At 70.9% G+C, this 113,951-nt stretch carries 103 protein-coding genes (2 of these 103 running past the window's edge); 56 read left to right on the top strand and 47 right to left on the bottom strand.

The features are described from left to right. The 19 genes from thrB to ACQEU8_RS11320 form a co-directional block, all read left to right on the top strand. Positions 1-880: the 3' portion of a homoserine kinase gene (thrB, locus tag ACQEU8_RS11410; protein ID WP_433099501.1), read on the top strand. The gene continues 116 nt to the left of window position 1, outside the view; 880 of the gene's 996 nt are visible here — the last part of the coding sequence; the start codon falls outside the window, past its left edge; it ends in the stop codon at positions 878-880. 403 nt (positions 881-1,283) lie between these two features. After that, positions 1,284-3,356, top strand: a complete 2,073-nt coding sequence (gene rho, locus ACQEU8_RS11405; protein WP_433099499.1) for a transcription termination factor Rho — start codon at positions 1,284-1,286, stop codon at positions 3,354-3,356. A 405-nt stretch (positions 3,357-3,761) separates the two neighbouring features. Continuing rightward, on the top strand, positions 3,762-4,943 hold the full coding sequence (locus ACQEU8_RS11400) for an LCP family protein (RefSeq protein ID WP_433099497.1): 1,182 nt from the start codon (positions 3,762-3,764) through the stop codon (positions 4,941-4,943). 192 nt (positions 4,944-5,135) lie between these two features. Then, the gene (gene rpmE, locus ACQEU8_RS11395) at positions 5,136-5,360 is read left to right on the top strand and encodes a 50S ribosomal protein L31 (protein ID WP_433099495.1); all 225 of its coding nucleotides are present in this window, start codon (positions 5,136-5,138) and stop codon (positions 5,358-5,360) included. A 136-nt stretch (positions 5,361-5,496) separates the two neighbouring features. Continuing rightward, the gene (gene prfA / locus ACQEU8_RS11390) at positions 5,497-6,567 is read left to right on the top strand and encodes a peptide chain release factor 1 (RefSeq protein ID WP_433102314.1); all 1,071 of its coding nucleotides are present in this window, start codon (positions 5,497-5,499) and stop codon (positions 6,565-6,567) included. 19 nt (positions 6,568-6,586) lie between these two features. Further along, positions 6,587-7,432, top strand: a complete 846-nt coding sequence (gene prmC / locus ACQEU8_RS11385) for a peptide chain release factor N(5)-glutamine methyltransferase (protein WP_433099493.1) — start codon at positions 6,587-6,589, stop codon at positions 7,430-7,432. Next, complete coding sequence (locus tag ACQEU8_RS11380; RefSeq protein ID WP_433099491.1) at positions 7,432-8,079, top strand: L-threonylcarbamoyladenylate synthase; 648 nt, start codon at positions 7,432-7,434, stop codon at positions 8,077-8,079. The genes prmC and ACQEU8_RS11380 overlap by 1 nt, the downstream gene beginning before the upstream one ends. Continuing rightward, complete coding sequence (locus ACQEU8_RS11375; protein ID WP_433099489.1) at positions 8,079-8,741, top strand: protein-tyrosine-phosphatase; 663 nt, start codon at positions 8,079-8,081, stop codon at positions 8,739-8,741. Before ACQEU8_RS11380 ends, ACQEU8_RS11375 begins: the two co-directional genes overlap by 1 nt. A gap of 113 nt (positions 8,742-8,854) precedes the next feature. Further along, positions 8,855-10,207, top strand: a complete 1,353-nt coding sequence (locus ACQEU8_RS11370; protein WP_433099487.1) for an MraY family glycosyltransferase — start codon at positions 8,855-8,857, stop codon at positions 10,205-10,207. 265 nt (positions 10,208-10,472) lie between these two features. Beyond that, positions 10,473-10,898 (top strand): hypothetical protein, encoded by a 426-nt coding sequence (locus ACQEU8_RS11365; protein ID WP_433099485.1) that lies wholly within the window; start codon positions 10,473-10,475, stop codon positions 10,896-10,898. 221 nt (positions 10,899-11,119) lie between these two features. Continuing rightward, on the top strand, positions 11,120-11,950 hold the full coding sequence (atpB, locus tag ACQEU8_RS11360) for a F0F1 ATP synthase subunit A (RefSeq protein WP_433099483.1): 831 nt from the start codon (positions 11,120-11,122) through the stop codon (positions 11,948-11,950). A 77-nt stretch (positions 11,951-12,027) separates the two neighbouring features. After that, on the top strand, positions 12,028-12,285 hold the full coding sequence (atpE, locus tag ACQEU8_RS11355; protein WP_016469811.1) for an ATP synthase F0 subunit C: 258 nt from the start codon (positions 12,028-12,030) through the stop codon (positions 12,283-12,285). Between the two features lie 42 nt (positions 12,286-12,327). Beyond that, complete coding sequence (locus ACQEU8_RS11350; protein ID WP_433099481.1) at positions 12,328-12,891, top strand: F0F1 ATP synthase subunit B; 564 nt, start codon at positions 12,328-12,330, stop codon at positions 12,889-12,891. Further along, the gene (locus tag ACQEU8_RS11345; protein ID WP_433099479.1) at positions 12,888-13,703 is read left to right on the top strand and encodes a F0F1 ATP synthase subunit delta; all 816 of its coding nucleotides are present in this window, start codon (positions 12,888-12,890) and stop codon (positions 13,701-13,703) included. The genes ACQEU8_RS11350 and ACQEU8_RS11345 overlap by 4 nt, the downstream gene beginning before the upstream one ends. Before the next feature lie 145 nt (positions 13,704-13,848). Beyond that, positions 13,849-15,420, top strand: a complete 1,572-nt coding sequence (gene atpA, locus ACQEU8_RS11340; protein WP_433099477.1) for a F0F1 ATP synthase subunit alpha — start codon at positions 13,849-13,851, stop codon at positions 15,418-15,420. A 2-nt stretch (positions 15,421-15,422) separates the two neighbouring features. After that, complete coding sequence (locus tag ACQEU8_RS11335) at positions 15,423-16,343, top strand: F0F1 ATP synthase subunit gamma (RefSeq protein WP_433099475.1); 921 nt, start codon at positions 15,423-15,425, stop codon at positions 16,341-16,343. A 2-nt stretch (positions 16,344-16,345) separates the two neighbouring features. Continuing rightward, a complete protein-coding gene (gene atpD / locus ACQEU8_RS11330) occupies positions 16,346-17,788 on the top strand; it encodes a F0F1 ATP synthase subunit beta (RefSeq protein ID WP_433099473.1) in 1,443 nt (480 codons plus the stop codon). Between the two features lie 88 nt (positions 17,789-17,876). Next, on the top strand, positions 17,877-18,260 hold the full coding sequence (locus ACQEU8_RS11325) for a F0F1 ATP synthase subunit epsilon (protein WP_433099471.1): 384 nt from the start codon (positions 17,877-17,879) through the stop codon (positions 18,258-18,260). Positions 18,261-18,409: 149 nt separating this feature from the next. Continuing rightward, positions 18,410-18,868: a DUF2550 domain-containing protein gene (locus tag ACQEU8_RS11320; RefSeq protein ID WP_433099469.1), complete on the top strand. Its 459-nt coding sequence runs from the start codon at positions 18,410-18,412 to the stop codon at positions 18,866-18,868. Between the two features lie 43 nt (positions 18,869-18,911). On the opposite strand, the gene ACQEU8_RS11315 is transcribed toward ACQEU8_RS11320, so the two are convergent. Continuing rightward, on the bottom strand, positions 18,912-19,601 hold the full coding sequence (locus ACQEU8_RS11315) for a response regulator (protein ID WP_433099467.1): 690 nt from the start codon (positions 19,599-19,601) through the stop codon (positions 18,912-18,914). Then, positions 19,598-20,908, bottom strand: coding sequence for a sensor histidine kinase (locus ACQEU8_RS11310; RefSeq protein WP_433099465.1), 1,311 nt, complete (start codon positions 20,906-20,908; stop codon positions 19,598-19,600). Before ACQEU8_RS11310 ends, ACQEU8_RS11315 begins: the two co-directional genes overlap by 4 nt. 296 nt (positions 20,909-21,204) lie before the next feature. Here ACQEU8_RS11310 and ACQEU8_RS11305 point away from each other — a divergent pair, with 296 nt between their 5' ends. Together ACQEU8_RS11305 and aac(3) are read left to right on the top strand one after the other, a co-directional pair. Continuing rightward, the gene (locus ACQEU8_RS11305) at positions 21,205-21,816 is read left to right on the top strand and encodes a hypothetical protein (protein WP_433099463.1); all 612 of its coding nucleotides are present in this window, start codon (positions 21,205-21,207) and stop codon (positions 21,814-21,816) included. Between the two features lie 40 nt (positions 21,817-21,856). Then, positions 21,857-22,705: an aminoglycoside 3-N-acetyltransferase gene (aac(3), locus tag ACQEU8_RS11300; protein WP_433099461.1), complete on the top strand. Its 849-nt coding sequence runs from the start codon at positions 21,857-21,859 to the stop codon at positions 22,703-22,705. A gap of 54 nt (positions 22,706-22,759) precedes the next feature. Here aac(3) and ACQEU8_RS11295 read toward each other — a convergent pair whose 3' ends face one another. The 5 genes from ACQEU8_RS11295 to ACQEU8_RS11275 all read right to left on the bottom strand — a co-directional run bounded on the left by ACQEU8_RS11295 (position 22,760) and on the right by ACQEU8_RS11275 (position 26,560). Beyond that, positions 22,760-23,602, bottom strand: coding sequence for a hypothetical protein (locus tag ACQEU8_RS11295; RefSeq protein WP_433099459.1), 843 nt, complete (start codon positions 23,600-23,602; stop codon positions 22,760-22,762). Positions 23,603-23,629: 27 nt separating this feature from the next. Beyond that, positions 23,630-24,268 carry an HAD family hydrolase gene (locus ACQEU8_RS11290; RefSeq protein ID WP_433099457.1) on the bottom strand — a complete coding sequence of 213 codons (639 nt, stop codon included), beginning with the start codon at positions 24,266-24,268 and terminating at the stop codon, positions 23,630-23,632. After that, positions 24,265-24,837 carry a cob(I)yrinic acid a,c-diamide adenosyltransferase gene (locus tag ACQEU8_RS11285; protein WP_433099455.1) on the bottom strand — a complete coding sequence of 191 codons (573 nt, stop codon included), beginning with the start codon at positions 24,835-24,837 and terminating at the stop codon, positions 24,265-24,267. The genes ACQEU8_RS11290 and ACQEU8_RS11285 overlap by 4 nt, the downstream gene beginning before the upstream one ends. Positions 24,838-24,962: 125 nt before the next feature. Continuing rightward, entirely contained in the window at positions 24,963-25,718 is a 756-nt protein-coding gene (locus ACQEU8_RS11280) for an ABC transporter permease (RefSeq protein ID WP_433099453.1), read from the bottom strand. A 53-nt stretch (positions 25,719-25,771) separates the two neighbouring features. After that, positions 25,772-26,560 carry an ABC transporter ATP-binding protein gene (locus ACQEU8_RS11275; RefSeq protein ID WP_433099452.1) on the bottom strand — a complete coding sequence of 263 codons (789 nt, stop codon included), beginning with the start codon at positions 26,558-26,560 and terminating at the stop codon, positions 25,772-25,774. Between the two features lie 80 nt (positions 26,561-26,640). Here ACQEU8_RS11275 and ACQEU8_RS11270 point away from each other — a divergent pair, with 80 nt between their 5' ends. The 4 genes from ACQEU8_RS11270 to ACQEU8_RS11255 all read left to right on the top strand — a co-directional run bounded on the left by ACQEU8_RS11270 (position 26,641) and on the right by ACQEU8_RS11255 (position 31,751). Beyond that, complete coding sequence (locus ACQEU8_RS11270; protein WP_433099450.1) at positions 26,641-27,294, top strand: TetR/AcrR family transcriptional regulator; 654 nt, start codon at positions 26,641-26,643, stop codon at positions 27,292-27,294. A gap of 190 nt (positions 27,295-27,484) precedes the next feature. Beyond that, positions 27,485-28,333: a 3-hydroxyacyl-CoA dehydrogenase family protein gene (locus tag ACQEU8_RS11265; RefSeq protein ID WP_433099448.1), complete on the top strand. Its 849-nt coding sequence runs from the start codon at positions 27,485-27,487 to the stop codon at positions 28,331-28,333. A gap of 481 nt (positions 28,334-28,814) precedes the next feature. Next, positions 28,815-29,174 carry an STAS domain-containing protein gene (locus ACQEU8_RS11260; RefSeq protein ID WP_433099446.1) on the top strand — a complete coding sequence of 120 codons (360 nt, stop codon included), beginning with the start codon at positions 28,815-28,817 and terminating at the stop codon, positions 29,172-29,174. Between the two features lie 108 nt (positions 29,175-29,282). Then, positions 29,283-31,751, top strand: a complete 2,469-nt coding sequence (locus ACQEU8_RS11255; protein ID WP_433099444.1) for an ATP-binding protein — start codon at positions 29,283-29,285, stop codon at positions 31,749-31,751. A gap of 88 nt (positions 31,752-31,839) precedes the next feature. Here ACQEU8_RS11255 and nucS read toward each other — a convergent pair whose 3' ends face one another. Further along, a complete protein-coding gene (gene nucS, locus ACQEU8_RS11250; RefSeq protein ID WP_433099442.1) occupies positions 31,840-32,502 on the bottom strand; it encodes an endonuclease NucS in 663 nt (220 codons plus the stop codon). A gap of 219 nt (positions 32,503-32,721) precedes the next feature. Between nucS and ACQEU8_RS11245 the strand changes: the two genes are divergently transcribed. Then, positions 32,722-33,114, top strand: a complete 393-nt coding sequence (locus ACQEU8_RS11245; protein WP_433099440.1) for an SCO5389 family protein — start codon at positions 32,722-32,724, stop codon at positions 33,112-33,114. A gap of 178 nt (positions 33,115-33,292) precedes the next feature. Here the strand turns inward: ACQEU8_RS11245 and ACQEU8_RS11240 are convergent, their stop codons facing one another. Continuing rightward, complete coding sequence (locus tag ACQEU8_RS11240; protein WP_433099438.1) at positions 33,293-34,384, bottom strand: LLM class flavin-dependent oxidoreductase; 1,092 nt, start codon at positions 34,382-34,384, stop codon at positions 33,293-33,295. A 302-nt stretch (positions 34,385-34,686) separates the two neighbouring features. Between ACQEU8_RS11240 and ACQEU8_RS11235 the strand changes: the two genes are divergently transcribed. Further along, positions 34,687-35,049, top strand: coding sequence for an ATP/GTP-binding protein (locus ACQEU8_RS11235; protein WP_433099436.1), 363 nt, complete (start codon positions 34,687-34,689; stop codon positions 35,047-35,049). Positions 35,050-35,088: 39 nt separating this feature from the next. On the opposite strand, the gene ACQEU8_RS11230 is transcribed toward ACQEU8_RS11235, so the two are convergent. The 7 genes from ACQEU8_RS11230 to mce all read right to left on the bottom strand — a co-directional run bounded on the left by ACQEU8_RS11230 (position 35,089) and on the right by mce (position 44,823). After that, entirely contained in the window at positions 35,089-35,997 is a 909-nt protein-coding gene (locus ACQEU8_RS11230) for an ABC transporter permease subunit (RefSeq protein WP_433099434.1), read from the bottom strand. After that, entirely contained in the window at positions 35,997-37,322 is a 1,326-nt protein-coding gene (locus ACQEU8_RS11225; RefSeq protein WP_433099432.1) for an ATP-binding cassette domain-containing protein, read from the bottom strand. Before ACQEU8_RS11225 ends, ACQEU8_RS11230 begins: the two co-directional genes overlap by 1 nt. A gap of 115 nt (positions 37,323-37,437) precedes the next feature. After that, the gene (locus ACQEU8_RS11220; protein ID WP_433099430.1) at positions 37,438-38,208 is read right to left on the bottom strand and encodes an ABC transporter permease subunit; all 771 of its coding nucleotides are present in this window, start codon (positions 38,206-38,208) and stop codon (positions 37,438-37,440) included. Next, positions 38,205-39,248, bottom strand: coding sequence for an ABC transporter ATP-binding protein (locus ACQEU8_RS11215; protein ID WP_433099428.1), 1,044 nt, complete (start codon positions 39,246-39,248; stop codon positions 38,205-38,207). The genes ACQEU8_RS11220 and ACQEU8_RS11215 overlap by 4 nt, the downstream gene beginning before the upstream one ends. Positions 39,249-39,470: 222 nt before the next feature. Beyond that, positions 39,471-40,421 carry a cellulose-binding protein gene (locus ACQEU8_RS11210; RefSeq protein ID WP_433099426.1) on the bottom strand — a complete coding sequence of 317 codons (951 nt, stop codon included), beginning with the start codon at positions 40,419-40,421 and terminating at the stop codon, positions 39,471-39,473. A gap of 125 nt (positions 40,422-40,546) precedes the next feature. Then, the gene (gene scy / locus ACQEU8_RS11205; protein ID WP_433099424.1) at positions 40,547-44,140 is read right to left on the bottom strand and encodes a polarized growth protein Scy; all 3,594 of its coding nucleotides are present in this window, start codon (positions 44,138-44,140) and stop codon (positions 40,547-40,549) included. A 239-nt stretch (positions 44,141-44,379) separates the two neighbouring features. Further along, positions 44,380-44,823 (bottom strand): methylmalonyl-CoA epimerase, encoded by a 444-nt coding sequence (gene mce, locus ACQEU8_RS11200; protein WP_433099422.1) that lies wholly within the window; start codon positions 44,821-44,823, stop codon positions 44,380-44,382. 136 nt (positions 44,824-44,959) lie between these two features. On the opposite strand from mce, the gene ACQEU8_RS11195 reads away from it, so the two are divergent. Continuing rightward, complete coding sequence (locus ACQEU8_RS11195) at positions 44,960-46,159, top strand: acetyl-CoA C-acetyltransferase (protein WP_433099420.1); 1,200 nt, start codon at positions 44,960-44,962, stop codon at positions 46,157-46,159. A 45-nt stretch (positions 46,160-46,204) separates the two neighbouring features. Continuing rightward, entirely contained in the window at positions 46,205-47,161 is a 957-nt protein-coding gene (gene meaB, locus ACQEU8_RS11190; RefSeq protein WP_433099418.1) for a methylmalonyl Co-A mutase-associated GTPase MeaB, read from the top strand. A 35-nt stretch (positions 47,162-47,196) separates the two neighbouring features. Here meaB and ACQEU8_RS11185 read toward each other — a convergent pair whose 3' ends face one another. Beyond that, positions 47,197-47,871, bottom strand: a complete 675-nt coding sequence (locus ACQEU8_RS11185) for a PepSY domain-containing protein (RefSeq protein WP_433099416.1) — start codon at positions 47,869-47,871, stop codon at positions 47,197-47,199. 125 nt (positions 47,872-47,996) lie between these two features. Between ACQEU8_RS11185 and ACQEU8_RS11180 the strand changes: the two genes are divergently transcribed. Both ACQEU8_RS11180 and ACQEU8_RS11175 read left to right on the top strand, forming a co-directional pair. Continuing rightward, complete coding sequence (locus ACQEU8_RS11180) at positions 47,997-48,677, top strand: response regulator transcription factor (RefSeq protein WP_433099414.1); 681 nt, start codon at positions 47,997-47,999, stop codon at positions 48,675-48,677. Then, positions 48,670-50,145: a sensor histidine kinase gene (locus ACQEU8_RS11175; protein WP_433099412.1), complete on the top strand. Its 1,476-nt coding sequence runs from the start codon at positions 48,670-48,672 to the stop codon at positions 50,143-50,145. The genes ACQEU8_RS11180 and ACQEU8_RS11175 overlap by 8 nt, the downstream gene beginning before the upstream one ends. Before the next feature lie 4 nt (positions 50,146-50,149). Here ACQEU8_RS11175 and ACQEU8_RS11170 read toward each other — a convergent pair whose 3' ends face one another. The 4 genes from ACQEU8_RS11170 to ACQEU8_RS11155 form a co-directional block, all read right to left on the bottom strand. Continuing rightward, complete coding sequence (locus ACQEU8_RS11170; RefSeq protein WP_433099410.1) at positions 50,150-50,626, bottom strand: MarR family winged helix-turn-helix transcriptional regulator; 477 nt, start codon at positions 50,624-50,626, stop codon at positions 50,150-50,152. A gap of 145 nt (positions 50,627-50,771) precedes the next feature. Continuing rightward, a complete protein-coding gene (locus ACQEU8_RS11165) occupies positions 50,772-51,566 on the bottom strand; it encodes an AIM24 family protein (protein WP_433099408.1) in 795 nt (264 codons plus the stop codon). Further along, positions 51,566-52,216, bottom strand: coding sequence for an AIM24 family protein (locus tag ACQEU8_RS11160; protein ID WP_433099406.1), 651 nt, complete (start codon positions 52,214-52,216; stop codon positions 51,566-51,568). Before ACQEU8_RS11160 ends, ACQEU8_RS11165 begins: the two co-directional genes overlap by 1 nt. Next, positions 52,216-52,860 carry an AIM24 family protein gene (locus ACQEU8_RS11155; protein ID WP_433099404.1) on the bottom strand — a complete coding sequence of 215 codons (645 nt, stop codon included), beginning with the start codon at positions 52,858-52,860 and terminating at the stop codon, positions 52,216-52,218. The genes ACQEU8_RS11160 and ACQEU8_RS11155 overlap by 1 nt, the downstream gene beginning before the upstream one ends. 138 nt (positions 52,861-52,998) lie before the next feature. Here ACQEU8_RS11155 and ACQEU8_RS11150 point away from each other — a divergent pair, with 138 nt between their 5' ends. From ACQEU8_RS11150 to ACQEU8_RS11125, 6 genes are all read left to right on the top strand, one after another. Continuing rightward, positions 52,999-53,397, top strand: a complete 399-nt coding sequence (locus ACQEU8_RS11150) for a DUF3817 domain-containing protein (RefSeq protein WP_433099402.1) — start codon at positions 52,999-53,001, stop codon at positions 53,395-53,397. Next, entirely contained in the window at positions 53,394-53,690 is a 297-nt protein-coding gene (locus ACQEU8_RS11145; protein WP_433099400.1) for an MTH1187 family thiamine-binding protein, read from the top strand. Before ACQEU8_RS11150 ends, ACQEU8_RS11145 begins: the two co-directional genes overlap by 4 nt. A 112-nt stretch (positions 53,691-53,802) precedes the next feature. After that, positions 53,803-55,236: an MFS transporter gene (locus tag ACQEU8_RS11140; RefSeq protein WP_433099398.1), complete on the top strand. Its 1,434-nt coding sequence runs from the start codon at positions 53,803-53,805 to the stop codon at positions 55,234-55,236. Position 55,237: 1 nt separating this feature from the next. Then, complete coding sequence (locus ACQEU8_RS11135) at positions 55,238-55,756, top strand: MarR family winged helix-turn-helix transcriptional regulator (protein ID WP_433099396.1); 519 nt, start codon at positions 55,238-55,240, stop codon at positions 55,754-55,756. Positions 55,757-55,836: 80 nt separating this feature from the next. Beyond that, the gene (locus ACQEU8_RS11130) at positions 55,837-56,175 is read left to right on the top strand and encodes a DUF3817 domain-containing protein (protein ID WP_433099394.1); all 339 of its coding nucleotides are present in this window, start codon (positions 55,837-55,839) and stop codon (positions 56,173-56,175) included. A gap of 117 nt (positions 56,176-56,292) precedes the next feature. Next, positions 56,293-57,993 carry an acyl-CoA mutase large subunit family protein gene (locus ACQEU8_RS11125; RefSeq protein WP_433099392.1) on the top strand — a complete coding sequence of 567 codons (1,701 nt, stop codon included), beginning with the start codon at positions 56,293-56,295 and terminating at the stop codon, positions 57,991-57,993. A 132-nt stretch (positions 57,994-58,125) separates the two neighbouring features. On the opposite strand, the gene ACQEU8_RS11120 is transcribed toward ACQEU8_RS11125, so the two are convergent. Beyond that, positions 58,126-59,541, bottom strand: a complete 1,416-nt coding sequence (locus ACQEU8_RS11120; protein ID WP_433099390.1) for a HAMP domain-containing sensor histidine kinase — start codon at positions 59,539-59,541, stop codon at positions 58,126-58,128. Further along, positions 59,538-60,263, bottom strand: coding sequence for a response regulator transcription factor (locus ACQEU8_RS11115; protein ID WP_433099388.1), 726 nt, complete (start codon positions 60,261-60,263; stop codon positions 59,538-59,540). Before ACQEU8_RS11115 ends, ACQEU8_RS11120 begins: the two co-directional genes overlap by 4 nt. Before the next feature lie 170 nt (positions 60,264-60,433). Here ACQEU8_RS11115 and ACQEU8_RS11110 point away from each other — a divergent pair, with 170 nt between their 5' ends. Then, entirely contained in the window at positions 60,434-61,126 is a 693-nt protein-coding gene (locus ACQEU8_RS11110; RefSeq protein ID WP_433099386.1) for a hypothetical protein, read from the top strand. On the opposite strand, the gene ACQEU8_RS11105 is transcribed toward ACQEU8_RS11110, so the two are convergent. After that, entirely contained in the window at positions 61,111-61,773 is a 663-nt protein-coding gene (locus ACQEU8_RS11105; protein WP_433099384.1) for a TetR/AcrR family transcriptional regulator, read from the bottom strand. The two genes, ACQEU8_RS11110 and ACQEU8_RS11105, sit on opposite strands and share 16 nt — an antisense overlap. Positions 61,774-61,972: 199 nt before the next feature. Between ACQEU8_RS11105 and ACQEU8_RS11100 the strand changes: the two genes are divergently transcribed. From ACQEU8_RS11100 to ACQEU8_RS11085, 4 genes are all read left to right on the top strand, one after another. Further along, the gene (locus ACQEU8_RS11100) at positions 61,973-62,932 is read left to right on the top strand and encodes a tetratricopeptide repeat protein (RefSeq protein WP_433099382.1); all 960 of its coding nucleotides are present in this window, start codon (positions 61,973-61,975) and stop codon (positions 62,930-62,932) included. A 687-nt stretch (positions 62,933-63,619) separates the two neighbouring features. After that, on the top strand, positions 63,620-64,237 hold the full coding sequence (locus ACQEU8_RS11095) for a DUF6230 family protein (protein ID WP_433099380.1): 618 nt from the start codon (positions 63,620-63,622) through the stop codon (positions 64,235-64,237). Between the two features lie 115 nt (positions 64,238-64,352). Further along, a complete protein-coding gene (locus ACQEU8_RS11090) occupies positions 64,353-64,928 on the top strand; it encodes a DUF6114 domain-containing protein (RefSeq protein ID WP_433099378.1) in 576 nt (191 codons plus the stop codon). Next, a complete protein-coding gene (locus tag ACQEU8_RS11085; RefSeq protein WP_433099376.1) occupies positions 64,918-66,324 on the top strand; it encodes a hypothetical protein in 1,407 nt (468 codons plus the stop codon). Before ACQEU8_RS11090 ends, ACQEU8_RS11085 begins: the two co-directional genes overlap by 11 nt. Before the next feature lie 75 nt (positions 66,325-66,399). Here the strand turns inward: ACQEU8_RS11085 and pyk are convergent, their stop codons facing one another. From pyk to pta, 3 genes are all read right to left on the bottom strand, one after another. Further along, entirely contained in the window at positions 66,400-67,821 is a 1,422-nt protein-coding gene (pyk, locus tag ACQEU8_RS11080) for a pyruvate kinase (protein ID WP_433099374.1), read from the bottom strand. A gap of 69 nt (positions 67,822-67,890) precedes the next feature. Continuing rightward, positions 67,891-69,099: an acetate kinase gene (locus tag ACQEU8_RS11075; RefSeq protein WP_433099372.1), complete on the bottom strand. Its 1,209-nt coding sequence runs from the start codon at positions 69,097-69,099 to the stop codon at positions 67,891-67,893. Between the two features lie 78 nt (positions 69,100-69,177). Continuing rightward, positions 69,178-71,325, bottom strand: coding sequence for a phosphate acetyltransferase (gene pta, locus ACQEU8_RS11070; protein ID WP_433099370.1), 2,148 nt, complete (start codon positions 71,323-71,325; stop codon positions 69,178-69,180). A gap of 410 nt (positions 71,326-71,735) precedes the next feature. Between pta and ACQEU8_RS11065 the strand changes: the two genes are divergently transcribed. Next, positions 71,736-72,761 carry an ATP-dependent 6-phosphofructokinase gene (locus tag ACQEU8_RS11065; RefSeq protein WP_433099368.1) on the top strand — a complete coding sequence of 342 codons (1,026 nt, stop codon included), beginning with the start codon at positions 71,736-71,738 and terminating at the stop codon, positions 72,759-72,761. 70 nt (positions 72,762-72,831) lie between these two features. Here the strand turns inward: ACQEU8_RS11065 and ACQEU8_RS11060 are convergent, their stop codons facing one another. The 3 genes from ACQEU8_RS11060 to ACQEU8_RS11050 form a co-directional block, all read right to left on the bottom strand. Next, positions 72,832-74,892: a hypothetical protein gene (locus tag ACQEU8_RS11060; RefSeq protein ID WP_433099367.1), complete on the bottom strand. Its 2,061-nt coding sequence runs from the start codon at positions 74,890-74,892 to the stop codon at positions 72,832-72,834. A 209-nt stretch (positions 74,893-75,101) separates the two neighbouring features. Then, positions 75,102-76,325 (bottom strand): protein kinase domain-containing protein, encoded by a 1,224-nt coding sequence (locus ACQEU8_RS11055; RefSeq protein ID WP_433099365.1) that lies wholly within the window; start codon positions 76,323-76,325, stop codon positions 75,102-75,104. Positions 76,326-76,399: 74 nt separating this feature from the next. Continuing rightward, complete coding sequence (locus tag ACQEU8_RS11050) at positions 76,400-77,638, bottom strand: MFS transporter (RefSeq protein WP_433099363.1); 1,239 nt, start codon at positions 77,636-77,638, stop codon at positions 76,400-76,402. Between the two features lie 161 nt (positions 77,639-77,799). Between ACQEU8_RS11050 and ACQEU8_RS11045 the strand changes: the two genes are divergently transcribed. Beyond that, positions 77,800-78,756: a LysR family transcriptional regulator gene (locus ACQEU8_RS11045; RefSeq protein WP_433102312.1), complete on the top strand. Its 957-nt coding sequence runs from the start codon at positions 77,800-77,802 to the stop codon at positions 78,754-78,756. Here ACQEU8_RS11045 and ACQEU8_RS11040 read toward each other — a convergent pair. Further along, positions 78,669-79,499: a carbohydrate ABC transporter permease gene (locus tag ACQEU8_RS11040; RefSeq protein WP_433099361.1), complete on the bottom strand. Its 831-nt coding sequence runs from the start codon at positions 79,497-79,499 to the stop codon at positions 78,669-78,671. The genes ACQEU8_RS11045 and ACQEU8_RS11040 overlap by 88 nt on opposite strands. A gap of 206 nt (positions 79,500-79,705) precedes the next feature. On the opposite strand from ACQEU8_RS11040, the gene ACQEU8_RS11035 reads away from it, so the two are divergent. After that, entirely contained in the window at positions 79,706-80,341 is a 636-nt protein-coding gene (locus ACQEU8_RS11035; RefSeq protein WP_433099359.1) for an LAETG motif-containing sortase-dependent surface protein, read from the top strand. A 158-nt stretch (positions 80,342-80,499) separates the two neighbouring features. Here ACQEU8_RS11035 and ACQEU8_RS11030 read toward each other — a convergent pair whose 3' ends face one another. The 4 genes from ACQEU8_RS11030 to ACQEU8_RS11015 form a co-directional block, all read right to left on the bottom strand. Continuing rightward, positions 80,500-81,432 carry a carbohydrate ABC transporter permease gene (locus ACQEU8_RS11030; protein WP_433099357.1) on the bottom strand — a complete coding sequence of 311 codons (933 nt, stop codon included), beginning with the start codon at positions 81,430-81,432 and terminating at the stop codon, positions 80,500-80,502. Then, on the bottom strand, positions 81,429-82,787 hold the full coding sequence (locus ACQEU8_RS11025) for an ABC transporter substrate-binding protein (protein WP_433099355.1): 1,359 nt from the start codon (positions 82,785-82,787) through the stop codon (positions 81,429-81,431). Before ACQEU8_RS11025 ends, ACQEU8_RS11030 begins: the two co-directional genes overlap by 4 nt. Positions 82,788-83,008: 221 nt before the next feature. Further along, entirely contained in the window at positions 83,009-83,713 is a 705-nt protein-coding gene (locus tag ACQEU8_RS11020; protein WP_433099353.1) for a response regulator, read from the bottom strand. Further along, on the bottom strand, positions 83,710-85,368 hold the full coding sequence (locus tag ACQEU8_RS11015) for an ATP-binding protein (protein ID WP_433099351.1): 1,659 nt from the start codon (positions 85,366-85,368) through the stop codon (positions 83,710-83,712). Before ACQEU8_RS11015 ends, ACQEU8_RS11020 begins: the two co-directional genes overlap by 4 nt. Before the next feature lie 174 nt (positions 85,369-85,542). On the opposite strand from ACQEU8_RS11015, the gene ACQEU8_RS11010 reads away from it, so the two are divergent. Continuing rightward, the gene (locus ACQEU8_RS11010; RefSeq protein WP_433099349.1) at positions 85,543-86,955 is read left to right on the top strand and encodes a cation:dicarboxylate symporter family transporter; all 1,413 of its coding nucleotides are present in this window, start codon (positions 85,543-85,545) and stop codon (positions 86,953-86,955) included. Between the two features lie 80 nt (positions 86,956-87,035). Here ACQEU8_RS11010 and ACQEU8_RS11005 read toward each other — a convergent pair whose 3' ends face one another. From ACQEU8_RS11005 to ACQEU8_RS10975, 7 genes are all read right to left on the bottom strand, one after another. Beyond that, positions 87,036-88,526: a hypothetical protein gene (locus ACQEU8_RS11005; RefSeq protein ID WP_433099347.1), complete on the bottom strand. Its 1,491-nt coding sequence runs from the start codon at positions 88,524-88,526 to the stop codon at positions 87,036-87,038. Between the two features lie 91 nt (positions 88,527-88,617). Beyond that, positions 88,618-90,921, bottom strand: a complete 2,304-nt coding sequence (gene glgB / locus ACQEU8_RS11000) for a 1,4-alpha-glucan branching enzyme (protein ID WP_433102310.1) — start codon at positions 90,919-90,921, stop codon at positions 88,618-88,620. After that, positions 90,918-92,312, bottom strand: a complete 1,395-nt coding sequence (locus ACQEU8_RS10995) for a maltokinase N-terminal cap-like domain-containing protein (protein ID WP_433099345.1) — start codon at positions 92,310-92,312, stop codon at positions 90,918-90,920. Before ACQEU8_RS10995 ends, glgB begins: the two co-directional genes overlap by 4 nt. A gap of 155 nt (positions 92,313-92,467) precedes the next feature. Beyond that, the gene (gene treS, locus ACQEU8_RS10990) at positions 92,468-94,177 is read right to left on the bottom strand and encodes a maltose alpha-D-glucosyltransferase (protein ID WP_433099343.1); all 1,710 of its coding nucleotides are present in this window, start codon (positions 94,175-94,177) and stop codon (positions 92,468-92,470) included. Next, positions 94,164-96,209, bottom strand: coding sequence for a maltotransferase domain-containing protein (locus tag ACQEU8_RS10985; protein WP_433099341.1), 2,046 nt, complete (start codon positions 96,207-96,209; stop codon positions 94,164-94,166). Before ACQEU8_RS10985 ends, treS begins: the two co-directional genes overlap by 14 nt. Positions 96,210-96,614: 405 nt before the next feature. Then, positions 96,615-98,234 carry a M4 family metallopeptidase gene (locus tag ACQEU8_RS10980; RefSeq protein ID WP_433099339.1) on the bottom strand — a complete coding sequence of 540 codons (1,620 nt, stop codon included), beginning with the start codon at positions 98,232-98,234 and terminating at the stop codon, positions 96,615-96,617. Positions 98,235-98,509: 275 nt separating this feature from the next. Continuing rightward, entirely contained in the window at positions 98,510-99,100 is a 591-nt protein-coding gene (locus ACQEU8_RS10975; protein ID WP_433099337.1) for a TetR/AcrR family transcriptional regulator, read from the bottom strand. Positions 99,101-99,276: 176 nt separating this feature from the next. Between ACQEU8_RS10975 and ACQEU8_RS10970 the strand changes: the two genes are divergently transcribed. Beyond that, positions 99,277-100,353 (top strand): FAD-dependent oxidoreductase, encoded by a 1,077-nt coding sequence (locus tag ACQEU8_RS10970; protein WP_433099335.1) that lies wholly within the window; start codon positions 99,277-99,279, stop codon positions 100,351-100,353. Between the two features lie 32 nt (positions 100,354-100,385). On the opposite strand, the gene ACQEU8_RS10965 is transcribed toward ACQEU8_RS10970, so the two are convergent. The 3 genes from ACQEU8_RS10965 to glgX form a co-directional block, all read right to left on the bottom strand. Continuing rightward, on the bottom strand, positions 100,386-101,132 hold the full coding sequence (locus ACQEU8_RS10965) for a DUF2625 family protein (RefSeq protein ID WP_433099333.1): 747 nt from the start codon (positions 101,130-101,132) through the stop codon (positions 100,386-100,388). Positions 101,133-101,217: 85 nt separating this feature from the next. Next, complete coding sequence (locus ACQEU8_RS10960; RefSeq protein WP_433099331.1) at positions 101,218-102,498, bottom strand: MFS transporter; 1,281 nt, start codon at positions 102,496-102,498, stop codon at positions 101,218-101,220. A 60-nt stretch (positions 102,499-102,558) separates the two neighbouring features. Continuing rightward, the gene (glgX, locus tag ACQEU8_RS10955; RefSeq protein WP_433099329.1) at positions 102,559-104,820 is read right to left on the bottom strand and encodes a glycogen debranching protein GlgX; all 2,262 of its coding nucleotides are present in this window, start codon (positions 104,818-104,820) and stop codon (positions 102,559-102,561) included. Between the two features lie 229 nt (positions 104,821-105,049). Here glgX and ACQEU8_RS10950 point away from each other — a divergent pair, with 229 nt between their 5' ends. The 4 genes from ACQEU8_RS10950 (at position 105,050) to ACQEU8_RS10935 (ending at position 109,653) form a co-directional block, all read left to right on the top strand. Continuing rightward, on the top strand, positions 105,050-106,348 hold the full coding sequence (locus ACQEU8_RS10950; RefSeq protein ID WP_433099327.1) for an Ig-like domain-containing protein: 1,299 nt from the start codon (positions 105,050-105,052) through the stop codon (positions 106,346-106,348). Positions 106,349-106,642: 294 nt separating this feature from the next. Then, positions 106,643-107,917 carry a L,D-transpeptidase gene (locus tag ACQEU8_RS10945; RefSeq protein WP_433099325.1) on the top strand — a complete coding sequence of 425 codons (1,275 nt, stop codon included), beginning with the start codon at positions 106,643-106,645 and terminating at the stop codon, positions 107,915-107,917. Positions 107,918-108,017: 100 nt separating this feature from the next. After that, the gene (locus ACQEU8_RS10940) at positions 108,018-108,809 is read left to right on the top strand and encodes an enoyl-CoA hydratase/isomerase family protein (RefSeq protein ID WP_433099323.1); all 792 of its coding nucleotides are present in this window, start codon (positions 108,018-108,020) and stop codon (positions 108,807-108,809) included. Positions 108,810-109,152: 343 nt separating this feature from the next. Beyond that, the gene (locus tag ACQEU8_RS10935) at positions 109,153-109,653 is read left to right on the top strand and encodes an ATP-binding protein (RefSeq protein WP_433102308.1); all 501 of its coding nucleotides are present in this window, start codon (positions 109,153-109,155) and stop codon (positions 109,651-109,653) included. 17 nt (positions 109,654-109,670) lie between these two features. Here ACQEU8_RS10935 and ACQEU8_RS10930 read toward each other — a convergent pair whose 3' ends face one another. Together ACQEU8_RS10930 and ACQEU8_RS10925 are read right to left on the bottom strand one after the other, a co-directional pair. Continuing rightward, positions 109,671-109,979: an AzlD domain-containing protein gene (locus tag ACQEU8_RS10930; protein WP_433099321.1), complete on the bottom strand. Its 309-nt coding sequence runs from the start codon at positions 109,977-109,979 to the stop codon at positions 109,671-109,673. Beyond that, on the bottom strand, positions 109,976-110,725 hold the full coding sequence (locus ACQEU8_RS10925) for an AzlC family ABC transporter permease (protein WP_433099319.1): 750 nt from the start codon (positions 110,723-110,725) through the stop codon (positions 109,976-109,978). The genes ACQEU8_RS10930 and ACQEU8_RS10925 overlap by 4 nt, the downstream gene beginning before the upstream one ends. 70 nt (positions 110,726-110,795) lie before the next feature. Between ACQEU8_RS10925 and ACQEU8_RS10920 the strand changes: the two genes are divergently transcribed. The 5 genes from ACQEU8_RS10920 to ACQEU8_RS10900 all read left to right on the top strand — a co-directional run. After that, entirely contained in the window at positions 110,796-111,392 is a 597-nt protein-coding gene (locus tag ACQEU8_RS10920; RefSeq protein ID WP_433099317.1) for a helix-turn-helix domain-containing protein, read from the top strand. Positions 111,393-111,574: 182 nt separating this feature from the next. Beyond that, entirely contained in the window at positions 111,575-111,907 is a 333-nt protein-coding gene (locus ACQEU8_RS10915; protein ID WP_433099315.1) for a plasmid stabilization protein, read from the top strand. A 78-nt stretch (positions 111,908-111,985) separates the two neighbouring features. After that, entirely contained in the window at positions 111,986-112,516 is a 531-nt protein-coding gene (locus ACQEU8_RS10910) for a DUF1360 domain-containing protein (protein ID WP_433099313.1), read from the top strand. A 138-nt stretch (positions 112,517-112,654) separates the two neighbouring features. Continuing rightward, positions 112,655-113,191 (top strand): Dps family protein, encoded by a 537-nt coding sequence (locus ACQEU8_RS10905; RefSeq protein WP_433102305.1) that lies wholly within the window; start codon positions 112,655-112,657, stop codon positions 113,189-113,191. Between the two features lie 372 nt (positions 113,192-113,563). Beyond that, positions 113,564-113,951: the 5' end (the start) of a SpoIIE family protein phosphatase gene (locus ACQEU8_RS10900; protein ID WP_433099311.1), read on the top strand. 1,694 nt of this gene lie beyond the right edge of the window; the window shows 388 of its 2,082 coding nt (coding positions 1-388); its start codon is at positions 113,564-113,566; its stop codon lies off the right edge, out of view.

Raw genomic sequence — 113,951 nt, 5'->3', positions numbered from 1 at the left:
GGTGGTCCGCGTCGCCGACTCCGGTCTGCACATCGACATCGCGGGCGAGGGCGCCGAGACCCTGCCCCGCGACGAGAACCACCTGCTCATCCGCTCCCTGCGCACCACCTTCGACCTGCTGGGCGGGCAACCGCGCGGGCTTGAGGTGGTGTGCGCCAACCGCATCCCGCACGGCCGCGGCCTCGGCTCCTCCTCCGCCGCGATCTGCGCCGGTGTGATGGCGGCCCGCGCCGTGACCACCGGCGGGGAGGCCCGGCTGGACGACACCGCGCTGCTGGAGCTCGCCACCGAGATCGAGGGCCACCCCGACAATGTCGCCGCCTGCCTGCTGGGTGGATTTACCCTGGCATGGACGGATGGCGGGGCAGCGCGCGCGCTGCGGATGGAACCGGCCGCATCCCTCGTCCCGGTGGTCTTCGTACCGGCGAAACCGCTGCTCACGCAGACCGCGCGGGGGCTGCTCCCGCGTACCGTGCCGCACGTGGACGCGGCGTTCAACGCGGGGCGCGCCGCACTGCTCGTCGAGGCGCTGACCCGGCGCCCCGAGCTGCTGCTGGCCGCCACCGAGGACCGGCTGCACCAGGAGTACCGGGCCCCGGCGATGACGGAGAGCTCCGATCTGGTCGGCAGGCTGCGCGCGGAGGGCGTGCCCGCCGTGATCTCGGGGGCCGGACCGACGGTGCTGGCGCTGGCCGCTGACGAGGGCGAGGCCGACAAGGTCTCCCGGCTGGCGGGCGACGGCTGGACGGCGAACCGGCTGGCCCTCGACCTGGCGGGAGCCAGCGTGCTGCCGCTCTCCGCACCCGCCCGGACCAGCGAAAACGACTCCGGGAACGGGACCGGGAACACACCGGGAGGCACGGACAGCGGGCCCCGGTGACAGCGGGTTGCGGATCTTTGAGAGGGGGAATGTTTGTTGGATCCGGTAGTGTTAACCTCAAGTCTGCACTCGCAGTCTCGTGGACCCCGCACAGGAAAGTGCGATGGTTCGAAGAGTGCGGTGCTTGCGTGTTCCCCTGGCAGCCCCAGCAGGGACCACCTCTTCTCCCAGGAGCCTCCCTCACTGCTCGGCCTGTTGCCGGGTAGGGGCGAACACGCTCCGGAGCCGACGTGAAGGACATCCATGTCGAGGCTTCACGCCGAACCCACGTACTGATCTCCCCGCCGTACATCCAGGCGGGACCACCGCCCCGGCCAGGTCCGCGAACACAGGACCCCAGCCGGACAGCACAACCGGTCGCCGAGCCAGACAGGCCGACGTCCGCTCCAGGGAAGGACCCTTCGTGAGCGACACCACCGATCTGATGGGCGTGAACGCCGAAACCGCAGCTGACGGTGCCGCGGCGCCCGCTACGGACGCATCCGCCACGCCTGCCTCCGGTGCCGCACCCAGGCGTCGGCGCTCCGGCACGGGGCTCGAGGGCATGGTTCTGGCCGAGCTCCAGCAGGTCGCCTCAAGCCTCGGCATCAGGGGCACCGCTCGGATGCGCAAGAGCCAGCTGATCGAGGTCATCAAGGAGCGCCAGGCGGGCGGCAGTTCGCAGCCCGCCACCGCCGCCTCGGGCAAGGGCGCCAAAGCCGACGACAGCAAGGCCGACACCAAGCAGAGCAAGGCGGCCAAGACCGCCGAGGACACCAAGTCCGGCGGCGAGGGCGCCGAGGAGGCGAAGCCGAAGCGCCGTGCCACCTCCCGGGCCCGGACCGGCGAGTCCGAGGCGGCGCAGCAGGAGGCGCAGGGCAGCCAGCAGCAGATCGACATCCCCGGGCAGACCGAGGGTGACGCCAAGGCGGCCCAGGAGGGCGGCCGTGCCCGCCGTACCAAGGCCGAAGCCGCTGCCGACACCGCCGAGGGCCGTACGGACGCCAAGTCCGGCGCCGAGGGCGGCAAGCAGGCCGCCCAGGACGGCAAGTCCGAGCGCGCCGAGAAGGACGGCAAGGGCGGCCCCTCCGGCGAGGGCAAGCAGCAGCAGGACCGCCCCTCCAAGCGCGAGCGCCAGCGCGACCGCGACCGCGACCGCAACCGTGGCGGCAAGACCGACGGTGGCGGCGGTGGCGGCCAGCAGCAGAGCCAGGCCGGTGGCGGCGGCGGTCGCCGGGACGACAGCTTCGACGACGAGGGCGGCGGCGGCCGTCGCGGGCGGCGCGGCCGCTACCGCGACCGCCGGGGCCGGCGCGGCGGCCGGGAGGAGTTCGAGCCGCAGATCTCCGAGGACGACGTCCTGATCCCCGTCGCGGGCATCCTCGACATCCTCGACAACTACGCGTTCGTGCGCACCTCCGGCTATCTGCCGGGGCCGAACGACGTGTACGTCTCGCTGGCCCAGGTCCGTAAGAACGGCCTGCGCAAGGGCGACCACGTCACCGGCGCGGTGCGCCAGCCGCGGGAGGGCGAGCGGCGCGAGAAGTTCAACGCGCTGGTCCGCCTGGACTCGGTCAACGGCATGTCGCCCGACGACGGCAAGGGCCGCTCCGAGTTCAACAAGCTGACCCCGCTCTACCCGCAGGACCGGCTGCGGCTGGAGACCGAGCCGAACCAGCTGACCTCGCGGATCATCGACCTGGTCTCGCCGGTCGGCAAGGGCCAGCGCGGTCTGATCGTGGCCCCGCCGAAGGCGGGCAAGACCACGGTGCTCCAGTCGATCGCGAATTCGATCACCCGGAACAACCCCGAGTGCCACCTGATGGTCGTCCTGGTCGACGAGCGTCCGGAAGAGGTCACCGACATGCAGCGGTCGGTCAAGGGCGAGGTCATCTCCTCGACCTTCGACCGCCCGGCCGAGGACCACACCACCATCGCCGAGCTGGCCATCGAGCGGGCGAAGCGGCTGGTGGAGCTGGGCCACGACGTGGTGATCCTGCTGGACAACATCACCCGGCTCGCCCGTGCCTACAACCTGGCCGCGCCGGCCTCGGGCCGCATCCTCTCCGGTGGTGTCGACTCGACGGCGCTGTACCCGCCGAAGAAGTTCTTCGGTGCCGCGCGGAACATCGAGGACGGCGGCTCCCTGACGATCCTCGCCGCGGCGCTGGTGGAGACCGGCTCCCGGATGGAAGAGGTCATCTTCGAGGAGTTCAAGGGCACCGGCAACATGGAGCTCAAGCTCGACCGGAAGCTCGCCGAGAAGCGGATCTTCCCCGCGGTGGACGTGGACGCGTCCGGTACCCGTAAGGAAGAGATCCTGATGGCGAACGAGGAGCTCCAGATCGTCTGGAAGCTGCGGCGTGTGCTGCACGCGCTGGACCAGCAGCAGGCCATCGAACTGCTGCTGGACAAGATGAAGCAGACGAAGTCCAACGCGGAGTTCCTGCTCCAGATCCAGAAGAACACCCCGACGCCGGGCAACGGCCAGGACTGAGGCCGCCTCCCGCTTCCTCGCCTGGCCGCTTCCGGCGGCCGGCAGCGGGGGCCCGCGGGCCGGGTTGTAGCCCGTACGGATGACGGTGAGGGCCGCTCCACCACACACGGTGGGGCGGCCCTCGCGGTCTGTTTTGGCTGCTGAGAGCTTGCCCACAGCGGCTTCTCGCCGGTAACCGGACTGGTCTCGGCAGGCGCGGGTACGTCGTCGCAGGTAAAACGGGAGCAGTGCCGCGTTGCGGCCCGGTCCGTGCGCCGCTGTCACGTAACGCGCTCTTGGCGCGGGTGGTGACCTGTTGTGCAACCCTTCGGGCGAGACAGAGCGTCCACACGGGACAACGTCTCCACCGGACGACGTCACGCAGGACAACGGCGACGCCACGAGGCAGGACTGAGGGAAGTGACCATGGCGGGCGACAGCTACGAGGGCGACACGGCGGCAGGACGCCCCTCCCGGGGCATACGTGCCACCGGCCGTCGCCGCAGGCCGCTCAGCGGACGCCAGCGCGCCGTGCGGGCCGCCGCCTGGACCGTCGCGGGGGCGGTCGTGCTCGGCGGCACGAGTCTCGGCTTCGTCTACTTCAAGCTGGACGGCAACATCTCGGGCGTCGACATCAACGCGGCACTGGGCACCGACCGGCCGGAGGACATACCGAACGGCTCCATGGACATACTCGTCCTCGGCTCGGACAGCCGCGCCGGAGCCAACGCGAAGTACGGCAAGAACGAGGGCGGCGCCCGCTCGGACACGGCGATGGTGCTGCACATCAACGAGAAGCACGACAAGGCCAGCGTCGTCTCGATACCGCGGGACACCATCGTGCAGCGGCCCAGCTGCCAGAGCGGCGGGAAGGACGGCGGCAGAACCGTTCCGGCACAGCAGGCGATGTTCAACTCCGCCTACAAGGCCGGCGGCCCCGCCTGCGCCGTGAAGACCGTCGAATCCCTCTCCGGCGTCCGGATGGACCACTATCTCGAGGTCGACTTCGCGGGCTTCCAGAAGCTGATCAACACCCTCGGTGGCGTCGAGATGACCACCCACAAGGCGATCAAGGACAAGGACAGCCGCCTGAACCTGGAAGCGGGCACCCACCGCCTGAACGGCGAGCAGTCCCTGGGCCTGGTCCGTACCCGGCACGGGGTGGGCGACGGCAGCGACCTGGGGCGTATCCAGCTCCAGCAGGCGTTCCTCAAGGCGCTCATCGACCAGGTCAACAGCGTCGGCGTCTTCAGCAGCCCCACGAAGCTCTACGACCTCGCCGACACCGCGACCTCGGCGATCACCACCGACTCCGACCTGGACTCGGTCAGCAAGCTCACCGGCATGGCGAAGATGCTCAAGGGCATCAAGTCCGACGACATCCAGATGACGACACTGCCGGTCCAGTACGACCCCAACGATCCGAACCGCGTGGTGCAGATCGACTCCAAGACCGAGAAGGTCTGGTGGGCGATCAAGCACGACAAGCCGGTGCCGAAGTCCGCCACCAAGGGCTCGGCCGGCGACAAGACCGACATCGGCGATGTGGTGCGGGACAAGACCCAGGCGGCTCCCCAGGCGGGCACCGAGCGGCAGACCGGCCGCTGAAGCGCGGCCGGGGACCGGGTGGCCGCGCGGATCGCCGACGGACATCGGGCGGCCCCGGAAGCCGGGGAATACCGGGCGCATCCCCCCGGTTTTGGGGGGTGCGGGAACCAGTGGCAAACTGGACCGTCGGCCCCGGTTCACGGGAAACAACCCGTCTCCCGACCCGGTGCCCTCCCGAACCTAGGAGTGACCTTGAAGCGCGACATCCACCCGGAGTACGTGGAGACCCAGGTGAGCTGCACCTGTGGCAACTCGTTCACGACCCGTAGCACCATCAGCAGCGGCTCCATCCGCGCTGACATCTGCTCGGCCTGCCACCCCTTCTACACCGGCAAGCAGAAGATCCTCGACACCGGTGGCCGCGTGGCCCGCTTCGAGGCCCGCTTCGGCAAGAGCGCCGGCAGCGCCAAGAAGTAGCGACACCACAGCGCCGGTCCGCGGCTGCCCCTGCCGGGCAGTGCGGCCCGGCGCTCTTTTGGTGCTCAGCGCCCCCGGTGCCCGCCCGCCCCTCCCGGCGGTGCGGCCCCCCACTCATCAGTAAGGGATGGCCACGATGTTCGAGGCGGTCGAGGAACTCGTCGGCGAGCACGCCGACCTGGAGCGGCGGCTCGCCGATCCGGCGATCCACGCCGACCAGGCGGGTGCCCGGCGGCTCAACAAGCGCTACGCCGAACTCACCCCGATCATCACCGCCTACAGCGAGTGGAAGCGGACCGGGGACGACATCGGTACCGCGCGGGAACTGGCCGCGGAGGACCCGGAGTTCGCCGACGAGGTCAAGGAGCTGGAGCGGCGCCGCGAGGAGCTGACCGAGCGGCTGCGGCTGCTGCTGGTCCCGCGCGACCCCAGCGACGAGAAGGACGTCATCCTGGAGATCAAGGCGGGTGAGGGCGGCGACGAGTCCGCGCTGTTCGCCGGTGATCTGCTGCGGATGTATCTGCGCTACGCCGAGCGCAACGGCTGGAAGACCGAGCTGATCGAGTCCAACGAATCCGATCTGGGCGGCTACAAGGACGTCCAGGTCGCGGTGAAGTCCAAGGGCGCAACCGAGCCGGGACAGGGCGTGTGGGCGCGGCTGAAGTACGAGGGCGGGGTGCACCGCGTGCAGCGGGTGCCGGCCACCGAGTCGCAGGGCCGTATCCACACCTCCGCCGCCGGTGTCCTGGTGCTGCCGGAGGCCGAGGACGTGGATGTGGAGATCAACCCCAACGATCTGCGTATCGACGTCTACCGCTCCTCAGGGCCCGGCGGGCAGTCGGTGAACACCACCGACTCGGCCGTGCGCATCACCCACGAGCCGACCGGCATCGTCGTCTCCTGCCAGAACGAGAAGAGCCAGCTCCAGAACAAGGAGCAGGCCCTGCGCATCCTGCGCGCCCGGCTGCTGGCCGCGGCGCAGGAGGAGGCCGAGAAGGAGGCGTCGGACGCCCGCCGCAGCCAGGTGCGTACGGTCGACAGGTCCGAGCGGGTGCGGACCTACAACTTCCCGGAGAACCGCATCTCGGACCACCGCGTCGGGTTCAAGGCCTACAACCTGGACCAGGTGCTGGACGGCGAGCTCGACCCCGTGATCCAGGCGTGCGTGGACGCGGATTCCGCGGCCAAGCTGGCCGCCGCTCAGTGACGCCCGGGAGGGGGACGGAGTGAACGTGCTGCTCGCCGAGGTGGCGCAGGCCACCCAACGGCTGGCCGACGCCGGCGTGCCCTCGCCGCGCTTCGACGCCGAGGAGCTGGCCGCCTGGGTGCACGGTGTCGGACGGGGCGAGTTGCACCGCGTCGCCGACGCCGACTTCGACGCGCGCTACTGGGAGGCGGTGGCCCGCCGCGAGGCCCGCGAACCGCTTCAGCACATCACCGGGCGTGCTTTCTTCCGCTATCTGGAGCTGCACGTCGGAGCCGGGGTCTTCGTGCCCCGCCCTGAGACCGAGTCCGTGGTGGGCTGGGCGATAGACGCGGTACGGGCCATGGATGTGGCCGAGCCGCTGATCGTGGACCTGTGCACCGGCTCCGGGGCCATCGCGCTCGCCCTGGCCCAGGAGGTGCCGCGGTCCCGGGTGCACGCCGTGGAACTGGACGAGGCGGCCCTGGTGTGGGCGCGCAAGAACGTCGAGGGCTCTCGGGTGACGCTGCACCAGGGCGACGCCCGTACGGCGCTGACCGAGCTGGACGGCCAGGTGGACCTCGTGATCTCCAATCCGCCCTACATCCCGCTCACCGAGTGGGAGCATGTGGCCCCGGAGGCCCGCGATCACGACCCGCAGATCGCGCTGTTCTCCGGCGAGGACGGCCTGGACGTCATCCGCGGCCTGGAACGCACCGCCCACCGGCTGCTGCGCCCGGGGGGCGTCGTGGTCATCGAGCACGCCGACACCCAGGGCGGGCAGGTGCCCTGGATCTTCACCGAGGACCGCGGCTGGGCTGACGCCGCGGACCACCCCGACCTCAACAACCGGCCCCGTTTTGCCACCGCACGCAGGGAGGTGCCGTAATGGCACGGCGATACGACTGCTCCGACGCGACCGACCGGGCGACCGGGCTGCGCGAGGCCGCCTCGGCCGTCAGGCGCGGAGAACTCGTCGTGCTGCCGACGGACACCGTCTACGGCGTCGGCGCCGACGCGTTCAGCGCCGACGCGGTCGGTGATCTGCTGGAGGCCAAGGGCCGCGGCCGCGGTATGCCCTCGCCGGTGCTGGTGGGCTCGCCGAACACGCTGCACGGCCTGGTCACGGACTTCTCCGAGACGGCCTGGGAGCTGGTGGACGCCTTCTGGCCCGGAGCCCTCACCCTGGTGGCCCGGCACCAGCCGTCGCTGACCTGGGACCTGGGGGAGACGCATGGCACGGTGGCGGTGCGGATGCCGCTGCACCCGGTCGCCATCGAGCTGCTGAACGAGTTCGGCCCGATGGCCGTCTCCTCGGCGAATCTGACCGGGCACCCGGCGCCGATGGACTGCGACGCGGCACAGGAGATGCTGGGCGAGTCGGTCGCCGTCTACCTGGACGGTGGCCCCACGCAGGACAATGTGCCCTCGTCCATCGTGGACGTCACCGGCTCGGTGCCCGTCCTGCTGCGCGCGGGCGCCATCGACGCCGACGAACTGCGCAAGGTCGTACCGGGCCTGGAGGTGGCCCCGTAGTGACCGCCCCACCCGGGCGTGGGCCGGCCGCGGCCGGCGGCATAAGCGGCGCCGACGGCGCGTTCCGTATCCTCCACGTCTCCACAGGCAACGTGTGCCGCTCGCCGATCACCGAGCGGCTCACCCGGCATGCCCTGGCCGAACGGCTCGGGGAGCGCCGCATGGGCGGCCTCGTGGTCGAGAGCGCGGGGACATGGGGCCATGAGGGCGCGCCCATGGAGGAGAACGCGGTGGCCGTGCTGCTCGAACACGGCGCGGACGCCTCGGGGTTCACCGGCCGCGAGCTGCTGGACGAGCATGTGATCCGGGCCGATCTGGTGCTGACGGCCACGCGCGACCACCGGGCCCAGGTGATCTCCATGGGGCACTCGGCGGGCCTGCGCACCTTCACCCTCAAGGAGTTCACCCGGCTGGTGCGGGCCATAGACCCCGCGACCCTGCCGGCCGCAGGCAGCCCCGAAGGGGTGGTGGAGCGGGCGCACGCGCTGGTGCATGCGGCGGCGGCGCTGCGCGGCTGGCTGCTGGCGCCCAGCCCGGAGGCGGACGAGATCTACGACCCGTACGGAGCGCCGATTCCGTACTTCCGCAGCGTCGGCGAGGAGATCAGCAGGGCGCTGGATCCGGTGGTCACCGCCTTGACGGGTGTTCCCGCCCACACGTAGAAGCACGACGGAGAACCAGCAGGCAGGAGCGAGCGTGTCCTATGGTGTGGGCCTGAAGCGGCCCGCCTGCAGGGCCCGCGAGCAGCCCGCGAGACTTTTGGGGAGCCCTTCCGGTGCGTGAATATCTGCTGACGCTGTGCGTCACGGCCGCGGTCACCTATCTGCTGACCGGGCCGGTGCGGAAGTTCGCCATCGCGGCGGGTGCGATGCCGCCCGTACGCGCGCGTGACGTGCATCGGGAGCCGACGCCGCGGCTCGGCGGCATCGCGATGTTCGGCGGGCTGTGCGCCGGGCTGCTGGTGGCCTCGCAACTCACCAACATCGGCGAGCTGTTCACCCTTTCCGACGAACCCCGGGCGCTGCTCTCGGGCGCCGGTCTGATCTGGCTGATCGGCGTGCTGGACGACAAGTGGGGCGTCGACGCGCTGGTGAAGCTCGGCGGGCAGATGATCGCCGCCGGTGTGATGGTGCTCCAGGGCCTGACGATCCTGTGGCTTCCGGTGCCGGGCGTGGGCAATGTCGCGCTCACCCCCTTCCAGGGCACGCTGCTCACCGTCGCGCTGGTGGTCATCACCATCAACGCGGTGAACTTCGTGGACGGGCTGGACGGTCTCGCGGCGGGCATGGTGTGCATCGCCGGGGTGGCGTTCTTCATGTACGCCTACCGCATCTGGTACGGCTACGGCATCGAGGCCGCGGCTCCGGCCACGCTCTTCGCGGCCGTGCTGATGGGCATGTGCCTGGGCTTCCTGCCGCACAACATGCACCCGGCCCGGATCTTCATGGGCGACTCGGGATCGATGCTGATCGGTCTTGTGCTGGCGGCGGGCGCGGTCTCCATCACCGGCCAGGTGGACCCGGACGTGATGGTCGAGGAGTCCGGCTCGGTGAAGTCCGCGGTGCACACGATGGTGCCCCTGTACATGCCGCTGCTGCTGCCGCTGAGCATCATCGCGATCCCGGTCGCCGACCTGGTGATGGCGATCGTGCGGCGCACCTGGAACGGGCGCTCGCCGTTCGCCGCTGACCGCGGCCATCTTCATCACCGGCTGCTGGAGATCGGGCACTCGCACAGCCGCGCGGTGCTGATCATGTACTTCTGGGCCGCGCTGATCGCCTTCGGCGCTGTGGCCTTCTCGGTGCGCTCCTCCAGCCTGGCGATCGTGCTGGCGATCGTGCTGCTGAGCGCGGTGGGCCTGGTGGTGCTGCTGCTGCCGCGCTATACGCCTCGGGTGCCCGCCTGGGCGCAGCGCGTGCTGCCGCCGCGCTACCGGCGCTTCCTGGAGGAGCCGGCGGGCGGTGAGACCGCCGCGACTCCGCCGGGGCCGGGTGAGGACCCGGCGCCCGCGGCGGAGACGGCCGATGAGGCGGAGCGCGAGCCCGCGATGGCGGGGCTGAACGGTGCCACGGCCATCGGGGAGCGCCGGCAGTTCACCCGGCCGAAGAAGATCAACACTCATGACTGAGTTGCACGATGCACCGGCAAAGCCCCAATAGCAGACATAGCGGCCGCCGTCAGCTGCAGACGCGTACTGTCACACCTGCGTGTGACAGGGGGCACACCAAGTAGGTAAAGACCTCATCAAATAGTTTGTGATACCGTTCACGAAACCCGGTGGCCAGCCGAAGTGCCGCATACTTGCGGGCTCTTCTGCCGGGAGGCGCGTCCTCCACGCCGGGCTACGCTCGTCATCGACGACCCACGTTCCCCGATTTCCCCGGAGCCACCACATGCAGTCGAACGACGCACGCATGCTCCTGCACTGCGCCGTCCCGACCGCCGTAGCCGGTGTCGTGGCCGCAGTGATCAGCGCCGTGTTCGCAGGAGCCAAGGGCGCGGTCGGTGCCGCGGCCGGAGCACTTGTCGTGATCCTTTTCATGGGTCTCGGCCTTTACGTCCTCCAGCGGACAGCGCGCTCTTTTCCGCACCTCTTTCAGGCGATGGGTCTGCTCCTGTACACGACGCAGATTCTGCTGCTGTTCGTAGTGCTGGTGGTCTTCCGGGATACCACCCTTTTCGACACCAAGACCTTCGCGTTCACACTGCTCGGCGGCACCATCGTGTGGGTCGCGGCGCAGGGCAGGGCGCATCTGAAGGCGAAGATCATGTACGTCGAACCCTCCTCCGGCTCCGGCGAGAAGGCCAGTGCCACGTAGGGGCGGGATAAGCGCTCGTTCGAGCAACTGCTATCGTCCGTTGCCAACTGCGGCGCAGCAGACGGGGACGGTGGAGTTCCCTCCCTTTCCGGATCCCACGGGACGGAACGGACACTCTCGCCTCCTGATCAGCCGCCGCCCCCGATTCGTAAGACCTAGACCAGTGCCGTTCCGTGGCCGCACGCCGCGCCGACACAACGAGGTAGCCGTTTTCATGCGCCATGCAGAAGGAGCCCGCGGTGAGTGCTGACCAGATGCTCGCCTTTGAGACCGACTGCCACCTTTTCAGTGGCTGCGGCTTCGAGGCTCCAGGGCTCCACTCGTTCGTCTTCGAGCCGATGTTCAGCATCGGCGGATTCGACTTCAACAAGCCGATCTTGCTCGCCCTTCTGGGCACGTTCGCCATCGTGGCGTTCTTCTGGGCCGCCTTCAGCAAGCCGAAGCTGGTGCCCGGCAAACTCCAGATGATCGGCGAGGCCGGTTACGACTTCATCCGCCGCGGCGTGGTCTACGAGACGATCGGCAAGAAGGAAGGCGAGAAGTACGTCCCCCTGGTGGTGGCGCTCTTCTTCTTCGTGTGGGTGATGAACCTGTGGTCGGTCATCCCGCTCGCACAGTTCCCGGTGACCTCGATCTTCTCGATCCCGCTCGGCCTCGCGCTGCTCGTCTACTTCATCTGGGTCCCGCTGACCTTCAAGCGGCACGGCTTCGTCGGCGCGTTCAAGAACTTCACCGGATACGACCCGTCGCTCCCCGGTGGGGTGCGGCCGCTGGTCATGGTCATCGAGTTCTTCTCGAACCTGCTGGTGCGCCCCTTCACGCACGCCGTCCGGCTCTTCGCGAACATGTTCGCCGGACACATGCTGCTGGTCCTCTTCACCATCGCGACCTGGTACATGCTCAACGGCATCGGGATCGCCTACTCGGCCGTCTCCTTCGTGATGACGATCGTGATGGTCGCCTTCGAGCTGTTCATCCAGCTCATCCAGGCGTATGTCTTCGTCCTTTTGACCTGCACCTACATCCAGGGCGCGCTCGTCGAGGAACACTGAGCAACCCCTTTACCGCACAATCCCCAGCTGTCCGGCGGCCAACCCCCGCCGGTCCGTACAGAGAAGGAAGTAACGGCATGTCCGCTGCCCTTGAAATGGTCAACCTCGCGGCTGAGGCCAAGGGTGTTACCGGCAACCTCGGTTCCGTCGGCTACGGCCTCGCGGCCATCGGCCCCGGCATCGGCGTCGGCATCGTCTTCGGTAACGGCACCCAGGCGCTGGCCCGCCAGCCCGAGGCCGCCGGTCTGATCCGTCAGAACCAGATCCTCGGCTTCGCCTTCTGTGAGGCGCTGGCCCTCATCGGCATCGTCATGGGCTTCATCTTCCGCTCCTGACGTACCGAGCGAACGAACCCATTTCCGACGGAAGGCACTGACGTGAACGCCCTGGTACCCCTGGCGGAGACCGAGGTTCCGCAGAACCCGCTCGTTCCGCCGATCCCAGAGCTGGTCATCGGCCTGATCGCATTCGCCATCGTCTTCTTCTTCCTGTGGAAGAAGCTCCTGCCCAGCATCAACAAGGTGCTGGAAGAGCGTCGTGAAGCCATCGAGGGCGGCATCGAGAAGGCCGAGGCGGCTCAGCAGGAAGCTGCCGACGTACTCCAGCAGTACAAGGACCAGCTCGCCGAGGCCCGCCACGAGGCCGCCCGGCTGCGTGCCGAGGCACAGGAACAGGGCGCCGCGCTCATCGCCGAGATGCGCGCCGAGGGCCAGCGGCAGCGTGAGGAGATCATCGCCGCCGGCCACGCCCAGATCGAGGCCGATCGCAAGCAGGCCGCGCACACGCTCCGCCAGGACGTGGGCAAGCTCGCCACCGACCTGGCCGGCAAGCTCGTCGGCGAGTCCCTTGAGGACCACGCCCGGCAGAGCCGCGTCATCGACCGCTTCCTCGACGGGCTCGAAGAGGCCGCCGAGGCCGACGCCAGCGGAGCCGCCCGATGAACGGTGCGAGCCGCCAGGCGCTTGCCGCCGCGCGCGAGAGCCTGACCGCGCTGACCGACTCCACGTCGGTCGACGCGGCGACCCTCGCCGACGAGCTCGCCGCCGTCACCGCGCTGCTGGAGCGCGAGGTCTCGCTGCGCCGGGTCCTCACCGACCCGGCGCAGGACGGCGCGGCCAAGGCCTCGCTGGTGCAGCAGGTGCTCGGCAGCCGGCTCAGCGGGCCGGCCACCGACCTGGTCTCCGGCATGGTCCGCTCCCGCTGGTCGGCGCCGCGCGACCTGGTCGACGCCGTCGAGGAGCTGGCGGACCTCGCCGACCTGGTGGCGGCCGAGCGGGACGGCTCGCTGGACGACGTCGAGGACGAGCTGTTCCGGTTCGGCCGGACCGCGGCCTCCACGCCCGACCTGCGGGCGGCGCTCGCCAGCCGTACGGCCGGGACCGAGGCCAAGCGCGCCTTGGTGCACCAGCTGCTGGGGGGCCGGGTCAGGCCGGCCACCGAGCGTCTGGTGACGCGTCTGGTCACCCAGCCGCGGGGACGTAGCCTGGACAGCGGGCTGGAAGCCCTGTCCAAGCTGGCCGCCGAGCGGCGGAACCGTTCGGTCGCTGTCGTGACCTCCGCGGTGCCGCTGAGTGACGAGCAGAAGCGGCGCCTGGGCTCGGCACTGGCCCGGCTGCTCGGCCGCCAGGTGCACCTCAACCTGGACGTGGACCCCGAGGTCCTCGGCGGGATCACGGTGCGGGTGGGCGACGAGGTCATCAACGGCTCGATCGCCGACCGGCTGGACGAGGCCCAGCGGCGGATGGCGGGCTGAAGCAGTACCCGGCGCCGAGCGCCAACCAACTCAACAAGCACGAAAGCGGCCCGAGTTGGGCCGTACAAGGGACTCGGGGGAGATTTCGCACACCCCCGGAGCCCGAAGCAACTTACGGGCCCAACAAGGAGAGCAGGGAACCCAGATGGCGGAGCTCACGATCCGGCCGGATGAGATCCGGGACGCGCTGGAGAACTTTGTCCAGTCGTACACGCCGGACGCGGCCTCGCGCGAAGAGGTCGGTACGGTCAGCGCTGCCAGCGATGGCATCGCGAAGGTCGAGGGGCTGCCCTCGGCCATGGCGAACGAGCTGCTGAAGTTCGAGGACGGAACCCTCGGCCTCGCCCTCAACCTCGAGGAGCGCGAGATCGGTGCGGTCGTCCTCGGTGAGTTCAGCGGCATCGAAGAGGGCCAGTCGGTGCAGCGGACCGGCGAGGTCCTGTCGGTCGCGGTCGGCGACGGCTACCTCGGCCGCGTCGTCGACCCGCTGGGTGCCCCGATCGACGGCCTCGGCGAGATCGAGGCGGAGGGCCGCCGCGCCCTGGAGCTCCAGGCTCCCACGGTGATGCAGCGCAAGTCCGTGCACGAGCCCATGGAGACCGGCTACAAGGCCGTCGACACCATGACCCCGATCGGCCGCGGCCAGCGCCAGCTCGTCATCGGCGACCGCCAGACCGGCAAGACCGCGCTGTGCGTCGACACGATCATCAACCAGCGCGACAACTGGCGCTCGGGCGACCCGGACAAGCAGGTCCGCTGCATCTACGTCGCCATCGGCCAGAAGGGCTCCACCATCGCGTCCGTGCGCGGCGCGCTGGAGGAAGCCGGCGCGCTGGAGTACACGACGATCGTCGCGGCCCCGGCCTCCGACCCGGCCGGCTTCAAGTACATCGCCCCCTACACCGGCTCGGCCATCGGCCAGCACTGGATGTACCAGGGCAAGCACGTGCTGGTGGTCTTCGACGACCTGTCCAAGCAGGCCGACGCCTACCGCGCCGTCTCGCTGCTGCTGCGCCGCCCGCCGGGCCGTGAGGCCTACCCGGGCGACGTCTTCTACCTGCACTCCCGGCTGCTGGAGCGCTGCGCCAAGCTCTCCGACGACATGGGCAAGGGCTCGATGACCGGTCTGCCGATCGTCGAGACGAAGGCCAACGACGTCTCGGCGTTCATCCCGACCAACGTCATCTCCATCACCGACGGCCAGTGCTTCCTGGAGTCCGACCTGTTCAACGCGGGCCAGCGCCCGGCGCTGAACGTCGGTATCTCCGTCTCCCGCGTCGGTGGCTCGGCCCAGCACAAGGCCATCCGGCAGATCACCGGGTCGCTCCGTGTGGACCTGGCCCAGTACCGGGAGCTGGAGGCGTTCGCCGCCTTCGGTTCCGACCTGGACGACGCCTCCAAGGCGGCGCTGGAGCGCGGTAAGCGCATGGTCGAGCTGCTCAAGCAGCCGCAGTACGCGCCGTTCGCCACCGAGGACCAGGTCGTCTCCATCTGGTCCGGCACCAACGGCAAGATGGACGATGTGCCCGTCGAGGACATCCGTCGCTTCGAGCGCGAGCTGCTGGACTACATGCACCGCGAGGAGCAGGCCCTGATGACCGGCATCCGCGAGGGCGCCAAGATGTCGGACGACACGGTCCAGGCGCTGAGCGACGCGGTCGAGAAGTTCAAGACGCAGTTCGAGACCTCGGACGGCAAGCTGCTGGGCGAGGGCTGAGCATGGGTGCCCAGCTCAGGGTCTACAAGAGGCGGATCAAGTCCGTCTCCGCGACCAAGAAGATCACCCGGGCGATGGAGATGATCGCCGCCTCGCGCATCATCAAGGCGCAGCGCAGGGTGGCCGCGTCCGAGCCGTACGCGAAGGAGCTGACCCGCGCGGTCACCGCCGTCGCGCAGGGCTCCGACGCCAAGCACCCGCTGCTGACCGAGGCGGAGCAGCCGAAGCGGGCCGCGGTGCTGCTCATCACGAGCGACCGCGGGCTGGCCGGTGGCTACAACTCCAACGCCATCAAGGCGGCCGAGCAGCTGAACAACCGGCTGGCCGCCGAGGGCAAGGAGATCGTCAGCTACATCGTCGGCTCCAAGGGCGTGGCCTACTACGGCTTCCGTAACCGGCCCGTCAAGGAGTCGTTCACCGGCTTCACCGACAACCCGACCTACGCCGACGCCAAGGCCGTCGCCGCGCCGCTGATCGAGGCGGTGCAGGCGCAGAGCGCCGAGGACGGCGTGGACGAGCTGCACATCGTCTACACCGAGTTCATCTCGATGATGACGCAGACCGCGGTGGACGCCCGGATGCTGCCGCTCTCCTTCGACGAGGGCGAGAAGGCCCTGGAGGCGGGCGGCAAGGGTGTCATGCCGCTGTACGACTTCGAGCCCTCGGCCGAGGATGTGCTGGACGCGCTGCTGCCGCGGTACGTCGAGTCGCGCGTCTACAACGCCCTGCTCCAGGCGGCCGCCTCCAAGCACGCCGCCACCCGCCGGGCGATGAAGTCCGCGACCGACAACGCCGAAGAGCTCATCAAGTCGCTGACGCGGCTTGCCAACGCGGCCCGCCAGGCCGACATCACCCAGGAAATCAGCGAGATCGTCGGTGGGGCGAGCGCGCTGGCTGACGCTAACGCGGGGAGTGACCGCTAACCATGACCACCACAGTTGAGACGGCCGCTGCTACGGGCCGTGTAGCCCGGGTCATCGGCCCGGTCGTCGACGTGGAGTTCCCCGTCGACGCCATGCCGGAGATCTACCAGGCCCTGACGGTCGAGGTCCTCGACCCGGCCCAGGAGGGCAAGAAGAAGACCCTGACCCTGGAGGTCGCCCAGCACCTCGGTGAGGGGCTGGTCCGCGCCATCTCCATGGAGCCGACCGACGGCCTGGTCCGCCAGGCCCCGGTGACCGACACCGGTGCGGGGATCACCGTGCCCGTCGGTGACGTCACCAAGGGCCGGGTCTTCAACACCCTCGGCCGGATTCTGAACGAGCCGGAGGCCGAGTCCGAGGTGACCGAGCGGTGGTCCATCCACCGCAAGGCCCCCGCCTTCGACCAGCTCGAGTCCAAGACCGAGATGTTCGAGACCGGTCTGAAGGTCGTCGACCTGCTGACCCCGTACGTCAAGGGCGGAAAGATCGGCCTGTTCGGCGGCGCGGGCGTCGGCAAGACCGTCCTCATCCAGGAAATGATCATGCGTGTGGCCAAGCTGCACGAGGGTGTTTCCGTGTTCGCCGGCGTCGGCGAGCGCACCCGTGAGGGCAACGACCTGATCGAGGAGATGGCCGACTCCGGCGTGCTCCCGCAGACCGCGCTGGTCTTCGGTCAGATGGACGAGCCCCCGGGTACCCGGCTGCGCGTCGCGCTGGCCGGTCTGACCATGGCGGAGTACTTCCGCGATGTGCAGAAGCAGGACGTGCTGTTCTTCATCGACAACATCTTCCGCTTCACCCAGGCCGGTTCCGAGGTCTCCACCCTGCTGGGCCGGATGCCCTCCGCGGTGGGCTACCAGCCGAACCTGGCGGACGAGATGGGTGTGCTCCAGGAGCGCATCACCTCGACCCGTGGTCACTCCATCACCTCGATGCAGGCGATCTACGTGCCCGCGGACGACCTCACCGACCCGGCTCCGGCGACGACCTTCGCGCACCTGGACGCCACGACGGTGCTCTCGCGTCCGATCTCGGAGAAGGGCATCTACCCGGCGGTGGACCCGCTGGACTCCACTTCCCGGATCCTGGACCCGCGCTTCGTCTCCCAGGAGCACTACGACTGCGCCGAGCGCGTCAAGGGGATCCTCCAGAAGTACAAGGACCTCCAGGACATCATCTCCATCCTCGGCATCGACGAGCTGTCCGAGGAGGACAAGCTCACGGTGTCCCGCGCCCGCCGCATCGAGCGCTTCCTGTCGCAGAACACCCACGCGGCGAAGCAGTTCACCGGTCTCGAGGGTTCGGACGTGCCGCTGGACGAGTCGATCGCGGCCTTCAACGCGATCGCCGACGGCGAGTACGACCACTTCCCCGAGCAGGCGTTCTTCATGTGCGGTGGCCTTGACGACCTCAAGGCCAAGGCGAAGGAGCTCGGCGTCTCCTGACGTCGCACGCTGCGGCGGGGGCGGGTGCGAGTACTCGCCCCCGCGCCGCACCCCTTATCCTTTCCCCATCCCAGTCTGAGGAGCCACAGTGGCTGAGCTGCACGTCGAGTTGGTCGCCGCCGACCGCAAGGTCTGGTCCGGTGAGGCCAGCCTGGTCGTCGCGCGCACCTCCTCGGGTGATATCGGTGTCATGCCCGGCCACCAGCCGCTGCTCGGCGTGCTGGAGTCCGGCCCGGTCACCATCCGTACGACGGGCGAGAGCGGCGGCGGCACCGTCGTCGCAGCGGTGCACGGCGGGTTCATCTCGTTCGCCGACAACCAGCTCTCGCTGCTCGCCGAGGTCGCGGAGCTGACCGACGAGATCGATGTCGAGCGGGCGGAGCGCGCGTTGGAGGAGGCCAAGTCCAAGGCCGACGAGGACGCCGAGAAGCGTGCCGACGTCCGGCTGCGAGCGGTGACGGCCGCACGCTGACGTTTGTCGCGTCACACCCGGCGCAACGACGACCCTCAGCCGCGGGTGGTCCCGGAATTATCCGGGTCCGTCCGCGGCTGAAGCCATACAGCAGGGTTTGAGAGACTTGCCCGCAGCAGGTCCCGGAGAGAGCGAGGAGGTCGGTGAAGATGGTCCTCGCTCTGCTGCTGTGCGGCGTGGTCGTCCTGCTGGTGATGGCGGGGCTCTTCGCCTTCGGGGTACGCCGGCGGCTCATCCAGCGGTCCGGCGGAACGTTCGACTGCAATCTGCGCTGGGCGGTCTCCGAGTCCGAGGCCGCCGACCCCAAAGGAAAAGGCTGGGCGTACGGCATCGCCCGCTACAACGGGGACCGCATCGAATGGTTCCGCGTCTTCTCCTATGCCCCCAGGCCCCGCCGCCATCTGGTGCGCGGGGCCATTGATGTTCTGGAGCGGCGCTCCCCGCTCGGCGAGGAGGAGCAGGCGCTGCTCTCCGACGCCGTGGTGCTGGCGTGCGCGGTGGGCCCCGACCACGTACGCGTTGAACTCGCCCTGAGCGAGGACGCCCTCACGGGCTTCCTCGCCTGGCTGGAGGCGGCACCCCCGGGGCAGCGCGTGAACGTGGCGTAGCCGGACGTTGTGGGCCCGCCTGCGCCTCTTGGGGCCGCGGGCGTCACGGCGGGGCTGTGACGCCCCACTCCTGGGCCAGTACGGCGGCCTGGGTGCGGCTGCGCAGTTCCAGCTTGGCGAGCAGTCTGCTGACGTGGGTCTTGACGGTGGCTTCCGCCATGGTGAGGCGGGTGGCGATCTCGGCGTTCGACAGCCCCTGGCCGAGGCAGCCGAGCACCTCCCGCTCCCGCCGGGTGAGTTCGTCCAGTCCGGGCGGCGGCTCCGCGGAGGTACGGGACACGTCCGACGAGCGCGGCGCCGTCGAGCCGGCGAACTCGGCGATCAGACGGCGGGTCACGGCGGGCGCGATCATTCCCTCGCCCCGTGCGACCGTACGCACCGCGTCCACCACCGCCGCTGCCTCGCTGTCCTTGAGCAGAAAGCCCGAGGCGCCCGCTCGGAGCGCGCCGAAGACGTACTCGTCGAGGTCGAAGGTGGTGAGCACCAGCACATCGGCGAGGCGTTCGCCGACGATCTGCCGGGTGGCCGCCACCCCGTCCAGCCGGGGCATCTGGATGTCCATCAGCACCACGTCCGGGGCGAGTTCGCGGGTGAGTCGTACGGCCTCCTCGCCGTCGCCCGCCTCACCGGCCACGGTGATGCCGGGGGCGTTGCGGAGGATGAGCACCAGCCCCGCGCGTACGGCCTGCTGATCCTCGGCGACCAGCACACGGATGGTCCGGTCAGCTGTCACGACTCCGTCTCCCTTGGCTCGTAGCGGCGCGGTGCGCCGGTCCCGGTGGCGGCGCCGCCCGTCTCGTGCGGTGCGGGCAGCACCGCGTGCACCTGCCACACCGGCTCGCCCCCGGCACCGGTCGTGGGCCCTGCCGTCAGTTCGCCGCGCAGCAGCTCCACCCGCTCCCGCATCCCGACGAGCCCCGCGCCGGCGCCGGGTGCGCGAGGGCCGTCGTCGTCGACGGGGGTGCTGCTCAACGGGCTGAGGACGCGGATGCCGAGGGTGCCGGGCTTGCCACCGTCCCGGTCCAGTTCGACGGTGACGTTGCCGGGCGCGGCGTGCTTGAGCGCGTTGGTGACGGCCTCCTGGACGACGCGGTAGGCGGCCAGTTCCACGGGCGCCGGCAGCCGTTCACCCTTGGCGCGGCGGTCGATCAGTGTGAACGTACGGCCGTCGTCGGTGGTGGCCCGGGCCCGGGCCAGCAGAGCGTCGAGCCCGTCGAGGGAGGGCGTGGCCGCCGGTTCCTCGGCGCCGGTCGCGTTGCGCAGCAGTCCGATGAGGCGGCGCATTTCGGCCAGCCCCTGGACGCTGTTCTCGCGGATGACGCCCAGCGCGTCGCGGGTGGCGCCGCTGCTGTCGTGGGAGTCGGGGAAGGAGAGCGCGGCCGAGGAGTGGATGGCGATGGCCGAGAGGTGGTTGGCGACGACATCGTGCAGCTCGCGGGCCATCCGGGCGCGTTCGCTGTTGACCGCCTGTTTGCGGTCCAGCTCCGCGAGCAGCGCCGTCTGCTCGGCCCGCAGCCGTTCGGCCGCCGCCTTGTCGCGGTGGCTGCGGATGGCCTCACCGGTGCTGGTGGGAACGATCAGCACACCGGCGCAGGCGGCGCCCATCAGCAGCATCTCGGGCTCCTGGAACGCGATCAGCAGCCCCGCCGTGACCAGCACGGTCACCGCCACCGAGCCCCGGATCGCCCCGCGGGCGAGGCGCGGGGAGCCGTACAGCACGGCGGCGTAGAGCACATCCGTGAACAGGATCAACGTCGCCAGCAGCGAACCCATCAGCACGTCGGCCGCCTGGGCGGCGATACCGATGAACAGCACGTACGGCTGTCCCGTACGGCGCAGCAGCGCGGTCACACACATCACCGCGAGCGGAATCAGCACCAGCCAGCGCGGGCCGCGCTCCCACAGCGGGCTGCTGTTGAGCCCGAACGCCCACAGCAGCAGACCGCCGGCCGCCCCGGCCACCGCGATCAGCACATCGTCCTGGTGCGGGCGCAGTCCACGCACCGTGCGGTTCCACATCGTGGCGGCTGCGGGGGTCATTGCTCCATGTGGTGGCTCGTGCGGGGCGGTTCGACCGGTTGTCGGGCCAGCTTAGATCCGGCCGCCGGCGCGTGGCCTCCCGCGCCCGGCTGAGCGTCCGTACGGCGCCACTGCATCTTTCGATGCAGTACGCGGCGCCGTGAATCGTCACGGGCGACGACGCCCGGGGCGGTCCCGGAACGCGAAGGTGGAAGGGCGCGTCCGGCCGCCGCGTCCGCCACGGGGGGAGGCACGGCGGCCGGAAGCAGTCCGCCATCAGCCCCGCGAGGGGACAGACGCCAGGAGGGCGTTCATTCATGATCGTGATGCTGATCATCGCCTGTGAGGTCGGCTTCTGGGTGCTCCTCGCAGTGGGGTTCGCGCTGCGCTATTTGGCGCGGATGCCGCGTACGAGCGCCGCCGTGCTGCTGTGCGAGCCGCTGCTTGAGGTGGTGCTGCTGGTGGTCACCGCGATCGATCTGCGCAACGGCGCGGAGCCCGACTGGAAGCACGGTCTGGCGGCCGTCTACATCGGCTTCACCGCAACCCACGGCCACTACATGGTCAAGTGGGCGGACGGCCATGCCGCACACCTGCTCGGCCGGGGCCCGCGCCCCGCCAAGCCGCCGCGCTACGGTACGGCGCGCGCGGTGCACGAGTGGAAGATGGGGGCGCGTGCCATCGGTGGCGCCGTCATCGCCGCCGCGCTGCTCCAGCTCGCCATCTGGTACGTCGGCGGAGCCGAGCAGACCGAGCCGCTGCGCCAGTGGCAGACCCGGATGGCCTTCGTGACCGGAATCAGCCTGGTCATCGCGTTGAGCTACACGATTTGGCCCAAGCGCCCCAAGGGCGGCGCGGATTCACGGCCGTCGGAACAGGAGCGCCCGCCGGCGCAGCGCGACCCGCAGGACACAGGTGTCCGGAAATAATTGGACGCCGAGCCATCCTTGATCCTCGTACGCTCGCCGGATGGACGAACGTGAACTGCTGGCCCGCTCCGACGGGCCGGTCACCCGCAGCCGATTGGTACGGGAGCTCACGGCGCTGGGTCTGCGCCCCGGTGACACCGTCATGTTCCATACGGCGCTCTCCGCGCTCGGCTATGTGCCCGGCGGCCCGCTCACCGTGATCGCGGCCCTGCGTGAGGTGCTGGGCGAGCAGGGCACGTTGCTCGTCTACAGCGGCTGGAACGACGCGCCGCCGCACGACTTCACCGACTGGCCCGCACCGTGGCAGGAGGCCGTGCGGGCCGAACACCCGGCGTACGACCCGGAGTTGAGCGAGGGCACGCACGACAACGGCCGCCTTCCCGAGGCGCTGCGCCGCGTGCCGGGGGCCCTGCGCACCCGGCACCCCGACAGCTTCGTGGCCTTCGGCGCGCGGGCCGAGGCACTGGTCGGTGACGTGCCCTGGGACGATCCGTACGGCGCGCGGGGAGCGCTCGGCAGGCTCGTCGCCGCCGGGGGGCGCGTGCTGCTGCTGGGCGCCCCGCTCGACACGCTCACGATCCTGCACCACGCCGAGGCGCTGGCCCAGGCGCCCGGCAAGCGCCATCTCAGCTACGAGGTCCCGGTCCTGGACGCCGACGGCAACCGGGTCTGGCAGCGCTACTGGGACATCGACACCGAGGACGAGGCGTTCGACTACGGGCAGGCGGTACCGGAGGGCGTCTGGCCGTTCACCGTCATCGCCCAGGAGGCGCTCGCCGCGGGCATCGGCGTACGAGGCCGGGTCGGAGCGGCCGAGAGCCATCTGTTCGAGGCGGCGGAGCTGGTGCGCTTCGGGGTGGAGTGGATCGAGCGGAACATCACCGCGTAGGGCGGCGGGCCCGCACGGAGACCGGGGCGGCACCGCAGACGAGCCGAGGGCCCGCTACGCGCCCGGGTCGCGTCCTGGGGCTTCCTTGGAGTCCGGCTTCTCAAGTGCCTTCAGGGTGGCGCGGGTGTCCTTCTTCATCCAGCCGGTCACGGCGGACTCGGACGGTGGCTCGAAATCCTCGTCGATGCCGCCGCCGAACCAGCTCCAGCTCATCTCGTACGTCATCCACCCGGCGCGCACCTCCAGCTTGAGGCTGCCCAGGCTGTCGCCGCGCTTCTCCTTGATCAGATACGCCTCGTCACCGAAGCCCTCGACGGGGGAGACCTTGTACTGGTACGTGCCGGTCTTCTGGTCCTCCCACGTCCGCTGTTCGGAGGCGAACTCGCCCGCGGGGTCGGTCTTCTTGTGCCACTTCACGGTGGTGGAGACGTAGGTGGTCGGGGGCGTCTTCGACGTCTCGCCGTGCTCGACCATCGTGCGGCTGCAGTAGCTGACGTCGAGGCCCTTCTGCCGCGAGGAGTAGCCGTCGGGGTCGTCCGAGGCCGACTTCTGGATCTTGTACTTCTGCTGGAACGACTTGAGTTGCGCCGTCTCGCACATGTCGTGGTGGAAGCGGTAGCCCTGGTAGTCCGCGGTGGCCGAGTCGGCGGCGTCCTTGTCCAGCGCGCCGGTGGCCATCAGCGTCCCGGCCCAGGTGACGGAGGCGATCACCACGCCGCCCAGCGCCCACAGCCAGCGCGGACCGCCGCCGCGTCCGGTGCTGCCCGGCGGCTGCCCTGGCGGCCCCGGGGGCGGAGTCTGCGGCTGTGCGTACGGATTGAACTGGTACGCGGGTGTTGCGGTGGCTGTGGGTTGCTGTGAGTACGGCTGCTGCGGCTGGGCCCCCGGTATCGACATGCGGGCACAGTACTCGTTCATTTTCGGTCAGTCTCTGTCGGCCTGGGGCAGCCGGGCAGCGAACGTCTCGAGGACGGCGCGGGTGTCGGCGGAGTCCGTGTGGAGATGGCCCGCCATGCCCAGAGCGCGCGCCGCCTCGACGTTCTCCGGGACGTCGTCCACGAACAGCGACTCCTCGGCGGCGGCGCCCAGCAGTCGGAGCGTGTGCGTGTAGATCCGCGGATCGGGCTTGGCGAAGCCCACCTCGCAGGAGAGCACGGCCTCGTCGGCGACCGACAGGAACGGGGCGAGGTTCGGGCGGGCGTCCGGCCAGGCGTTGCTGACGAACGCCGTACGCGCCCGGCCGCGCAGACCGGCCACCACGTCGAGCAGCGCCCGGTCCCATACCGGTTCGCCCGCCAGATCGTGGCGCAGCTCGGCGACGCCGTCCTCGTCCAGCGCCAGCCGTTCGCGGACGACGGACCACCATGCGGGGCCGCTCATCCGGCCGACGAGCACCTCGGAGTCGTTGCCCGCGTAGACGGCCGTGACGAAGTCCCGCTCCGTGATGCCCAGCCGGGCCGACCACTTGGCGGCGGCGGCCGACAGCTTGTCCTCCACCAGCACCCCGCCCAGGTCCATCAGCAGCGCGGGCCGCGCGGGCTGTTCAGGGGCAGGGCTGCTCACCGTTCGCCGCCCGGTACCCACAGCACGTCGCCGACCGGCTTGTTGGCCGTACGGGCGAGGATGAACAGCAGATCGGAGAGGCGGTTGAGGTACGTCGCGGTCAGCGGGTTCATCGTCTCGCCGTGCTCCTCCAGCGCCGCCCAGGTGGAGCGCTCCGCACGGCGGACGACCGTGCACGCCTGGTGCAGCAGCGCCGCGCCCGGCGTACCGCCCGGAAGGATGAAGGAGCGCAGCTTCTCCAGGCCCTCCAGGAAGTGGTCGCAGTCGGCCTCCAGCTTGTCGATGTACGCCTGCTCGACCCGCAGCGGCGGGAACTCGGGGTTCTCCACCACCGGCGTCGACAGGTCGGCCCCTACGTCGAACAGGTCGTTCTGCACCCGCAGCAGCACGGCCCGGATCTCCTCGCCCAGCTCCCCCATGGCCAGCGCCACCCCGATCGCGGCGTTCGCCTCATTGGCGTCGGCATACGCCGCGATACGGGAATCGGTCTTGGCGGTACGGCTCATATCGCCGAGCGCTGTGGTGCCCTTGTCGCCGGTTCGGGTGTAGATCCGCGTGAGGTTAACCATGGGCCGAGGGTAACGGGGGCGCGCCCCGAAGGGGCGCGGGGCTGTGTTCATGTGCGGCTCCGCCGCGTGGGCGCGACCAGCCCCAAGGCACCCGCAGTCCGCAAGCCACGAGCAGGGGCAAGGCCCTACGCACTCACCTTGCGGAACACCCGCGTGCCCAACCCCAGGGACACCACGGCCAAGGCGCCGGCCACCGCAGCGCCGAGCAGGACGGAGCCATCCGCATAGTTCCCAGCGAAAGCGCCCCGTACCGCGTCGACGACGTACCGGAACGGCACAAAGCGCGAGAGGGCGTCCAGCCAGCCGGGCGCCAAACTCATCGGCAGGAGGATGCCGGACAGCAGCACCGCCGGCATGTTGAGGGAGCTGATGACAGGCGCGAACTCCTGCGGGGAGTTGATCCGCATGGCCAGCGCGTACGACAGCGAGGCGAGAGACGCGGCGAGCAGCCCGACCAGTACGAAGCCGAGCAGCATCCCCGCCACCGGTGCGCGCAGCCCCATGGCGACGCCGACCAGGACGAGCAACAGCGACTGCACGAACAGCTGAAGCGCATCGCGCAGCAGGCGCCCTAGCAACAGCGCGAGCCGGCTGACGGGAGTCACCCGCATCCGCTCGACCACGCCGTTGTGCTTCTCCATCAGGATGGTGAACCCGGCGAAGGCGGAGGAGAACAGGGTGAGCTGGACGAGGAGTCCCGGCACCAGGGTCTGCCAGGAGTCACCGCCCCCGCCGAGGTGGAGGTCTTCCAGGAGGGGCCCGAACAGTACGAGGAAGAGCAGCGGCTGGAGCGCCCCGAACAGCAGCCCGAGCTTGGACGACGCCGTCTGCCGGACATAGCGGCCGGCGATGATGCCGGTGTCGGTGAACAGGTGGGACACGGAAGTGTTGTCCGTTCTCTCTGGGGTCGGTGAGGCTGGGGTCGGTACGGCGGTCAGACGGCTACCGGCGTCTCGTCCGCCTCGCGCTGCGTACTGCGCCCGGTGATGGCGATGAAGGCGTCCTGGAGGCTCGCGCCGCCCCCGCCCGCGTAGGTCTCCTTGAGCTCGTCCGAGGTGCCCTGTGCGACGACCCGGCCGTCGTCCACGATCACCAGCCGGTCGGCGAGTGCGTCGGCCTCGTCCAGATAGTGCGTGGTCAGAAAGACCGTCATGCCGCGCTCGTCGCGCAGCCGGCGGACCAGCTGCCACAGATCGGCGCGGCTGCCGGGGTCGAGCCCGGTCGTCGGTTCGTCGAGGAAGAGCAGCGCCGGACTGTGGGTGAGCGCCATGGCGATGTCCAGCCGGCGCCGCTGACCGCCGGAGAGGGCACCGCAGGGCCGGTCGAGCAGCGCGCTCAGGCCGAGCTCGCGGGCCAGTTCCCCGGTGCGGCGGGCGGCCTCGGCCTTGCCGAGCCGGTAGAGCCTGCCCTGGGTGGTCAGCTCCTCGCGGACGCTCACGGTGGGGTCGACGCCGCCGGACTGCGCGACGTAGCCGATCCGCTCCCGCACGCCCCGGGGGTCCGCGATCAGGTCGTGGCCGGCCACGGTCGCGGTGCCGGAGGTGGGTGGGAGCAGGGTTGTGAGCATTCGGAGCGTGGTCGTCTTGCCCGCGCCGTTGGGCCCGAGGAAGCCGAGTATCTCGCCCTGCTCGACGGTCAGGTCGATGCCGCGTACGGCTTCGACGGTGCGGGACTTGGTGCGGAAGGTCCGGGTCAGCCCGGCGGTGTGGATGGCTGCTGGCATGGCACCAGAAAAACAGAGCAACTTAAAACTTGCAACCACTCCAAAATTTGGCCGACCCCATGACGGCCTACGATGGGGTCATGACCAGCACTGCCCCTCAGGAGGGCCGCAGGGAGCGGAAGAAGCGGGAGACCCGGCTGCGGATCTCCGACATCGCCACGGGTCTCTTCCTCGACCGCGGCTTCGACGCGGTCACCATCTCCGAGATCGCGGAGGCCGCCGACGTCTCGGTGAACACGGTCTACAACTACTTCCCGACCAAGGAGGACCTCTTCTTCGACCGCGCCGAGGAGGTGATCGACCGCCCCTCCCGCTTCGTACGGGAGCGGCTGCCGGGCCAGTCCGCGGCCGAGGCCGTGCTGGGCAAGCTGCGCGCGGAGATCGAGGACCGCAGCGTCTATGCCGGGGTGACCGAGGGCTATGACAAGTTCATGCGCTGCATCCACGAGGCGCCCTCGCTGCTGGCCCGGATGATGCTCCTGCAGTACCGGACCGCCGAACGGCTCACCGCGACGCTTGCCGAGGAGACCGGCGCGGAGCCCGACGACCCCATGCCCCAACTGGTCGCCGGGGAACTGGTGCACATCAGCAACCAGCTCTTCCGGGGCGCGACCCGCGCCGTCGCCGCGGGGATGTCACCCGAACAGACGGCGACCGACGCGCTCCGAAAGCTGGACACCTACGAGCAGCTCGTCTCGGAACGCTTCCTCAAGTACGCGGTCAAACCCGGCTGATGGGCCCGGCGCCGACGTTACGGACGCACGGTGTGACGTCCGCCATGTGAGACGTGATACGTGTCTCTTCGCCCCCCATGCCTTGCCGAGAGGCGCTAATGTCCGCCCAACGGACGGTCATTCACAAGGCGCTGGGGCACGCCGCAACAGCCGGCGCGCGGGTCGGCGCGACGAAGTGAGGGTGAAGAACGTGGCGAAGAAGCTCGCCGTCATCGGAGCCGGACTCATGGGCTCCGGAATCGCACAGGTCTCCGCTCAGGCGGGCTGGGACGTGACGCTCCGCGATGTGACGGACGAGGCGCTCGCCCGCGGCAGGGACGGCATCAAGGCGTCCTACGACAAGTTCGTCTCCAAGGGCAAGCTCGACGCCGCCGACGCGGAAGCCGCGCTCGGCCGTATCACCACCACCACGGATCTGGACGCGGCGGCCGAGGCGGATATCGTCGTCGAGGCCGTCTTCGAGAAGATCGAGGTCAAGCGGGAGATCTTCGCCACCCTCGACAAGCTGGTCGGCGACCGGACCGTGCTGGCCTCCAACACCTCCGCCATCCCCATCACCAAGATCGCCGCGGCCACCGGCCGCCCCGAGCGGGTCGTCGGCACGCACTTCTTCTCGCCGGTGCCCATGATGGCCCTGTGCGAGCTGGTGCGCGGCCTCAAGACCAGCGACGAAACCCTCGCCACCGCACGGGAGTTCGCCGAGTCGGTCGGCAAGACCTGCGTCGTCGTCAACCGGGACGTCGCCGGCTTCGTCACCACCCGCCTCATCTCGGCACTCGTGGTGGAGGCCGCCAAGCTCTACGAGTCCGGGGTCGCCTCAGCGGAGGACATCGACACCGCCTGCCGACTTGGCTTCGGCCACGCCATGGGCCCGCTCGCCACCGCCGACCTGACCGGCGTCGACATCCTGCTGCACGCCACCGAGAACATCCACACCGAGTCCCAGGACGCCAAGTTCGCCCCGCCGGAGCTGATGCGGCGCATGGTCGACGCCGGTGACCTGGGCCGCAAGACCGGCCAGGGCTTCTACCCGCACTGAGTCCTGGCCGGACAGGCAGCCGGACACCCTGGCTGCCCGGCTCTTCCTCTCCGCCGGACCCTTGCCGCTGTGGTTCCCCCACCGCCGCGGCGGACAGCGTTCCAGAGGGCTCAGCCCCCGATCGGGGAACCCATGTGGGACTCCGCCCCCGGTCACTCGGCAGAAATGCTCTCACCACGGGGTGCGCAGACGACGCCCTCGCATTCGTTCCCGCCGGCGCGGCAGGACGTACGACGGCGAGGGTTGGGGGCACCTCCCGGCCGGAGGCTGGGGGAGGAAGGAGCGACCCCCGCGACAACAGCGTTCGGCACCCCTCGGGAGGGTGAAAGTCGGTATCGGTCAGGACACGGACGGCAACTCCACCACCGGGGCGCCAGTCATCTGTGATGGGGGCACCGGTGAGCCGCAGCCGGTGGGGCCGCAACCGCAGAGGCGCGACAGTCATAAGGAAGCACACCACTCCGCGACCATAGGAGCGCATATGCACATCAGGGGCGACCACGCCGAGCTGGTCGTCGGAGGTCGTCTTGACGTCCGCAGCGCGGCGGACGCCCGTACGGTCCTGCACGCAGCCGTCGACTCGGGCGACGGCGACCTCGTGCTGGACCTCGCCGAACTCGACTCGTGGGACGCCACGGGCCTCGGCGTCATCATGGGCGCACACCGCCGCGCGGGACGGTGTGGCCGCAGGCTCGTCCTGCGCGAGGTGCCCCCGCAGATGCAGCGCCTGCTGGTGGCCACCCGGCTGCACCGGATTCTCGCCATCGAGACCCCCGCGCCGGCCGGCTCACCGGCTGCCAGGTCCGGGCACGGACAGTCAGGCATTCTGGCGAAGCCATGACAATCGCGCCGGTACCGTCCCGGCACCCCGTCGCTTCCTGGACAATGGAGCCCGCGCGGCCGACCCCGTCGGTCGGCCGCGCCACCTGCTCTTGGGAGACATGACGACATGGAACGGCACGGCAGCGACCGCTACGCACACGGGGACGAGCCCGCGCCCACCGGCGTGACCAGCGGCGAACCGGACAGCGGGACCGGCAGCGAACCGGCCCGGGCTGTCCGGCTCGTCGCCGATCAGTACCTCGTGACGGTCAACCCGGTCGACGGCAGCGAGATCGAACCCTGCCCGCCGGGGGAGCAGCGCGGCACCCCGCCCAAGATCGCCCCGCAGGACCGTCCCGCGCCGGAGACGGTCACCGCCGCGGCGACGCTCCCGCCCGGCAGCCTGCTGGAGCGCGACGAGGAGCGGGAGCGGCTCTCCAGGCTGCTCTCCCGCGGCCGCTCCGTCCGGCTCACCGGGCCGCCCGGATCCGGCCGCAGCGTCCTCCTCGACGCCGTCGCCGGCGACGTCGCCTCCCTCGCACCGGACGGCGTGGTCCGCCTCAGCGGCTACCACCGCACGCCCAGCGATCTGATGTACGACCTGTTCGCCGCCGTGTACAGCGCCCCGCTGCACCGCCCGGGGAAGGCCGAGCTGGTCGGCGCTCTGGGCGGGATCGGCGCCGTCGTCCTCGTCGACGACCTCGAGTTCGGCGGCGCGGCCCTCGACGAGCTGCTGCGGGCCACGCCCGAGTGCGCCTTCCTGTTCACCGCCACCCCTGATGTGACCGCGCCCGCCCCCGGCTCCCATGTCGAAGAGGTGTTCCTGCCCGGGCTGAGCCGGACCGCCTGCGTGGAGCTGCTGGAGCGGGCGGTCCACCGGCAGCTCACCGACGACGAGGCCGACTGGGCGGCCGACCTGTGGCTCGACTCCGAGGGGCTGCCGCTGCGCTTCGTCCAGGCCGGAGCGCTGCTGCGGCTCCAGGGCAGTGGCGGCGTCGTTCCCGGTCTGTCGGAGGACGTGGCGCTGGCACCGCTGCTGGCCGCCGCGCTCCCCGAGGCAGGACGCGGCGCGCTGCGGCTGGCTCTCGCGCTCGACGGAGAACTCCCGCACCCCGCCCAGCTGCCCGCACTGGTCGGCGACCCGCAGGCCGAGGACAGCCTCGGCGAACTGCTGGCCTCCGGGCTGATCAGCCCGGCAGGCGGTCACTTCAAGCTGGCGGCGGGCGTCGCCGCCCAGCTCACCGAGGCCGGTTACGCGGACGGCGGCACGGCGTACGCCCTCGCCGCCGCACAGCACTACAGCTGGTGGTCCGGTCAGCCCACGGTCTCCGCCGACCGCGTCGCGCTGGAGGCCGACGCGCTGCTCGCCGCCGCACGGGCCACCCAGCGCGGTGGCAACGCCAGCGCCGCCGTGCTGCTGGCCCGTACGGCAGCGCCCGTACTGGCGGCGGGGATGCGGTGGAGCGCCTGGGAGCGGGTGCTGCGCTGCGGCCAGGAGGCGGCACGGGCCTCGGGCGAGCTCGCCGAGGAAGCCTATTTCCATCACGAGCTGGGCATCCTCGCCCTCTCCGCGGGCAACCCCGAGCGGGCCCGCTCCGAGCTGGAGACGGCGCTCGGACTGCGTGGCACCCTCGCCGAGCAGCGCGGCATGGTCGCGGGCCGCAGAGCGCTGGCGCTGGTGACCGACCGGCTCACGGGCGCAGGCACCCCGAGCCTGCCGCCCGGCAGCGCTGCCCACCCGGCCCCCGCCGTTCCCTCGCCGGGCGGGGACACCCCCGTCGCCACCCCCGCGGCCTTCCCCGACCCCGCCGATACACCTGCCCTGGGCGCTCCCGCGGCAGGGAAGGGGAGCGGCACGGACACCGATGCCGCCACCACGTCGGTGCTGTCCGCCGCCGTCGCGCAGCAGGAGCCGGGGGCGACGCTGATCTCGCCGACCGGCGGTACGGCGGCCCCCACCGGCTCCGGATCGCCCGGCGAGGGAGGCGGCCGGCACAGTGCGCCGCGCGGCTGGCGGGCCTTCACCAGCAGCAAGCGGAACATGGCGGCGGCCGGCGCGGGTGCGCTGCTCGCCGCCGTACTCGGCACCGTCGTCACCCTGGGCACCATCTCCGACGACGACGGCCCACCGGACTCCGTACGCCCTGATTCCTCCACCTCGCAGGACGACCAGGACAACGCTCCCGGCGACGAATCGCCCGGTGACGACAGCCCGAGCGGCGGACCGGACCAGCGGCAGCCCGCCGCGGGCAGGCAGTCGCCCGGCACGGACGGACCGGCCCCCTCGCAGGACGCCGGGACACCCGAGGGCGCGCCGAGCTCGTCCCAGGGCGCTTCCAGCGCCCCCGACGACCCCAGCAGCCCCGGGAAGCCACCGTCGTCACCCGACGACCCGCCCTCCTCGCCGTCGCGCCCCCCGTCCTCCTCTCCGGACGATCCGCCCTCGTCCGACGACCCGTCGCCCACCCCCAGCGACGACCCGACCTCCGAGAAACCTCCGAACAGCCCCTCGGACAGTACGGGTTCGGGCACGGCAACCGACCGCTCGCCGAGCGACGGCCCGGCCTCCGGCTCGGCGGACCCGTCGGCGTCGTAGGGACGGCACCCGCCGCAACCCGGCAGCGTCGACTGCCGGGTTGCGGCTGAGGGGCGTCAGAGCTGACGGTCGTTAGAGCTGAGGGCTGTCAGAAGAGGCGGAGTTTGTCGTCCTCGATGCCGCGCAGCGCGTCGTAGTCGAGGGTGACGCAGTCGATGCCGCGGTCGGTGGCCAGGACGCGGGCCTGCGGTTTGATCTCCTGGGCCGCGAAGACGCCCTTGACCGGGGCGAGATGGGGATCGCGGTTGAGGAGTTCCAGATAGCGGGTGAGCTGTTCGACGCCGTCGATCTCGCCGCGGCGTTTGATCTCGATGGCCACGGTCGTCCCGTCGCTGTCGCGGCCCAGGATGTCGACGGGGCCGATCGCGGTGGGGAACTCGCGGCGGATCAGGGACCAGCCGTCGCCCAGCGTCTCCATACGGTCGGCGAGCAGTTCCTGAAGGTGCGCCTCCACACCGTCCTTGATCAGCCCGGGGTCCACGCCCAGTTCATGCGAGGAGTCGTGCAGTATCTCCTCCATCGTGATGATCAATTTCTCGCCGGTCTTGTTCTCCACCGTCCAGCGCTGGTCGTTCCCCTCCCTCAGAGTGCACGGGGGAGACATCCAGTTGAGGGGTTTGTACGCACGGTCGTCGGCGTGGACGGACACCGATCCGTCCGCCTTGACCAGGATCAGCCTGGGTGCGGAGGGCAGGTGCGCGGTGAGTCTGCCGGCGTAGTCGACAGAGCAGCGGGCGATGACGAGACGCATGGTCGGTCACGCTACTTGACCGCCCGTACTGTGCGCGATTCGCCCCCGGATGGGGGCGTTCGACAGTGGCGCGAGTATTCCCATTCTCGTGCTGCTCTCACCTCAGGAGCCGTACGGTAAGGCTGGGCGTCGCCGTCCGAGGTTGCGCGACTACACGGTGATGTCCCTTCACCCCCAAGAGACCCGGCTTCCGGGCCCGGGTCGCGAGAGGAGAAACCCATGTCGCTCGACGTCCCACCTGCGCTGTTGGAACAGGCAGAGCGTGGCGAGGTGGATGAGGCGGCGTTCGTCGACTGCGTCCGTACCTCTCTCCCGTACGCCTGGGAGATGGTCAGTTCGCTCGTCGCGCAGTTGAAGGTGGACGGCGGGGAGTTCGCCGACAACCAGACGCCGCCACCGGATGAGCAGCACCGGGGGCAATTGCTCCGTGCACTGGCCAGCGACGCGATCCGGGGTGCGCTGGAGCGCCACTTCGGCGTGCGGCTCGCGTTCCAGAACTGCCATCGGCTCGCCGTCTTCCCGCTGGACGCCTCGGCGGACGACCGGCTCGCCCGCTTCACCTCCATACGCGGACAGCTCCTCAACCAGTCCCCGGAACTGCGCGACTGCTGAGCAGTTGCTGAACGTCCGGACGGCCGACGGGACCTCGCGTCTGTTGCGGCGGTGTCTCAGTCACCGCCGCAACGCTGTCGCGGCCCGGTGTTCGACCCACCGGCCACCAAGAGGGCCGGGTGCGGCGTTTTTCGGCCCTTTGCGGTTGCCGTGCGCCGGCTCTTTGCGGTGCGCCGGCTCAGGTCCGCGGCTGCTGCTCGTGCCGATCGAGCAGCGGCAGCACCTCGTCGGCCAGCCGGCGGACGTTGCGCACCGTGCCGTCCCGGTCCCCAGTGCCCTCGACGAGCAATGCGAAACGGCCGATGCCGGTGCGCTCGGCCGTCGCCGCGAGCCGGTCGGCGCACAGCCTGGGCGTTCCCACCGCGTGCAGCTCGCACAGCAGTTCCGTGTAGCCGAGCGGGTCCCGCATCGGGCGGGGCCGGCCGTCGACGGTCACATGCCGGCCCAGCCCCTCGCGCAGCCAGCCGGGCATGGACTTGGTGAGCAGCTGCCGGGCTTCGTCACGCGAGTCGGCGACCTGCGCCACCCCGGCGGACACATGCCGCGCGGCGACCGCCTCGACCTCGTCCGGCGAGTGCCCCGCCTCCAGTGCCGTACGCCGCCACAGGCGGGTCATCCCGGCCTTGTCCTCGTCTCCGCAGTGCATGCCCAGCAGCATGGGCAGCAGCCGCTCGGCAGCCAGCCGTACGGTCCCGGGAGAAGTGCAGGCCACGACCACGCCGGGGGCGGCCGCGCGCTCGCCGCCGTACGCGCCCGCCGCCCCGCCGGGAAGGCCCGCGCTGTCCGGACGCGGCACCACCGCAACCTCGCGGAAGCTGTAGCGCTCTCCGTCCGCCCCCACCCTCGGCTCGCGCAGCCAGCGCAGCAGCAGATCCAGCGCCTCGGGGAAACCCTCCTCGTACGCGCGCAGGCCGCCGCCGAAGACCTCCAGGTCCACCCAGGGCCCGCCGCGTCCGACGCCGAGCGTGAAGCGCCCCTGGGAGAGCAGATGCAGCAGCGCCGTCTGCTCACCGAGCGCGACCGGATGCGCGTTGGGCAGCACGCTGACCGCTGTGCCGACGCCGATCCGCCGGGTACGCCCCAGCAGCAGAGCCGCGAGCGTCACCGCCGAGGGGCAGACGCCGTACGACACGAAATGGTGCTCGGCGAGCCAGACATCGGCCAGCCCTGCCTCCTCCGCGGCCTCGGCCGTGCACACCGCGCGGTCCAGCACCTCGCCCTCCCCCTGGCCCGGAAACTGTGCGCCCAGGACAAAAGCTCCAACTCGCATTCCTCACCGCCCTCGTGACTGCCCGCGGCCTCCCGGCCGGGGCTGGGCGCTCCGGAAGATCGGACACCCCACCCAGCAATAACGGCACACGGGTGCCGAGGGCACGGGCTGACATGCCATTCATCAGATGAACGTCAATCGGCCCCCGCCTGTGGACAGCCGCGGGCGGCCGTCGCTCACCTGCGTACGCTGGAACGCACACGGCCGCCGCGCCCAGCGCATCGCGGTGCCACGCGCGCGACCCACGCGGTGCCGCGAGCGGCCGTGGCCCGTTCACCGCCGTCGACCCCCGAGGTGCCCACGTGTCCCCGCGTCGTAACCGCTCCCGCAGCGGCGCCGTCAAGTCAGCCAAGGCCGCCCGCACCGGCTCCGGGGTGCGGCGCGGCGGCGAGGAGCGGAGCGAGCGGGAGCGCTACGGCCTGGAGCGCACCGAGGACTGGCGGGGCGAGGAGTGGGCGGTCCGCCAGATAAGCGGGGGAGCGGCGGTCAAGCACTACCGGTGCCCCGGCTGCGACCAGGAGATCCCGCCCGGCGTCCCGCATGTCGTCGCCTGGCCGGTCCAGGGAGATGTGGCCGACCGCAGGCACTGGCACCGCGCCTGCTGGAACGCGCGGGACCGCCGGAGTGCCAGACTCCAGCGGTCCCGTAACGCGCCGCGCTATTGAGGCAACCCGCGTTGTCGAGCGGGCAGCCCCCGTATTCGGTTACACGTCGCGCTTGTTCAGCAGCGCGTATGCCACGGTGAAGACGACCAGGGTGACGACCGCCAGGCCGCCGAGCAGCGGCCAGCCGGTGGCGTCCTGGTCCTCGCTCATGGGGATGCGGTAGAGGGAGGCCAGCCCGTTCAGCGGGGAGTACTCCATCAGCTTCTCGCGGATGTCCTGGAGGGCCTCGCCTGCCATGAACAGCGCCATCACCAGCGGCAGCAGGACGACGCCCATCATTGTGGTGATCGCGCCCGCCGAGTGCCGCAGCAGTGCGCCGACCGCCAGCGACAGCAGCCCCAGCAGTGCCACATACAGCCCCGCGCCGACCGTGGCACCCAGCCACTCGCCGCTGGAGGCGACCAGCTTCCCTCCTTCGAAGGACCCACCGAAGTCGCTGTCGCCCACGTACGAGGGACGCGTCTGGTCGCTCAGCATCGCGGAGTTGATGAGCGCGGTGAGGGTGCAGGCCAGCGTCGTCATCACGAAGGCCAGCACGAAGAAGACCAGCGCCTTGGCCAGCAGCACCCGGCCGCGCTGCGGGCAGGCGGTGAGGGTGGTGCGGATCATTCCGGTGCCGTACTCGGAGGTGATGACCAGCACGCCGAGCGTTATCACGCAGATCTGGCCCAGCATCAGCCCGAACAAACCGCTGGAGAGCAGCGGCATCCCGGTGTAGGTCTCACCGCTCAGCCCCAGGGCCGTCAGCAGGCCGATGCCGACGACGAGCGCGAACATCACGCTCAACGTCCAGACGGTGGAGCGAACGGTGCGGATCTTCGTCCACTCCGCGACCAGCGCGTGACCGAGGTGGGTCCGCGCCATCGGGATGGGCGAGCTGTACGGGGCGATCCCCTGCGGCCACTCGGCCTGCGGAGCCGCCTGGGCCGCGTGCTGCTGGGTGCTCATCAGGCGTCCTCGCCTTCGTTCTTGGCGGCGCTGCTTGCGTGGTGACCGGGGTTGCCGGGGTTGCCCTTGGCCATCGGATCGGCCGGGGGCGCGGGGCTGGCGGAAGGTGGCGCCGGGGTGCCGGTGGCGTACGGGTTCGGGGCGCCCGCTCCGCCCGCGGGGGCCTGCGGCGCCCGCATCTGGAGCGTGCCGCCCTCGGGGGCGCCCCGCGGCGGTACGGCGTCCTGCGGCGGCAGTACGGGGTCCGGCTGTGGCGCGCCGCCGTACAGGCCCCCCTGTGCCGGGGCGCCGTGCGGGGGCGGCGGCATCTGCGGTGCGGCGGCCATCCCCGGTACGGCAGCCGACTGCGGCGGCACCATCCCGGGTGCCGTGCCCGGTGCCGACTGCTGCAGCCCCGCGCGCATGTCGGCCGTCGAGCGGTAGTCCACCGAGCCCTGGGTGAGCCGCATATACGCCTCTTCCAGCGAAGCCTGGTGCGGCGAGAGTTCCCACAGCCGGACATCCGCGCCGTGTGCCAGATCGCTGATGCGCGGCAGCGGCAGCCCGGTGACACGGAGTGCGCCGTCCTCCTCGGGCTGCGCCTGGCCGCCGGCCTCCTGCAGGGCCGTGAGCAGCTTCTCGCGCTGCTCCGGCTCGCCGTCGGGGGTGCGTACCCGGGCGAACCCGATGGAGTTGCGCTCGATGAACTCCTGCACGGACATGTCGGCCATCAACTGCCCGCGCCCGATGACGATGAGATGGTCGGCGGTCTGCGCCATCTCGCTCATCAGATGGCTGGAGACGAAGACCGTACGGCCCTCGCTCGCCAGCCGCCGCATCAGGTTGCGGACCCACAGGATGCCCTCCGGGTCGAGGCCGTTGACCGGCTCGTCGAAGAGCAGCACCTGGGGGTCGCCGAGCAGCGCGGCCGCGATGCCCAGCCGCTGGCCCATGCCGAGCGAGAAGCCCTTGGAGCGCTTCTTGCCGACGTCCTGGAGCCCTACGACGCCGAGCACCTCGTCGACCCTGCGGGCCGGGATGCCCGACAGTTGGGCGAGCGAGAGCAGATGGTTGCGCGCGCTGCGGCCGCCGTGCACCGCCTTCGCGTCGAGGAGCGCACCGACCTGGCGGGGTGCGTTGGGCAGCCCGCGGAAGGCGTGGCCGCCCACGGTGACCCGGCCGGACGTCGGTGTGTCCAGCCCCAGGATCATGCGCATCGTGGTGGATTTCCCGGAGCCGTTGGGCCCCAGGAACCCGGTCACGGCCCCTGGCCGCACCTGGAAGGACAGGTTGTACACGGCTGTCTTGGCGCCGTAGCGCTTCGTCAGGCCGTACGCCTCGATCATCCTTTGCCCCTGGACGCAGGTCGGGGCTCACTCGCCCCCGGACATGGCCTAGGAGGTTACGGGGCCCGCAATTGGTTCCATGAGGCGCCCCCCGGGGAAGCCGGGGGGTGGCTGCTCAGGCGTCGCGCTTCTTGAGGACGACGAAGCCCGCAATCAGCGCGGCGGCCGTCCAGGCCACCATGATCAGCAGCCCCTCCCACGGCCCGTACGGCCGGTCCAGCGTCTCGGGCACCACGGCCATCACCGTCGTGCCCGCCTGGTCGGGGAGGTACTGGCCGACCTTCTTGGTCGCCTCGACATTGCCGAGGATGTTCGAGATGAGGAAGAAGAACGGCATCAGGATCGCGAACGCCAGCAGCGGACTGCGCAGCACGAAGGTGATACCGACGGCGAACATCGCGATCAGCGCCATATAGAGACCGCCGCCGACCACGGCGCGCAGCACTCCCTTGTCGCCGATGCCCACCCCGTGCGAACCCAGCAGCGCCTGGCCGAGGAAGAACGCGCAGAAGCTGGTGGCCATGCCGACGACCAGCACCAACGCACCCGCGATCAGCACCTTGCTCCACAGGAACGTGCCCCGCTGCGGTACGGCGGCCAGCGAGTTGCGGATCATGCCGGTGCTGTACTCCGCCGAGACGATGAGCACCCCGAAGGCGATCATCGCGAGCTGGCCGAGGCCCATCCCGGAGAAGCTGGTGTAGGTGGCGTCGAACGTCAGCCGGTCCCGGGTGGACATGTCGTCGAAGGTGGACGCGGTCACCCCGCAGATCAGCGCGCCGAGGCCGACGGAGACGATCAGTGCGGTGGCGAGGGTCCAGCCGGTGGAGCGTACGGAGCGGACTTTCGTCCACTCCGACTTGAGTACCCGCGTGGTGTGACTCATCCCCTGCGCCCCTTCCTCCAGTTCTCGCCCCACCCGGAAGGCGCCTGCGCTCCGGGCGGCGCACCACCACCCGGCGGAACCGTGCCCCCCGGCGGTACTTGCGGGGCGGCGCCCGGCGGCAGCGGCCCGGCGCCGGGCGCGTAGGCGTGGTACTCGACGCTCTGCGCCGTCAGCCGCATGAACGCCTCCTCCAGCGAGGCCCGCTGGGTGCTCAGCTCGTGCAGCACCACCTGGTTCGCGGCGGCGAGTTCACCGATCCGCGGCGCGTCCCCGCCGTCCACCTCCAGAGCGCCGTCCTCGGCCCTCGCCGGCCGCAGTCCCGCCTCGACGAGGATGTCCAGCATCCGCTCCGGCTCGGGAGTGCGGACCCGTACGTGCGTACGGGAGTTCTCCGCGATGAACTGCGACATCGAGGTGTCCGCCAGCAACTTGCCCTGACCGATGACGACCAGATGCTCGGCGGTCTGCGCCATTTCGCTCATCAGATGGCTGGAGACGAAGACCGTACGGCCCTCCCTGGCCAGCTGCTGCATCAGGGTGCGGATCCAGTGGATGCCCTCCGGGTCGAGCCCGTTGACCGGCTCGTCGAACATCAGGATGCGCGGGTCGCCCAGCAGCGCCGCCGCGATGCCCAGTCGCTGGCCCATGCCGAGCGAGAAGCCCTTGGGCCGTTTGCGTGCCACGTCCTGGAGGCCGACCATCTCCAGCACCTCGCCGACCCGGCGCTCGGGGATGCCGTTCGACTGGGCCATGCACAGCAGATGGTCGTACGCTCTGCGCCCCCCGTGCACCCCCTTGGCCTCCAGGAGCGCACCGATGCTGTTGAGCGGTTCACGCAGCTCGCCGTAGTGCTTGCCCTCGATACGTACGTCGCCCCGGGTCGGGGCGTCGAGGCCGAGCACCATCCGCATGGTCGTGGACTTGCCCGCGCCGTTCGGCCCCAGGAAGCCGGTGACCGTACCGGGACGTACGGTGAAGCTGAGACCGTCGACGGCGAGCTTGTCGCCGTACCGCTTGGTGAGGTCCCGCAGCTCGATCATTCTTCGACGCTAAAGGGCAGCCCCGGCCCTCGCCAGTCGTGCGCATTATCCGCACATCACTTGCACATGTGGGGGCCAACTTTCCGTCACAGCGGCGGGGAATTGTGCGGCGGCGCGGAGAAATGCTGCGGCGCGCGGGTCGGTGGGATATCGAACCCACCGACCCGCGCGCCGGAAAAACAAGCCGCGTGGAGGCCCCGGTTAACGGCCCCGCGCAGGCGTTCAGCGGGACTGCTGGGCCGGGACCGAGCGGCCCGCGGTCTCCTCGTCCGCCGCTTCCTCGCCGGGCTGCCCCGCAGCGGCCACAGCCGCGCCGGTGAGCGTGGCCAGCATCTCGCGCACGTTGGTGAGCTGCGCGTTGATGCTGTCGCGGCGGTTGGTGAGCGCGGCCAGCTCGCGCTCGGACTCGCTGCGCACCCGGTCGGCCTTCGCGTTGGCGTCGGCGACGATGTCCTCCGCCTGGCGCTGAGCCGTCTCGACGGTCTGCCGGGCGCGGCGCTCCGCGTCCGTACGCAGCTTCTCGGCCTCCAGGCGCAGCTGCTCGGCACGGTGCTCGATCTCGGCGAGCCGCTTCTCGGCCTTGGCCTGACGGGAGGCCAGGTCTCGCTCGGACTGCTCGCGGCGCTTGGCGAGGTTCGTCTCGAAGTCGGCGGCTGCCTGGGCGGCCTTGGCGCGGGTGTCCTCGAAGAGGGTGTCGGCCTCCTCGCGCTTGGACTGGGCGTCCTTCTCCGCCTCGCTGCGCAGCGACGCGGCCTCGCTCTTCGCCTTGTCGACGATGCGGGCGCCCTCTTCCTCGGCCTTCGCCTTGCGCTCGGCGGCGAACGCCTCGGCGTCGTTACGCACCTGCTGCGCCGCGCCCTCGGCGAGCTCGCGGTGCTGCTCGGCGGCGCGACGGGCCTCCTCGCGCAGGTCCTTGGCCTCTTCCTCCGCGAGGCGGAGGATCTTCTCGACCCGGGCACCCAGCCCGGCGTACGACGGCTCCGCGTCGTTGACCTGAGCCTGGGCGTTCTGCGTTTCGAGGTGCAGTTCCTCGATGCGCTTTTCCAGAGAGGTGATACGGGCCAGGGCGCTGTCACGGTCGGCGACGAGCTTCGTGATGCGGTCGTCCACCTGCCCGCGGTCGTAGCCACGCCGCACGAGCTCGAAGCCGAAGGGGGAGGAAGTGTCGCTCATGGGGTTCCTGTCGAGTCAGACGGGTTATCAGACGGGGGAGTGATAGAGGGAATCCTAGGGGTCGAAGCGGCGTGTCATCGAGCTTATGCGTGTTTGATCTGGAGAATGTGCCCTCATTCGGGTGGCTAACTCTCCGAACCCTTGCCACTCGAACGAGTTGTACCAGCGCCAACGCCCGCTGTCACACCACCCTTTGCGCCGGTGTCACGTCCGCCCTTTTTGCCGGACCCCGAACCGCGTCCCGACCCGCCGCCCGAACCGGATCCATTGCCGGAGCCGGAAGCGGAATCGGAACCGGAATCAGAACCCGCCGCCGGTCCGGAACCTGACCCGGCTGCTGCCGCGGCGCCCGGCGTCTCGAACGACTCCAGCGCCTCCAACACGTCCTGCACGCGGGAGATCTCCGCGTTGATGTCCTCCTGGCGCCGCATCAGCACATCCAGCTCGCGCTGCCCCGCCTCGACCGTGCGCCGCGCCTCCTCGGTGGCCTCGTCGCGCGCCTGCTGCGCCTCCCGCAGCATCGCGGCCTTCTTCTGCTCGGCCTCCTTGAGCAGGCCCTCGGCCTTCTTCACGGCGGCGATCCGCACCCGGCCGGCCTCCGCGTCGGCGTCCGCGCGCAGTTCCGCCGCCTTCGCCCTGGCCTCCGCCAGCTGCTCCTCCGCGGCCTGTACGAGCTTGTCGCAGCGCTCGCCCGCCGACTGCATGGCCTCGGCCGCCTCCCGGCGGGCCCGCTCGTGCAGCTCCTCGACCTCCGCCTCGACGCGGTTGCGCAGCTCCTCGGCGCGCTCGCGGATCGCGCCGGCGTCGCTGCGCGCCTCCTCCAGCATGGTGTCCGCGTCGGAGCGGGCCTTCTCGACCAGCTCCCGGCCCTCGGCCTGCCCCTCGGTCACCAGCCGCTCGGACTCGGCGCGTGCGGCGCCGACCATGGAGTCCGCCTGCTCCTCCGCTGCGGCCTGCGTACGCAGCGCCTCCTCCTGGGCCTTGGCGAGGAGCTGGTCGGCCTGCTCCGCGGCCTCGCTGCGCTTCTTGGCGGCCTGCTCGCGTGCCTCGTCCAGCAGCCGCTGCGCCTCGGCGCGGGCCTCCTCGCCGATCCGTTCGGCCTCGGCGCGGGTCTCCGCGTCGAACCGCTCGGCCTTCGCCCGCAGTTCGCTGCTGAACCGCTCGGCCTCGGTGCGGGTCTCCAGGCTGAACTGCTCGGCCGCAGCGCGGGTGTCGCGGTCGAACTGCTCCGCCTCGGCCATCGCGTCCGAAACGGTCCGCTCGGCAAGCGACTTGGCGGCCTCGGTCTCCTCCTGCGCCTCCCGGCGCAGCGTCTGCGCGGCGAGCTCGGCGGCCGACCGCAGCCCGGCGATCTCCTCCTCGGCCTCCGCGCGCAGCCCCGCGACCGAGTCCCGTACCTGCTGGGCCGTCTCCTCGGCGGACGCCACCAGTTCGGCCGCGCGCCGTTCGGCCTCCTCGGTCAGCCGCTCGGCCTCCTCATGGGCCTCGGCCACCCGCTTGCGGGCCGCCGCCAGCAGCTCCTCGCTCTGCTCGCGGGCCTCCGTACGCTCCTGGTGCGCCTCCTCGCGGGCCGCCGTCAGCAGCTCCTCGGCCTCGCGCCGGCGGCGGGCCGCCTCCTCCTGGGCCGCACTGAGCGCCTCGGCGGCCTCCGCGTTCGTCCGCTCGGCAGCCGCGTCCGCCTCGGCGCGCACCCGGTCGGCCGTCGCCCTGGCCTCCTCGCGCAGCCGTTCGGCCTCCGCCGCGGCCTCGCTGCGCAGCTGGACGGCGACCGACTCGCCCTCGGCGCGGGCCTGCGAGGCGTCCGAGGCGGCCTCCGTGCGCAGCCGCTCGGCCTCCTCCTCGGCCTGCTCGCGCAGCGTGCGTACCCGCTCCGCCGTCTCGGAGCGCAGCCGCTCGACCTCGGTCCTCGCCTCGTCCCGCAGCCGCTCGGCCTCGGTGCGGGCCTCGGTCAGACCGGACTCGGCCTCCGCCAGCCTGGCCTCGGCCTCCTCGTGCAGCCGTGTCAGCTCCGCCTCGGCCTCGGCCCGGCGCTCGCGGGCCGCCTGCTCGGCCTCCTCACGGGTCCGCCGCGCGGCCTCGTCCGCCTCGGTACGCGTCTGCTCGGCCTGCTCCTCGGCCTGCGAGCGCAGCTCCTCGGCCTCCGTACGGGCCCGCTCCAGCGCCTCCTCGGCCTGCTTGCGCAGCGTGGTGGCCCGCTCGATCGCCTCCGTACGGACGCGCTCGCTCTCCGTGGTCGCCTCGGTCCTGGTCTCCTCGGCGTCGGCCTTCGCCTTGCCCAGCAGCTCCTCGGCCCGGCTGGCGGCCTCCTCGATCTGCTGGACGGCGTCGCGGCGGGCCTCGCCGCGGATCTTCTCGCCCTCCTCGACCGCCTCGGCCCGCAGCTGCTCGGCCTCGCCGCGCAGCCTGCGCGCCTCCTCCTGGAGCTCGACCGTCTTGGCCCGGTACTCCTTGGTGTCGTCCTTGGCGGCGCCCTTGAGCTGCTCGGCGACATCGTGTGCCTCGGCGCGCAGCCGGTCGGCCTCCTCCTCGGCCTCCCTGCGCAGCCGCTCGGCCTCTTCCGAGGCCGACTTCGTGGTGGCCTTCGCCTCCTCGGACGCCCGGGTGAGCACGTCCTCGGCCGTCCGGGCCGCCTCCGCCAGCTGGTTCGCGGACTCCTCGGCCGTGGTGGTCCGCGCCTTCTCGCGGGCCTCGGCGATCATCCGCTCGCTCTCGGCCCTGGCGTCCTCGCGCAGCTGCTCCGCCTCGGCCTTGATCGCCTCGGCGTCCTTGGTGGCCTGCCCCACCAGCCGTGCCACCTCGGCCTTGGCCGTACGGGTGCGCTGCTCGTTCTCCGACTCGGTGTCAGCGAGCCGCTTGCCCGCCTCCTCCTCGGCCTCCTGGAGCTTCTCGGTGGCCTTCTCGCGGGCCTCGCGCAGGGCCTCCTCGGCCTCGCGCATCCGCTCCTCGGCGCGGCGCACCAGATCGGCGGACTCGCGCCTGCTGGTCTCCACCTCACTGGCGGTGGAGGTACGCAGCTGCTCGGCGTGGTCGGTGGCCTCCTGCGCCTGTGTGGAGGCGGCGTTGAGCAGCCGCTCGGCGTCCGCGCGGGCCCGCCGCAGGATCGACTCGGCCTCGCTACGGGCCTGCTCCGCCTCCGCGTTGAGCCGCTGCCGGGACTCCTCCGTCAGCCGCTGCGCCTCGGCCCGTGCCCGGGCCAGGGACTGCTCCGACTCCGCCCGGGTCTCCTCCATGAGACGGCGGGCCTGCTGCTCGGTACGGGCCCGCAGCTGCTCGGCCCAGGCCACGTTCTCGTTGACGTGGTTCTCCACCGTGGCGCGGCGCTCGGCCAGCTCCTGGTCGAGCTGCTGGCGGCGGCGTACCGCCTCGGCGTGCAGCTCCGCCTCAAGCCGCGACTGCTGCTCGGCCTGCTCCTGGAGCAGCCGCTGCGTCTGGGCGCGCGCCTCGCGCAGCTCCCGCTCGGCGTCGGCGCGCATCTGGTCGGCCTGGAGCTGGGCGTTGCGGAGCAACTGCTCGGCCTGGTGGGAGAGATTGTCGTATCCGGCCGGGCGCGTGGCCAGGGCGCGGCGCGCCTCGTGCAGCTTGGCGCGCAGCACTTCGACCTGGTAGCCGAGGTCGTCGGCATGCTCGACGGCCTTCTCCCGCTCCTTCTTCAGCCGCTCCATCTCGGCCTCGAACTGCGAGAGGTGATCGTCAGCCTCGTAGCGGTCGTAGCCCCGCACTGCGCGGTCCCATCCGTCCCCTGGTAGTCGTGGAGATGATCCGAGCCCTCTCTCCGGACTTGATTAGACACGTCACCCGGAAATGGTGTCAGATCATCGGCGGAACGTGGACCGAGCCCCCAGCCCGGAGATCTCCGTACGGGTGGGGAGGGCCCGCCCCGGCCGAATCCCCACTCTACCGGGCGGGGAAGCGGACGTCAGTGGTCCGTTGGTGCGGCTGTGGCCGAAGGGACACCGGCTCAGTGCCCGTCGCCGTCGGGGGGCGTCGCGGACGTCACCAGTTCGGTGAGCACCCCGTGACAGTCCTTCGGGTGCAGGAAGGTGATCCGCGAGTCCATGGTGCCCTTGCGGGGTTCGTCGTAGAGGACGCGGACGCCCTTGTCGCGGATGGCTTCCGAGTCGCCGTCCACATCCTCGGTGCCGAACGCGATGTGGTGGACGCCCTCGCCGTTCTTGGCCAGCCACTTGGCGACCGTCGAGTCCTCGCGGATGGGCTCCAGCAGCTGGAGGTAGGACGCGCCGCCGTCGTCCGTGCCGTTGATCCGCAGCATGGCTTCGCGGACGCCCTGCTCCTGGTTGACCTCGGTGTGGAACACCTGGAAGCCGTAGGTGCGAGAGTAGAAATCGACGGTGGCTTCGAGGTCCCGGCAGGCGATTCCGATGTGGTCGATACGCGTCAGCATGCAGAACAGTGCAGCGCTCTCCGCGCGGTTACGCAACGTGCGCACGGTCACACTCACCGACGGGTGACCCGGGCTGGTACTGCTCAGTATCTTGAGCGGTAACCCTCGTTAACTTCCCCCCGGAAGGGAACCCCTCATGACTCCCACTTCCAGCAGCACCACATCCGTGATCGTCGCAGGCGCCCGAACTCCCATGGGACGGTTGCTCGGCTCGCTGAAGTCCTTCTCCGGGGCGGACTTGGGCGGGTTCGCCATCAAGGCGGCACTGGAGCGGGCCGGTATCGGCGGGGACCAGGTCGAGTACGTGATCATGGGCCAGGTGCTCCAGGCCGGGGCGGGGCAGATCCCGGCGCGCCAGGCCGCGGTCAAGGCGGGCATCCCGATGAACGTTCCGGCACTGACCGTGAACAAGGTGTGCCTCTCCGGGCTCGACGCCATCGCGCTCGCCGACCAGCTGGTGCGCGCGGGCGAGTTCGACATCGTCGTGGCCGGCGGTCAGGAGTCCATGACCAACGCCCCGCACCTGCTGCCCAAGTCCCGCGAGGGCTACAAGTACGGCGCCCTCGAGGTGCTGGACTCCATGGCGCACGACGGGCTCACCGACTCCTTCGAGGGCATCGCCATGGGCGCCTCCACCGAGAAGCACAACACCCGGCTGGGCATCCCGCGCGAGGTGCAGGACGAGATCGCGGCCCGCTCCCACCAGCGCGCCGCCGCGGCGCAGCGGGACGGGCTCTTCCAGGCGGAGATCACCCCCGTTGAGATCCCGCAGCGCAAGGGTGACCCGGTGCTCTTCTCCGAGGACGAGGGCATCAGGGGCGACTCGACCGCCGAGTCGCTGGGCAAGCTTCGCCCGGCGTTCGCCAAGGACGGGACGATCACCGCGGGTTCGTCCTCGCAGATCTCCGACGGCGCCGCCGCGGTGGTCGTGATGAGCAGGACCAAGGCCGAGGAGCTCGGGGTGGAGTGGATTGCCGAGATCGGCGCCCACGGGAACGTCGCCGGTCCCGACAACTCCCTCCAGTCGCAGCCCTCCAACGCCATTCAGCACGCGCTGAAGAAGGAGGGCCGCGCTGTCGAGGATCTCGATCTGATCGAGATCAACGAGGCGTTCGCCGCCGTCGCCCACCAGTCAATGAAGGACCTCGAAGTCGGCCCCGAAAAGGTGAATGTGAACGGCGGCGCCATTGCCCTGGGGCACCCCATCGGAATGTCGGGAGCCCGCATCGTTCTCCACCTCGCGCTGGAGCTGAAGCGGCGCGGGGGCGGTCTGGGCGCAGCCGCCCTGTGCGGAGGCGGCGGCCAGGGCGACGCCCTGATCATCCGCGTCCCGTAAGAGGGAACCGGACAGTCGGTCACAGCCCGGAACGGAGCGGTTTCAATGGTGGATGTCGCAGCGCTGGTGGCGGGAGCCAGGGAGGGAGCGCCGCGGGCGGTGGCGCGGCTGATCTCCCTCGTCGAGGGGGCATCCCCGCAGCTTCGCGAGGCCATGGCGGCCATAGCCCCGCACTGCGGCAACGCCTATGTGGTCGGCCTCACAGGATCGCCCGGCGTCGGCAAGTCCACCACCACGTCGGCGCTGGTCAGCGCGTACCGCACCCAGGGCAAGCGGGTCGGTGTGCTGGCGGTGGACCCGTCCTCGCCGTTCTCGGGGGGCGCGCTGCTCGGTGACCGGGTGCGGATGGGTGAGCATGCATCCGATCCGGGGGTCTACATCCGTTCGATGGCCACCCGCGGGCATCTGGGTGGCCTGGCCTGGGCCGCTCCGCAGGCGATCCGGGTGCTGGACGCGGCCGGGTGCGACGTGATCCTGGTGGAGACCGTCGGCGTCGGGCAGTCCGAGGTGGAGATCGCGGCGCAGGCCGACACCAGCGTGGTGCTGCTCGCACCCGGTATGGGCGACGGCATCCAGGCCGCGAAGGCCGGAATCCTGGAGATCGGCGACGTATACGTCGTCAACAAAGCCGACCGGGACGGCGCGGACGCGACCGTGCGCGAGCTCAACCACATGCTCGGCCTCGGCGAGGCCCGGCAGCCGGGTGACTGGCGCCCGCCGGTGGTCAAGACTGTGGCCGCCCGGTCGGAGGGCGTGGACGAGATGGTCGCGGCGCTGGACAAGCACCGCGGCTGGATGGAGGAGCGCGGGGTGCTCGCCGAGCGCCGCGCGGCGCGGGCCGCGAAGGAGATCGAGACCATCGCGGTCACCGCGCTGCGCCGGCGCATGGGCGAGTTGCGGGGCGGCAAACGGCTCGACGCGCTCGCCGCACGCGTGGTGGGCGGGGCGCTGGACCCCTACACAGCGGCGGACGAACTGGTCGAGGGCGTCACCGAAGGGTGACGCCCTGACCTGGGAGGGAGATCTGCCGGGCTCCCTCAGTCGTCGCTCTCGGCCCGCTCGGTCTCGTGGTGGAGGACCTTGCCGGAGGTCCCGTCGAGGACGAGCTCGTGCTCCTGGCCCTTCTTGTCGACCGTGTTGGCCTCCCACTGGCCCTTGTCCCGGCCGTCGTCCTCCAGGCTGACGGAGGTGACGGCGCCCTTGGTCTCCTCGGCGGCCTTCTTGCCGACGGCGTCGGCGTCCAGCTTGGCGCCGCGGACGACGGAGTGGTTGTCGTTCTTGTGCGCGTCGACCCGGTTGTGGACGACGTTGCCCTTGGTGGCGTCGATCCGCACGTCGTGCCACTTGTTGTCCTTGCCGAGGACGTCGGCCTCCCAGACGAGCTTGTTGTTGTCGGTGTCCATCTCCAGTTCGCTGATGTTGCCGGGCACCTCCTTCAGCACGGACTGGGCCGCACGGCTGAAGGAGACATCCGCGGCGCCGGTGTCCTCGGCCTTGTCGGCGCGGCCACCGTCCCGGTCGTCGTCCTTGCCGTCGTCGATGTCCCCGTGGTCGTCGTCGCGGTCGTCGTGCTCAACCGTGCGAACGTTCGAGTGCGACGCGGCGGTCGGCTTGCCCTCGCTGTCGTGCCCGGCGACCCCGAACGCGGTCGCCGTACCCCCTCCGACCAGGGCGGCTGCGGCGACGGTGGCGATGATGACCTTGCGCTTCATGACGTTCGACTCCTCGGGTCGTTCGCTGCTCTCGCTTTCGATGACTCCACGGTGGCCGACCATTGCTGAACGTAAGCTGAAGCTACCTGAAGCCCTCTTCAGCCGCGATTTGGCAGGGTGGCTGTGTGCGCCTATTGATCGTGGAGGACGAGCAGCGACTGGCCCGGTCGCTCGCCAGAGGGCTGATGGCCGAGGGCTTCGCCGTGGACGTCGTACACGACGGCGCGGAGGGACTGCATCGGGCGGTCGAGAACGAATACGACCTGATCATTCTCGACATCATGCTTCCCGGGATGAACGGATACCGCGTCTGCGGCGCGCTGCGCGCCGCGGGCGACGAGACACCCGTACTGATGCTGACCGCCAAGGACGGCGAGTACGACGAGGCCGAGGGCCTGGACACCGGTGCCGACGACTACCTCACCAAACCGTTCTCGTACGTCGTGCTGCTGGCCCGCGTCCGGGCGCTGCTGCGCCGTCGTACGCGCGGTGCCAAGACGGTGCTGCGGGTCGGCGAGCTGACCGTCGACCCCGCCGCGCAGCGCGTCACGGTGGGTGAGCGGGAAGTGGAGCTGACGGCCAAGGAGTTCGCCGTCCTGGAGTATCTGGCCACCCGCGCGGGGGAGGTCGTCGCCAAGACGGAGATCCTCGAACACGTCTGGGACTTCGCCTACGAGGGCGACGTGAACATCGTCGAGGTCTATGTGAGCGCCCTGCGGCGGAAGCTGGGGTCCGGCTGGATCGGCACGGTGCGCGGGGCCGGGTACCGGCTCGGCGACGGCGCCCAGGGAGCGGGCCGTGCGTAGGGCGTCGGTACGGGTACGTGCCGCGGTGGGTGCCACCCTCGTGGTGGCGCTCGCGCTCGTCGCCGCAGGCTTCTTCGTGGTGGCCACGCTGCGCGGCGGTCTCGCCGACACGGCGCGGCTCAACGCGGAGAACGCGGCGCGCGGGACGGCGGCTCAGCTGGCCGACGTGCCCGACAACGAGGTCGGGCAGCTGGACGGGCTCGACGGCGACGAGCCGGCGCAGGTCGTGGACGCGAACGGTAAGGTGCTCGGCGCGAGCGACCCGCTGGAGGGACGTCGCCCGATGGCCGACTTCGCGCGCGCCGACCGGCCCGACGACGCGGAGAAAGCGGACGCCGAGGACGCCGAAGCCGACGACGCGGACGACGGTGACAGCGGCGGCCGGGGCGAGGTCGACGAGGACAGCGAGAACAAGATCCTCACCTTCCCGGTGGACGACGACGGCGAGGTCACCTACGACAAGGAAGACATCGCCGACACCCAGGAGTTCGACGTCGCCGCCGTCCAGGGCCGCACCCGGGACGGCACCCCCGTCACGGTCTACTCCGGTGCCTCCCTCGGCGCCCAGCAGGAGGCCGTCTCCACGGTGACCCGCTCCATGCTGTTCGGGCTCCCGGTGCTGCTGGTGGTCGTCGCGGGGGTGACCTGGCTGGTCACCCGGCGTGCCCTGCGGCCCGTGGAGGGCATCCGGCAGGAGATGAGCGCGATCACCGCCAGCACCGACCTCTCCCGCCGGGTCCCCGAGCCGGACGCCCGTGACGAGGTGGCCCGGCTGGCCCGTACGACCAACGAGACGCTCGCCGCGCTGGAGGCGTCCGTGGAACGGCAGCGGCGGTTCGTCGCCGACGCCTCACACGAACTGCGCAGCCCCATCGCCTCGCTGCGCACCCAACTGGAGGTCGCCGCGGCCCACCCCGAACTCCTCGATCTGGACGAGGCGGTGGAGGACACCGTACGGCTCCAGACGCTGGCCGCCGATCTGCTGCTGCTGGCCCGGCTCGACGCGGGGGAGCGGCCCGCCGAGGGGCGGGTGGCCCTGGACGCGCTGGTGCGGGAGCACGTGGCGCAGCGGGTGGGGGACCCGCATCCGGTGCGGGTGGGCACGCTCGACGGCGGAGAAGTGCGGGGATCGGCGGGACAGTTGTCGCGGGTGCTGGCGAATCTGCTGAACAACGCCCAGCGGCACGCCGCCTCGGAGGTCTCGGTGACCGTCCGGCGGGAGGGCGACCGGCTCGCTCTCGCCGTCTCCGACGACGGGGAGGGGGTGCCCGAGGCGGAGCGGGAGCGGATCTTCGAGCGGTTCGTCCGGCTGGACGCCGCGCGCTCCCGGGACGAGGGCGGGGCCGGACTGGGCCTGGCCATCGCCCGCGATGTCGCGGAGCGGCACGGTGGCACCCTCCGGGTGGAGGGCCCCTCGCAGGGAGGGGCCACCTTCGTGCTGCGGCTGCCGCTCGCCGACGGTCAGTGAGCCTCTAGACGCGGCCCCTCTCGGTGCGGAGCTTCTCCGCGATGGGCCTGAGGATGCGCTCCAGGTGGGCGAGGTCCGAGGGTGCGATGCCGTCGATGAAGTGCCGCCGCACAGAAGCGACATGGTGCGGCGCCACGGTACGCATCGTGTCCCAGCCGTGCTCCGTCAGCACGGCGAACAGTCCCCGTTTGTCCGACTCGCAGGACTCGCGCCGTACCAGACCCGACTTCTCCATCCGGGTGATCTGGTGGGACAGCCGGCTCTTGGACTGGAGGGTGGCCGAGGCCAGGTCGGTCATCCGCATGCGGTGGTCCGGCGACTCCGAGAGATTGACGAGTATCTCGTAGTCGTTGAGGGTCAGCCCGAAGGGTTGCAGGTCGCGCTCCAGTTGGTAGCTGAGCAGCCTGCCGACGTCCAGATGGGTGCGCCATGCGCGCTGCTCGTCCTCGGTGAGCCAACGGGTGCCGTCGTCGGTGTCCATACCGTGAGACTCTACCGAGGTTCGCACATGCGTGCTTACGCCGCGTGGCGTCAAGATGTCGCAGCGTTGTCAGCCGGGCACGGACACGGGCCGTGACGGGGACGCCCCGCGCCGACTGCGGGCCTCGGAGACCGACTCACCGGCGTCAGAGACCGAAGCGGCGTTGCAGGCTGCCGAGCTGGCCCGGCAGCTGCGGAGCCCGCTGGCCGCCGTGGTCGCCCTGGCCGCCGCCCGGCACCCCCGCCTGCTGCGGCACGGCGCCCGTGTCGTGCTCCGCCATCAGCAGCTCGGACGACTGGATCAGTACGGTGCCCGCGCCGACGAACTCGAATTGGTGCTCCTCGCCGGAGCTGCCCCCGAGCCCCGTCATGGCGCGCAGGCCGCCCAGGACGCCCTTGAGGTACTGGTGGTCGTAGTGGTGACAGGGCGAGGGACAGTCCGCCCAGCCGACCAGCGCCTGCGGGTCGACCCGCACCGGCGGCTCCACGAAGTGGACCTCCCCGTTCGAGGCGGCCACGAAGGAGCCCGTGCCGATCAGGGTGAGGAAGCCGGGAATGATCGACTGCTTCAGCGAGAGCGAGGGTTCGAAGGCCAGCAGATTGCCGGACCGTACGGTCAGGTTGCCGTCCTGCAGGTCATAGGAGTTGATGTTGAAGGCGCGGTCGGCCAGCAGCAGCTTGCCCCGCCCCTGGGCGACGACCCAGTCGGAGGCGTGCAGCGGCGAGTGGAAGCTGCTCGCGACGAGCCGGTCCAGCGGGCCGTGGCCGATACCGTGGAAGTCGATCTGCCCGTAGTAGGCGATCATCTTCCCCTTCTGCAGGAACCACTGGCCGTCCAGGTCGACGGAGAAGGCGTACGGATTGACGTTGTCGTTCGCGGGCAGGGTCGTCGCGTCGTACACGCGGTAGCCCTGCAAAGCGTCCCCCTGCGGCTGGGACATCACAGCTTCTCCTCACTGGCCTGTACGAACACCGCTCCGCTGCCGGACAGTTCCAGCTGGAACGCCTCGCCCGAGCCCCGGCCCACCATGTCGCGCCAGCCGAGAGCCGAGGACAGCTTGTTCTGTACGTCGCCGAAGTGCGCGACATACGCCTGGGGGTCGACGTGGACGGGGCGGCCCGGAGTGATGGGGAGTTGGACGATGCCGCCGTGCGCCATCACGGCCACCGAGCCCTGGCCGGTCAGCGTGGTGGTGAACAGGCCCTGCCCTGAGACCTGGCCGCGCACCATGCCCATCACCCCGCCGTCCCTGCCGAGGAAGAGGGTGCCCTGCTGGAGGCTGCCGTCGAAGGCGAGCAGCCGGTCGGCCTCCACGCACAGCGTGTCCCCGTCCAGGTCGACCACCTGGATGTGGTGGCCGCCGTGGCCGAACATCACGGTGCCGTCGCCCTCCACGGTCATCAGCGGAGCGGCCTCGCCCGCCACGCGGCGGCCGATCATCGACATCACCCCGCCCTGGCCGCCCCGGGTGTTGGGGGTGAAGGTCACCTCGCCCTTGTACCCGACCATCGCGCCGCGCTGGCTGAACATCCGCTGCCCCGGCACCACCCGGGCCTCGACGAGCTTGCCGGACAGTTCCCGGAACGGCATCAGACGTCCCCTCCCAGCGTGTTGCGCTCGCTCGGCTGTACGTACACCAGGCCCTCGCCCTCGAAGCGGACCTGGAACGCCTCGCCGGAGCCCTCGCCCAGCAGAGTGCGGAAGTTCACCCCGGACTGGAAGCTCTGCCGCAGATCGCCCTGGTGCGCGACATAGGCGCCCGGGTCGACCTGGAGCGGCGTCTGCGGTGTGACCCGCAGCAGCACAGCGGGGCCGTCCGACATCAGCGCCGCCTGGCCCGTGCCCTCAACGGACGTGGTGAACAGGCCGTTGCCCTGGGAGGCGCCGCGCAGTCCGGTGAAGCTGGTACCGGTGCGCAGGCCACTGTCCGTGCACAGCAGATTGCTCGCCTCGACGTGCAGCTTCTCGCCGTTCAGCCGCACCAGGCTGATGTCGCTGGCCCGGTCCGCGAAGTAGCAGGTGCCCTGCCCCTTCACTTCCATCAGCGTCATCTGCTCACCGGTGAGCCGGCGCGTCACCATGCCGCGCACGCCCTCGCCGCCGCCGCTCAACTTCTTGAACGCCATCTCGCCGTCGTAGGCGACCATCGAGCCGTTCTTCGCCTTGACGGCGTCGCTGCCACCGCCGAGCGTGACGGCCAGCACTTTGCTGCCTTCGAGTCGGAACTGAGCCACGCGTCGAACCTACCCTGAGGGCCGAGATCGATTGCAGGGCTGCCACAATGGCCGGAGCTTGTGCGTTCCTTCACAAGACTGTGCGTCCCTTCACGAACGACGACCGCCGTTCGACCACACACGATCTGAGGACCTGCCGTGGCCATACTGGAAACGCCTAGCGGCCTGCCGCCCAAGTCGGTCTCAGCGCTGCGCCGTCTGCGACTCACCTCGGTGCCCGAGGGAGTCTCCTTCCTCGTCCTGCTGGTCTGCTCCGTGCTCAAGCGGACCACGGACTTCAACGCCGTGCCGGTCATGGGCGCCGTGCACGGCATCCTCTTCATCCTTTATGTGCTGTTCTGGGCGGATGCCTGGAACCGGATCAAGTGGCCGTTCGGCCGGGCCGCGCTCTACTTCATCCTCTCCGTGCTGCCCACCGGCGGCTTCTTCGCGGACAGGATGCTGCGCAAGGAAGAGGAGGCCGGCGTCATCGCGGCGCGGGCCCGCAAGGAGCAGACCGGCACGGTGAGCAGCGGCGGAAGCGCGGTCAAGCCGTGATCGTCGCCTTCTCGGTCACCCCGCTCGGCGTCGGCGAAGACGTGGGGGAGTACGTCGCCGACGCCGTGCGCGTGGTCCGCGAGTCGGGTCTGCCGCACCGCACCGACGCCATGTTCACCTCGCTGGAGGGCGAGTGGGACGCATGCATGGACGTCGTACGGCGGGCCGTCGCGGCCGTCGAGGCGCGGGCGCCGCGCGTCTCCCTCGTCCTCAAGGCCGACATCCGGCCCGGGGTGACGGACGGTCTCACGTCGAAGGTCGCCACGGTCGACCGGTACCTCGGCGAGGGCTGACCACGCGCCACCCGCCCCGCGCGGACCACCCGGCGCCGCTCCACAGCCGCCGACGGCCTCAGCCGTCGGCGAAACCCCGCCCCGCACGCGCCCGGTGGTCCAGCCTCGCCTCATGCCATCACCGGACGAAGAGCTGGACACAACACCCAGCGATGCGCTGAGCAGGACGCCGGGCAAGGAGCCGGGCACAGCAGCGGACAGCGAACCGTCGGGCCCCGGAACGGCGGGCCCCGGGCCAGGGGACAGTGAACCGACCGGCCGCCAACCGACCGGCCGCGAACCGGCGGACAGCGAACCGACCGACAGCCAACCGGCGGGCCCCGGACCGACGGGCGGCGCCGCGCAGCGGGCGACGTACGCCTCGCTCTTCCACGTGCGCGAATTCCGTGCCGTGTTCGCCGCGCATGTGCTCTCCCTGCTGGGCACGGTCGTGGCGGGGCTCGCGCTGCCGGTGCTGATCTACGCGGAGACCTCCTCACCCCTCCTGAGCGCCCTGACCTTCGCGCTCGGCTTCCTCCCGAACGCGGTGGGCGGGGCGGCGCTGGCCCCGGTGGCGGACCGGTTCGCCGCCCGCCGGGTGCTGGTGGCCTGCGATGTGTTCAGCGCGGCCTGTGTCGCGGCGATGCTGCTGCCGCACGCGCATGTGGCGCTGCTGCTCGCCCTGCGCGCGGCGACGGCCTTCGTGCAGCCCCTCTTCGCCGGGGTACGGGCCGCCGGCCTCGGCGCGATCCTGCCGGGAGAGGAAGCTTTCGTGCTCGGCCGGTCACTGCTGCGCATCGTCGCGCAGAGCGCGCAGATCGCCGGCAACGCGGCCGCCGGGCTGCTGCTGATCCTCGTCTCGCCGCGCACCGCGCTGCTGCTCACCGTCGCCGGATTCCTCGGCTCGGCGCTGATCCTCCAGATGGGCACCCGGCTGCGCCTGGCCCTGGCGCACGCCGCCGTACGGGCCCGGGGCGGTACCCGGCGGCTGCTGGCCGATCCGCGGGTGCGCGCGCTGCTCCTGCTGTGCTGGTTGCCGCCGCTGTTCGTCGTCGTCCCCGAGGGGCTGGCCGCGCCGTACGCCGACTCGCTGGGGGCCGGTCCGCTCGGTGCCGGGCTGCTGCTGGCCGCGGCGCCCGTGGGCGGCGTCGTGGGCGAGCTGGCCGTCGGCACGCTGCTGCCGCCGGCGGCCCGCGAGCGCCTGGTGCTGCCGCTCGCCTCGACGCTGCTGCTCCCGCTGCTCGTCTTCGTGCTGCGCCCCGGGCTGCCCCTGGCGCTGGCCGCGCTGTGTCTGTCCGGCATGGGCATCGGCTACACCCTGGGCCTGGACCGCTGGTTCTTCGACGCGGCCCCCGAGGAGCTGCGCGGCCGGGCCATGACGCTGATGACGGCGGGCCTGATGAGCTCCCAGGGCCTCGGCATGGCGCTGGGCGGCGCCGTGGCCGAGTTCGTACCCGCGCATACGGCCGTGGCGCTGACGGGGGCCGTGGGCACGGTGTGCGTGGTGTGGAACGCCCGGAGGGTGGGACGGCTTCAATCGGCACCTGACCGGCCGGTAGGGTCTTAGCGTGCCCAAGCCGCTCAGTCTGTCGTTCGACCCGATCGCCCGTGCCGATGAGCACTGGAAGCAGCGATGGGGCTCGGTGCCGTCCATGGCCGCGATCACCTCGATCATGCGCGCCCATCAGATCCTGCTGTCCGAGGTCGACGCGGTGGTCAAGCCGTACGGGCTGACGTTCGCGCGGTACGAGGCGCTGGTGCTGCTCACCTTCTCGCAGAAGGGCGAGCTTCCGATGTCGAAGATCGGCGAGCGGCTGATGGTGCACCCCACCTCCGTGACCAACACCGTCGACCGGCTCCAGACGGCGGGCTTCGTGGAGAAGCGGCCCAACCCCAACGACGGCCGCGGCACCCTGGCGGCGATCACCGACAAGGGCCGCGAGGTGTGCGACGCGGCCACCGAGGACCTGATGGCCATGGACTTCGGGCTCGGCGCCTACGACACCGAGCAGCTCGACGAGATCTTCGCCCTGCTGCGCCCGCTGCGGGTGGCCGCCGGAGACTTCCCCGAGGGGCCCGGGAGCTGACCGCCGTGCCGCTGGTACGGCGGTCCTGCGGTGCCAGGGTGGTGGAGGAGCGCAGCAGCGCGACGGTTACGCTCGTTTGCATGAAACGAAGCGTGTTGACCCGCTACCGCGTCATGGCGTATGTCACTGCCGTGCTCCTCGTCCTGCTGACGCTCGGCATGATCGGCAAGTATCTGCTGAGCATGGACGGCGCCGAGGGCTTCACCAGCGTGGTCGGTATCGCGCACGGCTGGCTCTACATCCTGTACCTGATCTTCGCCTTCGATCTCGGCCAGAAGGCGAAGTGGCCGCTCGGCAAGCAGATCTGGGTGCTGCTGGCGGGCACCGTTCCCACGGCCGCCTTCTTCGTGGAGCGCAAGGTAACCCGCGAGGTCGCGCCGCTGGTCAAGGACGAGACGGCGGCCCCGGTCGGCGCCTGATCCCGAGCCGTCCCGGCGCTCACGGGAGCTTTTCCGCCCGCCCGGCCCGAGCGTCGTGGGCCACATCGGGCTTTCGGTCATCGACTTTTACTTGGACGTCCTAGTAAATTCGATGGCATGGATGCTGACGCCATCGCACAAGGCCGCCGCCGCTGGCAGGAGCGCTACGACTCCGCGCGCAAGCGGGACGCGGACTTCACCACGCTCAGCGGCGACCCCGTGGAGCCGGTTTACGGGCCGCGGGAAGGCGACACCGTAACGGGGTTCGAGCGCATCGGGTGGCCGGGGGAGTTCCCCTTCACCCGCGGGCTCTATCCCACCGGCTACCGGGGCAGGACCTGGACCATCCGCCAGTTCGCCGGGTTCGGCAACGCCGAGCAGACGAACGAGCGGTACAAGATGATCCTGGAGGCGGGCGGCGGCGGGCTGTCCGTGGCCTTCGACATGCCGACGCTGATGGGGCGTGACTCGGACGACCCGCGCTCGCTGGGCGAGGTCGGCCACTGCGGCGTCGCCATCGACTCCGCCGCCGACATGGAGATGCTCTTCCGGGACATCCCGCTCGGCGAGGTCACCACCTCCATGACGATCTCCGGCCCGGCCGTACCCATCTTCTGTATGTATCTGGTCGCCGCCGAGCGGCAGGGCGTGGACCCGGCCGTCCTCAACGGCACCCTCCAGACGGACATCTTCAAGGAGTACATCGCGCAGAAGGAGTGGCTCTTCCAGCCCGAGCCCCATCTGCGACTCATCGGCGACCTGATGGAGCACTGCGCGCACGGCATCCCCGCGTACAAGCCGCTGTCCGTCTCCGGCTACCACATCCGCGAAGCCGGGGCGACCGCCGCACAGGAGCTGGCCTACACGCTGGCCGACGGCTTCGGCTACGTCGAACTGGGGCTCAGCCGCGGCCTGGACGTCAACACCTTCGCACCCGGGCTGTCGTTCTTCTTCGACGCACACCTGGACTTCTTCGAAGAGATCGCCAAGTTCCGTGCGGCACGCCGGATCTGGGCCCGCTGGATGCGGGACGAGTACGGCGCCACCAGCGAGAAGGCGCAGTGGCTGCGCTTCCACACGCAGACCGCGGGTGTCTCGCTCACCGCCCAGCAGCCGTACAACAACGTCGTCCGTACCGCCATAGAGGCGCTGTCCGCGGTGCTCGGCGGCACCAACTCGCTGCACACCAACGCGCTGGACGAGACGCTGGCGCTCCCCAGCGAGCAGGCCGCCGAGATCGCGCTGCGTACCCAGCAGGTGCTGATGGAGGAGACCGGTGTCACCAACGTCGCCGACCCGCTGGGCGGTTCCTGGTACGTGGAGGCGCTGACCGACCGCATCGAGGCGGACGCGGAGAAGATCTTCGAGCAGATAAAGGAACGCGGTCGGCGGGCCGTGCCCGACGGGCAGCACCCGATCGGCCCGATCACCTCCGGCATTCTGCGCGGCATCGAGGACGGCTGGTTCACCGGCGAGATCGCCGAGTCGGCCTTCCGGTATCAGCAGGCGCTGGAGAAGAACGACAAGAAGGTCGTCGGCGTCAACTGCCACACCGGATCGGTCACCGGCGACCTGGAGATCCTGCGGGTCAGCCACGAGGTGGAGCGCGAGCAGGTGCGGGCCCTCGCGGACCGGCGCACCGCGCGGGACGACGCCGCTGTGCGGGGCGCGCTCAACACGCTGGTCGAGGCCGCGCGTGGGGAGGGCAACATGATCGAGCCCATGCTGGAGGCCGTCCGGGCCGAGGCGACGCTGGGGGAGATCTGCGGGGTCCTGAGGGACGAGTGGGGCACCTACACCGAGCCCCCGGTGTTCTGATCCGGCGCGGTGAGGGCCGGGTCTTCCGCCCTCACCGCGCGGGCCGCGGCCTGCCTCTCGCGTACGGCGCCCGGGAACTCGTCCGGAAAGCGGACCGGTTGTTCACCGGATGAGGAGCTGCGGCAGGTCGACTCACCCGCTGGGAAAGCGCAGCCGGAAGAGGGCCCCGCCGCCCTCGGGGCATTCGGCCGTCAGGCGGGCACCGTGGGCCTTGGCGATCTGCTGGGCCATCGCCAGCCCGAGCCCGGAGCCGGGCAGGGCGCGGGCGGCCTCCGCGCGGTAGAAGCGGTCGAAGACGTACGGCAGGTCCTCCGGCGCCAGCCCAGGGCCGTGGTCCCGCACGGTGATCTCCGTACCGCCGCCGGCCGCGTACAGCGCCACCTCCACCCCCGCGTCGCTGAACTTCGCCGCGTTGTCCAGCAGATTGGACAGCAGCCGCGACAGCCGCGCGGGCACGCCGGGCACCGCGGCGCGCTCGGCCCCGGGCGCGATGTCGAGGCGGAAGTCCGTGTCCGGCCAGTGGTCCCGGGCCGCCGCCACCGCGTGCCGCACCAGTGCCGCCAACTCCACCTGTTCCACCAGCGGCTGCGGCTCCTCATCGCGGGCGAGTTCGACCAGGTCGTTCACCAGGGCCGTCACCTCGCGCAGCTGGCGGCCCAGCGCGGCGGCGGCGCGGTCCCGCTGTGCGGGGGTCAGCCGGTCGGCGCGGGCGAGGAGTTCCGTGTTGGTACGCAGCGCGGTCAGCGGAGTGCGCAGCTCGTGCGAGGCGTCCGCGACCAGCCGGCGCTGGGCGGCGACGGACTGTTCCAGCGCGTCCAGCATGGTGTTGAAACTGTCCGCCAGCCGGGTCAGTTCGTCCTCCCGGGCCCGGCGTCCGCGGCCGGTGCCGTGCGGCGGCGGCAGCTCGATGCGGTGGCCGGTGTCGCGGGTGCGGGCGATGTGCTCGGCCGTCCCGGTCAGCCGTGCCACCGGTGCCAGGCCGGTCCTGGACACCCAGAAGCCCAGCCCCGCCGCCAGCAGTACGCCTGCGCCGCCGACACCGGCCAGCAGCAGCGCGGCCCGGCGTACGCCGTCCTCCACGGTGTCGGACCGGAGCGCCACCTGGAGGGCGCGGCCGTCCCGCAGCGGGGTGGTCAGCATCCGCGCCGGGTAGCCGTGCACGGTCACCTCGCTGTAGTACGCGCCGCGTTCGCCGGCCGCCACCTGGCGGGTGGCGTCGTTCACCGGCAGCGGATAGCGGGAGCCGCCGGCCGGGTCTGCGGCGGGGCGCGCCGGCACGATCTGGGCGCAGGCCGGCGCGGCGAGATAGCGGCAGTCGGCGGCGAGTACCTGAGGGCTGCGGTCGTCCCGGGTCTCCCGCACGGAGCGGTTGGCGGACTGGGTGAGGTTCAACTCCAGCTGGTGCAGCAGCTCGTAGCGGATGACGACGAACGCCGCCGCGCACACCCCCACGGCGACCAGTGCGACGGCTCCGGTCGCGGCCAGCGCCAGCCGGGTACGCAACGGACGCCGCCGTCTCCAGCGGCCTGTGGGCGGGGCGCCGGTCACGGGCGGTCCAGCCGGTAGCCGACACCGTGCACGGTGTGCAGCATCCGCGGTTCGCCGCCCGCCTCCAGCTTGCGGCGCAGATAGCCGATGTAGACGGCCAGCGAGTTGGAGTCCGGGCCGAAGTCGCGGCCCCACACCTCTTCCAGCAGCACCTGCCGGGGCACGGTACGGCCGGGGTGCCGCATCAGCAGCTGGAGCAGCGCGCACTCGGTCCCGGTGAACTCCATGGTCCTGCCGCCGCGGCTGCCGGTACGGGTGGCCGGGTCCAGTTCCAGTTCGCCGAGCACGAGCCCGTCGTCGTCGGTCGGCTCGGGGGTCACCCGGCGCAGCAGCGCGCGTACCCGTGCGATGAGCTCGTCCAGGGCGAACGGCTTGACGAGGTAGTCGTCTGCGCCCGCGTCCAGCCCGTCCACCCGGTCGCTCACCGCGTCCAGCGCCGTCAGGACCAGGACGGGCGTACGGTCGCCCAGCGCCCGCAGCCGGCGGCAGACGGCGAGGCCGTCGAGGGCGGGCATCATCACGTCGAGCACGATGACGTCCGGGTCCCACCGCGCCACCTCGGTGAGCGCCGCGAGGCCGTCCGCCGCCGTGCCGACGTCGTGGCCCTCGATGCCGAGTGCGTCCGCGACCGCGGCCCTGACCTCCGGGTCGTCGTCGACGACCAGCACCCTCGCCGCGCCGCCCGCCCCGGAGGACTCGCGCCTCACCGCCCTGCCGGCCATGTCATCACCATGGGAACAGGCTCCCAGAACCACCTCTCACAACCCTCTTAGAACATGTCCCGGCGCCCGGATCCGGCTCGCCGGAACCGTCCGGTGGCGGGGTGACGTCGCCACCAGGACAGGCGGGACACGCGGGACACAAGAGGAAGACACCGGGAGAGGGAGAGGCCGTGCATCAACCCGGCAGGCCGGAGGATCTGGACGCGCCGCTCAACCTCTGGGTGCGCGCGGCGACCATGGCGGTCGCCGCGGCGGCCGGCGGCTTCCCCGACGACGGGCTCCTGCTCGACGAGGACGGACTCGCCTTCGAGGGCGGGGGCGCCTGCTGGTGGTGGCGGCTTCGGCCGGCGGCCGGCGGCGAGGCCGTCTTCTGCGGCCAGGACGCCGACGCCGGGAACACACATCTGCGCCCTGTGCCGCTGGACGTGCTGGCAGGACTGCCCGCACGGCTCGGCAGCCCCACGCTCCGCGAGGAGTTGGGCGCCCACATGCTGGGCTACGTCTACTGGTACACCGAGGGCGCCTGGCACCGGGTGCCCTACCCGGACGACGTCGACGACGACGGTCTGGCCATGTCCCACGACTTCCTGGAGAGCGACGGCCACGTCGTCGAGGCCCTGCTCGACCACACACCGGAGCGCGGCGTGGCGGCCCAGGGCGCCGTCCGGCGCTTCCTCGCCGGGGCACGCGCGTGCACGCTCGCCCCCGGAGACGTCTCCGCGCTGCTCGCTGCCCTCGCCCCGCGGCTCGCCGACACCGGCGAACGGCTGCACGCCGCCCGGAACATGGCAGCCCGTACCGGGCTGATCGGCGGGGACGGGCTGCCGCCCGCGCTCTTCGACATCCGTCAGCTCCCCGGCTGAGGACCCCGTTCCGGCGGACCGGACGAGGCGGCGCCCAGGCCCTCCAGCAGCAGCGTGGCGAACTGCCGGGCCCATGCCTCGTCGACGGGACAGTCGCTCACCAGCGACCGGTGCACCACAGCGCCCGCGATCACATCGAAGATGAGGTCGACCACCCGGGCGGTCTCGGCCGGGTCGGGCGGATCGGGCGGCAGCTCCCCGCGCTGCTGCGCCCTGGCCCGCCCCTCCAGCACCAGCCGCTTCTGGCGGTTCACGATCGCCTGCCGGATCCGCACCCGCAGCGCCTCGTCCGTGGTGGACTCGGCGAGGACGGCCATCAGCGCGGTCTTGGTCTCCGGCCGGCGCAGCAGGGCGGCGAAGGAGAGCACGACGCCCTCCACGTCGGCACGCAGACAGCCCCTGTCGGGCAGTTCCAGTTCGTCGAAGAGGACGGCGACCGCGTCGACGACGAGTTCGCTCTTGGCGGTCCAGCGCCGGTAGAGGGTGGTCTTGGCGACTCCGGCGCGGACGGCGATCTCGCCCATCGTCAGCCTGCTCCAGCCGACCTCGACCAGCGCGGCGCGGGTCGCGGCGAGAATCGCGCGGTCGGCCGCGGCGCTCCGCGGTCGGCCACGGCGCTGGGTCGGGGGTGGGTCCGGGGCGGCCATGGCCCGACCCTACCGATCGGTATGGGCCGCACAGTGAGGTGGATCACCGCGTGCCGGGGCCGGAGGGCCCTTGCGGGGGCGTGGGCGGGACAAGTTACGCTACGACCCGTAGCGGAATGACCCCCGCGACAATCACACGCCAGGTGGGGACCTGGCGACCACTGCACACACGGCCGCGGTAAGGGGGGAGACTGGTCTCATGCAGCCACGCAACATGTCCATGAGCGGAGTGGTCGACCTCGCCGCGGTGAAGGCGGCCGGTGAGGCCAAGCAGAAGGCGGAGCAGGAGCGCGCCCGGGCCGCGGAGGGGAACGGTGCCCCCGGGCCGGCCGGTCTGGTGATCGACGTCGGTGAGGCCGACTTCGAGGCGGAGGTGCTCCAGCGCTCCGCCGAGGTCCCGGTCGTCATCGACTTCTGGGCGGAGTGGTGCGAGCCGTGCAAGCAGCTCTCACCGGTGCTGGAGCGGCTCACCCAGGAGTACGCGGGCCGGCTGCTGCTGGCCAAGATCGATGTCGACCAGAACCAGATGCTGATGCAGCAGTTCGGCGTCCAGGGCATCCCGGCGGTCTTCGCCGTGGTGGCCGGGCAGGCGCTGCCGCTGTTCCAGGGCGCGGCGCCCGAGCAGCAGATCCGCGCCACGCTGGATCAGCTCGTCCAGGTCGCCGAGCAGCGCTTCGGCATCACCGGTCTGCAGGGTGTCCCGCAGGAGGACGCCGGTGAGCAGCCCGCCGAGCCGCAGGCACCGGAGGACCCGGTGCTGGCCGCGGCGCAGCAGGCGCTGGACTCGGGCGATCTGCCTGGCGCGATCCAGGCGTACCGCAACAAGCTGTCGGACGATCCCGCGAACGTGGAGGCGAAGGTCGGCCTGGCGATGGCCGAACTTCTCTCCCGGGTGCAGGACATGGACGCCCGGCAGGTCCGCAAGGACGCCGCCGACCGGCCGGACGATGTGGCAGCGCAGCTGCAGGTCGCGGACCTGGACATGGCGGGAGGCCACGTCGAGGACGCCTTCGGGCGGCTGGTCGACACGGTGCGGCGCACGGCCGGTGAGGACCGGGACGCGGCCCGCGTGCGGCTCCTGGAGCTTTTCGAGGTGATCGGGCCGGAGGATCCGCGCGTCGTCACAGCGCGTGCCGCACTCGCTCGCGCGCTGTTCTGACCTGCCCGTACCGACGGTCACACACCGCGTCGCCACTCATTGATTTAGCGACAACAGCGGCCGCGCTTTGCCAAAACTTGGCAATCGCGGCCGCAGCTACTTTCGGTCACGAAATCTCGCGGAAACCTCCCGGCATGCCCGGTTGAGTCGGCTTGGCCCCCCGGTCCTTCAGCAACCCTCCGTCGCCGTTCGATACCCCCCGGCGGCCCTGGGGTTATCCAGCCGTTACTCGTAAGTAACGAACCCCCTTGTGCGGCGGGCTCAGATGCACCACGATCGGCCACGCTCGGTCCATCGCCCCGTAGCCCGGCAGCCATTCGGCGCTCGTGACGATGGGTCCCCACCGAGCGGACCGGCACCGCACGACACGTACCACAACACACCCAAATCCACCCGCCGGTCCTCGGGACAGGGGGGTCTCTGCTCCACGGCAGGGCCTGTCCTCACAAAGCAAGGTTGCGCGAGAGCGTGGCCCGTGGTTGTCGCTCGGGGGTGATCGCCGGTGGATCGGACGTGACGTGCGCGAGGACGGCACGTACGCCGTCGGCGCTCTCCGTTCCGAGGACGTAGCTCGTCTCCCTCCCCAGCCCCGTGGCCGGGAGGTACCCCCACGGCAGGAGCGGCCCGCTGAGCACAGGCGGCACGGCTCTCCGAGCCGGAGATGTACGTCCGAGAAGGAGGAAAGTCATGGAGTCCCTGGCTCGTGGCGGGACCAGATGGAAGCGGTTCGCCGTCGTCATGGTGCCGAGCGTGGCCGCTACGGCAGCGATCGGTGTCGCCCTCTCGCAGGGTGCGCTGGCGGCGTCGTTCAGCGTCTCCGGCCAGCAGTTCAAGGTCACAGCGGATGAGCTGGACGGCACCGGCTTCGTTCAGTACGGCGCGCTCGACAACACCCAGAAGGGCAAGAAGCCCGTCGCCGTCGTCGGCATGAACTCGGCGAAGATACGTAACCTTTGCCAGTCCGTCGTCGTCCCGGTCCCGGTCTTCGGCGATGTGTCGATGAAGCTGAGTGCCGGTGGCGGCGGGGGTCCCCGCGTCGAGGCCAAGAAGCTGTACATCGACGCCGACGACCTGTACACCAACGCCACGTTCAAGAACATCGACATCGGCGTCAGTGTGGACAAGACCACCAAGGGTCCGGGTCCGAACAAGGGCGACCAGTACGCCAAGGGCTCCTTCGCCCAGCAGGCGGAGAGCGTCCACTTCACCGACGTCAAGCAGCGCGCGTGGGCCACAACGGCCGGCACCTTCAAGCTCAGTGGACTCCACATGAGCGTCAAGAAGGGCAAGTCCGAGTGCTACTGACGTGAGCCGCCCCTGGGCGCGGAGGGCGGGGCCGACCGCTCCGCCCCGCCCTCCGCACCCCAGGTTCCGCTCCACACCAGCAAGTTCTGTGCCAGTTCCGAGGAGCCCCGTACCCATGAGCGCCGACACGCGACAGAATCTGACGACCGGATTCGGCCAGAAGAGGCAGTCCTTCCGGCACTGGCGCGGCCAGCGCCCGTTCTGGGGCGGGATGCTGACGCTGCTGGCGGGCATCCCGATCATGTACGTCCCCTACCAGAACCTCACCCTGGGGTCCTTGACCATCCGGATGTCGACGACGGCGGGCGCCGGCTCGCTGATCATCGGCGTGCTGCTGGTCGTCCTCGGGCTGACCATGTGGTTCCAGCCCCAGTCGCGGGTGTTCGCAGGCGTCGCCGCGATCCTGCTCGCGCTGGTCTCCCTCGTCGTGTCCAACATCGGCGCCTTCCTGATCGGCTTCCTGCTCGGACTGATCGGCGGTGCGCTGGGCGTCTCCTGGGCTCCTGGCAAGCCGGTCAAGGCCGAGCGGGCCGAGCACGCCGGAACGGCCGAAACCGCCGTACAGACGGACACCGATGCGACGAGCCCGGCCGCCCCGGAGGAGGGCCCCCGGGACAACACAGCAGTCTCTGGAGCGTCCCCCGACGGGGTCGACGCGTTTGACGGGAACGGGAGGCACCGTGCCGGGTGACGAGGTCCACGAGGGGGAGGGCGTGCGCAACGACGCCGCGCCCGGCGCCCGGGAGAGAACCGGGCCCCGGCACGCGGGTCCGAGGAAGCCGCTGCTGACCCGGTTCCACCTGCCCGCGGGCAAGGCGATAGCCCTGGCGGCGATGCCGTCGGCCGTGCTGATGGGCGTGGGGCTCACCCCGCAGCTCGCCAACGCCAAGCCGCTCCCGAAGAATCCGTTCAAGGGCGACTCCTGCGTCTCCATCTCGGAACAGCAGGAGACCGAGAAGGAGAAGAAGGAGCGCAAGGAGCGGGCCGAGAAGCTCAAGGAAGACCTCGCCCGCGCGCAGGCCAAGCGGGAGAAGGCGGCCAAGGAGGCCGCCGAGAAGGCCAAGGAAGCTGCCGACGGCGCCAAGGAGAAGGCCGACGGCGGCTCGGCCGGCGACGCGCCGGCCAAGCCGTCCGAGAAGCCCTCCGGCGACACCCCCGGCACCACGGAGCCCAGCCCGTCACCGACGCCGTCCACCGGCTCCGGCGGCGACTCCTCGTCCGGCTCGCAGGACAAGGAGAACCCCTGGTACGACCCGCTGGGAGTCGGCGACAAGCTCGACGGTGTCCTCAGCCCCGACAAGGACAACAGCGAGCCCTCCGACAAGCCCTCCTCGCCCAGCCCCACACCCAGCCCCTCGACGGGCTCCGGTTCCGACTCGGGGGACAGCGACAAGTCCCCCGCACCGGACAGCGGTTCGGGCAGCGACAGCCGTAAGAGCGGCAGCGGCGACGAGCCGAAGGCCGGCAAGCCCGACCCCGATCCGCAGCCGAAGAAGAAGGCCGGCAAGAGCGACAAGAGCGAAAAGGGCGGCAAGGACTCCGACAGCTCCGGTGTCGACAAGAAGGACGGCACCGCACGCGACTACGACCCCGCCAAGGACGCGGGCAAGCCGTTCCCGTGCCCCGAGAAGACGAGTGTCGAGGGCCAGGACGAGCAGACCCCGGCGCAGGTGCCGAACGATCCCTGGTACCTGGAGGCTTCCTCGCTCACCCTGAAGGGCCTCGACTACGAGGGCGTCGTCAACATCCGCACCCCCGACGGCAGGAGCAAGCAGGCCCTCAAGTTCACCGCCGACGCGGTGGACATCGGCGACCTGCACCAGCTGGTGAAGGACCGCGGTCTCACCTACCACGTGCAGGCGGCCGAGGGCTCCACCTCCACCATCCGGGGCGGCAAGGTGACGATGTACACCGAGGAGCTGAAGGGCAATCTGTTCGGGCTGATCCCGGTCACCTTCACCCCCGAGACGCCGCCGCCGCTCAATGTGCCGTACGCCCACTTCACCGATGTGTCGGTGAAGCAGGCCGGGCAGTTCGGCGGCACCCTCACGGTGCCGGGTCTGCACCAGTACGTGCAGAAGAAGTGAGCAACCCGCTGAGCAACCCCCTCATGAAGAGGCCCGCACCCGAAAGGTGCGGGTCTCTTCGTGTCCGGGCTCCTGTCAGGCCGTGCCCAGGTGGTGGACGCGGACCATGTTGGTGGTGCCGGGGACCCCGGGCGGGGAGCCCGCCGTGATCAGCATGGTGTCGCCCACCTCGAACCGCTGGAGCCGCAGCAGCTCGGCGTCGACGAGCTCGACCATCTCGTCGGTGTGGTCGACGTGCTTGACCACGAACGTCTCCACACCCCAGGTCAGCGTCAGCTGGTTGGCGGTGGCGGACTCGGTGGTGAAGGCGAGGATGGGCTGGCCGACCCGGTAGCGGGACAGCCGCCGTGCCGTGTCACCGGACTTGGTGAAGGCGACCAGGGCCTTGCCGTCGAGGAAGTCGGCCATCTCGCAGGCCGCGCGGGCGACCGAACCGCCCTGGGTGCGCGGCTTCTTGCCCGGCACCAGCGGCTGGAGGCCACGGCTGAGCAGCTCCTGCTCGGCGGCCTCCACGATCTTCGACATCGTCTTGACGGTCTCGACCGGGTACTGGCCGACCGAGGACTCCGCCGAGAGCATCACCGCGTCGGCGCCGTCCAGCACCGCGTTGGCGACGTCGCTGGCCTCCGCGCGGGTGGGCCGCGAGTTGGTGATCATCGACTCCATCATCTGGGTCGCCACGATCACCGGCTTGGCGTTGCGACGGCAGAGTTCGATGAGCCGCTTCTGCACCATCGGGACCTGCTCCAGCGGGTATTCGACCGCCAGATCGCCGCGGGCCACCATCACGCCGTCGAAGGCGAGCACGACCTCCTCCATGTTGGAGACGGCCTGCGGCTTCTCGACCTTGGCGATGACCGGCACCCGGCGGCCGACCTCGTCCATCACCCGGTGCACATCGCGCACGTCGGAGGCGTTGCGCACGAAGGACAGGGCGATCATGTCGGCGCCCATCCTCAGCGCGAACTTCAGATCCTCGACGTCCTTCTCGGACAGCGCGGGCACGTTCACCGCCGCGCCGGGCAGGTTGATGCCCTTGTGGTCGGAGATGACGCCGCCCTCGATGACGATGGTGCGCACCCGGGGGCCCTCGACCTCGACCACCTGGAGCGCGACGTTGCCGTCGTTGATCAGCACCGGGTCGCCCTTGGACACGTCGCCCGGCAGCCCCTTGTAGGTGGTGCCGCAGATGGTCTTGTCGCCCGCCACGTCCTCGGTGGTGATGGTGAACTCCTCACCGCGGACCAGCTCGACGGGGCCCTCGGCGAAGGTCTCCAGCCGGATCTTGGGGCCCTGGAGGTCCGCGAGCACGCCGACGGGGCGGCATGTCTCGTCGGCGGCCTTGCGGACGCGGTGGTACCGATCCTCGTGCTCGGCGTGGGAGCCGTGGCTCATGTTGAAGCGGGCCACGTTCATGCCCGCCTCGATCAGCGTCTTGAGCTGTTCATAGGAGTCGACGGCGGGGCCCAGGGTGCAGACGATTTTGGAACGGCGCATGGTGGCGATCCTATCGTTTTGTTTAGGTACTGAACGATTCGGGGGCGGCTCCCCCGGAGTCAGGGCCGCTCAACTCGGGGCGACCAGCGCGTATGTCTGCTCTGCGATCTCCAGTTCCTCGTCGGTCGGTACGACGGCCACCTTCACCCGCGCGTACTCGGGCGAGATCAGCCGTGCCTCCTTCCCGCCCGCCGCGTTGCGGTCGCCGTCCACGGCCAGGCCCAGCTCCTCCAGGCCCGCGACGGCGGCCTCGCGCACGGGCGCCGCGTTCTCCCCGACGCCGGCGGTGAACACCACGGCGTCGACCCTGCCCAGTACTGCGTAGTAGGCGCCGATGTACTTCTTCAACCGGTGGATGTAGATGTCGAAGGCCAGTGCAGCCGCCGTGTCGCCCGCGTCGATCCGGCGGCGGATCTCCCGCATGTCGTTGGCGCCGCACAGCCCCAGCAGCCCGCTGCGCTTGTTCAGCAGCTCGTCCACCTCGTCCACATCCATTCCGGCCACCCGGCCCAGATGGAAGACCACCGCCGGGTCGATGTCACCGGAGCGGGTGCCCATCACCAGGCCCTCCAAGGGGGTCAGCCCCATGGAGGTGTCCTCGCACCGGCCGCCGCGCACGGCGGAGGCCGAGGCGCCGTTGCCCAGGTGCAGCACGATCAGGTTGACCTCCGCCGGGTCCTTGCCCAGGAGCTCGGCCGCCTTGCGTGAGACATAGGCGTGCGAGGTGCCGTGGAAGCCGTAGCGGCGCACCCGGTGCGCGTCGGCGGTCTCCACATCGATGGCGTAGCGCGCCGCGTACTCCGGCATCGTGGAGTGGAACGCGGTGTCGAAGACGGCGACCTGCGGCAGGTCGGGGCGCAGCCGCCGCGCCGTACGGATTCCGGTGACGTTCGCCGGGTTGTGCAGCGGTGCCACCGGGACCAGGCGCTCGATCTCCGTGAGCACGGCGTCGTCCACCACGGTCGGCTCGGTGAGCTTCAGCCCGCCGTGCACCACCCGGTGGCCGATCGCGGCGAGGTCGGGGGAGTCCAGGCCGAGTCCGTCGGCGGCCAGCTCGTCCGCGATGGCCTTCAGCGCCGCGTCGTGGTCGGCCAGCCGGCCCTCGCGCGTGCGTCGTTCGCCGCCGGTGGCCAGCGGCTCGTGGGAGACGGCCGAGCTCTCCTCGCCGATCCGCTCGGCGAGCCCCGCGGCCAGCCGGCTGCGGTCGGCCATGTCGATCAGCTGGTATTTGACCGACGAGGAGCCGGAGTTGAGGACGAGGATCCGGGTGGGCGTCACAGCAGCGGGCCTTCTCTACGGGGACAGGGTTCGGTCTCTACGGGGAGGACAGGGTTCGGGAACGGGCCGGAAGGCGGTTCAGGCGGCCGGGCCGTCCGGCGCGGGTTCGCCCTGCGCCTGGACGGCCGTGATCGCGACGGTGTTGACGATGTCCTGCACCAAGGCGCCACGGCTCAGGTCGTTGACGGGCTTGCGCAGGCCCTGGAGCACGGGGCCGACGGCGACGGCGCCGGCCGAGCGCTGCACGGCCTTGTAGGTGTTGTTGCCGGTGTTCAGGTCGGGGAAGATCAGCACGGTCGCCTGCCCCGCCACCCGGGAGCCGGGCAGCTTGGTGGCGGCGACCGAGGGCTCCACGGCCGCGTCGTACTGGATCGGTCCCTCCGTCAGCAGATCGGGCCGGCGCTCGCGGACCAGCTCGGTGGCCAGCCGCACCTTGTCCACGTCGGCGCCGGAGCCCGAGGTGCCCGTCGAGTACGACAGCATCGCGATCCGCGGCTCCACCCCGAACCGGGCCGCGGTAGTGGCCGACTGGATCGCGATGTCCGCGAGCTGCTCGGCGTCCGGGTCGGGTACCACGGCGCAGTCCCCGTAGACCAGCACCCGGTCGGCCAGGCACATGAAGAAGACGGAGGAGACGATCGAGGCGTCCGGCTTCGTGCGGATGATCTCGAAGGCGGGGCGGACCGTCGCCGCCGTCGAGTGCACGGCGCCGGAGACCATGCCGTCGGCCAGGCCCTCGTGGACCATCATCGTGCCGAAGTACGAGACGTCGGAGACCACGTCGTGGGCGAGCTCGTAGGTGACGCCCTTGTGGGCGCGCAGCGCGGCGTACGACTCGGCGAAGCGCTCCCGCAGCGGGGAGGTCTGCGGGTCGACGATCCGCGCGATGGCGCCGCCGGTGCCCGCGGGGGCCTGCGCGGGTACCTCGTCGTCGGCCAACAGGTCCAGCCCGATGCTCAGCTCCGCGGCGCGCTTGCGGATCGCCGCCGGTTCGCCCAGCAGCGTCAGGTCGCAGATGTTGCGGCGCAGCAGCACCTCGGCGGCGCGCAGCACCCGCTCCTCGGTGCCCTCCGGCAGCACGATGTGGCGCCGTGCCGCACGCGAGCGCTCCACCAGTTCGTGCTCGAACATCATCGGGGTGACCCGCTCGCTGCGCTCCACCGCAAGCCGCTCGGACAGCTGGGCGGTGTTCACATGGGTCTCGAACAGCCCCAGCGCGATCTCCGCCTTGCGCGGGGTGGCGGCGGTCAGCTTGCCCTCCAGCGACAGCAGTGCGTCCGCTGTCGGCATCGACCCCTCCGGTACGACCAGCACCGGTGTGCCCGGCGCCAGCCGTGAGGCCAGCGCCAGCGTCTGGTCGCCGGGGTGCTCGTCCAGGGTGAGCAGCACACCGGCGATGGCGGGGGAGCCAGCGGAGTGTGCGGCCAGCGCGCCGATGATCAGGTCCGAGCGGTCGCCCGGCGTGATCACCAGACAGCCCTCGGTGAGCGCCGGCAGGAAGACGGGCAGGTGGGCGCCGCCGAAGACCAGGTTGCGGACGTCACGCGAGAGCCCGGCGTGGTCGCCGAGCAGCACCCGGGCGCCCATCGTCTCCTTGACCTGCGCGACTGTCGGCGCGGCCAGCGCGGGCTCCTCCGGGAGCACGAACACCGGCTCCGGCAGCCGTTCGGCCAGCCCCCGTACCGCCTCGGCGGCCTTGGGGTCGGCCACCCGGTTGGCGACCATCGCGATCAGGTCGGCGCCCAGCGAGGCGTAGGCGTGGTGGGCGTTGCGGACCTCGGCGACCACCGCCTCGGGGGACTGGTCGCGGGCCGCGACGACGGGCAGCACGGCGGCGCCGAACTCGTTCGCGAGCCGGGCGTTCAGCGCCAGCTCGGCGGGCAACCCGGTGTCGGCGAAGTCGGTGCCCAGCACGAGCACGGCCTCGTACGCGTCGGCGACCTGGTGGTAGCGGTCCACCAGGCGGGATATCAGCTCGTCCGTGCCCTGCTCGGCCTGGAGCGCCGCCGCCTCCTCGTAGCTCATGCCGAAGACGGAGGAGGCCGACTGGCTGAGCCGGTAGCGGCTGCGCAGCAGGTCGTACAGCCGGTCGGGCCCGTCGTGCACCAGGGGCCGGAACACCCCCACGCGGTCCAGCTGACGGGTCAGGAGCTCCATGACTCCCAGCTCGACGACCTGACGGCCGTCGCTGCGTCCGATGCCGGTCACGTACACGCTGCGCGTCACGCGCTCTCTCCTCCGGGTCGCGGTCGAGGTCGTCGCGGGGGATTTCTTGAGCGGTTTCGCCTAGAAAGCACCCGTAAAGATACGGCTATACCCTTGACAATACCCGCGCTTCTGGCTATGCCGCTCGCCAGGGTGTGTGACCGGAGGGCCTGGGCGGCGAGACGTGAGGGGGACCGGAGCAGCACCCGAGCAGGGCCGGAATCCGGACCGGCATCCGGGCCGGAAACCGGACCGGAGCAGGGCCGGAGGGAGGGGGTCCGGATGCTGGGCGGGGCCCATGCCCTCGCCTTCAAGACGTGAAACAATCGCACCGGCTCACACGGACCAGCGGCACCCCGGACAGTGAGGTCCGACCGTGCCCCAAGCGGCCCGTCCCGGCGGGCATCTACGGAGCAGGAGAAGCGAACCCCATGCGCATCGGAGTCCTCACCGCAGGCGGAGACTGTCCCGGTCTCAACGCCGTGATCCGATCCGTCGTGCACCGCGCGGTGCACGACCGCGGCGACGAGGTCATCGGCTTCGAAGACGGATTCAAGGGCCTGCTCGAGGGCCGCTACCGCCCCCTGGACATAAATTCCGTCAGCGGCATCCTCGCCCGCGGCGGCACCATTCTCGGCTCGGCCCGGCTGGAGCGCGACCGGCTGCGTGAGGCGTGCAACAACTCCGAGGAACTGATCGACCGCCTCGGCCTCGACGCCCTCATCCCCATCGGCGGCGAGGGCACGCTGACCGCGGCCCGGATGCTCGCCGAGATCGGGCTGCCGGTGGTCGGCGTTCCCAAGACCATCGACAACGACATCTCGGCCACCGACCGCACGTTCGGCTTCGACACCGCCGTCGGCGTCGCCACCGAGGCCATGGACCGCCTCAAGACCACCGCCGAGTCCCACCAGCGCGTCATGGTCGTGGAGGTCATGGGCCGGCACGCGGGCTGGATCGCCCTGGAGGCGGGCATGGCGGCCGGCGCGCACGCCATCTGCATCCCGGAGCGCAACTTCGAGGTCGACGACCTGGCCAAGATGGTCGAGGAGCGGTTCGCCCGGGACAAGAAGTTCGCCATCATCTGCGTCGCCGAGGGCGCCCACCCGGCCGAGGGCTCCATGCCGTACGAGAAGGGCATGATCGACCAGTACGGGCACGAGCGCTTCGCCGGAATCGGCAACCGGCTCGCGGTCGAGTTGGAACACCGGCTCGGCAAGGAGGCCCGCCCCGTCATCCTCGGCCACATCCAGCGCGGCGGCACCCCCACGGCATACGACCGGGTGCTCGCCACCCGCTTCGGCTGGCACGCCGTCGAAGCCGCCCACCGGGGCGACTTCGGCAACATGACCGCCTTGCGGGGTACGGAGATCGTGATGGCGCCGCTTGCTGACGCGGTGTCGGAGCTCAAGCGGGTGCCGCAGGACCGGATGGATGAGACGGAAGCGGTGTTCTGAGCCGTCTCCGCAGCACGGGCGCGTCGCCCACCCGGCCGCGGTGCCGCGAGGGACGTCCCCCGGCCTCGCGTCACCCGGCCTCATCCGGGGAGACCGTGAGCCAGGAGCGTCCCGCCGTCTGCACGAGGTGCACCAGAGTGCGCCGGTTGACGGTCACCCGGAACTGATCGTTCTTCTCCTCGACGGCGCCGATCCGGGGGAAGGCGAGAAAGCTCAGCACCTCCCGGATCTCCCGCTCGTCGGTGGCCGGTCCGCCCTTCCGTAGATCGCGTACCAGATCGCGCAGGGTCAGCCAGCCCTCCGAGTACTCCGCCTCCTCCAACAGGGCATCCACAACCGCCCGTTCGACGGCGAAGTGCCGCTCTTCCTCCCGCCGGGCAGCCTCGATCTCCTTCTCCCGGGTCGCGGGATCGCGGGCGGGATCGAGGAGAATGTCGAGGAGTTCGCGCGTGAGGGGCACCGTCTGCCGGCTTCGGATCACGGTGGCCAGCAGCCCGGTGTGCAGGACGGCGACCTTGCCGTCCTTGCGCGCGGCGGTCAGTACCCGCTCATGGAATGCGGGGCCGATGAGCAACGTCGCCTCGGCCCCGAGCTTTTCACGGTGCTCGGCGAGCCCTTCCAGATCGACGGCCTTGCGCTCCACCGCTCCCGTCGCGGTGGCCTTGGCCTCCACGGCGAACGTCCGTTTCCGGAGCCCGACTCCGAGCCGTACGGCGCCATCGGTCCTGCCGCTGCCTCCGAGGTGCGCCCCGTCCAGGCCCAGCTGTTCCAGCGCGGCGACGGCGGCCTTCTCCAGCCGGGTGTGGTCCTCACTCTCCCTGGCAGCGACTTCCAGCTCCGCGGCGACCGCTGCGGGCGTTGTCGGCCGTCCGCCCGCCGCCGCGGGGGAGTCGTCCGCCGCCGCCGTGGCGGATGGTGCGCTGCTGAGCGACTCCGGGGGCAGGGTCGTCAGAAAGGCACGGCCCTGCGCAGTGGCCCGGTAGGTCTTGGTGGTGATCTTCTCCACGAGTCCGCAGGCATGCAGCAAGTGCAGACGGGAGAGGACGGCCGTCGAGGTCAGACCGCCGTCGACATACGCGGAACTGCGCCGCACCAGCTCCGCTGTGGAGACCGTCCCGGTGCCGAGGACCGCCAGCACCTCGCCGAAATACCGGATGGCGGCGTGAACGGTGCGGGCCAGGTCGAGCGGATCGTCGCTCTCGATCCACGCCTTCGCGGTGGCGGAAGGGGCCCAGGCGTTCTCGCCGACGCGGGTGAGCAGCCTGAGGGAGCCGACCGCGTCGAGTACCGCGTCGGCGGACGAGGCGGCCACCGGCTTTCCGGTGACCTGTTGGCAGAGCTGCCCGAACCCCTCGCGCGTCACCTGGGGACGGGACCCGGAGACCAGGATCCGCAGCGCGCGGAGCCGTCCGTTGTCGTGCTTGGACCCGAGGATGTAGAGGTTCCGTCCCGCACCCCTGGCCTCCCACCCCTCCGCGGCTCGCTCCGCCCAGAGCTGTCGCACGGCGGGAGCTGCCTCGTGCACGGCCACGTCTGCAAGAGCCGCCGACTCCGTTGGCGCACCGGCCGGTTCGCCGAGCCCCAGGCTGCCGAGCAGTGCGCGGCCGGCGTCGGTGAGCCGGGCCTTTCTGTCGAAGTACGCGATCATGCCGGTGACGCGGAGCCAGATCGTCCGCTGCCGCACAGGAGTTACCGTCTGCCAGCTGAAGCCGTACTTCTCGTTGCTCAGTCTCAGCAGGTCCTCCAGGCCGAGCGGGCCGTCGTCGAGCGCCGCCAGCAGTTCGCCGACGAATGCCACATGACGGTGGAAGGTCCCCACGAGGAGGTCGTGCTGCCCCGTCCTCCGCCAGTCCAGCACGGTGGCGGTGGGCACCACCCGTGACCCCTCGCGTGCTACGACCCCCACACTTCCCAGGCGCCGCACGGCGTCGCGGACAGTGACGCTGTCACCCTCGTGCGGCCAGGCAATGCGATCCGTCACCTCGCGCCCGGTGCCGAGCTGGTCGATGAGCCGCTGCAGAGCGGCGAGTTGCTGATCGTTGCCACCGGGCAGCAGCGGCAGGGCGTCAGAGCGCGAGGGAAGCGGAGACAGCGTTCCGGTGGGCGCGCTGCCAAGAGAAGGCGTCGTCACGAGCAGGAGTGTAGGTAGAGGAGGGGGCAAAATGCCGGAGAAAGAGGAAAAGGCCGTGATATCGGCAGTCAACGCGCAGTCGGCGGCACTGGGTCAGGGGGCAGTGCGATGTACTTACCCGCTCGGTGACTTCACAGGTGGCGCGTCTGAGGACGCAGTTCACGGTGCCGTTGGGGATGTTTGTGCCCATGCTCGGCCGGTGCGTCGCCTCACCGGGAGAGGAGGATGACGGCAACGACGATCAGAACGTAGGCGAGTGACAGGACGACGGTGACCTGTCGGCCGCGGTCGGGGACCAGTCGGCTGATCCGCGCGAAGGTCGGCGTCCATTCCGCGTCGCGCCAGACACGCGCTGCTCCGGAACGAGCAGGAGGCGCGGGGGCTCCGCGGCGCAGGGCGGGCACCAGGGGGCGGCGGTAGGGGGTGTCCGGGCCGGGCGAGGCGGGGCGGCGGTCCCCGACGTGCGGACGGGGCTCCAATTCCGGGGCCGATGCCGATACCGCTTCCGGGGCCGGGGACGGCTCCGGTGCCGCGTCCTGGCCCGGCGCGGCGAGGGTCCTCCCGTCCTCGCGGACCGTCCGTGCGACATCCTGTACGCGCTCCAGCGCCTCGGCCGCGTTCGCGGGGCGGTCTGCCGGGTCGCGGGCCGTCAGGGTGAGGACCAACCGGTCGGCGGACGGGGGCAGTTCCGCGCGGGCGCGGGTCGGGCGCAGTGGGGTGTCGTGCAGGTGGTTGAACATGACGCCTGCCGCCGACCCGGTGTACGGGGGGCGGCCGACGAGGAGTTCGTACAGGACACAGCCGAGTGCGTACAGATCGGTACGCCCGTCGACTCCGGTCTGCCGGAACTGTTCGGGTGCCATGTACAGGACGCTGCCGAAGGGCAGTTGGCCGGTGGTCGTCAGCCGGGGGTCGGTGGCGCGGGCCTCGATGACCTTGGCGATGCCGAAGTCGACCACCTTGGCGCGGCCGGTGCCCTCGCCCTCGTGCCGCTCGATCATGATGTTGGCCGGTTTGATGTCGCGGTGGACGAGGCCCGCCCGGTGGGCGGCCCCCAGCGCCCGGCACACGTCGGCGGTCCAGCGCAGCGCGTCGGCGAGCGGGACGCGGCCGCTGTCGCGCAGCACCTCGTGCAGTGACGCGCCGTGCACCAGGGCCATCACGAGGAACGGGGTGCCGCCGTCGGTGCCGTGGTCGTGTACGGCCACGATGTGCGGGCTGTCCAGCGCCGCGGCCGAGCGGGCCTCCCGCTGGAAACGGGCCAGCAGTTCCTCCCGGTCGGTGTCCTCGGCCGCGCCGGGCTGCGGCATGAACACCTTGACGGCGACCTCACGGTGCAGCCGGAGGTCGCGGGCCCGCCAGACCTCGCCCATACCGCCCGCGCCGAGCAGATCGATCAGCTCGTACCGGTCGTTCAGCCGACGCCCTCGCATGCCCCCATGCTAGGGAGGGGCAGCGCGTGGATTGTCCGTACGCCCGCCGCCGTGACCGCACCGTGAGCCGCGCGTCAGACGGTCTCCGCCTCGGGTTCACCCGCCCGTTGTGCGGGCTGCCCGTCCGCCGGGTTCTTGGCGAAGGCGAGCACCGCCAGGGCGCAGGCGGCGAGCGCGGCGCCCAGCAGCAGCACCGTCGGCAGCGGGGCGGCGTCCACGGCCCGGCCGCCGACGAAGGCGCCCAGTGCGATGGAGGCGTTGAAGACGGAGGCGAACAGGGCGCCCGCCGGTTCGCGTTCGGACGGGGCCGCGGCCAGCACCCACGCCTGGGTGCTCACCGAGACCCCGCCGTAGGCCAGGCCCCACAGCAGCAGCACCGCCACGGCGGGCCAGGTGGCCGAACCGGCCGCCGCCAACAGCACCGTCATGGCGGCGATGCCCGCGCTCAGCGTCAGCAGCGTGCCCCGCGGCCGACGCGCCACCCGGGCACCGGCGGCGAAGTTGCCGACGATGCCCGTCACACCGTAGGCCAGCAGCAGTGCCCCGATCAGCCCGGGCGCGACACCCGAAATCTGCTCCAGCACCGGCCGCACATAGGTGTAGGCGGCGAAGTGCCCGGTCACCAGGAGGGCGAGGAAGACGAAACCGGTGCGCAGCCGCGCGTTGCCGAACAGCCGCAGCAGGGTGCGAGGCCCAACCGGGCGTTCGGCGGGCAGTGCGGGCAGCAGCAGGGCGAGAGCCGGCGCCACGACGGCGGCGAGCCCCGCCGCGGCACCGAACGCGCTCCGCCAGCCCGCCACCTCGCCCAGCATGGTGCCGGCGGGTACGGCCAGCACACTGGCGATACCGATACCGCCGAACACGGCCGCCAGCGCGGTGCTCTGCGAGCGCTGTGGCACCAGCCGCACCGGCAGGCTGGCCGCCAGCGCCCACACGCCGCCCAGCGCGACGCCCACCAGGACCCGGGCGATCAGCAGCACGGTGAGGGAGCCGGCGACGGCCGACAGCGTGTTGGCGGCGGCCAGCAGCAGCGCCAGCCCGGCCAGCGAGGTGCGGCGGTCGACTCTGCCCGCGACCAGCGGGACGAGAGGAGCTGCGAGGGCCGCGACGATGCCGGTGAGGGTGACGGTCAGCCCCGCGGAGCCCTCCGAGACGTGCAGGCTGTCGCTGATGGGGGTCAGCAGTCCGACGGGCAGCATCTCGGCCGCGGTGACGGCGAACGTGGCCGAGGTGAGCGCGGCGACGCCGAGCCACATCCGCAGCGGTGAGCGCTCCCGCCCCGCGGAGGGGGTGGAGGTGAGGGTGTCTGTCATGCCCTTCAGCCTTCGCGGCGGCCCGGCGGGGAACAACGGCGGACTTCTCATCCTTCTATGAGCAGGGCTCATCGATGCGGCAGACCATCAGGGCTCATCGATGCGCAGGCCATCAGGAGGAGACGGAGTTGGACGGCGGTACCAGGATCCGTTCGCTGGAGATGAGAGAGCTGGAGTGCTTTCTCGTCCTCGCCGAGGAGCTGCATTTCGGACGCACCGGTGAGCGGCTGTACGTGTCGCAGAGCAGGGTCAGTCAACTGCTGCGCTCCCTGGAGAGCAGGATCGGGGCGCGGCTGGTGGAGCGCACCAGCCGCCGGGTGGCGCTGACCCCGCTCGGCTCCCGCTTCCTCGGCCAACTGCGGCCCGCCTACGGACAGCTGGGCGACGCCGTGGACGAGGCGCGGGCGGCGGCGCGGTGTGTGAGCGGGCGGCTGCGGCTGGGTTTCCTGGGCAGCGCCAACCACCGGATGACGACAGCGCTCGGCCTCTTCCACGCCCGCCATCCCCAGGTGGAGACCGACATCGTGGAGATCGCCATGGCCGACCCGTTCGGTCCGCTGCGGCGCGGTGAGGTGGACGCGGCCGTCGTACTGCTGCCCGTTGAGGAGCCCGACCTGGTGGTGGGCCCCCGCTTCGAGGAGCAGCCGTGGACGCTGGCCGTCTCCGCGCACCATCCGCTCGCCCGGCGCGGCACGCTGGCCGCCGAGGACCTCGCCGACTGCCCCCTCATCGCCGCCGCACCGCCCGCCCCCGGCTATTGGCGCGACCACCAGGCACCGCCGTGCACACCGGGAGGCCGGACCATCGCGCGCGGACCGGCAGTGGCCACACTCCAGGCGGGGCTGGCGAACGCCGCGGCCGGGCGCGGGGGCATGCTGCTGTGCCGGCCCACCGCCGAGACGCACGCCCGCGCGGACATCGCCTTCGTCCCGGTCGAGGGGCTGCCGCTGTCGGAGCTGGCGCTGGTGACGGTACGCGACAGCGACAGCGCACTGCTGCGCGCCTTCGCGGAGACAGTGGTCGACTCGGCTCACCCCTTGACGGCCGCTCCCAGCGCGAAGCCGCCGGCCAGCCGGCGGGCGATGAGTACGTACAGCAGGATCACCGGCGTCGAGTAGAGGATGGAGAAGGCCGCCAACTGGCCGTAGACGACGGCTCCGTAGTTGCCGAAGAAGGTGAAGATGCTGACCGAGGCGGGCATCTGCTCGGGGCTCAGCAGCAGCATGAACGGCACGAAGAAGTTGCCCCACATCATCACGAAGCTGTAGATCGCCACCACCGATACGCCGGGCCCCATCAGCGGCAGCACGACCCGCAGCAGCGACTGCCGCCACGAGGCACCGTCCGTCCAGGCCGCCTCCTCCAGCACCAGCGGTACGCCGTCCATGAAGTTCTTCATCAGCCAGACGGCGAACGGCAGTTGTGAGGCGGTCAGGAACAGCGCGGTGCCGTACAGCGTGTCGATCAGGTTGATCTGCACGAACAGCCCGTACACCGGCACCATGACGGCCGTGACCGGCAGGCATGTGGTGAACAGGATGGCCAGCAGATAGGGGCGGCTGAAACGGGACCGGAAGCGGGAGAGCGGATAGGCCGCCAGTGCGGCGCACACCACCGTCAGCGCTGTCGCGCCGCCGCACAGCACCAGACTGTTGCGCATCGGGGTGAAGGTGATCTCGTCGGTGAGCACCGCCGAGAAGTTGTCCATGGTGGGGGAGTCAGGTGGCCGCACCCGCAGCGTCGCCTCCGCGTCCAGGGAGGCGAGAATGAGCCATGCGAGCGGTGTGACGAACGCTGCCGCGACAACCAGCAGTCCGGCGTCGGCCGCGAGCCGTTGGCGGATGTGCGTGTTCAACTTCACCTGATCGCAACCTCCTTCGAACAGCCGCGTCGGCGCGCCCGCGACCTGCGGCCTTCGGGTTGCGGCAGATGGATCACGAACTGCCCCTTGGCCGGGAACAGTTGGATATTGCGGGGTCCGTGTGTCCTGGGTTGCGGATGCGAGTACCGTGCTGTCACCCGTCGTACGTGCATCTCGTACGACGAGGTCCTACCGGAAGGAAAACGATGACAGCACTGCGCCTCAGATGGCAGCGGTCGGTCGCCATCGCGGCGACCGGTGCCGCGGCGTTCGTCGGCACCGCGATAGCGGCCGCCCCCGCCCAGGCACACACCCCCCAGTGGTCGGTGACCTGCAACTCGGTCTCGATCGATCTGACGAACTACGCGGAGAGCGGCAACAAGGTCACCGTCAAGGCCGGTGACAAGACGCTGATCAGCGACACCTTCGGCAAGAGCTACCACAAGAAGGTGGATCTCCCCGAGCACAGCAAGCCGCTGGACGTCACGGCTCAGGTCGTGGCCTCGGACGGTGACAAGTACAACTGGGGTCCGGAGACCAAGCAGTCCCCGGTCTGCGAGAAGCCCACCCCCACCCCGACGCCGACGCCCAGCGAGTCGGAGTCCACCTCGCCGTCGCCCAGCGCCAGCCCCTCGCAGAGCGCCAGCGAGAAGCCCACACCGAGCGCGCCCGAGACCAGCACCAGCGCTCCGGCCGACAAGCCGCAGGGCGGCGGGGACGACCTGGCCGAGACCGGTTCCTCCAGCAACACCCCGATGATCGCCGGCATCGCGGCCGCCGTGGTCGTCGCCGGCGGAGGCCTGGTGGTCTTCGCGCGCAAGCGCCGCTCGTCGCAGAGCTGACGACCTTGGCGCTGACCGCGCCGGGGCTGTCCCCCGTGCAGCCCCGCACCCGACGGCCGGGTGACTGACGGACAGCATGTACCACCGCCCGGCGGCCCGCCCCACCCGGCCGCCGGGCATCCCGGCCGCTCCCGGCACGCCGCTCCCGCCGAGCGGCGTCATGAGGCTCCCACCTCGTCGCGCATCAGCCGCAGATAGACGCTGGAGAACAGCGCGCCGACGACGAGCAGCAGCAGCGCCACCGCGGTCCCGTAGCCGATGAGCGACTTGGTGAACGCCTGGTCGTACATGAACACCGGCAGCGTCTCGCTCCGGTGTGCCGGGCCGCCCTTGGTCATCGCCCAGATCAGCCCGAAGACGGAGAGCGTCTGCAGGGTGTTCAGCATCAGATTGGTGCCGATGGAGCGGCGGATCATCGGCAGCGTGATGTACCACAGCCGCTGCCTGCCGCTCGCCCCGTCCACCTCGGCGGACTCGGTGACCTCCCGCGGGATCTCGGCGAGCGCGGCCGAGTAGACGAGCATCGAGAACGCGGTGCCGCGCCATACATTGGCGAAGGAGACCGCCAGGATCGGCAGCGTCACCAGCCAGTTCTGACCGGGCAGCTGGAGCCAGTGCAGCACCGCGTTGAGCTGGCCCTCCCGGTGGAAGAACGTGTACAGCAGGAACCCCGCCACGATCTCCGGCAGCACCCAGGCGCTGATCACCACCGCGCCGGTCACCGTCCGCACGGTCCGGGAGGCCCGCCGCATCAGTGAGGCGAGCGCCAGGCCCAGGGTGTTCTGGCCCAGGATCGAGGAGACGAGGGTGAAGACGAGCGTGAGGACGACCGCGTTGCGGAAGTGCGCGTCCCCGAAGGCGCGGGTGAAGTTGTCCAGCCCCACGAACGACGCCGACTCCTGCCCGGTCAGCCGCATATCGGTGAAGGCCAGCGCCACGCAGTAGCCGATGGGTCCCGCCAGGAACAGCAGCAGCACGGTCGTGGCGGGCGCCAGCGGCAGCCAGCGCAGCAGGCCCCTGCCGCGCGTACGGGACTGCCCGGTGCCGCGTCCGCGGGGATTGCGCGTGGACCCGGCCTGTACGGCCGTCATTTGGCGACGGTCGCGCCGTCGGTGATGCCCTCCAGCTGCTCGTCGTACGCCTTCGCCGCCTCCTGCGGTGAGGAGTCACCGGTCGCCACGGCCTCCGAGGCCTCCGCGATGGCCGACGAGACCTGGGGGTAGACGGGCAGCGCGGGGCGGTACTTGGTGTGCTCCACCCGCTCGGTGAAGAACTTGATGCCCGGCATGGACTTCTGATAGCGCGGGTCGTTCGCGACGTCCTGCCGTACCGCGACCTGGGAGCCTCGGATGCACCACTCGACGGCGTTCTCCTTCGTCTGCATGGTGCGGATCATCTTCCAGGCCAGATCCGGGTTGTCGGAGTGCCGGGGGATCGACCAGGTCCAGCCGCCGGACATGCTGACCTCGCCGGGCGGCTCGCCGTGCTGGGTGGGCATCGGGGCGAGCCCCATCGTCTCCTTCCACTCCGGCCACGGCGTGCCGCCCGTCTTGATCCAGTGCTGGCTCAGCCAGGAACCGTCCAGTGCGATGGCCAACTTGCCCTCGGGCAGCAGCTGGGTGACGACGTCGGTGGTGACGTTCGGATCGACCACCTGGTCCTCGTCGGGGCCGAGCTTTTCGCTGTAGACGGTGTCGAGGAACTTCAGGCTGTCCCGGAATCCCCGGCTGCCCTTGACCCACTTCTTCTTTTTCGGGTCGTAGAGCGGGTCCTTGCCGGTGCCGTACAGCAGCATCTCGAAGCCCTGCATGGCCGTCGCCTCGCCGGCGCCCTTGCCCGCGAAGACGTTGAGCGGGATGACGCCGGGCAGCTTCTTCTTGAGGGTGCGGGCGGTCTTCAGTACGTCGTTCCACGTCTTCGGTCGCCAGTCCTGCGGCAGCCCGGCCTTCTTGAACAGCTTCTTGTTGAACCACAGGCCCCGGGTGTCGGTGCCGTCCGGGACGCCGTACGTCTGCCCGTCGGCCGCGCCGGCCGCCCGCTTGGCGGCGGGCTCGAACTGGTTCCAGTCGTCCCAGTCGGCCAGGTAGTTGTCCAGCGGCCGCAGATAGCCGCTCTTGATGTCGGAGTTGATCAGGAAGGTGTCCTCGTACACCAGATCCGGCGCCGTCTTCGGCGAGCGCATCATCTGCTGGATCTTGGTGTAGTAGTCCTGCTGCGTTGCCTGGACGGGCACCAGGTCGATCTTCTTGCCGGGGTAGCGCTTCTCGAACTTCTTGGCCACGAACTTGAGGTAGTCGTCGCGGAAGGTGACCTTGTTGTCGGTTTCCTTGTGGAAGGCGATACGCACGGTGTTCTTGTCCCCGGCGCCGCCACCGCCGCACGCGGTGAGCGTTCCGGCGGCCAGGACCGTGGCGAGAGCGAGGATCTGCGGGGCGGTGGGACGCATGAGCATGCCTCCTCGGACCAGGCGAGTCCTCCGTACGGTGGCTCCGCCGGGCTGTCGCGGTCAATAACCGTGACAGGGCGAGTAGTTGGGGCTGAAGAGGGGGTGCCCCTGGCCGCCGGACGCAGCCTGCGGGTCGTTCGTGGCTTGTGGGGGCACCTCCCGGCCGGAGGCTGGGGGAGCAGTTCCCCGCGCCCCTTTCGTGGCGCAGCCCGCACGTTCGGCTACTGCCCTCGCCAGAGATAGTGGTGCTCCGGGCGGCCCACGTGGCCGTACCGTTGGTGGCGGTCGGCGCGGCCTGCGGCAACCAGGTGTTCGAGATAGCGGCGTGCGGTGATCCGGTTGACGCCGAGTGCGGCCGCCGTCTCGCTCGCCGTCAGCCCGGTGCCCGCGGCGTCCCGCAGTTGGGCCGTCACCCGGGCGAGGGTCGGGGCGCTCAGCCCCTTGGGCAGCGTCGAGGCGGTGGGCGCGGCGCGCAGTACCGACAGGGTCCGGTCGATCTCGTCCTGGCTCGCCGCCTCGCCGCGGGCCTCCGCCGTGGCCCGGAAGTCCGCGTACCGCAGCAGCCGGTCGCTGAGCGTACGGAACGTGAACGGTTTGAGCACATGCTGGACGACTCCGAGCGAGACGCCCTCGCGGATCATCGTCAGATCGCGGGCCGAGGTCACCGCGAACACATCCTCCGTGTGCCCCGCGGCGCGCAAGGAACGCAGCAGGTCCAGGCCGTTGCCGTCGGGCAGGTACAGGTCGAGCAGGATCAGATCGATGCCGCCCGCCTCCGCCGCCGCGGCTTCCTCCAGTACGCGGAGCGCCTCGGTGCGGGAGTGGACCGTCGCCGCCACCTCGAAGCCCGGCACGCGGCCGACGTAGAGGGCGTGCGCGTCGGCCGCCACGGGGTCGTCTTCGACGACGAGGACGCGGAACGTCATCCGTGCGCCTCCTGGGTGAGTGCCTCCGGGCGCAGCGGCAGGCGTACCTCGAACTCCGCGCCCCCGCCGGGGAGATCGCGTGCGCCGACCTCGCCACCGTGGCGGTCGGCGGTCTGCCGGACGAGGGCCAGGCCGATGCCGTGTCCCCGGCCCGGCTTCGTGGTCCAGTTGCGCTCGAAGAGGTGGGCACCGGCGTGCGGGGGGAGGCCGGGTCCGTCGTCGGTCACCCGGAGGACGAGTTCGCCGGGGGAGGGGGTGCGGGTGCGCCGGATGGTGACGGTGACCTGTCCGGCGGGGGAGACGGCTTCCACCGCGTTGTCGATCAGGTTGCCCAGCACCGTGACCAGGTCTCTGGGCGGCAGGCCGGATATCTCCTCGATGGCGGAGTCGGGGCTGAGGGTCAGCTCGACGCCGCGTTCTCTGGCCTGGGCGGCCTTCCCCAGCAGCAGCGCGGCGAGTACCGGCTCCCGTACGGCGCTCACCACCCGGTCGGTCAGCGCCTGGGCCAGCTCCAGCTCCTCCGTCGCGAACCGTACGGCTTCCGCCACCCGGCCCAGTTCGATGAGGGAGACGACGGTGTGCAGCCGGTTCGCGGCCTCGTGGGCCTGGGAGCGCAGTGCCTCCGCGAAGCTGCGTACCGAGTCCAGCTCGCCTGCCAGGGCGCGCAGTTCGGTGTGGTCGCGCAGGGTCACCACCGTGCCGCGCCGCTCTCCGCCGTCGACGGGGGCGATGTTGACGACGACGATCCGTTCGCCGGTCAGATGGGCCTCGTCCACCCGTGGCTCGGCGGCCAGCAGCGCCTCGGTCAGCTCCGGCGGCAGCCCGAGAGCGGTGACGGGGCGGCCCACCAGCGGCTCCTGCCCATCCCGCCCGAGCAGCAGCCGTGCGCCGTCGTTGACGAGCGCGACCCTGCCCTGGCCGTCGAGCAGCAGCAGCCCCTCGCGCACCGCGTGCAGCGTCGCCTGGTGGTAGTCGTACAGCCGGCTGAGCTCGGCCGCGTTCATGCCATGCGTATGGCGGCGGAGCCGGGCGTTGATCACATACGTTCCGACGGCGCCCAGGGCCAGCGCACCGCCCGCGACGGCCAGCACCGCGGTGAGCTGCTCGCTGACCTGCTTGCCGATGGTGTGGACGGCGATCCCGGCGCTGACCAGGCCGACGATCCGCCCGCGCCCGTCCGGTCCGCCGTCCCCGGCCTCCCGTACCGGGGTCACCACGCGCACCGAGGGCCCCAGAGTGCCGGTGTAGGTCTCGTCGAAGGTGCGGCCCTTGAGGGCGGGCCCGATATGGCCGACGAACCGCTTGCCGATCCGGTCGGGGTCGGGGTGTGTCCACCGCCTGCCGTCCGTGTCCATGATCGTCACAAAGGTGACGCCGGTGTCGCGGCGCACCCGCTCCGCGTACGGCTGGAGGCGCTTGCTGGGGTCGCCGGTGCGGATGGCCTCCCGGACGGATGGAGAATCGGCCACCGCCTGCGTGGTGGCCCGGGCACGGTGTGTTGCCTCGTCCCTGGCCTGTGACTTCGCGGAAACGTACGTGAACAGCGCGCACCCGGTGACCACCACCGCGACCAGCACCACCTGCATGGCGAAGAGCTGGCCCGCCAGGCTGCGCGGGCGGGACCGCACAGGTGGGCGGGGGCGGGGAACGCGCATTCTCCCAGTCTGCCGTGGCTTGTTTCGTGCACGTAATGCACGTAAGGGTGACGCACGTCGCACCGTGTTGCATAGTCGCCGGGACTCAGCACGATCCGGATTCGCAATCGGGCGTCCACCAGGGCGTTCCCGCGGAGACATCGTGAAGTGACCCATGGACGAGGAGCCGAGGACGTGTCGAAGAAGACACCGCAGCAGGCCGCAGCGGGCGCTGCACCGGACGCACCACGGGCGAGGCGGGACCGTACCCACTACCTCTACATCGCGGTGATCGGCGCGGTGGTGCTGGGCGTGATCCTGGGGCTGACGGCGCCTGGCGTGGCCGTCGAGCTCAAGCCGCTGGGCGAGGGATTCGTCAACCTGATCAAGATGATGATCTCCCCGATCATCTTCTGCACGATCGTGCTGGGCATCGGCTCGGTGCGCAAAGCCGCCAAGGTCGGCGCCGTCGGCGGGCTGGCGCTCGGCTACTTCCTGGCGATGTCGCTGGTCGCGCTGGCGATCGGGCTGGTCGTCGGAAACGTGCTGGACCCCGGCTCGGGCCTGCATCTGACCGACGCGGCGCGGGACGCGGGCGCCTCGCAGGCGGGGGAGAGCCAGACCACCACCGAGTTCCTGCTCGGCATCATCCCCACCACCATGGTCTCCGCCTTCACCCAGGAGCAGGTCCTCCAGACCCTGCTGGTCGCGCTGCTGGTCGGCTTCGCACTGCAGGCCATGGGTACGGCGGGGGAGCCGGTGCTGCGCGGCATCGGGCACATCCAGAAGCTCGTCTTCCGGGTGCTCGCGATGGTCATGTGGGCCGCACCGGTCGGCGCGTTCGGCGCGATGGCGGCGGTGGTCGGCGAGACCGGCGTGGACGCGCTGAAGTCCCTCGCCGTCATCATGATCGGCTTCTACCTCACCTGTTTCCTGTTCGTCTTCGTGGTGCTGGGGCTGATCCTGCGGGTGTTCACCGGCATCAACCTCTTCAGCCTGCTGAAGTACCTGGGCCGGGAGTTCCTGCTGATCCTGTCCACCTCCTCGTCCGAGTCGGCGCTGCCGCGGCTGATCGCGAAGATGGAGCACCTGGGCGTCGGCAGGCCCGTCGTGGGCATCACCGTGCCGACCGGCTACTCCTTCAACCTCGACGGCACCATGATCTATCTGACCATGGCCTCGATCTTCGTCGCCGAGGCGATGGGCAACCCGCTCAGCATCGGTGAGCAGATCTCGCTGCTCATCTTCATGTTCGTCGCTTCCAAGGGCGCCGCCGGAGTCACCGGCGCCGGACTGGCCACCCTCGCTGGCGGCCTCCAGTCCCACCGCCCCGAACTGGTCGACGGCGTCGGCCTGATCGTCGGCATCGACCGCTTCATGAGCGAGGCCCGCGCCCTGACCAACTTCGCGGGCAACGCGGTGGCCACCGTGCTGGTCGGCACCTGGACCAAGGAGATCGACAAGGAGCGGGTCCGTGAGGTGCTCAGTGGGCGGCTCCCGTTCGACGAGGAGACCTTGGCCACGGAGTACGGACCCGCGCCGGCGCACGACCCCGTCGCCGAGCCTGCCGCCACGGAGGCGCCGCCCAAGGTCGTCACGAAGGCCTAGCGCGCCGCTGCACCACCCACCCCGCGCGGGGCACGGGTTCAAGGGAACCACCCTGGAACCGTGCCCCGCGCGGCAGTTCGTCAGCGGGGTATGCCCAGGCCGAACAGGTCGAACGAGCCGTGGTCGAAGCAGCTGACATCGCGGACCCGCAGATCGTCCTCCGGCACCTTCGCACCCCGGGCCGCGAGATCGGCGGCGATCAACCGGGCGGCCGCGCTCGCAGCGTGCCGGTCGGGTGCAGGGAACTCCGCCCGCCAGCGGAACCGGTTGCGGTGCTGCCAGCCGCGCTCCCGCATGGCCGCGACGGCCTCCTGGGACTCCTCGTCCTTGGGGACATCGCGGACATCGATGGACAGACTCAGCCCGGTGTCGGCGTCGAAGCTCACCAGCAGTTCCCGGCCACCGTCGCAGCAGTTGACGATGACGAACCCCGCCCAGTACGCCCCCACCTGGGCCGGAAGCTGTTCGATCCAGGCGGCCAGCAGCAATTCGAGGGACTCGCGCAGCCGCTCGACCGACATGGCCAGCCGCCCGCCCGGCCATATCTCGGGGTTGTCACCGGGACCCTGCCGGTCCAGCTGCCATACGTACGGCAGTACGGCGAAGTCCGACGGCTCGTCCGCATGCCAGGCACCGCCCCACTTGAAGATGCGGTACTCGTCGTCCTCCTCGTCCTGGGTGCTGTGCCCCTCCAGCCAGATGCGGCGGCTGTCGCCGCGCAGCGTGAGCAGCCGTTCGGTGGTGCGCCAGCGGACATCGGGGCCCGACGCGGAGCCGCCGTAGAGAGTGGGCTCGCCGATGCTGCCGACCAGCGCGTCGAAGAAGGCGCTGAAGGCTGCCCGGCGCTGGGGGAGGGAGGCGTCCGGGGCGTGGCGGAACAGCTGCACGAAGGAGTCGCCGACCGGCAACTCCACCGGAGAGCCCCCGGCACTGCTGTCGGCGCCGTGGAACAGCAGCCGTGCGGAGCGGTCCTCCGCCTCCGGCAACAGCTGCCAGTTCTCCCGGGCGGCCAGTACGCCGAGATCCTCGGGGCGCCACTGTCCGGACCCGATGTCGTGCACCTCCGCCGCCACCTCGGCGGCGGCCGTCAGCACGGCGGAGGGCACATCGCGGCCGGCTGTGGCGGCCGGGTGGACGGCCAGCCATACGCGCCGGCTGTTGCGCTGGAGGATCAGCACCCGGTTGCCGTCGCGCCAGCGCAGGGTGGGGCGGCCCGCCGTTCCACGGTGGAGGGCGGGCGTGCCGATGCCGCGGAGCGCGTCGACGAGGGCGTCGAAGGCGGCCGGCTGCTGCCACAGCGCGGCGGGCAGCGGGGCCTCCGCCTTCTGGTACCGGTCCGCTTCGGGGCCGTGCTTCTGCGTCGACAGCACCACAGGGCCCAGCCCTCCGCCCAGCCGTACGACCACGTCCAGGGCGCCGGGCTCGTCCACCCTCCCGTCGGGGCAGCCGGCGGCGAGGGACCGGACCGCCTCCAGGGACCAGTCACCCCAGTCGGCGTCGTGCAGTACACGCGTCAGCCGGACCGCGGCGGCCAGTCGGGAGTCCTGCTCGTTCGGATCTTCTTCGCGCATGGTCTCAGCGTTTCAGCCGGCGCCGACCCGCACACCCGGACAGGTGTCAGGGAACCGCCCGGCAACCAGGCCCGTTCCAGGGCGAGTCCGCTCAGGCTGGGCGGAACCAGACCGTCGCCAGCGGGGGCAGCACCGGTTCGATCGAGGCGGGCTGCCCGTGGGCGCCGGGCGCCCGGGCCGGCAGCGGCTGCCCGTTGCCGACGCCGCTGCCCCCGTAGCGGGCGGCATCCGTGTTGAGCACCTCGCGCCAGCGCCGGGCCCGCCCGGGAACACCCAGCCGGTAGCCCTCCCGGACGACGGGGGAGAAGTTGCTGACCGCCAGCAGCGGGCTCCCGTCCGCCGCGAACCGGAGGAAAGCGAGCACGTTGTCGTCCGCGGCGTCGGCGAGCACCCACGCGAACCCCGCGGGCTCGGTGTCCCGCTCCCACAGCGCTGGCGTCGCCAGGTACTCCGCGTTCAGGCAGCGCACCAGGTCACGCACTCCGCGGTGGTCGGGCTCCGCGGCGTAGGAGGGGTCCAGCAGCCACCAGTCGGGACCGTGCCCCTCGGACCATTCGGCGCCCTGGGCGAACTCCTGCCCCATGAAGAGGAGCTGCTTGCCGGGGTGGGCCCACATGAAGCCGAGATAGGCGCGGTGGTTGGCACGCTGCTGCCACCAGTCGCCCGGCATCTTCCCGACCAGCGACCGCTTGCCGTGCACCACCTCGTCGTGGGAGATCGGCAGGATGTAGTTCTCGGAGTAGGCGTACACCATCGAGAACGTCAGCTCACCGTGGTGGTACTTGCGGTGCACCGGCTCCTTGGTCATGTACTCCAACGAGTCGTGCATCCAGCCCATGTTCCATTTGAAGCCGAAGCCGAGCCCGCCGAAGCCGCCCTCGCCGACATGGTGGGTCGCGCGGGTCACCCCCGGCCACGCGGTGGATTCCTCGGCCGCCGTGATCACGCCGGGGCAGCGCCGGTAGACGGTGGCGTTCATCTCCTGGAGGAAGGCCACCGCTTCCAGATTCTCCCGGCCCCCGTACGCATTGGGCGACCACTGCCCCTCGCCGCGCGAGTAGTCCAGGTAGAGCATCGAGGCCACCGCGTCCACCCGCAGCCCGTCGATGTGGAACTCCTCGCACCAGTACACGGCGTTCGCCACCAGGAAGTTGCGCACCTCGCGCCGCCCCAGGTCGAACTCCAGCGTCCCCCAGTCCGGATGCTCGGCCCGCGCCCGGTCGGAATGCTCGTACAGCGGTGTGCCGTCGAACGCGGCCAGCGCCCACTCGTCCTTGGGGAAGTGCGCCGGTACCCAGTCCATCAGCACCCCGATGCCCGCCTGGTGCAGCGCGTCGACCAGATACCGGAAGTCGTCCGGGGTGCCCATCCGGGCCGTCGGCGCGTAGAACCCGGTCACCTGGTAGCCCCACGAGCCGCCGAACGGATGCTCGGCCACCGGCATCAGCTCGACGTGGGTGAAGCCCAGTTCCTTGACGTACGCGGGCAGATGCTCGGCCAGCTCCCGGTAGCCCAGCCCCGGCCGCCAGGAGGGCAGATGCACCTCGTACACCGACAGCGGCTCCCGGTGCGGCGCCGACTCGGCCCGCGCGGCCAGCCACCGCGCGTCCTGCCACGCGTACGCCGACGCCTCCACCACCGACGCCGTGGCGGGCGGGCACTCGGTACGCCGTGCCATCGGGTCGGCCCGCAGCGTGTGCGAGCCGTCGGCCCGGGCGATGTCGAACTTGTAGAGCGCCCCCGCGCCGACGCCCGGCAGGAACAGCTCCCATACGCCGGACGAGCCCAGCGACCGCATCGGCGCGGCGGTCGCGTCCCAGCAGTTGAAGTCCCCGGCGACCCGTACGCCCCGCGCGTTGGGTGCCCATACGGTGAACCTCGTGCCGCGTATCCCGTCGACGGTCATCGGATGCGCCCCCAGCGCCCGCCACAGCTCCTCGTGCCGGCCCTCTCCGATCAGATGCAGATCCAGCTCCCCGAGCGTGGGCAGGAACCGGTACGGGTCGGCCGTGGTGACCTCGTCCTCGCCGGGCTCCGCGCCGTACCGGATCACCAACTCGTAGGCGGGTACGGCATCCGGCGCCAGCGGCAGCACACTGCCGAACAGCCCGTCTCCCTCGTCGAACAGCTCAGCCCGCAGCCCCTTGGCGACCACGGTGACGGCCTTCGCATACGGCCGCAGCGTACGGATCACCACCCCGCCCGGCACCGGGTGCGCGCCGAGCAGCGCGTGCGGGTCGTGGTGCGTACCGGTGAGAAGCCGGGCCCGCTCCGCACCGGTCAGCGGAGCGGGGGCCTCGGCCTTGCGGGGCTCGGGGGGCGGCTTCCGTGGCACGGTGTTCCTCCAGTTCGGGGCGGTGGCCGGCGGACGGTGCGGCGGCGCAGGATCGTTCATGCCGGGGACGACGACGAGGGCGCCGCCAGTCGCCGGATCGCGGACAGCGGTACGCCCAGCCACGCGGGCCGGTTGCGCGCCTCGTACAGCACCTCGTAGACGGCCTTGTCGGTCTCGTATGCGCGCAGCAGTACGGCGTCCTCGCGCGGGTCCCGGCCGCACACCTCCGCGTAGCCGGCGCAGTACGCCGCCCGGTTGGCGGCTGCCCACTCGGCCGAGAAAGCGGCATCGGGGGCGGCCGCCGGGCCCTGGCAGGCCGCGTAGTCGAAGGAGCGCAGCATGCCCGCGATGTCCCGCTCCACGGGCTGCGGTGCGCGGCGCTCGGCCAGCGGGCGCGCTGGTTCCCCCTCGAAGTCGATGAGCGTCCAGGTGTCCGGCGCGTTGCCGCTCTCCCTGCCCAGTGCCTGGCCGAGATGCAGATCGCCGTGGATGCGCTGGGTGGGCACCGCCCGGCTGTGGGTGCGGTGACTGCCGAGCACGGCCAGCGCGCGGAAGGCGTCCCGCAGCCCCGCCTCGTACGGCCGCAGCGCGGGCACCGCCGCGCTCGCCTTCGCCAGCCGCCCCGCCATCCGGTTCGCCGTCCGCTCCAGCTGGCTGCCGGTCAGCGCGGAGGTGGGCAGCGCCTCGGCCAGCCCGGTGTGCACCCGCGCCGTCGTACGGCCCAGCGCGCGGGCGGCCGGGGTGAAGTCGGCACCCGCCGCGAGCGCCCGCAGCGCCAACTGCCAGCCGTCGCGGGTGCCGGGGAGATAGGGCTGGAGAATGCCCAGGGTGCGGGAGTCGCCGGAGCCGCCCTCGTCGCCGCTCGCCTCGAACCAGGCCAGCGGCGGCGGCACATGCGGGCAGCCGTGCCGGGCGAGGGCAAGGGTCAGTTCCAGATCCGGATTGATGCCGGGCTCCACCCGGCGGAAGCACTTCAGTATCGCCGCGTTGCCGTATATCACCGAGGAGTTGGACTGCTCAGCTTCGAGGGGGCGCGGTCGCGGTTCCCGCGGGAGCGCTGCATGTCCGCCGCGCGAGAAGCGCAGCGGACCGAGGGTGCCCGGGGTGCGGAGCCGTTCCAGCAGCAGGCCGGTCAGCCGCGGGTCACATAACGCCTCGTAGACCGCCGTGCCGCGTAACGGCCCCGTCGTCGGCCGCCCTATGAGGGCGGGGGCCAGCTCGGGAGGGAGCACCTCGCGGACACCGAGCAGCAGTTGGTAGCAATCGCCGTCCACCCGGACGAGGAGGTGGATCATTCCGGGTTTGCCGGCCCCGGCGCTGTACGGCAGCAACTCGGTGGCCGCCACCAGCGAGAGGCCCGCGAGGGGGCGCCCCTTCCCCGCGAACCAACGCTGGTGAGGGAGCCATCGGGCCAGATGCGGGCCCAGCGACATCAAGGAACTGTCCGACATGGCGTCCTTTCCATTTCGCGTACCCGGCAAGGGGGACCGCGCCCCGAAGGGGCGCGGGGAACTGCGCGCCCAGCCACAACCCACCCGCAGCCTGCGAACAACGGGTGGGGGCACCCCCTCATCAGCAAAGCGGCGGCCTAAAGCCCAGCGGCGGCCTAAAACTTGCGCAGGCGGAACCAATAAAACCCGTGCCCCGCAAGCGTCAGCAGATACGGCAACTCCCCGATCGCGGGAAACCGCACACCGCCGATCAGTTCCACAGGAACCCGCCCCTGCCAGGCCCGCAGGTCCAACTCCGTCGGCTGCGGGAACCGCGAGAAGTTGTGCACGCACATCACCAGGTCGTCCCCACCGTCGGGCAGTCTCAGCTCCCGCAGGAACGCGAGGACCGCCGGGTTCGAGGAGGACAGCTCCTCGTAGGAGCCCAGCCCGAACGCCGGGTTCTGTTTGCGGACCTCGATGACCCGCCGCGTCCAGTGCAGCAGCGAACTCGGCGAGCTCATGGCCGCCTCGACATTGGTGACCTGGTAGCCGTGTACCGGATCCATGATGGTCGGCAGGAACAGCCGCCCCGGGTCGCAGGACGAGAAGCCCGCGTTGCGGTCGGGCGTCCACTGCATCGGCGTGCGGACGGCGTCGCGGTCGCCGAGCCAGATGTTGTCGCCCATGCCGATCTCGTCGCCGTAGTAGAGGATCGGCGAGCCGGGCAGTGACAGCAGCAGCGCGGTGAACAGTTCGATCTGCTTGCGGTCGTTGTCCAGCAGGGGCGCGAGCCGGCGCCGGATGCCGATGTTGGCGCGCATCCGCGGGTCCTTGGCGTACTCCGCGTACATGTAGTCGCGCTCCTCGTCGGTGACCATCTCCAGGGTCAGCTCGTCGTGGTTGCGCAGGAAGATGCCCCACTGGCAGCCGGAGGGGATGGGCGGCGTCTTGGCGAGGATTTCCGAGACGGGGTAGCGGGACTCGCGGCGTACGGCCATGAAGATGCGCGGCATGACGGGGAAGTGGAACGCCATATGGCACTCGTCGCCGCCCTTGGCGTAGTCACCGAAGTAGTCGACGACGTCCTCCGGCCACTGGTTGGCCTCGGCGAGCAGCACGGTGTCCGGGTAGTTCTCGTCCACCATCCTGCGTACGCGCTTCAGAAAGGCGTGGGACTGCGGCAGGTTCTCGCAGTTGGTGCCCTCCTGGGCGTAGAGGTAGGGCACGGCGTCCAGCCGGAAGCCGTCGATCCCCAGATCCAGCCAGAACCGCAGCGCGGAGATCATCTCGTCCTGGACGAGCGGGTTCTCATAGTTGAGATCCGGCTGGTGCGAGAAGAAGCGGTGCCAGTAGTACTGCTTGCGCACCGGGTCGAACGTCCAGTTGGACACCTCGGTGTCGATGAAGATGATGCGCGCGTCCTGGTACTGCTTGTCGTCGTCGGCCCAGACGTAGTAGTCGCCGTACGGCCCCTCGGGGTCGCGCCGGGACTCCTGGAACCACGGGTGCTGGTCGCTGGTGTGGTTCATGACGAAGTCGATGATCACGCGCATACCGCGCTGGTGCGCGGCGTCCACGAACTCCACGAAGTCGGCGATGTCACCGAACTCGGGGAGCACGGAGGTGTAGTCGGAGACGTCGTAACCGCCGTCCTTCAGGGGCGACTTGAAGAACGGTGGCAGCCACAGGCAGTCGACGCCCAGCCACTGCAGATAGTCGAGTTTCGCCGTGAGCCCTCTCAGGTCGCCGATGCCGTCCCCGTCGCTGTCCTGGAAGGAGCGGACGAGTACTTCGTAGAAGACGGCGCGCTTGAACCAGTCAGGGTCGCGGTCCTTGACGGGTGTGTCCTCGAAAGTGTCGGGGACGGGCTCATTGACGATCATGAGTGGGTGACCCTCCGGTCGGTGAGGACGGTCGCAGGGTGAGGATGTGGGCCGCGGCGGGGGACTCACCTCCCGGCGCGAGCCGCACATAGTTGTCCCTGCCCCAGTGATAGGTCTCTCCGGTGAGCTCGTCGCACACCGGGAAGGACTCGGCGCCGCTCAACTGAGCGGCACTCAGTCCGGATGCGAGTTGCGTCATGTCCAACGACACCGTCGCCTCGTGGGTGTGGTGCGGGTCGAGGTTGACGACGACGAGCACGATGTCGTTCCGGGGCAGGGTGGCGTGCTTGGAGTAGACGAGCACGTTCTCGTTGTCCGCGTGGTGGAAGTGCAGGTCACGGAGTTGCTGAAGCGCGGGGTGGCGGCGGCGCAGCTGGTTGAGCCGGGTGATCAGCGGGGTGATCGAGCGGCCCTCGCGGTCGGCGGCCGCCCAGTCGCGCGGGCGCAGTTCGTACTTCTCCGAGGACAGATACTCCTCGCTGCCGGGCCGCACCGGCGTGTTCTCGCACAGCTCGAACCCCGCGTACATCCCCCACGTCGGCGAGAGGGTCGCCGCCAGCACGGCGCGGATCTCGAACGCGGGACGGCCCCCGTGCTGGAGGTAGGCGTGCAGGATGTCCGGCGTGTTCACAAAGAAGTTGGGCCGCAGAAACGCCGCCGTCTCACCGGTCAGCTCCGTCAGATACTCCGTCAGCTCCTGCTTGGTGTTGCGCCAGGTGAAGTAGGTGTACGACTGCTGGAAGCCGATCCGCGCCAGGGTGTGCAGCATCGCGGGGCGGGTGAACGCCTCGGCGAGGAAGAGCACATCGGGGTCGGTGCGGTTGATGTCGGCGATGACCCGCTCCCAGAACGCCACCGGTTTGGTGTGCGGGTTGTCGACGCGGAAGATGCGCACCCCGTGGTCCATCCACAGCCGCAGCACCCGCAGCGTCTCGCGCAGGATGCCCTCGGCCGCCGTCGGGTCGTCGTCGAAGGACAGCGGATAGATGTCCTGGTACTTCTTCGGCGGGTTCTCCGCGTAGGCGATCGTGCCGTCCGGGCGCTTACGGAACCACTCGGGGTGCTCCTTGACCCACGGGTGGTCGGGCGAGCACTGGAGGGCGAAGTCCAGCGCCACCTCCATGCCCAACTCCCGGGCGCGCGCCACGAAGTGGTCGAAGTCCGCCATGGTGCCCAGATCCGGGTGGACGGCGTCGTGCCCGCCGGCCGCCGAGCCGACCGCCCAGGGGGACCCCACATCGTGCGCCGACGCGGAGAGGGTGTTGTCCGGGCCCTTGCGGTAGGCGTCGCCGATGGGATGGACGGGCGGCAGATAGACCACGTCGAAGCCCATCGCGGCCACCGCCTCCAGCCGCTCGGCCGCCGTCCGCAGCGTGCCGCTGACCGGCGGCTCGCCCTCCCGCAGGACCGCGCCCTCGGAGCGCGGGAACAGCTCGTACCAGGAGCCGAACAGCGCCCGCCGGCGCTCCACCTGGAGCAGAAGGGGAGGCGAGGAGGAGACCAGTTCGCGCAGCGGATGGCGGCCGAGGACGGCGGTGACCTCGGGGGTGAGCGCCGCGGCGAGCCGCGCCGCCACCGGCCTGGCGGTGTCCCGCAGTGCCTCGGCGGCCTCCCGTACAACGGAGCGGCCCGCCCGCGCGGGCACCTGCGCGGCGGCGCGCTCGTGCAGTGCGGCGCCTTCCGCCAGGACGAGTTCGGTGTCGATACCGGCCGGGACCTTGATCTGTGCGTGCTGCCGCCAGGTGGTGACCGGGTCGCTCCACGCCTCGACCACGTAGCTCCAGCGGCCTTCCACGTCGGGCGTGACCCTGGCCCCCCACCGGTCGGTGCCGGGTGCCAGCTCCCGCATCGGTGACCACGGTCCCGGCTGTCCGCCCGGACCGCGCAGCACCACGTTGGCGCCGACCGCCTCATGACCCTCGCGGAAGACCGTTGCCGTGATCGGGACGGACTCACCCACCACGGCTTTCGCGGGACGGTTTCCGCACTCCACAAGAGGGCGGACATCGAGCACGGGAATGCGACCGATCATGGGCTCACCTATGGGCATAGGGGTGTATAACGGGCGCGCGTATGACGACTCCTGCCCGCGTCACCCGGGTGGAGGATGCGGGCTTCGAGTGCGTAACTTCGATAAGAGCCGCGTTCCTGACACTACGTGATACATCCGTGACCGCAAGGGCACTCGCCTGATCAAGTCGCCCTGGAATGCGCGGAGTTGACCAGGCATATTGCCCCGGCATTCCCCAGCCCCCGAAACACACGAACGGGCCCCGCCCCCCGAAGGGGACGGGGCCCGTGAGCCGCGTGTATCAGCCCGGAGCGGGGCTCGGGGGGCGAAGCCCCCGGTTCGCTTCCCGCCGCGACGGCGCTGAGCCTGGGGGCACCTCCCGGCCGAAGGCTGGGGGAGAAGGCGAGGGTCCGGCGGAAAACGCGATCAGCTACCCGTCACGTTCACCCCGGTCCAAGCGGCCTTCACCGCCTTGACCTCGGCGCTGTTCTTCCCGTACAGCTCGGTGGCGGACTTGATGGTCGCGTTGCGCGCGCCCGCGTAGTCCGTCGTCGACGTCATCTGCTCGGTCAGCGCCTTGAACCAGATCTGCTCGGCCTTCTTGATGCCGATGCCCTTCAGCTTCGAGCCGTCCTTGGTGGGCGAGTCGTACTTCACGCCGTTCACCTCCTGCTTCCCGCTGCCCACGGCCAGCAGGAAGAAGAAGTGGTTGGCGATGCCCGAGGAGTAGTGGACGTCCACGTCTCCGGCGTTGGTGTCCCAGTAGTCCAGCGAGTTGCCGTCCTTGCTGGGCTTGTCCATGTAGCGCAGCGGGCTGCCGTCGCCGTTGATGTCGATCTTCTCGCCGACGAGGTAGTCCGGCACGTCCTCCGGGCTGTTGGCGTGGAACTCGACCGCGGCGGCGAAGATGTCGGAGGTGGCCTCGTTGAGGCCGCCCGACTCGCCCGCGTACTCCAGGTTGGCCGTGGCCGAGGTGACGCCGTGCGACATCTCGTGCGCCGCGACGTCCAGCGAGGTGAGCGGCTTCTTGTTGCCCTCGCCGTCGCCGTAGGTCATGCAGAAGCAGGAGTCGTCCCAGAAGGCGTTGACGTAGTTGTCGCCGTAGTGGACCCGGCTGACCGCTCCCTTGCCGTCGCCCTTGATGCCCTCGCGGCCGTGCGTGTCCTTGAAGTAGTCCCAGGTCTTGCCCGCGCCGTAGTGCGCGTCCACGCCCGCGGTGGCCGGGTCCTTGGGGGAGCCGTCGCCCCAGGTGTCGTCCTTGTCGGTGAACGGCTCACCGTTGCCGCTCTCGCCGTTCTTGAGGTTGGTGGTCTTGTTGCCGCCCCGCTTCTCGTCGGTCATCGTGAACTTGCCGTCCGAGCCCGAGGTGCCGATCTCGACCTTGCCGCTGTACTGGCTGTTGCCGGTGCCCTCCTTGATCCCCTGGAACTCGAAGAGCTTCTTGCCGGTCTTCGCGTCGGTGATCACATGGAGCTGGTTGGGCGCGCCGGACTTCTGGACGCCGCCGATGACGGTCTCCCAGGCGAGTACGGGCTTGCCCTCGGCGGCCCAGACGACCTTCCGGGGGGCCTTGCTGCCCTTGGCCTTGGCGGTCGTGGGCTTGTGCGCGCCGGAGACCGAGGTGTCCACCGCGATCTTCGCGTTGCTGGCCTTGCTGGTGCCGGTGCGCTTGCCGTCGGCGTTCTTGTGCACGACGAGGTCGCCGCCCAGGACGGGCAGCCCGTCGTAGGTGCGCTCGTAACGGACGTGCGTGGCCCCGTTCTTGTTCTTGATGACGTCCTTGACGTGGAGCTTCTCCTTGGCTCCGAGGCCCAGGGCGCGGGCGTCGGCGGACTTGGCCGCCTCGGTGTCCGCCGCCTTGACCAGCTTGGTGTGCTGGGCCGCGGTCAGCTGCGCGGGAAGCGCGCCGTTCGCGGAGGTCTCGCCGCCGGGGGCCGCGCCTGCGGTTCCCGCGGTGATACCTGCCGCTACCAGGGCCGCTGTGGCGGCGAGGGCGGATATCCGCTGCTTGGAGGTGAGTCTCACGTCGGTGGCTCCTTCTGCCATGGGGACCGGGCGGCATGGGTGATCAACCACCCGGGCAGAACTGAAGTGCGGTGCGCCACGCGGAAGTACGGCCGCCGGTCGTGCTGCTGTACGAATCCCGCATCGCGTTCAGGCGAGCCTGCCACTCTGGACATGGGCATGTCACTGGGGCATTGCCCTAAGATCAGAGGTTGGCCAGATTCTGTTCGTTGATACGAAGCCCGTGCCCGCATAGCGGACAAGTGGGAGAGGGTGCCTCCGCGGTACGGCGCCGTGCGGGGATGATTGACGGAGCGTCAGTCCTGGTCGGCGGGGTAGACCACGTCCAGCAGCGTGCGGACGTACCGCGCCGGATCGTCAAGCCCGGCCGCCGCCAGCGTCTGCTCGCCCCTCGCCAGCAGATGCGGCAGCGCGGCGTGCATGGCGAGGGTGACGACGGCCGCGCGCTCCCGGGTGACGGGAAGGCCCGCGGCACGCTGCGCGGCCTCGAACGTGGTGAAGTCCGAGGCGGCCATCGGGTCGATCACGGCGGCGAGCCACGGCTTGCGCGCCGCCTCGGCCTGCAGCTCCAGAACAGCGAGCAGCCGCGCCCGTCCGGGGCCGGTCACGTTCTCCAGCAGCCCGGTCAACAGCGCCTCGATCCCCGCGCGTTCGGACGGCGGCGGACTCGCCGCGGCGAGCTGCTGGGCGACGGCGTGGTACTGCTCGACGCACCGTTCCGCCACGGCCCGCAGTAGTGCGTCACGGGTCGGGAAGTAGTTCTTCGCCGTGCCGGCGGGCACCTCGGCTGCGGCGTCGACGGCACGGTGCGTCAGTCCGCGCCCGCCCTCCTCGGCCAGCACCTCGATGGCGGCGTCCCGCAGCCGGTCGCGGCGTTCGGGGTTCATGACTGCTCTCCTCGGGGCTTCGGGTATCCGGGGCTTCGCGGATCCGGGGCTGCGTGGATCGGGGCTTCTGGGATCTGGGCTTCGGGGATCCGGGCTTGGCGAGAATACCCCAGCCGTGGTACCACAGGTGTGGTGGTCGGTAGCTCAGGGCCGACGGGATGCCAAGGGGAGGCGTCATGCACAGCACGTCCGTACCGAGTGGATCGGCACGCGGGGCCGTGGTCGTAGGGGCTGGGGTCGGAGGGCTGGCGACGGCGCTCGGGCTGCGGCGCGCCGGATGGCAGGTGACCGTGCTGGAGCGCCGCACCGAACTGGAGCGCTACGGCACAGCACTCGGTATCCACCCCACGGCGCAGACCGCTCTCGAGCGGCTCGGAGGGGGTGTGGCCGCCGCACTGAACCGCCGAGGCGTGCCGTACCGGTCCGCGCACGTCCGCAGGCCGGACGGCAGCGTGCTGGCCCGGCTGCCGCTGGACCGCATCGAGAAGAAGGCGGGGCGTCCCGAACTGCTCATCTTCCGCCCGTACTTGATCGACGCACTGGTCGAAGCGCTGGACGGCTACGGCGATGTGACGCTCAAGCTGGGCGAGCGGGTCGACGACCCCGCCGCGCCGGCCCGCGAGTACGACCTGGTGGTCGGCGCCGACGGCATCAACAGCGCGGTGCGGACAGCCTTCTTCGGCTCCCGCAGCCGCCCCCGGCACATCGGCACCGTCGCATGGATCGGCACCGCCGAGTTCACCAGCCCGCTGTACGGCGAGACCTGGGGCGAGGGCCGGTTCTTCGGGATGACGCCCGTCGAGCCCGGCCGGACCAACTGGTACGCCGTGGCGCCGGAGGCCACCACCGCCGACGAACTGCGCGGACTCTTCGCGGGCTGGCACGAACCGATTCCCCGCATCCTGACGGAGACCGACCCCGCCGACTGGCTCAGGTACGAGATGCGCCATCTGTACCCGGCGCTGCCCTCCTTCGTGCACGGCGGCCACATCGCGCTCGTCGGCGACGCGGCACACGCCATGACCCCCAACCTCGGCCAGGGCGCCTGTACCGCCCTCCTCGACGCCGAAGCCCTCACCCGCGCCGTCGCCCGGCACGGCGAACCCGGCGGGCTGCCCGCGGCACTGCGCGCCTACGACACCGAACGCCGCCGCAGCGCCCAGCGCACCGCCCTCGCCTCCCGCACCCTGCACCGCCTCATGGCCACCCGGCACACCCGCGCTCGCGACGCCCTGCTGCGCCTCTTGCCGTGACCGGCGCCCGACCGCCCTCCGGGGACGCGGGGTCAGCTGCCGGAGCCCGCAGCCCGGACATCGAAGCCCAACGGCCCCGGATCAGGCTTGCCCAGCTGCCCGCAGAAGTCGCGGTACAGCGACAGCAGCTCGGCCATCGGCACCGGCCGCCGACTGCACGCCGAGAAGTCGTCCTCGCCCTCTGCCTCGGCGGACCACGGGAAGGGATACAGCGAGAACCCCTCGTCCAGCCGCAGCGCGGCCGACTCGCGCTGCCAGCCCTCCCACCGGGTGAAGAACGTCGCGCTGCCCGGCCACAGCAGGAACGTCAGCCAGCGTCCGTAGGACAGCTCCATGTCGTACCAACCCAGGACGTCGGGCGCGAAGTAGACCATCCTGCCGGGCTGTCCTGGCCTGCCCGAGGCGGCGGGGTCGGTGCCGTTCAGCACGAAGACGCCGCCCAACGCGTCGTAGCCCACGATCAGATCGGGTGCCGGTTCCCCGGCACCGGCCGGCACCTCCGGGAGTGCGTTCGCCTGCGCGAGGCCGGGCAGGCCGTCCCGTCCCGGGCAGCCGCCCAGCACCCGTATCCACCCGTGGTCGATCACCAGGCCGCCGCTGTGCAGCGCCACAGCACCCAGCCGGGACCCGGTGGTCACCTGGAGACTGCGCAGGCATGCGCGGCCCGCTTCCGCGTCGCCGGGCAGCACCTCGACGTCGTACTCGCTGCCCTCGATCTCTGCCGACAAGCCGGGCCAGGCGTCGTTCTCGGTGTCGATCAGCTCGTCAGCAGTGCGCATATGACGAGGTCCTTCCGGTGGGGCGACTCTTCCGCAACCTTTGCCGCCATCGTAGGGCGGCCCACCGACAGCCCGGCCGGGCGGCTCAGGCGCTGACATCCCGCGCAGGCACGCGGGCTTCCCCGGTGGAGGCCGGGGTGCCCGAACGGGCCGTCACCGCACGCAGGTTACGGACAGCCGGAACGGCAAGCAGCGCCGCGCTGATGCCGATCATGATGACGCCGCCCGCGAGCAGCACCGTACGGCCGCCGAGCAGCTGTGCGGCGGGGCCCGCCAGTGCCTGGCCCGCCGGCATCATGGCGAGTGAGCCCGCCACCTCGTAGGCGTGGATACGGTTCAGAATGTCGCCCGGCACCTGCGTCTGCACACTGGTCGCCCACATCACGCTCCAGATGCCACCACCCACGCCCCAGACCGCGGCAGCCGCCATCATGGCGGCGGGCGGCAGGCCCAGCCCGACGGCGGCGGGGTAGAGGCAGCAGCCGACCAGCGCGATCGAACCGGCGCGCAGTTGCCGCACCGGTCTGAAACGCAGCGCCAGCAGCCCGCCCAGCGCGGTGCCGCCGCCCAGCGCCGAGTTCACCAGGCCGTACACACCGGGTCCTTCGGCCGGGATGATCTCGGAGGCGGTCAGCGGCACCAGCGGGCCCGAGACCGTGACCATGTAGACCATCCAGATGAGGATGACGCTCCACATCCAGGTGCGCGCCCGGAACTCCCGCCACCCCTCGACCAGATCGGCGCGGTAGCCGGTGCGTCCGGCCGGCCGGCGCCCAGCCGCCGGGGGCAGCCGCAGCAGCGCCAGACAGAGCGCGCTGAGCAGATACGTACCGGCGTGTGCGGCGAACACCCCGCCCGGCGAGAAAGCGCCCACCAGCGCACCGGCCAGCGCGGGACCCAGCAGCATCGCCAGTGACTCGGCGGTACGGATCAGCCCGTTGGCGCCCTGCACATCGGCGGCCACCCGGGGGACGGTGCTGGCCACCCCCGGCTGGAACAGGCCCGCGCAGACACCGTTCACGGCGCCTATCGCGCACACCTGCCACAGCACCACATGCCCGCTCAGGAACAGCGCGGCCATTCCCATCTGGGTGACCACGCGCACCAGATCGGAGCCGATCATCAGCCTCCGGGTGTCGAACCGGTCGCAGAAGACACCGCCGAAGATGACGAAGCCCGCCAGGAACACCGTCAGCGAGGCGAGTGCGGCGCCGATCGCGCCGGGCCCGTGACCGTGCTGGATCAGCCCGGCCGACAGTGCGATGGGCAGCATCGCGTCGCCCAGCTTCGCGACGGCCCGGCCGGTGAAGAAGAGAGTGAAGTCGCGGGAACGCAGGGAAGCCGCTGAGGCGCCGGGAGGGGTCACGTCCAACGAGTGTGGGACCGGTGGTGCCCGGTGGCGAACCGTTTTCCGCCGAACCGGTGATCAGCCGGACGGCCGCTCGACGACCCGCAGCACCAGCACCGAGCGCGCCCCCACGGCCACCTCGCACCCCGCCGGATACCAGCCCTCCGCGGGGCGCTCCCGCGCGGTGTCCACCACCCCCGCGTACGCCGCCCCCCAAGCCGCGTCCGGCAGCCGGAAGGCGATCTCCTCGGCACCGGCGTGCAGCACGCACAGAAAGCTGTCGTCCAGCACCGGTTCCCCCACCGGATCGCGCTGGGCGATGTCCCGCCCCGACAGGAACATCCCCACCGTGGCACTCGGCGCGTACCAGTCGGCCTCCGCCATCTCCTCCCCGCGCGGGGTGAACCACGCCAGATCGCGCAGCCCTTCGGCGCCCTGGGGCCGCCCCGAGAAGAAGGCCCGGCGCCGCAGCACCGGGTGTGCGCGGCGCAGCCGCACCAGGCGCGCTGCCAGCTCCAGCAGTCCGCGCCAGCGCGGCTCCTCCAGCAGCGACCAGTCGACCCAACTGACGGGCGAGTCCTGGCAGTAGGCGTTGTTGTTGCCGCCCTGGGTGCGCCCCATCTCGTCCCCCGCCACCAGCATCGGCACGCCGGTGGACAGCAGCAGTGTGGTCAGCAGGTTCCGCAACTGGCGTACGCGCAGCTCCTGAACGGCGGGATCGTCCGTCTCGCCCTCGGTGCCGCAGTTCCACGACCGGTTGTCGGCCGCGCCGTCCCGGTTGCCCTCCCCGTTGGCCTCGTTCCGCTTGTGCTCGTAGGTGACCAGGTCGCGCAGGGTGAAACCGTCGTGCGCTGTCACGAAGTTGACCGACGCGTACGGGCGCCGCCCGCCCCACGCGTACAGATCGCTGGAGCCCGACAGCCGGTACCCCAGGTCCCGTACGTCCGGCAGCGCACCGCGCCAGAAGTCACGCACGGTGTCGCGGTAGCGGTCGTTCCACTCCGTCCACAGCGGAGGGAAGGCCCCCACCTGGTAGCCGCCGCTGCCCACATCCCACGGCTCGGCGATCAGCTTGACGCCGCGCAGCACCGGGTCCTGCGCGATGACGGCCAGGAACGGGGAGAGCATGTCGACGTCGTGCATGGCGCGGGCCAGCGCGGAGGCGAGGTCGAACCGGAAGCCGTCCACCCCCATCTCCTGCACCCAGTAGCGCAGCGAGTCGGTGATCAGACGCAGCACCTGCGGCTGGACGACATGCAGCGTGTTGCCGCATCCCGTGTAGTCGGTGTAGCGGCGTCTGTCGTGCGGCGGCAGCCGGTAGTAACCCGGGTTGTCGATCCCTCGCAGCGCATAGGTGGGGCCGCGCTCGTCACCCTCGGCCGTGTGGTTGTAGACGACGTCCAGCAGTACCTCGATTCCGGCAGCGTGCAGCGCCCGGACCATCTCCTTGAACTCCGTCACCTGCTGCCCCCGTGTGCCGGAGGACGAGTAGGCGGCGTGCGGCGCGAAGTAGCCGAGGGAGTTGTAGCCCCAGTAGTTGCGCAGTCCGCGGCGCAGCAGATGGTCCTCATGGGCGAACTGGTGCACCGGCAGCAGCTCCACCGCCGTCACACCCAGCCGGGTCAGATGCTCCAGCGCGGCCGGGTGGCCCAGACCGGCGTAGGTGCCGCGCAGTTCAGCGGGAACGCCGGGGTGCCGCATGGTGAAGCCGCGTACGTGCAGCTCGTAGATGACCGAGTCGGCCCACTGGGTGTGCGGTCTGTCGTGCTGGTGCGCATCAGGCCCGTGCCCGTTCCCGGTGAAGGCGCACTGCTCCTCGACGACGACGCCCTTGGGCACGAAGGGCGCCGAGTCGCGCTCGTCGCGCACCGTGTCGGAGACCTGCTGCTGCGGCCAGTCCCGCACATGCCCGTACACCTCGGCGGGCAGCGCGGTGGGCGTGCCCCGGGTGGCGCCGGGCGGTGCGAAGTCCCCGTCCACCGCGCGCGTGTACGGGTCGAGCAGCAGCTTGGCCGGATTCCAGCGCGCACCCGTCCACGGGTCCCACCGGCCGTGCACCCGGTAGCCATAGCGCCGGCCCGGCAGCACGCCCGGCAGGAAGCCGTGCCAGATGCCGTGTGTGAGCTCGGCGAGCCGGAACCGGGTCTCGGTGCCGTCGTCGTCGAACAGACACACCTCCACCCCCTCCGCACCACCCGCCCACAGCGCGAAGTTGGTCCCGGCGACCCCGCCCGGACCCCGGTGGTAACGGCTGCCGAGCGGCTGCGGACTGCCCGGCCACACCTGCCCCGGGCCGCCGCCGACTGCTGCAGGGACCGCCGGTTCGATTGCGTACGACACGTGGCGGCCTCCCGCGGCTCTGCGGCATCGGAGCGGGCTGCACGGCGGTGACCCGGCGTCGGGTCGGCGCCGCCGCGGCTTTCTCCTTCGATCCTTCCCGGAGGGGAAACCTCGCTCACTCGTGTGATCGCGGTGTCCCTGCCGCACGCGCTTCGTTGGTCCGTTCGTCCAGGCGAGCACAGCAGTGGAAACGCACAGGACAGCAGGGACGCACAGGAGCGGGGACGGTATGGGACGGGGCGCACGGCGCACGACGGCACGAGAAGGGCGAGTACCGCGCCACTGCGCGCGGGGCGCGCAGCGGACGCTGCGCGCCCTGACAGTCGCGGTGGGGCTCGCGCTGCTGTGCGCCACGCCTGCCGGCTGCGGCGTCATGGCGGACAACAAGCCGCCCGGCGACGCCATCCGCGTGACACCACACGACGGTGCCCGCAGCGTCCCCACCGACGCCCGGGTGGAGGTCTCCGTACCGGAGGGGAAGCTGCGCAGCGTCCGTATGCAGCGCAAGGGGAAGGACGCGGGGCGGGCCATCGCAGGCCGGTTCTCCGCCGACCGGCGCAGCTGGCACCCGCTGCCCGCCTCCCTGGAGAACGCCTCCGGGCGCGGCGGCAACGGGCAGGGCAGGCGCACGGTGCTGGAACTCGCGAGCACCTACGTGCTGGACGTGGTGGCGACCGACGGCGAGGGGGACCGGGTGATGCGGCACGCCACCTTCTCCACCCGCGTCCCACCCCACCGTTTCGTGGGCTACTTCCGGCCCGAGGACCGGCAGACAGTGGGCACCGCGACGATCGTCTCCCTCGAGTTCAGCCACCCCATCGCCGACCGGGCAGCCGTGGAACGCGCCATCAGCGTCACCTCCCGCCCCCGCGTCCCCGTCGCCGCGCACTGGTTCGGCCGCAACAGGCTCGACTTCAGGCCGCGTACGTTCTGGCAGCCCGGCACCGAGGTCACCCTCGATCTGCGGCTGCGCGATGTCCGCGGGGCACCCGGCGTCTACGGCACCCAGCGGAAGCAGGTGCGGTACACCATCGGCCGCGACCAGCGCAGCGTCGTCGACGTGGGCCGCCGCACCCTGACCGTCCAGCGCGCCGGGCGCACCGTCGACCGGTTCGGGATCACGGCGGGGACGAAGAAGAACCCCACCTACAACGGCCTCATGGTGATCAGCGAGAAGTTCCAGCAGACCCGGATGAACGGGGACACCGTGGGCTTCGGCGGAGAGTACGACATCAAGGACGTGCCCCACGCGATGCGGCTGACCCGCAGCGGCACCTTCCTGCACGGCAACTACTGGGCACCCAGGCGCACGTTCGGCGAGAAGAACACCAGCCACGGCTGCATCGGCCTGGAGGACAAGCGCGGCGGCGACGACAAGTCACCCGCCGGGCGGTTCTTCCGCCGGTCGCTCGTCGGTGACCTGGTGACCGTACGCGGCTCGCACGACCGGACCGTCACGCCGGACAACGGGCTCGGCGGCTGGAACATGCCCTGGGACAAGTGGGTCGCGGGCTCGGCCCTGAAGTGAGCTCCGGACGGCGGATCCGGCCGTGAGGTGAGCCGCGGGCGCGGCGACATACCCGACCTCCGCGTCGAAAGCGGCGGCCTCCTTCCGTCCTCCCCAAAACCGCGACCGAACGGTGACCCTCAGGTGCCGTCCGGTGTCATCGCGGTGTGGTTATCTAACAAGGCGGACGCGCGTCGCCGTTCATGTGCCCCTGCCCCGGGCCGGGGAGGCCATATGACCGGGTGGCGCGGCGTCGTGTTTTCGGGGGCGCACACGGGTGCGCGAAGCCGTGTGAGGACGAAGGATGGGGCCGTCTTGGATCTGAAGACCGTGGCCAGGGACAAGCTCAAGTGGGAGACGATCCGGGGGGACAGCCGCGCCCAGGTCATAGGCGGCTCAGCCGTCGGCCTCGTCGTGCTGCTGGTCGTACTGCTGCTCACACTGACCACCTGCGGCGGTGGCGGCGGCTCCGGAGCCCGTGCGAACGCCCAGGACGACGCCGACAAGCCGGCCAAGGGCCCGTCGGAAGCCGTGGTGTCCGTCGCGCCCAAGGACGGAGCCGACGGGGTACGGACCTCCGGCGCGCTCAAGATCGCGGCCGCCGAGGGCAAGTTGACCAAGGTGACCGTCCAGGACAGCAAGGGCAAGAAGATCAAGGGCGCCCTCGCGAAGGGCGGCACGGTCTGGCGGCCCGCCACCCATCTGTCGGCCGGTACGAAGTACACGGTGGACGCCGTCGCCAAGGACTCCAAGGGCCGCGCCTCCGCCAAGCACGCCACATTCACCACGTTCGTGCCGCAGAACACCTTCGTCGGCTACTTCACCCCGGAGAACGGCGACAAGGTCGGCGCCGGTATGCCGTTCTCGGTCAACTTCAACCGGCCGGTCGCCAACCGCGAAGCCGTCGAGAAGGCGATATCCGTGAAGGCCGATCCCGAGGTCGAGGTGGCGGGCCACTGGTTCGGCAACCAGCGCCTCGACTTCCGTCCCGAGAAGTACTGGAAGTCCGGGACCAAGGTCGCCGTCGATCTGAACCTCAGCGGTGTCGAGGGCTCCGACGGGGTCTACGGGACGCAGCGCAAGACGGTGAAGTTCACCGTCGACAGGCAGCAGGTCAGCGTCGTGGACGCGAAGAAGAAGACGATGACCGTGACCCGGGACGGCAAGAAGATCAAGACCATCCCGATCACCTCCGGCCGCCCGGCCAACCCCACCTACAACGGCAAGATGGTCATCAGCGAGAAGCACGAGGTCACCCGGATGAACGGGGAAACCGTCGGCTTCGGCGGCGAGTACGACATCAAGGATGTGCCGCACGCGATGCGGCTGAGCACCTCGGGCACCTTCATCCACGGCAACTACTGGCTGCCCAAGTACCAGTTCGGCAAGGTCAACGGCAGCCACGGCTGTGTGGGCCTGTTCGACATGCGCGGCGGCGGCGCCAACGGCTCACCTGGAGCCTGGTTCTTCCAGAACTCGCTGGTCGGTGACGTGGTCGAGGTCAAGAACTCCCAGGACGAGACCATCAAGCCGGACAACGGCCTCAACGGCTGGAACATGTCCTGGCAGAAGTGGACGGCGCAGCAGTAGGCCGGAAACCCTGCCGTACGGATCCAGAGCCGTACATTGCCCCGGTGCTGTGAGGAACGGCACCGGGGCCGCGTCGTGTAACGGCCGTTAACCTTCCGGCATGACGGTTAACGAACCCAGCGGCGCCACCGCGCGCCTCGAGGTCGCCGACGGCGTCGGCACCATCCGGCTCGACCGGCCGAAGATGAACGCCCTCGACATCGCCACCCAGGACCTGCTGCGCGAACTCGCCGAGGAGGCGGCACGCCGCGAGGACGTACGCGCCGTGGTGCTCTACGGCGGCGAGAAGGTCTTCGCCGCCGGCGCGGACATCAAAGAGATGCGCGAGATGGACCACGCCGCGATGGTCGTGCGCTCCCGCGGACTCCAGGAGGCGTTCACCGCCGTCGCGCGCATCCCCAAGCCCGTCGCCGCTGCCGTCACCGGCTATGCGCTCGGTGGCGGCTGCGAGCTGGCGCTGTGCGCGGACGTCCGGTTCGCGGGCGAGAGCGCCAAGTTGGGCCAGCCGGAGATCCTGCTGGGGCTGATCCCCGGCGCCGGCGGCACCCAGCGGCTGTCCCGGCTCGTCGGCCCGGCCAAGGCGAAGGACCTCATCTTCACCGGGCGGACCGTGGCCGCCGACGAGGCCGCCCGTATCGGCCTGGTCGACCATGTGGTGCCGGACGCCGAGGTCTACACGCAGGCGCACGCCTGGGCCGCACAGCTGGCGCGCGGCCCCGCGCTCGCGCTGCGCGCCGCCAAGGAGTCGGTCGACTTCGGTCTGGAGACGGACATCGAAACCGGCCTGGCGATCGAACGGAACTGGTTCGCGGGCCTGTTCGCAACGGAGGACCGGGAGATCGGCATGCGGAGCTTTGTGGAGGAGGGCCCGGGGAAGGCGCGCTTCCGCTAGGGGGCTTCTCCGTGATGGTGCGGTAACGGGTGGGTGGGATGGGCCGCCACGGCGCGCAAGCCCGGCGGCGAGTACCGATGGGCACCGGCGGGGGGTGGCCGGGGGTGGCGCGGAGGGGCCGCGTGCCCACCGTGTGGGGGAACGCCTGGCCTTCGGGCCACCCCCATTCGTGGTCCAGTTGTGGCGCCTTGTGATCACTTGCATACCCGGTGTCATGCCAGGTCAGAGCGCATCTGTGCGGAGCCGCGGTGGCGCGGGGCGGCGTACGGGGGTCATGGACGGGGCGGTTCCGGCTTTTTGGAAACCCGCGAACCGCCCCCAGGGGCTCTCACCTGCCGCCATGATGGTGGCCATGGCGGGTCAGGGAGATGTGGCGAGCGTGACCGAACGGGTTCCGGAAGACCCAGCAGAGGCGTGGTGCGCCGAGCCGGTGAGCACCGTTCTCGACAGGGTGGGCGATCCGACCGTACGGGAGGTGCCGCTGCCGAACCGTCCGGAATCCGCGCGTCTGGCCCGCCGGCTCGCCGAAGCCGTCCTCCAGCAGCGCTGGGTCCTTTCCGCGCAGCGCACCGAGTACACCGTGCTGCTGGTCTCCGAACTGGTGGGCAACGCCGTGCGGCACACCGGCGCGCACACCATCGGCATCCGGATGCTGCGCCGTTCGGGCTGGATCCGCGTCGAGGTCCGCGACCCGTCACGCGGACTGCCCTGCCTGCTGCCGGTCGGTGAGCTGGACACCAGCGGCCGGGGGCTCTTCCTGGTGGACACCCTCGCCGAGCGCTGGGGCGTGGACCTGCTGCCCCGCGGCAAGACCACCTGGTTCGAGATGCGGGCCGCGGACTGAGCCTCCGTCAGCCCGTGTCATGTCACCCCCGCCCACCGCAGTCCCGCGGTGACCGCGGCCGCCCCCAGTACGGTCACCAGGAAGGGCGCCCGGCACCAGGCCAGGGCGGCGCCGGCGAGGACCCCCGCAGGGCGTGCCCAGCCCGCCGGGCCCTGCCCCTCCATGAGCGCCGAGGTGGCGACCAGTGCGCAGAGCAGCACGGTCGCGGCGTCCGCGAGCAGCTGCTCCGTCCGCGCCGATATCTCCGTACGGGCGCGTAGCACGGGGCCGCACAGTCGCAGCCCATAGGTGCCGGCTGCCAGCAGGGCGACGGCCATGAGCGTCATGCCGGGCCTCCTTCGGTGCGGAGGTCCCCCTCGGGCGGCCCGCGCCGGGTGGCGCGGGCGAGCAGGCCCAGCAGGGCCAGCAGCACCGGAGTGCCCGGCGGCAGGAACGGGGTCGCCGCGAGCGCCAGTGCGGCGCCGGTCAGCGCGGCCCGCCGCGTGGCGGAGCGCCGGTGGGCGTGGGGCTCCGCGTCCTCGTCGGCTGCACGCCGCCCGCCGCTGCGCAGCGCGGGCAGCACCAGGGCCAGCAGCACCATCGGCTCGGCCGCGTCCAGTCCGAGTGCGTCCGGGTCGCTCAGGACGCGGCCCGCGAGGACGCCGAGGAGCGTACCGAGGTTCCAGGCGAGGTAGAGCGCGCCGCCGCAGGCGAGGAAGACGGCGCGGCGGCGCCTCGGATCGGGTTCCGCCAGTGCGAGCGCTGCCGACTGGTCGACCAGCAGTTGGCTGCTCCACAGCAGGCCGCCCCGGCGCCGGCCGTGCACCCCGGGCAGCGCGAAGCCGAAGAGCGCGAGCCGGGCGTTGAGCACCAGTCCGGCCGTCACGGCGGCAGCGGTACCGGCTCCGCCGAGCGCCAAGTCGAGGGAGGCGAACTGGGCCCCGGCGGCGAAGACGGTCAGCGACAGCACGAGCGGCACCCAGGCCGGCTCGCCCCGGGAGACTGCGACGGCTCCGAAGGAGATTCCGACGACGCCGATGGCGACCGCGAGCACGGCGATCTCCCGCAGCGGAAGACGCCCGGGGAGAGGCACAGGTGTTCTCTCTGGCGAACGCATGGGCGATATGCTGAACACTGCCATGGCCGTTCGTCAAGGAGAACAGGTGGACCGACGCAGCGAACAGTCGTCAGGCGAAGCGGCAGCAGCCCCCGCCCGGCCGCCCCTCGCCCGGATCGCCGCCGCGCTCCGCTCGGAGCGCACCAGCGCCGGGCTCTCCCTCACGGAGCTCGCCAAGCGCGCCGGAATCGCCAAGTCGACGCTCTCGCAGCTGGAGGCCGGCACCGGCAATCCGAGCGTGGAGACCCTGTGGGCGCTCGGCGTCGCGCTGGATGTGCCGTTCAGCAGGCTCGTCGACCCGCCACGCGCGCGCTCCCGGGTGCTGCGCAAGGGGGAGGGCATCGCCGTCCCCTCCGAGCAGGCGCACTATGTCGCCACCCTGCTGTCGGCCTGCCCGCCGGGGGCGCGCCGGGATCTGTACACGGTGCACGTCGAGCCCGGGGCGCCGCGCGCATCCGAGCCGCACTCGCCGGGCACGTACGAGCACGCCGTCGTGGCCTCGGGGCGGGTACGGATCGGGGTGGCGGACGACCCGGTGGAGCTGGCGCCGGGCGACTGCATCAGTTATCCGGGCGATGTGCCGCACCTGTGCGAGGCGTTGGAGCAGGGAACCTCGCTGGTGCTGCTGATGGAGCACCGGTGACGTGCGCCGGGTCGGGCAGGTGTGGCGCCTTCCGTGTGTGGAACCCGGGAGTCGAAGAGCGCCGGTGCGGTCGCCGTACGGACCGCTGAGGCGGAGGATGGAAACCGGCCGAAAGTGTCAATAGTCGAATATCGGACACCCGGTCGTACGTACCACAGAGCACCGCACAGTACGGAGGAACCATGCCCGCAGGGTCGAACCGCAAGCGTGAGCGCCAGTACGAGCACATCAAGGAGGGCGCCAAGCGGCAGGGCGCCTCCACCGGCCGGGCCAAGGAGATCGCAGCCCGCACGGTGAACAAGGAGCGTGCCCAGAAGGGCGAGGCCAGGACCGCCAGCCGGACCTCCGTGCAGGACAAGCCGGCGCCCAAGCGCGGCGGCCAGCGCTCCGGCAACCGCACAGGGCCCGCAGGACCCACCCGCGACCAGCTCTACAACGAGGCCAGGCAGCGCGGGGTCAAGGGCCGCTCCCATATGACCAAGGACGAGCTCCAGCGCGCGCTCGGCCGCCGCTGACCGCTCGCCACCTGCTCGCCTCCCATGCCGTGCTGATCCGACATGGGAGGCGCACGCCCACGTATGGGAGGTGACGGCATGCCCGGCATGCACCACACAGCCCGCGCGGCCGTACGGGCACACGAGCACGACTACGCCCCCGACACCGAGCTACCGCTGGGCGGTTACGCAGCCGTGCTCTCCTCGTTCGGCACGGGCGTGGCCGGCGCCGCCCTCCTGGCCCGCCGGACCGGGCGCCGGGCCCCCGAGAGTCTGGGCACCCGGGAGCTGGTGCTGCTGACGCTCGCCACCCACAAGCTGGCCAGGATGGTGGCGAAGGACGCCGTCACCAGCCCGCTGCGGGCACCCTTCGCCCGCCACCGGGGCACCGAGGCGCCCGCCGAAATGGCGGAGGAGCCCCGTGGGAAGGGGCTCCGGCGGGCCGTGGGCGAGCTGTTGACCTGCCCGTTCTGCCTTTCCCCCTGGGCGGCCTCCGCGCTGCTCGTCCTGCACGCGGCCTCTCCGGCCACCGCACGGACCTGTCTGACCGGTCTGTCGGCCGTCGCGGGCTCGGACTTCCTCCAGTACGCGTACGCGGCCGCGCAGCAGCGGCACTCGCCGCAGGACTGACCGAACCGGCCGGCCGATGCCGCTGCCGGTTTCCCAGTTCTGCTTCCGCCTTCTTGCACCCTCTTGCACCTTCCGAGATTGGAGCGCACCGTGGCAGCTCACACCAACGGCTCGCAGCCGAGCTACACCGTCCCGGGAATGTCCACGGCCGACGGCGGCAGCGTCATCCAGCTTCTGCGGATGCGGCTGCACGCCCTCAACGACCTGGCCCTGACGCTCAAGCACGTGCACTGGAACGTGATCGGGCCGCACTTCATCGCCGTACACGAGATGCTCGACCCGCAGGTCGAGGCCGTCCGCGAGATGATCGACAACACGGCCGAGCGCATCTCCACGCTCGGTGGCTCACCCTGGGGCACCCCGGGCGTGCTGGTCGCCGAGCGGACCTGGCACGACTACACGCTCGGGCGGGCCGAGGCCATCGAACACCTCGGTGCCCTGGACGTCGTCTACACCGGTGTGATCGAGGACCATCGCAAGGCGGTCGAGGCCACCGACAGCTCGGACCTGGTCACCCAGGACCTGCTCATCGAGCACCTGCGGAAGCTGGAGCTGTTCCAGTGGTTCGTACGCGCCCACATCGAGAGCTCCGGCGGCAAACTGTCGACCGGCCCGCACGACTCCGAGTCGGCCGCCGCCGAGAAGGCCGCCAGCCAGGCCCGCGGCAAGCCCTGACCCCGGGCCGCCACCGCACCGGGAGCCGGACCCCGGCGCTCGCCGCCACGGCAGTACGGGGTCCGGCCCGGAGCGCGGCGCGCTGACCCGGCCGCCTCCCAAGGAGCGGAGCGCGACGTGCCGACCGGCCGCCTCGCAGGAACGCGGACGAGCACCGCGCGGCGCGCCGGCGGCTCGGCCGCTCGATGGCCGGGCGTACCGCATCCCCTCCCGCCCGGTGGGCCTCACGCGTCCGGGCCACCGCCGTGCCGTTCGACGGGCGGTGCCGGTCGGCTGCCCGCATGATGGGGAGGTGGCCCCGCCAGGCGCGCCGCCCCTGGCTGTCGCCGAGCGGGGACGCACCACCCGGGGCCACGCGATCGGGAGACAGCGATGCACCGCTTCCGCGAACCGAGCACGAGGCCCACGCAGCGCGGCGACCCACCGGTTGCCGCCCATGTCGCGCTGGCCGTCAACGGCATGGGCAGCTTCTGCTGGGACCTGCGCACCGGAGAGATGCGGTACGACGACGCCGGGCTGGCCGTCCTGGGGTTCAAGCCGGGGGAGTACGACAACCGCCCGGCGACCATCGCCGAACGCATGCTGCCCCAGGAACTGCCCGAGATCCAGGCGCAGGTCGGCCACGCGCTGAAGGAGCGGACGGGCTACAGCCTCTACTTCCGGGTACGCCACCCCGACGGTTCGCTGCGCTGGACGCACTCCCAGGCCACCGTCATCTGCGACGAGAAGGGCGCCCCGGCGGAGGTCATCGGGATCATCC

The sequence above is a fragment of the Streptomyces sp. CA-250714 genome (genome assembly GCF_050936705.1).
Lineage (GTDB): Bacteria > Actinomycetota > Actinomycetes > Streptomycetales > Streptomycetaceae > Streptomyces.
The sequence above is the reverse complement of the archived record's forward strand: the minus strand, read 5'-3'. Positions and strand labels throughout refer to the sequence as shown.

Excerpts from the sequence above, each read along its gene's own strand:
- ACQEU8_RS11400 (WP_433099497.1), top strand. The coding sequence starts at position 3,762 with ATGGCGGGCGACAGCTACGAGGGCGACACGGCGGCAGGACGCCCCTCC.
- prfA (WP_433102314.1), top strand. The coding sequence starts at position 5,497 with ATGTTCGAGGCGGTCGAGGAACTCGTCGGCGAGCACGCCGACCTGGAG.
- ACQEU8_RS11380 (WP_433099491.1), top strand. The coding sequence starts at position 7,432 with ATGGCACGGCGATACGACTGCTCCGACGCGACCGACCGGGCGACCGGG.
- ACQEU8_RS11365 (WP_433099485.1), top strand. The coding sequence starts at position 10,473 with ATGCAGTCGAACGACGCACGCATGCTCCTGCACTGCGCCGTCCCGACC.
- atpB (WP_433099483.1), top strand. The coding sequence starts at position 11,120 with ATGCAGAAGGAGCCCGCGGTGAGTGCTGACCAGATGCTCGCCTTTGAG.
- atpE (WP_016469811.1), top strand. The coding sequence starts at position 12,028 with ATGTCCGCTGCCCTTGAAATGGTCAACCTCGCGGCTGAGGCCAAGGGT.
- ACQEU8_RS11345 (WP_433099479.1), top strand. The coding sequence starts at position 12,888 with ATGAACGGTGCGAGCCGCCAGGCGCTTGCCGCCGCGCGCGAGAGCCTG.
- atpA (WP_433099477.1), top strand. The coding sequence starts at position 13,849 with ATGGCGGAGCTCACGATCCGGCCGGATGAGATCCGGGACGCGCTGGAG.
- ACQEU8_RS11335 (WP_433099475.1), top strand. The coding sequence starts at position 15,423 with ATGGGTGCCCAGCTCAGGGTCTACAAGAGGCGGATCAAGTCCGTCTCC.
- atpD (WP_433099473.1), top strand. The coding sequence starts at position 16,346 with ATGACCACCACAGTTGAGACGGCCGCTGCTACGGGCCGTGTAGCCCGG.
- ACQEU8_RS11320 (WP_433099469.1), top strand. The coding sequence starts at position 18,410 with ATGGTCCTCGCTCTGCTGCTGTGCGGCGTGGTCGTCCTGCTGGTGATG.
- ACQEU8_RS11310 (WP_433099465.1), bottom strand. The coding sequence starts at position 20,908 with ATGACCCCCGCAGCCGCCACGATGTGGAACCGCACGGTGCGTGGACTG.
- ACQEU8_RS11305 (WP_433099463.1), top strand. The coding sequence starts at position 21,205 with ATGATCGTGATGCTGATCATCGCCTGTGAGGTCGGCTTCTGGGTGCTC.
- ACQEU8_RS11295 (WP_433099459.1), bottom strand. The coding sequence starts at position 23,602 with ATGTCGATACCGGGGGCCCAGCCGCAGCAGCCGTACTCACAGCAACCC.
- ACQEU8_RS11285 (WP_433099455.1), bottom strand. The coding sequence starts at position 24,837 with ATGGTTAACCTCACGCGGATCTACACCCGAACCGGCGACAAGGGCACC.
- ACQEU8_RS11275 (WP_433099452.1), bottom strand. The coding sequence starts at position 26,560 with ATGCCAGCAGCCATCCACACCGCCGGGCTGACCCGGACCTTCCGCACC.
- ACQEU8_RS11270 (WP_433099450.1), top strand. The coding sequence starts at position 26,641 with ATGACCAGCACTGCCCCTCAGGAGGGCCGCAGGGAGCGGAAGAAGCGG.
- ACQEU8_RS11260 (WP_433099446.1), top strand. The coding sequence starts at position 28,815 with ATGCACATCAGGGGCGACCACGCCGAGCTGGTCGTCGGAGGTCGTCTT.
- ACQEU8_RS11255 (WP_433099444.1), top strand. The coding sequence starts at position 29,283 with ATGGAACGGCACGGCAGCGACCGCTACGCACACGGGGACGAGCCCGCG.
- nucS (WP_433099442.1), bottom strand. The coding sequence starts at position 32,502 with ATGCGTCTCGTCATCGCCCGCTGCTCTGTCGACTACGCCGGCAGACTC.
- ACQEU8_RS11245 (WP_433099440.1), top strand. The coding sequence starts at position 32,722 with ATGTCGCTCGACGTCCCACCTGCGCTGTTGGAACAGGCAGAGCGTGGC.
- ACQEU8_RS11240 (WP_433099438.1), bottom strand. The coding sequence starts at position 34,384 with ATGCGAGTTGGAGCTTTTGTCCTGGGCGCACAGTTTCCGGGCCAGGGG.
- ACQEU8_RS11230 (WP_433099434.1), bottom strand. The coding sequence starts at position 35,997 with ATGAGCACCCAGCAGCACGCGGCCCAGGCGGCTCCGCAGGCCGAGTGG.
- ACQEU8_RS11225 (WP_433099432.1), bottom strand. The coding sequence starts at position 37,322 with ATGATCGAGGCGTACGGCCTGACGAAGCGCTACGGCGCCAAGACAGCC.
- ACQEU8_RS11220 (WP_433099430.1), bottom strand. The coding sequence starts at position 38,208 with ATGAGTCACACCACGCGGGTACTCAAGTCGGAGTGGACGAAAGTCCGC.
- ACQEU8_RS11215 (WP_433099428.1), bottom strand. The coding sequence starts at position 39,248 with ATGATCGAGCTGCGGGACCTCACCAAGCGGTACGGCGACAAGCTCGCC.
- ACQEU8_RS11210 (WP_433099426.1), bottom strand. The coding sequence starts at position 40,421 with ATGAGCGACACTTCCTCCCCCTTCGGCTTCGAGCTCGTGCGGCGTGGC.
- mce (WP_433099422.1), bottom strand. The coding sequence starts at position 44,823 with ATGCTGACGCGTATCGACCACATCGGAATCGCCTGCCGGGACCTCGAA.
- ACQEU8_RS11195 (WP_433099420.1), top strand. The coding sequence starts at position 44,960 with ATGACTCCCACTTCCAGCAGCACCACATCCGTGATCGTCGCAGGCGCC.
- meaB (WP_433099418.1), top strand. The coding sequence starts at position 46,205 with ATGGTGGATGTCGCAGCGCTGGTGGCGGGAGCCAGGGAGGGAGCGCCG.
- ACQEU8_RS11185 (WP_433099416.1), bottom strand. The coding sequence starts at position 47,871 with ATGAAGCGCAAGGTCATCATCGCCACCGTCGCCGCAGCCGCCCTGGTC.
- ACQEU8_RS11170 (WP_433099410.1), bottom strand. The coding sequence starts at position 50,626 with ATGGACACCGACGACGGCACCCGTTGGCTCACCGAGGACGAGCAGCGC.
- ACQEU8_RS11165 (WP_433099408.1), bottom strand. The coding sequence starts at position 51,566 with ATGTCCCAGCCGCAGGGGGACGCTTTGCAGGGCTACCGCGTGTACGAC.
- ACQEU8_RS11160 (WP_433099406.1), bottom strand. The coding sequence starts at position 52,216 with ATGCCGTTCCGGGAACTGTCCGGCAAGCTCGTCGAGGCCCGGGTGGTG.
- ACQEU8_RS11140 (WP_433099398.1), top strand. The coding sequence starts at position 53,803 with ATGCCATCACCGGACGAAGAGCTGGACACAACACCCAGCGATGCGCTG.
- ACQEU8_RS11130 (WP_433099394.1), top strand. The coding sequence starts at position 55,837 with ATGAAACGAAGCGTGTTGACCCGCTACCGCGTCATGGCGTATGTCACT.
- ACQEU8_RS11125 (WP_433099392.1), top strand. The coding sequence starts at position 56,293 with ATGGATGCTGACGCCATCGCACAAGGCCGCCGCCGCTGGCAGGAGCGC.
- ACQEU8_RS11115 (WP_433099388.1), bottom strand. The coding sequence starts at position 60,263 with ATGGCCGGCAGGGCGGTGAGGCGCGAGTCCTCCGGGGCGGGCGGCGCG.
- ACQEU8_RS11105 (WP_433099384.1), bottom strand. The coding sequence starts at position 61,773 with ATGGCCGCCCCGGACCCACCCCCGACCCAGCGCCGTGGCCGACCGCGG.
- ACQEU8_RS11100 (WP_433099382.1), top strand. The coding sequence starts at position 61,973 with ATGCAGCCACGCAACATGTCCATGAGCGGAGTGGTCGACCTCGCCGCG.
- ACQEU8_RS11095 (WP_433099380.1), top strand. The coding sequence starts at position 63,620 with ATGGAGTCCCTGGCTCGTGGCGGGACCAGATGGAAGCGGTTCGCCGTC.
- ACQEU8_RS11090 (WP_433099378.1), top strand. The coding sequence starts at position 64,353 with ATGAGCGCCGACACGCGACAGAATCTGACGACCGGATTCGGCCAGAAG.
- pyk (WP_433099374.1), bottom strand. The coding sequence starts at position 67,821 with ATGCGCCGTTCCAAAATCGTCTGCACCCTGGGCCCCGCCGTCGACTCC.
- ACQEU8_RS11065 (WP_433099368.1), top strand. The coding sequence starts at position 71,736 with ATGCGCATCGGAGTCCTCACCGCAGGCGGAGACTGTCCCGGTCTCAAC.
- ACQEU8_RS11055 (WP_433099365.1), bottom strand. The coding sequence starts at position 76,325 with ATGCGAGGGCGTCGGCTGAACGACCGGTACGAGCTGATCGATCTGCTC.
- ACQEU8_RS11050 (WP_433099363.1), bottom strand. The coding sequence starts at position 77,638 with ATGACAGACACCCTCACCTCCACCCCCTCCGCGGGGCGGGAGCGCTCA.
- ACQEU8_RS11045 (WP_433102312.1), top strand. The coding sequence starts at position 77,800 with ATGAGAGAGCTGGAGTGCTTTCTCGTCCTCGCCGAGGAGCTGCATTTC.
- ACQEU8_RS11035 (WP_433099359.1), top strand. The coding sequence starts at position 79,706 with ATGACAGCACTGCGCCTCAGATGGCAGCGGTCGGTCGCCATCGCGGCG.
- ACQEU8_RS11030 (WP_433099357.1), bottom strand. The coding sequence starts at position 81,432 with ATGACGGCCGTACAGGCCGGGTCCACGCGCAATCCCCGCGGACGCGGC.
- ACQEU8_RS11025 (WP_433099355.1), bottom strand. The coding sequence starts at position 82,787 with ATGCGTCCCACCGCCCCGCAGATCCTCGCTCTCGCCACGGTCCTGGCC.
- ACQEU8_RS11020 (WP_433099353.1), bottom strand. The coding sequence starts at position 83,713 with ATGACGTTCCGCGTCCTCGTCGTCGAAGACGACCCCGTGGCGGCCGAC.
- ACQEU8_RS11015 (WP_433099351.1), bottom strand. The coding sequence starts at position 85,368 with ATGCGCGTTCCCCGCCCCCGCCCACCTGTGCGGTCCCGCCCGCGCAGC.
- ACQEU8_RS11005 (WP_433099347.1), bottom strand. The coding sequence starts at position 88,526 with ATGCGCGAAGAAGATCCGAACGAGCAGGACTCCCGACTGGCCGCCGCG.
- glgB (WP_433102310.1), bottom strand. The coding sequence starts at position 90,921 with ATGAACGATCCTGCGCCGCCGCACCGTCCGCCGGCCACCGCCCCGAAC.
- ACQEU8_RS10995 (WP_433099345.1), bottom strand. The coding sequence starts at position 92,312 with ATGTCGGACAGTTCCTTGATGTCGCTGGGCCCGCATCTGGCCCGATGG.
- treS (WP_433099343.1), bottom strand. The coding sequence starts at position 94,177 with ATGATCGTCAATGAGCCCGTCCCCGACACTTTCGAGGACACACCCGTC.
- ACQEU8_RS10985 (WP_433099341.1), bottom strand. The coding sequence starts at position 96,209 with ATGATCGGTCGCATTCCCGTGCTCGATGTCCGCCCTCTTGTGGAGTGC.
- ACQEU8_RS10980 (WP_433099339.1), bottom strand. The coding sequence starts at position 98,234 with ATGGCAGAAGGAGCCACCGACGTGAGACTCACCTCCAAGCAGCGGATA.
- ACQEU8_RS10975 (WP_433099337.1), bottom strand. The coding sequence starts at position 99,100 with ATGAACCCCGAACGCCGCGACCGGCTGCGGGACGCCGCCATCGAGGTG.
- ACQEU8_RS10970 (WP_433099335.1), top strand. The coding sequence starts at position 99,277 with ATGCACAGCACGTCCGTACCGAGTGGATCGGCACGCGGGGCCGTGGTC.
- ACQEU8_RS10965 (WP_433099333.1), bottom strand. The coding sequence starts at position 101,132 with ATGCGCACTGCTGACGAGCTGATCGACACCGAGAACGACGCCTGGCCC.
- ACQEU8_RS10950 (WP_433099327.1), top strand. The coding sequence starts at position 105,050 with ATGGGACGGGGCGCACGGCGCACGACGGCACGAGAAGGGCGAGTACCG.
- ACQEU8_RS10940 (WP_433099323.1), top strand. The coding sequence starts at position 108,018 with ATGACGGTTAACGAACCCAGCGGCGCCACCGCGCGCCTCGAGGTCGCC.
- ACQEU8_RS10935 (WP_433102308.1), top strand. The coding sequence starts at position 109,153 with ATGGTGGCCATGGCGGGTCAGGGAGATGTGGCGAGCGTGACCGAACGG.
- ACQEU8_RS10930 (WP_433099321.1), bottom strand. The coding sequence starts at position 109,979 with ATGACGCTCATGGCCGTCGCCCTGCTGGCAGCCGGCACCTATGGGCTG.
- ACQEU8_RS10915 (WP_433099315.1), top strand. The coding sequence starts at position 111,575 with ATGCCCGCAGGGTCGAACCGCAAGCGTGAGCGCCAGTACGAGCACATC.
- ACQEU8_RS10910 (WP_433099313.1), top strand. The coding sequence starts at position 111,986 with ATGCCCGGCATGCACCACACAGCCCGCGCGGCCGTACGGGCACACGAG.
- ACQEU8_RS10905 (WP_433102305.1), top strand. The coding sequence starts at position 112,655 with ATGTCCACGGCCGACGGCGGCAGCGTCATCCAGCTTCTGCGGATGCGG.